The sequence below is a fragment of the Halosimplex aquaticum genome, assembly GCF_028747785.1.
Classification (GTDB): domain Archaea; phylum Halobacteriota; class Halobacteria; order Halobacteriales; family Haloarculaceae; genus Halosimplex; species Halosimplex aquaticum.
In genome coordinates this window covers 2460695-2572647 of the sequence record NZ_CP118158.1, presented here as the reverse complement: position 1 = coordinate 2572647, position 111953 = coordinate 2460695, and the positions used below count along the sequence as shown (strand labels likewise).

Here is a 111953-nt window from a genome sequence, read left to right as displayed (position 1 = left end):
CCGCTACCTCGACCCGATCGAAGCGCGCTGGGAGGCCGGAGTCACGCCCAGCGTGTGGAAGAAACAGCGGGTCCGAGACCACCTGGACGACGGTGACGACCTCGAAGCGGCGCTCGCCGAGATGCAGCAGAAGTACGTCGAACTGAGTCGCGAGCGCGAGTCGTTCGCCGATTGGATATAAGGGCGAAATCCGCCGGTCCGCCGGTTCCGTGCGGAACCTGTGCCGGTTCGTTGCCGGATCGTTGCCCGGCATAACCGCACCGCGTTCGTGCGCCGTGACAGCACGGACACACGCCCGCGCCGGCTTCTTTCACTGCTCGGGAGTCGGTTCGAGTATGTCCACTGCGACAGAGACGACCGGACAGACCGAGACGGCGAACGAATCGTGGCAGGCGGGCGTCGTCGGGGGGATCCTCGGCGCGCTCGCGATGGGCGCGCTGATCCTCGCCACGAACGAACCAACGCTCGCGGTCGCGATCCCCTCGCTGTACGCGCTGGCGCCGCCGCCGAACGCCGCCGCGGGGATGTTCGTCCACGTCTCCCACGGCGCCGTGCTGGGCGTCGCCTTCGCCGCTATCGTCGGCGCGCTCGACCTCGATTCGACGGGGAAACTCGTCGGCGCCGGCGCGGCCTGGGGCATCGTCACCTGGGCGGTGTTCGCCGCGCTGATCATGCCGGTGTGGCTCTCCGCGGCCGGGTCGCCCGCGTCGCCGCCGTTCCCGAACTTCGCGCCGCCGTCGCTGCTGTGGCACCTCGTCTACGGGGTCGTCCTCGGCGGCGTCTACGCCGCGACCGTCGGCCGACTGTAAGCGGTCCGGCAGTACGCCTCTCGGCGGCCACGTCCATCAGATGCTGCTTTCGGACCAGATCTTCCACGCACCGGTTTCGTTCGTCCTGAGCGTGGCTCGGAAGGTTGAAACTGTACAGTCGCTTCCCCGCTTTTCTTCGCACGGACCAGCGTGCTTGTAGGTGACTCGAACGACCGCTCGGTCGCTGGACTCGTCCTGTAGTTCCATTTCTTGGATCTCCCTCGGGCCGCGGTGTTGACCACGTCCTTCCGCGTATTCAGACCGGATCTCCTTCAGTTCCGATTCTGAGTGGATGTATTCGATTATCGTCTCGCGCTCCCGTTCAGTGTAATATCTCTTGGCGACTCCTTCAGGACTATTCGGGTATCTTGGTGTATCTGTAGATCTCTGTCCGATTGTAGAGCAACCTGTGATACCAACACTTCCCATCGCAGCAATTGTCCCAAGTAAATTACGCCGCTTCACACGTCTACTATAAAGTCAAATCAATATGTATTTTTGGGCTATTTAAATAATGGCATAAATAGCCCAGATGTAGATCAGGACCCGTCGGGGCCAGTTCGTATGTAGTATTGCGATGTACCTGTCCATCCAGTATCTCGATAGATGATTTCTCCGGACATCGTGTAGTACTTCCAAGTGAATCTAGATTCACTCTCTATCCATCTATAATCACTTCCATTTGCATCAGGTGCTACCTGACACTCTACTGTTGGAAGTTCGTCAATATCAGAACTGCTGTCGGGAGATGACGGGCTGGTAGGCCATGTATCCCAAGAATCAATAGTCCATTCATCACCATACTCATCATGATCGCGTCTGTCTACCTCTCTCTCTGCACTGCTTGACAATGGGTGAGAGACAGATATTCCCGCTGTGAATGGCCCTACGCCGACTCCAGCTGTAGCTGTCAGGGAAGTAACGGTCATGTCGCCATCACCACTATCTGTCGTTTTGGGGCGTGGATCTTTTAGACTTGTTTCCGAATGATCTCTTGGATTGATCCGGAATTCAACGTCCATTGCATAATTATTCCCGAGATTACTGCGGTCATTTACTTTACTGGGGTGTTTATCGTCTATCCAATAACCAGTCCGGAAAATAAAGTCTTGCCCGGCTGAATTGATATCTCGGATTGAAGCATCAGAACCCCCATTATCTTCCATAAGCTGGGCAAGCCTGTACTCCTCTTGCTCTTCAGAGACATCTCGTGCGGGCGCATATTCTCGCTTATTGGAATATTCATCAGTATAGATGTCTCCAACATCGTAATCAGTCATTGTTTAGCCCTCCAACTATGTCGGCTCGGCTCTTGCTAGACTCTGGTGGAAGCAGCGTAAATCCGACACGTTGTCGACCATTCGGTGCTTTGAATTCTCCGACGATTTGATCTCCGGTATCGTTTACTTTTGCCATGGAGGGTATTTTCTTCTTCTTAAACTTGCCACCGATCTTCATTTTATAATACCTTTCTGTTCCTTTATTCCGTCCCGGGATATCTCCCTTTACTGGAACTTTTCCTTTTAACAAGCTCACACTTCGCTTTTTACTTCTTTCACGGCGTTTGCGCAACTCCTTTCTTTGTTCTTCCTTTGATGGGATCTCAGCGTCGTCAGGAAGTTTTTCATATGGGAGTCTACTCACTTTCGCGTATTCTGGAATTTCACCCTTCAATTGAGATGCATCATAGCCTTTTCTACGAGGGTGTCATAGAATCCATCTCATACCGTGATGACGGTGCTTCCCGGATTGTCACCTCGTTCGTAGTTGGTGACGGCGACGACGAGTCGAACGCAGAGCGCAAGGAACACCTGCGCTCGGGCGTGGACGCGGCCTCGGGCGCGTAGCGTCCCGAGGCCGCAGTCCTTGACCGCATCGTTCGTTCGCTCGACCTGACTCCGGCGGTTGTACGTCTCGTCTAGGATCGACTGTTTGAGCTGAATCTCGTCACTGTGTTTCTCGATGCGGTCTTCGACTCTGTACTTGATATTGAGCGGATCGTCGGTGTTTCGCGGGTTGTACGGGGCGATTGGCACGACTCCTGCGGTCAGCAGGAGGTCGTGCCAGTCGAGCGTGTCGTAGGCGCTGTCACCGAGCATCCAGATCGGCTGGGCGACGGCGAGCGCGTCACGGGTGACGCGCATCGCCGTCTCTTCTGCGGCTTGTTTGCTCTCGGTGAACTCGGCTGCAATCGGGATCTTTGCGCCGGTTGAGACGATCGTACAGCCGTAGCCGTAATAGTACTCCTCAGCGGTTGGGTCGTAGTTCTTCGACGCATCTGGGTCGGATGGCATCGCTCGCACGTCCGTCGAATCGATTCGGTAGGTCATGTCGAGCAGGCCGCGGGCGGCGGCCTGCTCGACGAGGTGGTCGAAGACTTCGTCGACGACGTGTTCGAGGTCGGTGAGGAAGCGATCGACCGCGTCTCTTGAGGGCGGTCGATCGAAGCCACAGCTGAGCCAGACGACCGTGTTCTGGAGTTCTCGTGTGACCGGGCGAATGCCGTAGATGTCCTTGTAGTAGCAGTGGAGGAACGCTCGGAAGAGTTCTGGTGGGTGGTGGTCTCGTGTTCGCCCCCGGCGAGCGGGGGCGAACACGTCGAACTCGCTGAAAAAGTCGAACTCAAGATGCTCGAACAACGCGAGCGTCTCGGTAGCCACGACATTGAAGAACTCGTCGATAGAACCCTCTTCTTGCAGGGTGCTGGCGCTCGTAGACACAGTTCCAACACCCTGCGTCCTCGTGTGTGAGGCTTTCTATGACACCCTCTTTTCTACGTGAAAATTCGAGGTTTCCTCTTACCTTTTGTTCGTTCGGATATTTTACATCTGCTGATATATTTCCGAGGACAGATTGAGTTTTTGCATCATAGGCAATTCCTCGGTACCGCTTTTTGTTGTTATCGGCTATAGCTGTTCCACTTGCGAAAAGCAATCCAGAAGACCCTGCTCCAATACTCTTTATTACTTTCCGCCTACTTGTGTCATTAGTATGTTCAGACACAGTTAAGTTGTTGTTTGGTTAGTACTTAATACTTTGCATGGTGTTGTCATAAGATGATCTGATACAGAAGAGCCGTCAAAACACCCAAACCAACTATCACATGATTGCCTCGGCTGTTCAGTCATGTGATACTGTCCCAATCGAACATCTGAATGTTGTCTACGAGCTGGTGCTTGGTATCTACATAGCTATCGTCGACCGGCTATAGGTTCAGCACCGATCCACCGCCGTGGTTCCTGGCCGATCGACCCCACCGAGGTCGATATCGCCCCCGGGCATCGGCACGCCGTCGAACGGGTCCGAATCGAGCAACAGCGACCCATCGAGGTCGACGTAGTCGAACAGCGGCGCGAGGTGAGCGCTCGCCGCGATGGAGGCGTTCGAGGCGACCATACAGCCGAGCATCGCCTCGCAGCCGTGGGCGTGCGCGACCGCGGCGACTTCCCGCGTCGCCCGCAGACTCCCGCACTTCTGGACCTTCGCGACGACGACGTCCACGGCGTCCGCGACCCGGGCCGCGTCCGCCGCCGTCTCGACCGACTCGTCGGCCGCGACCGGGACGGCGCCGCGCTCGCGAACGTGGCGCAGCCCCGCGACGTCGTCGCCGGGGACCGGCTGTTCGACGAACTCGACGCCGTGGTCGGCGAGCGTCTCGGATCTGGCGACGGCTTCGCCGGGCGTCCAGGCGCCGTTGGCGTCGACCCTGATCCGCGCCTCGGGCGCGCCCTCTCGGACCGCCGCCAGCCGTTCGGCGTCCTCGCCCGTCCCCAGTTTCACCTTCAGGACGGAGAAGCCGTCTGCGACCGCGCGCTCGGCCTTCGCGCGCATCTCCTCGGGATCGGCCGACCCGATGGAGAACGACGACGTGGGTGCCTCAGCGGGGTCGAGACCCCACTGGCGGTACAGGGGCACGTCGAGCCGTTTGGCGGCCAAGTCGGCGAGGGCAATATCCACTGCGGCCCGCGCGGCGGGGTTGCGGCCGACGACCTGGCGCAACTCGCGCTCGATCCGCTGGCGAGCGTGGGGGTCACCGACCCGCTCGACGACCTCCAGGTACTCGGGCAACACGGCCTCGACCGTCTCGGGCGTCTCGCCGTAGTACGACGACGGCGCGGCGGCGCCGATCCCCTCGTGGGTCCCGTCGCTGATCCGGACGAGGACGTTCTCGGCGGTCTCGGTCGTGCCGCGAGCGATGGTGAACGGGTCCGCGAGTGGGAGCGAGAGTCGCTCGAATTCCGTATCAAGGTCCGGAGACACGGAAATTCACTCCTCGCCGAGCGCCGCGGGCAGTATCTCCGCCGCGTCGAACCGGACGGGATCGGTCGCGGGCGCGCCGATGGCTTCGGCATATTCCTCGACGGCCGCGCCGGCCGCGTCGTCGTCGAGACGCTGGGTGTTGAGCGCGCCGGCGACGACATCGGTGGGTGCAACGGGTTCGGCCATCGACTCGTACAGCGCCGCGTACTCGTCCGGTGGGGGGATCGGGACGTGCTCGTAGCCGTGGACGGCCTCGCGGCCGGCGACGTGGCAGAGCACCAGTCGGTCGGGCATCGCCCCGTGCAGAATGGCCGTCGTCACGGCCGAGTACGCGGGGTGGGCCAGCGACCCCTGTCCCTCGACGAAGAGCACGTCGTACTCGGCGGCGCGCTCCTCGACCATCCGCTCGACCGCGCCGGCGGCGAAGTCGGCGACGACGCGGTCGACTGCGATCCCGTAGTTCTCGATGGCGATGCCGGTCTGGCCGGTGGGGACGACGCCGGCGTCGACGCCCCGCTCGCGGGCCGCTTCGGCGAGTTCGAACGCCGTCGTCATCTTCCCCGACGAGCAGTCCGTCCCGACGGTCAGGACCACGTCGGCGTCGACCTCGCTCGCGGTGCCGTCGCTGACGGTCAGGTCGTCGGGCGGCCGGCGCAGGTCCCGGAGTTCGCAGTCGTGTTCGTCGGCCAGTCGGGCGAACTCCTCGTCGTCCGCGAGGAAGTAGTGGAGCCCAGCGATCACGTCGCAGCCCCGCTCCAGCGCGCCGCGAACGTCCGGCCGCCAGGTCTCGTCGAACCCGCCCCCGATGGGCGCGATGCCGACGAGCAGGGCGTCGATGGGGCCGGCCACGTCGTCGATGCCGGCGACGATGGGCGCGTCCTGCACGTCGGGGACGTGGTCGCGGACGCGCTCGCCGGCCCGGGTTCGGTCGAGGACCGCCGCCACCTCATCGTCGCCGTACCGCAGGACGCCGACGGCCGTCTTCGCGCGGTCGGGGAACTGCTCGTGAGCGAGGATGGCGACGCGCATGGACGGGTGTTGGTCGCCGGGCGATTTAATCGCACGGTGGATCGAGGAACAGAGTTTGTGAGCCGAACAGTACCCGACAGCACCGCCGGCTCGATCCCGACTGCAAACAGCGTGAAAGCCCCGGCCGTCTGAACTCCCGCGCCTCGCTGCGCTCCTCGGACTTCGTCCTGCGGTGCTTGCTTCGTCGGGGTTCGTTCAGACGGCCGCCCCTTTCATTCCCACCCGTACCAGCCGTTTCAACAGTCTATGCGGGTGGGAATGAAGGGGGCCGACCGCTTCGGGAAGACGGACGACGTACGCACTGCAGGGAGCGAAGCGACCGAAGCGCGCAGCGAGTCCCTCGACCGGAGCGGTCGGGGGCTTTTACGCTGTTTGCGGTTGCTGTCGCCCAGTTCGATCCTCCAGGCACTCCAATCCACGCTACAGCGCCCGCAACTGCACCCGCCAGAACTCCCGGAAGGCCTTCTCCAGCGCCGGTTCGGGGTCGCCGCTCGCGCTCACGGACGAAACCGTGTCGGCCACCTCCTCGAACTCGTCGAGCACCGTGCGCTCGCCGACGACGATCAGCCGGTCGGTCTCGCTGTCGTCCAGCGCGACCCGGCACCGTTCCAGGTGGTTGTCGATCTGCTCGTCGCGCAGGCGCTCGAAGCGGGCCTGCGAGTAGCCGCCCTTCGAGTGTTGGCTCTTCAGGTCGGAGTCGAACCCCTGGTAGGCGACCCGCTCGTCGCCGTCGTACTCGCCCATCGCGAAGAGATCCGAGCGGACGAGCGCGAAGGTGAACGACCCCGTAGGCTCGAACCACGACCGCTCGAACGCGAACTCGTCGTCCCACGTGGCGAAGGACGCCGGCGGGTTCGGGACGGAGAGGCAGGCGTCGACGAGCGCGGCGTCGTCGGTGACGGCGAGACAGGGTGCGGCCCGCCCGACGAGCGCGGCGCGTTCGCCGAAGGCGTCCCGCACCGACTCCGAGAGGTCGTGCCCGTCCGGAACGTAGGCGGTGAACGCGCCCTCGGGGTCGGTCTCCACGGACTCCAGCCGGTCGAGGACCGCCCGGAGCCGGCCGTCCTGCAGGGTCTCGGTGCGTGCGAACGAGCGGTCGACGCCGGCCTCGTCCGACCGCCGGCGCTCGACCTCGCCTTCGAGTTCGGCGATGCGGTCTTCGAGGCGGTTGACCCGCTCCTCGGCCTCCTGGCGGTCGCTGGCGGCGTCGGCCCGGCGCTCCTGCTCGGCTTCGAGCTGGCGCTCGCGGTGTTCGAGCTCCTCCTCGAGCTCCTCGATGCGCTCTCTGAGCTGGGCCCGACCGAGCACCCGGTCTAACATCACCGGATGGGGGCGCCGCTGGCGGTTAAAACTACAGGTCTCGGGCGGATCCCCGCGCGCGGAGCGGTGCGCCGGGGAGCCGCCCGACCCAGAGAACGGCGCGGCCGGTCAGATCCCGGTCGGACCGTCGAAGCCCCCGCGGTCGAACGGGCCGTCATCGAAGGAGCCGCCGTCGAACGCGTCGCCACCGGGGTCGTCGGGGACGAACTCGTCTATCGCTTCGTCGCTCGTGGGCGTCCCGGCCGCCACCGAGAGCAGTTGCTTCGCCCGCTCGGCCTTGGCGAGGAACACCTCCCGGAGCGACGGCGGGTTGCGGATGCGCGTCGCTTCGACGAGTTCCTCGGGGACGGCGACGGTGTCCGCGGGGACGCTGTCGTCCCCGTATACGGTGAAGTGTGTGTTCTCCAGTTTCATCACCAGCGGGAGATCTGTCCGCTGGATCCCGTCGTCCGCGTACAGTTGCCGATTGACCTGCTCGTGCTGGGCGCGCGAGATGGCCGCCGCGTCGCCCTCGCTGGGCTCGACGTAGAGCCTGCCCAGGTAGTAGCCGCTGGAGAACTGTTCGAACATTGCTGTGCGAGTGTATCACACGCACGGATGCTGATAAGGCTTGCCCGGTACGCTTATACCGCCGCGCTTTCAGACCGCACGAGGCGGCCGCGACGACGCCGTTTCGGCGCTCGCCCCGGTGTTCGACACGGCTTTGTATCCGGCACCCACCTCGTCGGGCATGGAGTGGCCGCTGGCCGGCGAGGGCCGGACGGACGTGATCCCGCGGCGGTGGGCGCGGTACTACCTGGAGAACGCGCCCAGCCTAGTCTGGCTCGTCTTCGCCAACGTCGCCGGCGTCTTCGTCGGCGTCTTCTTCTACCTCCCGACCCTGCCCGAGGTGGAGACGCTGGCCTGGCCGCTGTACATGGACTCGCCGGTCGCGACGCTGCTGATGGCGCTCGCGCTGGCGACGCTGCTGCCGAACCTCGGGAAGCGACTCGACGCTGCGCCGACCAACCTCGTCCTCGCGTACCTGCACACGATCGCGTTCGTCTGGCTGGTCGAGACCGGCCTGTGGACGGCGCTCGCCCTCAACCTCCACGTCGGCCTGTACTTCCCCGACCTCTGGCGGTACTTCGGCGTCCTCGTGACCCACGTCCTGTTCGTCCCGGAGGCGTACCTGCTCCCGCACTTCGGCCGGACGACGCCCGGCGCGCTGGCCCTCGCCCTGGCACTCACCCTGGTCAACGACGTGCTGGACTACGGCTTCGGACTCCACCCCCCGCTCCGGTACGAGCCCGGACTCGTGCTGATCGCCGGGAGCGTCGGGACGTCCCTCCTCGCCGTGGGGCTGGCCGCCCACGCGTTCGGGCGACTGTCCCCGGAACCGGAGCGGTGACGGATCCCCGCCGCCCGGCGCCGTCCCGTGAGCGGCGCCGGCCGCGAGACGGCGTCGGAACGGTGGGATACGCTTATCAGTCTCGACCGCGAACCTCAGGTGAATGGACTCCGCCGAACTGCTCGACCTGCTCGGCAACGCCAACCGTCGGCGGATCCTCCGGCTGCTCGCGCACAAGCCCTGTTACGTCACGGAGATCAGCGAGTACATCGGCGTGAGCCCGAAGGCGGTCATCGACCACCTCGAACGCCTCGACGACGCGGGCCTCGTCGAGAGCAGCGTCGACGACCAGCGCCGGAAGTACTTCCGCATCGCCCGGAACCTCCGGCTGGAGGTCACCGTTTCGCCGTACCAGTTCGGGACCAAGAGCGCCTATCCCGGCAGTTCCATCGACGTGGCGTCCTGCCGGCACGTCTCTATCGACGCCGAGGTCGAGGAGGGCCGCGACGCCCGCGAACTCGCGGCGGAACTCGACCGCCTGCAGGACCTCGACCGGGAACTGTCGCTCGCTCAGCGGTGGGTCCACGGCCGGCTCTCCGAGGTCATGGAGGAACTCACCGACCAGTTCGAGGGCGAGGACGCCCGCCTGCTCGGCGACGTGGTCTCGGCGCTCGCGACGCGCTCGGGGACCGTCGAGGAGGTCAGCCGCCGGGTCGAGGCGCCACCGGAAGTCGTCGAGGAGGCCCTCGAACGGCTGGCGGAGGAAGGCATCGCCGAGCGCGACGACGGCGAGTGGCGCCTGCCCGAGTGAGAGGGACGGTACGCCCGCGCGGTCGCGTCGACTGCCGCGGCCACACGGCGCTCCGGGTCGGCGCTCCGCTCAGTCGCCTTCGATCTCGTATCTCCGTTCCGCGTCGCGCCTGTCGATGTCCTGTTCGACCAGTTTCGGGACAAGTTCCTCGTCGTCCGCGCCCGTGACGGACACCACGCCGACGAACAGGGCGCCGCCGGCCACGCCGAGCAGGAGCGAGTCGGCGAGCGCACCGTAGCCGGCACTCGCGAGCGCGACGGCCCCCGCGATCAGGTACCGCAGGAGCCGCCGTTTACGGAGTTCCCGTTCGTGCGCGCCGACGACGGCCTCGCCGCGGCCCGCCTCGATAGTTCGGTAGACCGGCCCGTCGTCGGTGTGGTAGCGGAGTACGTCGACCGGACCGCCCTCGGAGTCCATGGACCGACCGTGTTCGTGCCGGGGAATTAAACGTCGCGGGTCAGCCCGTCGCGCAGGTCCCGGCCGAAGTAGTGGCCGAGTACGGCGACGAGGATGCCCGTCGTGGCGCCGACGGCCGCGAACTGCGTCAGGCCGAGGTCCGAGAGGAGGGCGAACCGGACGAACGCGCCGGACGTGATGGAGACGACCGCGGCCGCCGCGCCCGCGACGGCGACCGGGAGGTACCGGCGCTGGCCGCTCGCCAGTCCGAGGACGAAGGCCCCGAGGAAGATGCCGGCGACGCCGGCGAGCGTGCCGACGAGCGGGACCGCGCTTCCCGCCAGCATCCCGCCGATCACGACGACGAGGGCGAGCAGGAACGAGCGGGCGGAGGGAACGTCGGGCGCGAGGCTCGGCAGCGAGAGCGACGGACGGCTCAGCGAGGGGGTCAGCCGCGACAGCAGCCCCGGCCCCGACGCCGAGTCCGACTCGGTCGCGGACGGATCGGCGGCGTCCGCGTTCGACCCCCCGCTCGCGCCCACGTCGGTCGTCAGCGCGTCGACGTCGACGCCGAGTTCGTCGTCGCCGAGACCGACGTCGTCGCCGCCGCTGGCGTCGATATCTCCGGCGAACTCGTCGTCGAGGAGGTCGTCGACGTCGTCCCCGGACGTCCGTTCGTCCGTCCGCTCTGACATACTCGCCACTCCGCGCCGAGGCCCCATGTGCCTTTTCCTCCCGTCCCCGCAGAGGCGACACAACCTCCGGCGGCGGTCGCGTCTCGACCGACGGATCCCGCCGTCGGTTTCCGGCGCCCGCACGTTTTTGCGGGCGATCCGCGTACGGGGTGACATGACAGTCGAGACGCGGCTGCCGGAGGAGTGGACCGAGGGCTTCGTCGAGGTGGACGACGGGGTACGACTGCACTACGCGCGGACCGGCGGCGACGGCCCGCCGCTGGTCGTCGCCCACGGCGTCTTCGACGACGGGCTCGCCCGGATCCCGCTCGCCCGCGACCTCGAAGACGAGTACGACGTGGTCCTCTACGACGCTCGCGGCCACGGCCAGTCCGACGCGCCGGAGTCGGGCTACGGCGCCGACGACCGCGCCGCCGACCTCGTGGGGCTGCTCGACGAACTCGGCATCGAGAACCCGCTCCTGCTGGGCCACTCGATGGGCGGCGACACCGTGCTCGCGACCGCGGCGAACTACCCCGACCGACCGCGGGCGGTCGTCGCCGTCGACCCCGCCGGACTGCTCGCGCACAACCGGGACAACCGCGGCGACGACGGCCTCGACGAGGAGGAGATCGAGGGCGTCCGCGAGCAGGTGCTGTGGTGGCACGACCACTCGAAGGCCGAGCTGCTGGAGGCCGACGACGAACTCGCGGGCCACGTCGAGGCCGGTCAGGAGGAACTCGCGAGTCTGCTCGCCGACGCCCGCCTGCGCGTCAGCGCGAACATCACCGAGGTGTTCCGGAGCGGGTGGGCCGACCCCGCCGACTACTACTCGGACATCGACGCGCCGACGCTGGTCCTGCGCGCCGACGTGGACGAGCAGGCCCGGGAGCGAGACCGCGAGAGCGTCGACCTGATCCCGGACGGTCGGCTCGTCCACGTCGACGACGCCGGTCACTGCGTCTTCCGCGACCAGCGTTCGGTCGCGACAGACGAGGTTCGGTCGTTCCTCGCCGGGCGCTGAGCGTTTCCGTCCGCAGGGCCAACCGCGCCCGGACTCGCTGCCTGCTGGTGCAGGGCGGAGACTGACGGGGAGACCGCCCGAGGATCGGATCCGAGCGTCGTCGCCCGAACCCGACGCGAACGGCGTCGGCGCGCCAGCGCACGGCCGCGGCGGCCCGTGAGCCGTGCGGGTGAGCTTTCCATGACCAGCCAGACCACACAGCCGGGCGAACGCGAATCGTCGGACGCCGGGAGATCCGGCGGTCCGAACAGTGGAACCGACACGGGAAAACAGCGACGCGCCGCGGCCGGCATCGCCGGCGGCGCGCTCCTCCTCTACGGGATCAGCAAGCGGTCGATCCGCGGCATCGCTGCGGCCATCGCGGGGGGATGGCTGCTGAATCGGGCGATCCGCGGCGGCGACTCGACCGGCGGTTCCGGCAACTGGAGCGCCCGCCAGGAGCAGTCCCCGACGGGGGCACCCCTCGACGCGCCCGAGGTCCAGCGCTCGATCACGATCGAACGGCCGGCCGAGGAGCTGTACGACCACTGGCGCGACCCGGAGACGCACGAGCAGATCTGGGCGCACTTCGCCGAGGTCGACCGGATCGGCGAGGACCGCCAGCACTGGGCCGTCGGCGGCCCCCGGAACACCACCGTCGAGTGGGACGCCGAGACCGTCGCCGCCGAGCCGGGCGAGTTCCTCCGCTGGAAGTCCCTCCCCGGCGCGCGGATCCCCAACGAGGGGTCGGTCCGGTTCAAGTCGCGCGAGAACGGCGAGGAGACCGAGGTGACGCTCCACCTGCGCTTCGACCCGCCGGGCGGGCGCGTCGGCACCGCGCTGGCCGAGCGGTTCGACCTCCTCCCCGACGCGGCCGCGGGGACGGCGCTCCGCCGGTTCAAGAGCCTCGTCGAGACGGGCGAGATCCCGACGCTCGAACACAACCCGTCGGCCCGCGGGGAGGGCGATCTGGTGTGAGCGACGCCACGAGCGGGGCGGGCGCGACCGGCATCGGATCGATGCGGGCGCTCTGCTGGCACGGCACCGACGACCTCCGCGTCGACTCCGTCCCGCGACCGTCGCTCGTCAACCCCAAGGACGCCATCCTGCGGGTGACGGCCTCGACGGCCTGCGGATCGGACCTGCACATCGTCGACGGCTACATCCCGACCATGCGCGAGGGTGACGTGCTCGGCCACGAGTTCGTCGGCGAGGTCGCCGAGACCGGCGAGGCCGTCGAGGACGTCGAGGCCGGCCAGCGCGTGGTCGTCCCCTCGTTCATCGGCTGTGGCGCCTGCGCCTACTGCCGGGACGACCTCTGGTCGCTCTGTGACAACACCAACCCCAACGCCGAAATGCAGGAGCCGATCCTCGGCGACTCGACCGCCGGGATCTACGGCTACACGCACGCCTTCGGCGGGTACGCCGGCTCGCACGCCGAGTACATCCGCGTGCCCCACGCCGACGAGAACTGCTTCGAGGTCCCGGACGAACTCGACGACACGCAGGCGCTGTTCGCCTCCGACGCGTGGCCGACGGGCTACATGGGCGCGGACTTCTGCGACATCGAGGACGGCGACACCGTCGCCGTGTGGGGCTGCGGCGGCGTCGGCCTCATGGCCCAGCAGAGCGCCGACCTCATGGGCGCCGAGCAGGTGATCGCCATCGACCGCTTCCCCGAGCGCCTGGACGCGGCCCGCGAGCACGCCGGCGCGGAGACCATCGACTACACGGAGGCCGACAGCGTCGTCAAGCGACTGGACGCGATGACCGGCGGACGGGGCCCGGACGCCTGCATCGACGCCGTCGGGATGGAGGCCCACGGGACCGGCCTCGCCCACCGCTACGACCGCGCGAAACAGCAGTTCGGCCTGCACACCGACCGCGGCGAGGCGCTCCGGCAGGCGATGGTCGCCTGCCGGAAGGGCGGCACCCTGTCGATCCTGGGCGTCTACGGCCTGATGGACAAGTTCCCGCTCGGCGTCCTGATGAACAAGGGGATCACCGTGAAGACCGCCCAGCAGCACGGCCAGCGGTACGTCCCCGACCTGCTCGACCTCGCCGTCGAGGGGGAGATGGACCCCTCCTACCTGGCGACCCACGAGTTCGCGCTGGAGGACGGCCCGGAAGCCTACCGGATGTTCCGCGAGAAGGAAGACGGGATGATCCGGCCGGTGTTCCGGCCCTGAGTGGGCGGGCGGTGAAATGAGGGGGTTGAAGTTGGCGGCGGCGGTACCCCGGACCATGAACGCAGGAGACCGCGTCCGCGTCGAGCGCGCGGGCCAGACGCACGAGGGGGTCCTGATGCCCTCGACGACCGGCGAGCACCTGGTCGTCAAGCTCGAAGGGGGGTACAACGTCGGCGTCGACCGCGAGGAGGCCGACGTGGAAGTCCTCGAATCGGACGTCTACGACGTCGAAGACGCCCAGGCCGAGAGCGAGCAGTCGACCATCGAGTTCGACGACGACCTGCCAACGATATCGCTCATCTCGACCGGCGGGACCATCGCCTCGACGGTCGACTACCGGACCGGCGCGGTCACCGCGCAGTTCGACGCCGAGGACGTGCTCCGCGCCGTCCCGGACCTCGCGGGGATGGCGAACTACCGCGGTCGCGTCGTCGCCAACATCCTCTCGGAGAACATGACGCCGGACGTCTGGCAGGACCTGGCCCACGCGATCCACGAGGAGATCGAGGCCGGCGCGGACGGCGTCGTCGTCATGCACGGCACCGACACCATGCAGTTCACCGCCAGCGCGATGGCGTTCATGCTCGACACGCCGGTCCCCGTCGTCTTCACGGGGAGCCAGCGCTCGGCGGACCGCCCGTCCTCGGACAACGTAATGAACGCCGTCTGCGCCGTCGAGGCTGCCAAGTCCGACTGCGCGGAGGTCCTCATCTGCATGCACGCCAGCGAGTCAGACGACCGCTGCGCCCTCCACCGCGGCGTCCGCGCGCGGAAGAACCACACCTCCCGTCGGGACGCCTTCGAGACGGTCGGCGCGAAGCCGCTCGGCGAGGCCGACTACGGCGTCGACGGCGACCCCGAGATCACCTTCCGCCGCGAGTACCGCGAGCGCGGCGCGACCGAACTCGACGCCGACACCGACATCGAGACAGACGTCGAACTCCTGAAGTTCACACCCGGCACCGATCCCGCCTTCCTCGACGCCCTCGACGGGAAGTCGGGCGTCGTGCTCGAAGGCACGGGACTGGGGCACGTCCACACCGACTGGATCCCGACTATCGAGGAGCTGGTCGACGACGGGACGACCGTCGTGATGACGAGCCAGTGCCTCGAAGGGCGGGTCTGCGACCGGGTGTACGACACCGGGCGCGACCTGCTGGAGGCGGGCATCGTCGAGGGCGAGGACACGCTCCCCGGGACGGCGAAGGTGAAGCTGATGTGGGCGCTCGCGAACGTCGAGAGCGTCGAGGAGGCCATGTCGACCTCGCTCGCGGGCGAGATCCAGGACCGATCGGTCCCCTGGACCTGAGTGGTCGCGATGGAGGTACGACAGGCGCACGCCGCCGACCACGAGGACGTCGCGGCGTTCACCAGCGACACGTGGGGCGACCGCTTCGACCGCGGCGACTACATCGCCGACGTGTTCCCCGAGTGGGTCGAGAGCGACGGCCCCGGCCAGCGCACCGTCGTCGCCGAGGAGGACGGGCGCGTGATCGGCGTCTGTCAGGTCGTCCTGCTCTCCGAGCACGAGGCCTGGGCCCAGGGGATGCGCGTCGACGAGGACGCCCGGGCGAAGGGCGTCGCCGAGGCGATGAACGACGCGTGTTTCGACTGGGCGCGCGAACGCGGTGCGACGGTCTGCCGGAACATGGTGTTCTCGTGGAACGTCGCCGGCCTCGGCGCGGCCCGCGGCGTCGGCTACGACCCCGCCACGGAGTTCCGGTGGGCCCACCCCGACCCGGGCACGGACGCCCGGCTGGACGAGAGGGCTGACGGGGACGGCGGAACCGAGTTCGACGTGATCCCAGACCCCGACGCGGCGTGGAGCTACTGGCAGCGCAGCGACGCGAGCCGCGAACTCGCCGGCCTCGCGCTCGACCCCGAGGAGTCGTGGGCGCTCTCGGAGTGTCCGCGCGAGCGATTCCGCGAGGCCGCCGACGAGACCGCCGTCTTCGCCGTGCAGGACGCCGACGGGACCCGCGGCGCCGCGTACCGGACGCGGGACTACGAGCGCGAGAGCGGTGACGGGGAGGGTGGGGGTGAGGGAGAGACCGAGCTGTGGGTCGAGTACGGCGTCGGCGCGTGGGACGGCGTGCCCGCCGCGCAGGCGCTGTTCGCCGCCATCGCGTGTGACGCCGCGGAGATGGGGGCCGACCGGACCAGAGTGCTGATCCCCGAGACGCCCCGGCACGTCTCCGACGCCGCCTACGCCGGCATCCCCGTCAGCGAAGACCCCGACTTCGTCATGGCCGCCGATCTGACGGGTCGGATTTGAGGATCTGGTGAATACGGTCACGGCACCGCGGGGGACCGCAGATCCGAGAACAGCGTGAAAGCCCCGACCCGCACAGACTGTCGAAGCAGCCGACACGGGTGGGAATGAAAGGGGCGACGCGTTCGGCGAAGCCCGACGAAGCAAGCACGCGACCGCAGGGAGCGCGCGCAGCGAGGCGCGCGAGTCGAACGCGTCGGGGCTTTCACGCTGCTTTGCACGGTGATCCCGAGTGCGGTGGTGGCCGTCGTAGAGATTCGGGCACGAACATCTCATACACCTCGCCCGGAGATTTACACAGAGCCGACCCGAACCACTCGCACATGGACGTCGAGAGCTTCTTCGAGGAGATGCCGTTCGCGGACCTCCTCGGGATCGAACTCACGGAGATCGACGACGGCCACGCCGAGGGGCGCCTGGAGATGCGCGACGAACTGTCGTGGCATAGCGAGCGCGTGCTCGCCCACGGCGGGGTGACGTACACCCTCGCGGACACGGTCGGCGGCGCGGCGCTGGTCTCGCTGGTCGACCGGCCGGTTCCGACCGTGGACATGCGGATGGACTACCTCGAAGCGGGAACCGGAGACCTGACCGCCGAGGCCGACGTACTCCGGCAGGGGAGCGACGTGGGCGTCGTCGACGTCGACGTCTACGCCGACGACTCCGGCGGCGATGGCGACACCCACCTCGCCAGCGCCCGGGGAGTGTACAAGACCGGCGCGAGCGAGTGAGGCTCACTTGGGAGCTCGCTGTCTCGCCTCTCGGTCCCGGTCGCTCGTATCGCGGCGCTGGAGTGGGTCACTGACTCGTTCGAATCGTCTGTGACCAGGGCGAACGAACCATTTGCGGACTGGGCGGCGTGATAGCGCTACGGACGGCGGACCGACAGTAAGACGACCACCAGACCGACCCCGCCCAAACCGAGGCCGATCCTGTACACAGCGGCGGCGGTCTCTCCCTCGTGTACGTAAAACAAGGACAGGTGGAGGCTAAAGAGGATAATCGCGATCCCCCGCAGCGCGGTCAGTATTTGCTTCCTGCCGTCGTCGGCGTCGCTCATACCGCCGTAGTGTCAGACGGGTGGGTAAAATTCTGTGGTCCAGACCGTTCCCTGGGCTGTCTTCACGCAGCGGTAGGTCTCCGCGCTGGCTCGAACACTCCCGCCACTCACACTCTGGGGGCGACCTCGTCGCCCAACCGCCGAATGCACTCGGCCATCGCGTCGGTACCGATCCCGGGGTAGTAGGTCCGCAGGATGACGTGGATATCGTCGCCGAGCGCCTCCCCGTAGCGCGCCAACTCCGCGACCACCTCGTCGGGCGTGCCGAAGACGGCCTCGTCTTTCAACTCCGCGCGGCGGTCCTCGGGGAGTTCGTCGATCGGTTCGCCCTCGTACCACTCGGCGTAGCGCCGCTGGAGGTAGAAGTAGCCGTCGCGCATCGCCTCCCAGGCGGCTTCCGCGGACTCGCCGACGAACCCGTGCTTGATGACGTAGATCTGAAAATCGCCGTCGATCCCTTCCTCGTCACGGACGCGCCGGATGTCCTCGACTCGCTTCCGGACCCCCTCCAGCGAGAGCGACGAGGGGGCGCACCAGCCGTCCCCGATGCGGGCCGCCCGGCGGACCGCGGGCCTGGCCGCGCCGCCGAGGAATATCGGCGGGTCGCCGGCGGGTTTGGGTGTGACGGTGGTCTCCGGGTCGATGTCGTGAAATTCGGAGTCGACGCCGAGCGGACCCTCCGACCACGCGCCGCGCAGGACGTCGACGGCCTCCGCGGTGCGCTCGGTGCGTTCGGCCTTCGGGACGCCGAAGTTCGCGAACTCGGCGTCGCGGTAGCCGATGGAGAGGCCGACCGCGAGGCGTCCGTCGGAGAGGAGGTCGACGGTGGCGGCGTCCTCGGCGAGGCGGACGGAGTCGTACAGCGGTGCGAGGGCGATGCAGGTCCCGATAGCGACGTCGTCGGTCGCGGCGGCGAGCGCGCCGAGCGCGGGCGTCGTCCCCGAGAGGTAGCCGTCGTCGGCGAAGTGGTGTTCGGAGACCCACGCCGAGTCGAGGCCGGCGTCGTCGACGACGCCGGCGAGTTCGAGCATCTCGTCGTAGATGGCCTCGTGAGTGCGGTCGTCGTCCGGACGGCGCTGGCAGGTGAACAGCCCGGTGCCGAGGTCCATGGCGGCCGTTCGGCCGCCGCGGTGAAATAGCCGCGGACGGGCTGTTCTCCCTCAGTAGTCGATTTGGGTGATCTCCTCGACCGGCCACTGGCTCAGCACCTCGACGCCGTCCTCGCGGACGACGACCATCTCCTCGACGCGGACGCCCTGTCGGTCGGCCGGCTCCTGCGTCTCGACGGCCATCGTCATGCCCGCCTCGATCTCGATGGGGTGGTCGGGCGAGACGCCCCGCCAGATCAGCGGCACTTCGTAGAGCTGCAGGCCCAGTCCGTGCGCCCAGTGGTTCGTCGTCAGCTGCCAGTGCTCGTCGGCGTCGTACCACTCGGCGTGTTCGCCCGCCATGTCCGGGAACGCCGCGGCCACCTCGTCGGTCGTGACGCCGGGTTCGATGCGCTCCAGGACTCGATAGAGGTTCTCGACGGCGGTTTCGTACGCGTCCCGCTGGGCGTCGGTCGGCTCGCCGAGGGCGAAGGTGCGGTAGTAACAGGAGCGATAGCCGAGGTAGCCGACGTTGTAGAAGTCGGCGTAGACGAGGTCGCCGGGGCGCATCGCGCGGTCGGTCGTGTTGGCCTGGTGTTTCGGCCAGGTGTTCGGCCCCGAAGTGAGATACCCCCCGCCGACGGTCGCGCCGTGGCGCCAGAGCTCCCGGACGGCCTCGCCCCACACTTCCGACTCGCGCTGACCGGGACGAGCGGTCTCTTTGATCCGCTGGAAGCCCGCCTCGCAGATCGCGGCGACCTGCCGGAGACACTCGACCTCGTCGCGGGTCTTGGTCTTCCGGGCGTCGTGCATCAGGTCGACCGCTTCCTCCGTTCGGGTCGCTATCCCCCGTTCGTCGAGCGCGTCGTGCAGCCGCCGGGCTCCGACGTCGACGCCGAGCGGGAGGTCGGCGACGCCGTAGTCGGCCATCGCGTCGGCCACGAGATCCGCCATCTTCCCGGCGAGGAAGGCCCGCGCGGAGTCGCTGCCCGAAGCCCGGGGGACGTTCCCCAGCCCCGGCGCGGCGTAGCGAACGTCGTCCAGCCACGGGCAGTTGTACCGCTGGTTCGCGGCGTGGTCGGCGGTGTCCCAGTGGACCACGTCGCCGTCCTCGGTCAGGAGGGTGTAGTGGTCCGCGCCGCTCCCGCCGGTCATCGCCAGCCCCGTCACGTAGCGGATGTCGGGGTCCGAGACGAGCAGCAGGGCGCCGAGCGGCGAGTCGTCCAGCCGGTCGAGCACGCGCTCGCGGCGCTCGCGGCGCAGCCGCTGGGTGTCGATGCGCTCCTCCCAGTCGACGGCCATCGTCCCCCGCGTCCCCGCCATGAAGTCGCGCTCGTGCATCGTCCGCCCTACGCGCGGCGCGACCATGAGCGTTGGCAACAGTCACCACTTTCGAACGGCGTGACAGGAACGCTTATCTCGGTGCCGGCGGTTCGGCGTGGTATGCGAGAGGTGCTGTCGAGTCTCGGGGTCGGATCGGCGACCGTCGACACGATACTGGACGAAGGGACGCTCCATCCGGGCGAGGCCGTCGACCTGACCGTCGAGATCGAGGGCGGGTCGACGAGCCAGGCGATCGACGCGATCTACTTTAGCCTGGAGACCCGCTATCGCAGTGAGGACGGCGGCTACGAGACGACGGCGATCCAGCAGGAGGTCGCCGAGCGGTCGTTCACCGTCGAGCCGGACGACCACCGGCGGCTGGACGCGAGCATGACGCTGCCGCGGGTGACGCCGCTGACGAAGGGCGCGGTCGACGTGTGGCTCAAGACCGGCCTGGAGATCGACTGGGCGAAAGACCCCCAGGACCGCGACGCCATCGAGGTGGTCCCGACCGAGAAGATGGCGGCGGTGCTGGAGGCCGTCGAGGGGCTAGGCTTCGCGTTCAGTGAATCGGATTGCAAGCAGGCGTCGGTGTACAGCCCGGCGCCGTTCGTCCAGGAGTTCGAGTACGAGCCGACCGGTTCCCAGTGGCGCCGACGGGTCGACGAGCTCGAACTGATCTTCGCGCCGCTCTCCGACGAACTCGAAGTCCGCGTCGAGGTCGACCGCAGGGACTCCACCTACACCGATCTCACCGGCGGCGAGGAGCGCGCCGAGTGGTACACCGTCGAACACGCCCAGGTGAGTCGCCTGCGCGACGACATGCGAGCACTCGTGAACGACAACTTCTGAGCGAGCGGTCGGCGGTCGGCCGGTTCGGCGTCGTCGGCCCGGCCCTCAGGCGAGTTCCACGCCGTCGAGCGCGTCGGCCAGCGCGTCGCTCTCGGCGACCTGGTCGCGGACGCCGAGCGGCGAGACGCTCACGTCGCCGTCGGCGAGCGCGCGGCGGTCGGTGTCGGTCTCCTCCGGCGGGAAGTCAACGTCGAGGTCCTCGCGGAGCGGGTCGTAGCTCCGGTCCTCGAACCGGAGGGTGTCGCCGTCGCCGGCGACGGTCACGTCGAAGGCGTCGGTCGGCCGGGTGATCCGGACTGCCGGTGAGTCGGCGGTCTCGGTCGGGACGTGGACGTTCAGGTAGTCGACGGCGTCGAAGGCGCCCGAGCCGGGCAGTCGCTCGCACAGCGTCGCCGCGAACGCCCCGCTGCGGGCGAACGACTCGCGCGTGGGGTCGTCCACTCGGCCGTCGACCACGTCGTACGTCGAGACGGCGATCGCCGGCGTCCCGAGGTGTGCGGCCTCGATCGCCGCGCCGACGGTCCCCGAGCGACCGAGCCGGTGGAGCCCGATGTTCGGCCCGGGGTTCGCCCCGGAGACGACCAGATCGGGCTCGACGCCGAGGCCGCGCAGCCCGACGGCGACGCAGTCGGCGGGCGTCCCCTCGATCACGCGACCCCACTCGTGGTCCCGCACCGTCACCTCGTGCGAGTTTCTCCGGCCGACGCCGCTCTGGTCCTCGGCGGGCGCGACGACCGTCACGTCGGCCGTCTCGGCCAGCCGCTCGCGCAGCACGTCGAGTCCCACGCTGTCGATCCCGTCGTCGTTCGTCAGGAGCACGCGCACAGACTCGTCCATCGCCGGCGGTTGGACCGGGCGCGACACGTCGCTATCGATCGATCGGAGTTTTGCCCCGGGCGGCAATTTTCGCCGGAACATACATCCGGCATCCGCTCGGTATGTGAGACATGTACAAGCACGTCGCGCTGCTCGTCCGGCAGGACGGACTGACCCACGACGAGTTCCGGGAGCGCTGGCTCGACGGGCACGCCCCGCTCGCCCGGGACATCGAGGGGGTCGTCCGCTATCACACCGTGGTGCCGACGGACCCCGAGGCATCCGAGTTCGACGGGATTGCGGAGCTGTACTTCGAGTCGCTCGCGGACCTGCACGACGCGCTGGGGTCGCCGGGGTCGCGCGACTCCGACCCGACCAAGGAGGTGGCGGCGACGGCCCGCGAGGACGTCGACGACTTCCTGGCGGTCGACGGCCGACCCCGGTTCATCGGAGAGGAAGTCGTCCAGAAGGACGAGACCGGCGGCGACACGGACGGCCTCTACAAGCACTCGGCCTTCCTCGTCCGCAAGGAGGGGATGAGCCACGGCTCGTTCCGCGACTACTGGCAGACCGAGCACACCCCGCTCGCCCGGGACATCGAGGGGGTCGTCCGCTACCACACCGTCTATCCGACCGACCCGGAGGCCGCGGAGTTCGACGGCGTCGCCGAACTGTACTTCGAGACGCTGGAGGAGTTGCACGACGCGCTGGGGTCGCCGGGGTCGCGGGACTACGACCCGACCAAGGAGGTCGCCGCGAAGGCCCGCGAAGACGTGGACAACTTCCTCGCCGTCGAGGAACGGCCGCGGTTCATCGGCCGCGAGACCGTGCAGCTGGACGAGACGGACGCGGAGGGGTACTGATGGCCGACGAATCCGAGGGGAACGGCCCGCCGGACCCGACTCAGACGGCCGCGGCCGACTACGACCAGCAGGTCCAGGACGCCTTCCCCGAACTCGACGCGATCACCGACGAGGGGCTCCGCGACCGGGTAGTCCAGGCGTGGGTGCTCGGGCTCCGCAGGGGCGGCTGGCGCGACGTCCACGACGTTCCCTACGCCTGGAACATCCACGAGGTGAGCAACGTCGAGCACACGCGCGGCGTGACGGAGATCGCCGCCGAGTCGGCCGCGGTCCAGCGGACCCGCCACGCCGCCGACGTCGACAGCGACACCGTGATCGCGGCCTGCCTGCTCCACGACGTCGGCAAGTGCTACGAGTACGTCGACCACGTCGACGACGATCTGGTCGACCCCGACCCGACCTACGCCGGCGACGCGATCCCCCACTCGCTGTCGGGCTACGCGCTGGCCCACGAGGTCGGCTGTCCGGTCGCCGTCCAGCGGGCGATCCCCCACTTCGTCGGGGAGGTCCCCGACCGGACGCTCGAAGCCGAACTCGTCAAGAGCGCCAACGACGCGTCCTCGAACGCGATCATCCGGGCCACGATGGGGATCTCCCTCGACGAGTGGGTCGCCAAGTACTCTCAGACGAGCGAGTGACGCCGACGCCCGCCGCCGCGACTGTCGAGGGCGGGCCTACCGTTCGGTTGGGCCTCCGTACCGAGAATAACGCGCCGATAACAATCGGTCGCGGGGGCCTGGGAGGGGTATGGACGGAAAACTCGCGGCAGTCGCACTGACCGGGATCGTTCTGCTGAGCGCCGTCGGCGTCGGTGGGGTCGGGGCGCTGGCAGACGGCGCCCAGGCGAGCGGGAACGACACGTCGACGGTGACGGTCTCCGCGTCGGGGTCGGTGAGCGCCGAACCCGACCGCGCAGTCGTCTACGTGGCGGTGACGGCCCAGGCGCCCAACGCCAGCGCGGCGACCGAGCGCCTGGCGGCCAACGCGTCGACGCTCCGCGACGCGTTCGGCGGCGGGAACTACTCCGTCGAATCGGTCCAGACGACCGGGTACACGGTCTACGAGCAGCGGGACAACGGGACGACTACCTACGTCGCCCAGCAGTCGTTCGCCGTGACGACGACGAACACCAGCGCGGCCGGCGCCCTGATCGACGCCGCCGTCGCGAACGGTGCGACCGAGATCGGCGGCGTCAGCTTCACGCTGTCCGAGGAACGTCGGCAGGACCTGCGGTCCGACGCCATCGACGCCGCGGTCGACGACGCTCGCAGCCAGGCCGAGGCCGTCGCCGACAGCACCGGCCTCACCCTCGGCAGCGTCAGTTCGGTCTCGACCGGTGACGGGGGCGACTTCGTCGCCCAGCGCGTCGGCGCCGACGCGGAGACGAGCATCGACGCCAGCCCCGTGACCGTCTCCGCCACCGTCGAGATCACCTACAACGCGACCGCGAACTGAGGACGGCAGCCCTGAACGCCCGTCGCTGCCGGCATTCTACGGCTGTCTCGACCATTGCGCCACTGCCGTCGTTCCACGGCCGGTGCGACCACTGCACGATTGCCGTCGCGATCACTGCGCAACTGCCGTCACACTACGGTTACCGCTGCCCTTCGACGGCGTATTCGATGTTTGACGGTGGATACACCACTCCGATCGGATCGAGACTGTCCTCTCAGACCGGATCGAGTCCGTGCTCTTCGCGGAGGACGGAGACGTACTCGCGGACCCCCGCTTCGAGGTCGTACTCGGGCTCGTATCCGAGGTCCTCGCGCGCGTGAGACGTCTCCAGCGTCTGCGTCCACGGCAGTTCGCCCTCGTCAGAGACCGAGATGTCGGCGTCCGGGACGACCGACGCGACGGTCTCGGCGGCATCGCGGACCGTCGCGCACTCACCGCGGACGTTGTAGATCCGGCGTGTGAGGTCAGACTCGGGCGCGAAGGCGGCTTTTCTGACGGCCTGGGCGATATCGCGGACGTACTGCCAGTCGATCACCTGGTCGCCGTACTCGACGGCGACCGACTCGCCCAGCGCGGGCTTCTCGATCAGGTCGACCAGGAACGCCGAGCCTCCCGTCTCCCGGTAGGGGCCGTATGCGACGGTGGGACGCAGGCCGACGTGCGAGACGCCGTACTCCTCGTGATAGACCCGGGCCTGGTGTTCGTTGTACTCCTTGGTCGCGCCGTAGAGCGTGTCAGGATAGACGAGGTCGTCCTCGGTCACCCAGCCGTCGCGTTCGTTGTCGGTGTAGTTCTCGGGCGGCGCGTAGACGGCCGCCGAGGAGGCCCACGCCACCCGCTCGACCTGATCGGAGAGGGTCCGTGCGGCCTCGAAGACATTGTTCGTCCCGCCGCAGTTGACCTCCAGCGCGGCCCGCGGATTCTCGCGCGCGCCGTCGGTCAACAGCGCCGCGAGGTGGACCACGCGCTCGGCCCCCGACTGCCGGATCGCACGGACGACCGCCGTCGGGTCGGTCACGTCGCCGCGGACGACCTCCACGGCGTCGGCGACGCCGAGTTTCGACAGCCGCGTCTCGTCGGTCGAGAGGTCGAACGCGACCACGTCGTGGCCGTGTTCGACAAGATCGGCCGCGACGTACGCGCCGATGAAACCGGTCCCGCCGGTCACGAGCACCGTTGCCATACCACGTGTTCGCCCACGCGGTGGAAAAAGTTGCCGCAAAATAACGTGCTGATATTTATGGCCGAGAGGGCGACCAGCGCCGTCCATGCCCTGACGAGTCGCCGCGGAGCGGTCAGCGGGAGCGTGGCACGCCGCTTCGCGCGTCGGAGGTCGCCGCCTGTTCGCCCGTAGAGCGCCTCTCAGACGGTGCGATCACTCGTGGAGCCCACCGACGTCCTCGTAGAACGACGAGGCCAGCTGGTCGGCCATCGGCTCGTCGCGGTCGATGCGCACGTCGACGACGGTCGGTCGATCCGCCGCTTTTCCGGCTTCGAGGGCCGGTTCCAGGTCCGCGGGATCGGTCACTCGCTCGCCGTGGGCGCCCATCGCCTCGGCGACGGCGACGAAGTCGGTGTCGTGGAACTCCGTCCCCGGTAGGTCGTCGTCCATCTGCCGGACCATCCCCAGCGAGGTGTCGTTGAGGACGACGAACAGCGGCGCGACCCCCTGCTGGACTGCCGTCTCGACGACCGTCATCGTCATTGCGAATCCCCCGTCGCCGGCGACCGCGACCGCTTGCCGGTCGGTCACCAGCGCGGCGGCGACGGCGGCCGGCGCGGCCCAGCCCATCCCGCCGACGCCGCCGCTGCCGAAGTACGTCCGGCTCGCGGGCGTCTGCAGGTAGTTCAGCAGCCAGAAGCGGTTGTTGCCCGAATCGGCCGTCACGACCGTCTCCCCGTCGACGACCGACTCGACGGCCGCGACCGCCCGCTGGGGTTTGATCGGGACGGCGTCGGACTCGCAGGCGGTCGCGGTGAAGTCCTCGCGCGCCTCTCGGGCCCGGTCGAGCGCCCAGCCCGCGCCGGTCGACGAACCGTCACGGTCGGCTACCTCCTCGGCCAGCCCGTCGAGCGTCTCCCGCGCGTCGCCTATCAGCCCCACGTCGGCGGGGTAGACCCACCCCGCGTTGCGCGGGTCGACGTCGGCGTGGAGGATCGTCTGCTCGTTTGGTCGGATGAACGACGCCGCACCCCAGTTGGTGTCCATCGGGTTCAGTCGACAGCCGACGACGAGCAACACGTCGGCGTCGCTGACGACCTGATTCGCCCCCTCGTGGCCGAACGATCCCGCCACGCCCGCGGCCCGCTCGTGCGTCTCGGCGATGGTCGACTTCCCGAGGTAGGAGGTGACGACAGCGGCGTCCGCGACCGCCGCGACAGCTTCGAGTTCGTCGTAGGCGTTCGCAGCGTGGACGCCGTTGCCCGCGAGCACGACCGGCCGATCAGCGTCAGCGAGCGCGTCCGCTGCCCGCGCCAGGTCCTCGTCGGTCGGGCGGGCGTCCCACGTCCGAGTCTGGTCCACGTCGTCCCACAGCGGCGGCGTCGGGTCGTCGGGCACTTCCTCGGTCACCGCATCGCCGTCGAGGACGACCGCGCAGGGGCCGGGTCGTCCGGCGGTGGCGTGTTTGAACGCGAGCTGGAGGCTGCGGATCGTCTCCGCGGGCGTGCGGGGTTCCCAGTGTTCGGCGGTCACGCCGTCGAGGATCGACGGCAGGTCGAGCCCGCCGTAGTCGCCGCGGGCCTGCTGGTACGGCGCGAGCGTCGAATAGTCGCCGCGTTCACTCATCTCGGTCAGGACGACCATCGGCGAGGAGCCGAGCCGCGCTTCCATCTGCCCGATGGCGCCGAGGCTCCCGATCCACGGCCCCTGGCCGGCGAGCACGCCGGGATCGCGGGTGATTCGCCCCGCCGCTTCGGCCATGACGCTGGCCTCCCGCTCGTCGCGCGGCCGAACGACCTCAACGTCGGACGCGGCCAGCGCGTCGAACACCTCGATGACGCGACCGCCGGGGTAGCCGAAGACGTACTCGACGTCGAGCGCTTCCAGCGTCGAGACGATCCGCTCGGTCGTGTCCATGTCCAGTGGTACCACGGCTACCGCCTTGGTAGTTCCGCGGCGCGTGGGCGTCACGCGGCGGCAGACACTTCCCGCAGTCGGGCGTAGCCGGCGACGTGACCGCCGATTCGACCGTCGCGGGCGTGCTCCTCGCCGCGGGCGACAGCGAGCGCTTCGGCGACCGGAACAAACTGCTGGCGGACCTCGACGGCGAGCCGCTCGTCCGCCACGCGGCCCGGACGCTCGCGGGTGCGGACCTGTCGGCGACCGCCGTCGTCGTCGACGCGGGCGACTCGGACGCGCCGGCCGTCCGCGACGCGCTCGCGGACTTCGACTCCGTGGTCTTACCGAACCCCGGTGCCGGCGCTGGACAGGCCACGTCGGTACGCTGTGGGGTCGAGTGGGCGCGCGAGCGGGCCGACGCGGTCGTGTTCGCGCTCGGAGACATGCCCCGGGTCGACCCCGTAACGGTCGACCGACTCGTCACTGCCTTTCGGGAGGGCCGCGGGTCGGCGCTGGCGGCCGGACACGACGGGCAGCGCGGTAATCCGGTGCTGTTCGACGCCCGGTACTTCGACGCACTCGCCGGAGTCGACGGCGACACCGGCGGACGCCCGGTCTTCAGACGGGCCGACGACGCCGCTGTCGTGGAGACGGGCGACGCCGGCGTCCTGCTCGACGTCGACACGCCCGCGGACCTCGATCGACTTCGGTGACGGGGGACCGCTCCTCAGAGCACGTCGGTGTCGACCAGCGAGACCGGTTCGCCCACGCCGTGTTCCTCGGCGTACTCGTAGACGACGTGGCTGGCCGCAACGTCCTGGGTCGCCAGCCCGGTCGAGTCGAAGACGGTGACGCCCGTCTCGGCGGTGCGACCGGGCTTCTCGCCGACGACGATCTCGCCGAGTTCAGCGTGGAGGTCGTCGTCGCCGAGGACGCCCGCGCTCCAGGGGACGTTGATCTCCCCGGAGTGGGTGCACTGCTCGTAGTCGTCGATGACGAGCGTGGCGTCGAGCAGGATCTCGTCGGCGATCTCGTGTTTGCCGGCGGCGTCGGCGCCGATGGCGTTGACGTGGGTGCGCTCGCCGACGCTGTGGACGATCGGTTCCTCGACGGGCGTCACCGTCGAGAGGACGTCGCACTGGCCGGCCTCCTCGATCGACCCGCCGCGGACGTCGAACCGGTCGTCGAACGCCTCCACGAACTCGGCGACCCGCTCGTCGTCGCGGTCGGCGACGACGACTTCCTTGATGGGGCGCACCGTCGCGACGGCCTCCAGTTGCGTGTACGACTGGACGCCGGCGCCGACGATGCCCATCGTCCGGGCGTCCTCGACGGCGAGGTAGTCCGTCGCGACTGCGGCCGCGGCGCCGGTCCGCTCGCGGGTGATCGTCGTCCCGTCGAGCAGCGCGAGGGGGAACGCCGTCTCGGGGTCGGAGTAGACGACAGTGCCCATCACCGTCGGGAGGTCGTGGTCTTCGGGGTTGTCGGGGTGGACGTTGACCCACTTGACCGCCGCGGCGTCCCAGTCGCCGGCGTCCATGTATGCGGGCATCGAGCGGAAGTCGCCGTTGTACTCCGGCAGGTCGATGTAGGACTTCGCGGGCATCTGGACGTCGTCGCGAGCGTCGGCGGCGAACGCCTCCTCGACGGCGTCCACGACTGCCGGCATCTCCGCGGCTTCCTCGACGGCCTCGGGGTCCAGTAGAAGCGTCTGCATACCGATCGTACCGTCGCCCGGCACTTAGAAGTTCGACCGCTCTCGCCCGCCTCCGACTCGAATCGGCGCCACCGATTGTACCGCGCGATCGCCTGGGTAACAGTTTAGCCGCTTCTTGCCGTATGTTACCAGGGGTGACACACCTATGTACACAGTCCTGTTGCCGGTCGACACCGCGGAATCGCGGGCGACGGCGCAGGTAGAGACGGCGATCGAGTTACCGAACGCCGGCGCGGAGGTCGAGGTGGTGCTCCTGCACGTGTTCGACGAGGCCGACCGTGCCGAGGAAGGGTCGCCGCTCCAGTTGCGGGCGGGTGAGCGAGCGTACGAACGACTCCAGGACGCCGGCGTCTCCGTCGATCTGATGACTCGATACGGGGACGCGTCGACGGAGATCCTAGAGGCGGCCGAGGACGTCGACGCGAACCTGATCCTGCTCGGCGGGCGCAAGCGCTCGCCGCTCGGCTCGGTGCTGTTCGGGAGCGTCAGCCAGGAGGTCACGCTCGACGCCGAGCGACCGGTCGTCGTCACGGGGGACCGACGACAACAGCAGCGCCCGAGTCACCGCTGTCGGAGCTGCGGCCAGGAGTACTTCACCGACCACGATCTGGACATCCCGTCGTGTCGCAACTGCGGCGGGACCAAGGTCGAACCCGTCGACGGGCGAGAATCCGACGAACCGACGAAAGCGGCCTGAACCGCGTCTCGCGAGACCGGGTCGGCGCGGCGGAGCCGGGTCCCGATCGGTCCGGCCGGAGTGGGCTCGGCCGGGTTCTACCCGACCGATCCGTCAGCCGACCAGAATCTACACGGTCGTCCCGCGCGGAGTATCGAGTATGACTGCCACGGACGCGACGCTGCTCGACCGCCCCTCCGCCGAGTCGGTGCGCCGGACCGTCAACGGCGTCGACCTGCACGTCGTCACCGCCGGCGACCCCGACGACCCGCTCGTCGTGTTGCTCCACGGCTTCCCGGACTTCTGGTACGGCTGGCGTCACCAGATCCCGGCGCTCGTCGACGCGGGGTTCCGCGTCGTCGTCCCCGACCAGCGCGGGTACAACCTCAGCGAGAAGCCGCGGGGGCTCGACGCCTACCGCATGCGGGAGCTCTCCCGGGACATTGTCGAACTCGTGGCCGCCGAGGACCGCGACAGCGCGCACGTGATCGGTCACGACTGGGGCGCGGCGGTCGCCTGGGACCTGGCGCTCCGACACCCGGAGACCGTCGACCACCTCGGCATCATCAACGTCCCGCATCCGACGGTCATGCGGCGGGCGCTCAGGTCGAGCCCCCGGCAACTGCTCCGGAGCTGGTACATGTTCGCGTTCCAGCTCCCGCGCGTGCCGGAGCTGTTCCTCGGGCGCGACGACGCCCGCGGGGTGCTCGACGTCCTCGAAGAGAGCGCCAACCCCGGCGCGTTCTCCGAGGCGGACCTGGCGCACTACCGCGACGCCTGGCGCCGCCAGGGGGCGATCCGCGGCGCGGTGAACTGGTACCGGGCGCTCGTCCGCCGGCCGGACGAACCGCCGCGCGAGACGGTCGAAGCACCGACGCTCGTCGTCTGGGGCGACGAGGACGTGGCGCTGCTCCCGAAGCTCGCCGCCGAGAGCGTCGGCTACTGCACGGACGGCCGGCTCGAACGGATCCCATGGGCCTCCCACTGGGTCCACGACGAGGAGCCCGAGCGGGTCAACGAGGCGCTCGTGGGGCACCTGAAGGCGGAGTCTGAGACGGGCGACTGATCAGTTCAGCGCCCAGAACTGGTAGTTCAACGCCGCGGCGAAGGTAACCCACGCGAGATACGGGACGAGTAACAGGGCCGCTCGCCGGTCGACGCGGCCGAAGGCCCAGATCGTCGCTACTACTGCGGGCCACAGCGCGATGATCACCACGAGCTCCGCGAGCAGGTTCTCCGCGGCGAAAAACGCCGGCGTCCACGCGACGTTGAGGGCCATCTGGCCCGCGAACAACGCGAGCGCGAGCCGTCGAGCGCTCCAGCCGGCTCCGTCCCCGTCGCCGGTCCCGTCCGACAGCCAGACCAGCGCGAGGGCGACCCCCATGAGCGTGAACAGGAGCGTCCAGACGACGCCGAACAGCCACGGCGGCGGATAGATCGCCGGTTTCGCGAGCGCCTGGAACCACGCCGATCCCGGCCCCGACAGCACTGCCGGGGCCGCGCCGACGACGTTCACGAGGACGATCCCGGCCACGACCGCCAGCGCGCTCCGGCGGTCGTTCCGTCCGGAGCCCAGAGTCCGCGTTCGGGTCATGCTCCCCAGTTGGGCCCGCACACGCAAATCAGCCCGCCCTGGTCTTCCACGGGGAGCGTCCCCGCCCGTTCTTGCTTTCGGGGAACCGTCCCTGCGCTCGCCGCTCCGCTCGCCGCCACTCCCTCGCTCGCCGCGTTCACCGGTTCCCGTCGCCGTCTCTCGTCCCGAGACGACGGTTTCTCGTATATAAATGCGTGCTTGAGACGGGTTCTCACACTTTTCTCTGGCTCCCAGCGAACGGAATGCCGTTCACCACCGCCACTTTTATATAGAATCGCAATCAACCTTTCTCTTGATTATGGCTCAGCAGATGGGTAACCAACCCCTCATCATCATGTCCGAGGACTCGCAGCGAACCTCGGGCAAGGACGCACAGTCGATGAACATCACGGCCGGGAAGGCCGTCGCCGAGTCCGTACGCACGACACTCGGTCCGAAGGGGATGGACAAGATGCTCGTCGACGACGCCGGCGGGGTCGTCGTCACCAACGACGGCGTCACCATCCTCGAGGAGATGGACATCGAGCACCCGGCCGCCAACATGATCGTCGAGGTCGCCCAGACTCAGGAGGACGAGGTCGGGGACGGCACGACGACGGCGGTCGTCATCTCCGGTGAACTGCTGGGCAAGGCCGAGGACCTCCTCGACCAGGACATCCACGCCACCATCCTCGCGCAGGGCTACCGCCAGGCCGCCGAGAAGGCCAAGGAGGCCCTCGAGGACATCGCCATCGACGTCGACGCCGGCGACACCGACATCCTCGAATCCATCGCCGCGACGGCGATGACCGGCAAGGGCGCCGAGAACGCCAAGGACACCCTCTCCACGCTCGTCGTCAACGCCGTTCAGGCCGTCGCCGACGAGGAGGGCGTCGACACGGACAACATCCAGCTCGAGACCGTCGTCGGCGGCTCCATCGACGAGTCCGAGCTCGTCGAGGGCGTCATCATCGACAAGGAGCGCGTCCACGAGAACATGCCCTACGCCGTCGAGGACGCCGACGTCGCCCTCCTCGACACCGCCATCGAGGTGCCCGAGACCGAGCTCGACACCGAGGTCAACGTCACCGACCCCGACCAGCTCCAGCAGTTCCTCGACCAGGAAGAGGAGCAGCTCAAGGAGTACGTCGACACGCTCGACGAGGCGGGCGCCGACGTCGTCATCGCCCAGAAGGGCATCGACGACATGGCCCAGCACTACCTCGCCCAGCGCGGCATCCTCGCGGTCCGCCGCGCGAAGAAGTCCACGATGAAGGCGCTCTCGCGGGCCACCGGCGGCCGCATCGTCTCCAACATCGACGACATCGAGAGCGACGACCTCGGCCACGCGGGCAGCGTCGCCCAGAAGGACGTCGCCGGCGACGAGCGCATCTTCGTCGAGGACGTCGAGGACGCGAAAGCGGTCACCATGATCCTCCGCGGCGGCACCGAGCACGTCGCCGACGAGGTCGAGCGCGCCATCGAGGACAGCCTCGGCGTGGTCGCGACGACCCTCGAAGACGGGCAGGTCCTCCCGGGCGGCGGCGCCCCCGAGGCCCACCTCGCCCTCGAACTGCGCGACTTCGCCGACTCCGTCGGCGGCCGCGAGCAGCTGGCCGTCGAGGCCTTCGCGGACGCCATCGACGTCGTGCCGCGCACGCTCGCCGAGAACGCCGGCCTCGACCCGATCGACTCGCTGGTCGACCTGCGCAGCCAGCACGACTCCGGTAACCACAGGGTCGGCCTCGACGCCTACACCGGCGACACCGTCGACATGGTCGAGGAGGGCGTCGTCGAGCCCCTCCGCGTGAAGACCCAGGCCGTCGAGTCCGCGACGGAGGCCGCGGTCATGATCCTCCGCATCGACGACGTCATCGCTGCCGGCGACCTCAAGGGCGGCGGCACCGACGACGACGACGAGGCCGGCGGCCCCGGCGGCCCCGGCGGCGCGCCCGGCGGAATGGGCGGCGGCATGGGCGGCATGGGCGGCGGCATGGGCGGCATGATGTAAACCCACTTTTTGCTCAGGGGGTTTCCTCGCTCGCTCCGCTCGCTGCGGGAACCCCCTGAGCAAAAACTTGGGGAAAAAAGCCGGTCGCTCCCTTCGGTCGCGTCCGGTGAACCGGCGGCCTGACGGCCGCCGGATGCTTACCCGTCGACCCCGAACCGTCTCTGACCACTGCGGACGGCGACTGAACCCGATTTCCGCACTTCTCTTCGTCTCCGACCGATCAGCGACGGCGTCGGTCTGCGTGCGGAAAGATTATATCGAACTGACACCACCGCTCGGTATGCGCGACCGTTCGCTGTCCGTCGCCGACCGGGTCGTCGCCGTCGGCCTGGTGCTACTCACTGCCGGCGTCTATCTCCACTGGGGCCAGGACCTAGTCGGGACGCTCGGGCTGCGAGTCCCGTGGGAGGCGAACGGCTTCTATCCCGGTAGAGCGGTGGTGCTCGTCCCGCCGGCCGCCTACGTCCTCGTCCGAGCGGGCCGCTCGCTTCCCCGGGTCGAGGTGGCGACTCTGAGTCTCGCCGCAGTCGCCTGCGTCGCGTACCCGCCGGTCAGACTCCTGCAAGCACCGGGCGGATACACCCCGGATATCGGCTTCTTCCCGACGACGCTGAGCGGGCTGCTGTTCGCCGTCGCGGCCACGACGCGCTACGCAACGACTGTCGGAGAACGGGAGTGATCTGCTCGACCCGGCGGTCGGGTCGGTGGCGGTCGGGCTACTCCGTGTCGAGTTCGAACTGCTCGTGCTCGGAGGCGGCGTTGAGCACGACGCTGGTGTTGGACTCCTTGATCTCGGGGTCGACGAGCAGTTCTTTGATGTGCTCGTTCATGCCGTCGGTGTCGGTGAACTTGCCGATGGCGATGATGTCGTAGTCGCCCGTGACCTCGTAGACCGAGACCATCTTCTCGTGGTCGCGCAGCGACTCGGTGACCTCCGGGAGGGAGCTCCCCTCGACTTTCAGCTGGAGGATCGCGGTCACGTCGTAGCCGAGCTTGTCGTAGTCGACCTTCGGGGTGTACCCCTGGATGATGCCGTCGTCTTCCAGATCCGAGAGGTGATTCGAGACGGTCGTCACCGACACGTCGAGGTCCTCGCCGAGGCTCCGGAGGCTCGCACGCCCGTCGCCCAGCAGCGCGTTTACCAACTTGCGGTCGAGATTTTCGTACGTCATTACACCCAGCAACTATCCCCGGGCATTAGAATTTTACGAATATTCAATTCCGCTCGTCGAAGGGGAAGAATTGCGCAGATGGACAGGATTTTAATACTATGGGTCTACCCTTCGGGTGTCGATAAACATGACAAGCGAAAACGCGCAACCGGACGGGGGTCTCTCCGCGGAGGCACAGGACGTGCTCGACGAGATCGAAGAAGAGAACGTCGACTTCCTGCGTCTGCAGTTCACGGACATTCTGGGGACGGTCAAGAACGTCTCGGTACCGGCCGACCAGGCCGAGAAGGCGTTCACAGAGGGTATCTACTTCGACGGCTCGTCGATCAACGGCTTCGTCCGCATCCAGGAGTCGGACATGCGCCTGGACCCGGACCCGTCGACGTTCGCCATCCTCCCGTGGCGCAACGACGACGACAGCGCCGCCGCGCGCCTCATCTGTGACGTGATCGATACGTCCAGCGGCCAGCCGTTCGCCGGCGACCCGCGCGGGATCCTCAAGCGCGCCATCCAGCGCGCCGAGGACATGGGGTACACCGTCAACGCCGCGCCCGAGCCCGAGTTCTTCCTCTTCGAGGAGGACGAAGAGGGTCGCGCGACGACGAAGACCAACGACGTCGGCGGCTACTTCGACCTCGCGCCCAAGGACCTCGCCCAGGACGTCCGCCGGGACATCATCTTCGGCCTGGAGGACATGGGCTTCGACATCGAGGCCAGCCACCACGAGGTCGCCGAAGGGCAACACGAGATCAACTTCACGTACGACGACGCGCTGTCGACGGCCGACAACGTCGCCACGTTCCGCGCGGTCGTCCGCGCCATCGCGGCCGAACACGACCTGCACGCGACGTTCATGCCCAAGCCCATCCCGCGCATCAACGGGTCGGGCATGCACACGCACTTCTCGCTGTTCCAGGACGGCGAGAACGCCTTCCACGACGACGACGACGAGTTCAACCTGAGCGAGACGGCCAAGCAGTTCACCGCCGGCATCCTCGACCACGCCGAGGCGCTGGCCGCCGTCACCAACCCGACGGTCAACTCCTACAAGCGACTCGTCCCGGGCTACGAGGCGCCGGTGTACGTCGCCTGGTCCGACCGGAACCGCTCGGCGCTCATCCGCAAGCCCGCCGCGCGCGTCCCGGCCGCCTCCCGCATCGAGGCGCGCTTCCCGGACCCGTCGTGTAACCCCTACCTCGCCTTCGCCGCGCTCATCCACGCCGGCCTCGACGGCATCGAGCGCGGCCTCGACTGCGACGACCCGGTCCGCGAGAACATCTACGAGTTCGACGAGCAGAAACGCGAGGAGTACGGCATCACCACGCTCCCGTCGAACCTCGGCGAGGCCATCGACGCGCTCGAATCCGACGAGGTCATCCAGGACGCCCTCGGCGAGCACGTCTACGAGAACTTCGTCGAAGCGAAGACCAAGGAGTTCGAGGAGTACATCGTCGAGGTCTCCCAGTGGGAACTCGACCAGTACCTCGAGACGTTCTAAGTCGCCACCGACGCTCTCGTTCGCGGATTTTTCGGCTCCCACGCCCGCGGGGCGCTCGTCCCGCGATCATTTCGCTGCTCGGCCGTCGCCCAGCCGCCGCTGTGATCCATCCGAACTGACACGTCACCGTCGGCTTTATAGGTCCATACTGGTTCTATCCCCCCAACGACGGTCGGTCGCCTCCACGGGCGACGGAGAATGTGTGAAGATACTCTCGTGTAACGCCGGTTACCTGCTCGATTACGACGGATCGCTACGCGAATACGCGCTGAAACCCCACCGGGGGCTGCTCGGCAGCGACGCCGCCGAGGAACGCGCCACCGAGCGCCTCGCCGACGTCATCGCCGAGGAGCGCCCCGACGTGGTCTGCCTCCTCGAAGTCGACCAGGGGTCGATGCGGACGATGACCGAGGGGCAGGTCACCCGCCTCGCCGAGATGCTCACCGAGCGCGGCCTCGCCTACCACGCCCGCGCCGACGCCAAGTACGGCGACGGCAACGTCCTCGGCCACCTGCCGGTCCTCTCGCACCTCTCGAACGGCCTGCTCGTCCGCGACGACCTCGACGCGACCATCGAGGCCCACTACCTCGAAACCGGCCCGAAGCGCCTGGTCACCGAGGTCACCCTGGACGGCCTCTCGATCTTCGGTGTCCACCTCGCGATGAGCGGCCGCGGCCGGCGCAAGCAACTCGACGAGATCGCCGCTATCGTCGCCGAGCGCGACCGCGTCGTCGTCTGCGGCGACTTCAACGCCTACGACGGCCTCGACGAGGTCGAGGAGGCCCTCGAAGAGACGGGCCTGGTCCTGCACAATCCCGGCGAGACCGTCCCGAAACGCCCCTTCGACACCATCGTCTCCGAGACCCGGACGCTGGATTTCTTCCTCGCCTCCCCCGACATCCGGCCCACCCGCTGCGACGTCATCGACGTCCAGATCTCGGACCACCGCCCCGTCGTCTTCGAGTTCGACGAGTGAACGCGGGGCGAATCGGCGACTTCTCTTTCTGCCGTGGCGCGCGCTGTCGCGGCCTCCGTGCCGCGACGGAGCCGTGCGAGGGATGAGCATCACAGCGAACGAAGTGAGCGAGAAGCGCAGTCGGTTGGGGAGGTGTGAGGCGCGGTGCTGTGCGGTGCTGTCCCTGGCGGATTGAAAGGGCGAGGCCCCGCTCCGGGAAGACGGGCGATGAAAGCACCGTGGTTCGAGAGAGCGAAGCTCTCTCGTCATCACGAAAGAGTGCTTTGCACTCTTTCGAACGACAGCGTAGCGAGGAGCGCAGCGAGCCCCTCGACCGGAGCGGGCCGAGGGCTTTCATCACTCACCGGCAACTGCGGTCACGACAACTCCTAGCGAGCGGGCCGAGGACTCGCGCGGTTCACGGCCGATTTCGACCGCAGCCACACGAACACCGAGCGACACAGATCGGTGGACACATGCACGACCGAGGAGCAATCCAGCACCATGAGTATCGACTGGCGGGAGCGGGCGGGCGAGATATGGACCGTCCCGAACCTCATCTCCCTCTCTCGGCTGCCGCTGGTCGCGGGGATCGCCGTCACCCTCCACTCCCCGGTGCGGTACGTCCTCCTCGCGCTCATCGTCCTCTCGGACGGCGTCGACGGCTGGGTCGCCCGCAAACTCGACCAGACGACGGAACTCGGCGCCATGCTGGACCCGGCGCTGGACAAGCTCACGGCGCTGGTCGTCGTCGCGATCCTGTTCCCGCGGCTTGACCTCCCCCTCGCGTATCTCGTCCTCTTTTTCGCCCGCGACGCCTTCGTCGTCTCGCTGGCGCCGCTCGTGCCGCTGTACGGCTTCGACACGAGCAAGGTGCAGGCGCGGCTCCCGGGGAAGGTCGTCACGAATCTCCAGTTCCTGGCGATGGTGGCGATGCTGGTTCCGGCCGTCGCGACCACGGAAGCGCTGCTGTGGGCGCTCGGACTCGCCTCGGCGGTGGCGATCACCGACTACGTGGTGTTCGTGGCGCGGGAACTGAGCGACCGCGCGTGGGTCCACGACCGGCGCGGCGTCGTCGCCGCCGCGGTCGGCGTCTTCGCGGCGTTCGCGCTCGTCGTCGGGTTCCTGCTGTCGGAGGAACTGGCCGACTGGCTTGCGGCGCTCGGATAGGAGTCGGTGGGGCCGAGGTTCAGCGCCGACCGCTCACCGATAGGCGTTCATGTCGGCGAAGCGGTCGGGGTAGTCGCCGGCAGGGTGGGTCGGCTCGTCGCCCTCCAGCACGACGCGTTTGAACTTGTCGTAGGTGTTCTCCCAGCCGAGGTGGGCGAACTCGGCCCGGCGCTTGAGGAGGTGCGTCAGGCCGTTGCGGTGGTACATCCGCCGCGGCGCGCCCGAGCGCAGCGCCTCCACCAGATCGGCGGCGGAGTCGATGGGCCGCTCGAACTCGACCCAGGCCTCGCCGATCGTGGTGGTGAGGTGGGCGTACGAGGAGATGTAGGTCTGGAGGCCCGAGTCGCGGGCGATCTCGCGGGCGCGGCGGTCGTCCCAGGGCCAGTGTTTCGGGTTGTACACCTCGACGGCGTCGACACGGTCGGCGTAGGTAGCGATGTCCGACTCGGTCATGCTGAGGGTGAGGAACTCGGGGTGGGGAACGAGGATGCCGGTGTCCTGGTCGGCGATCTCGGCCATCGTGTCCTCAAGGGTGAGGAAGTCGGGGACCGGTTCGTCGGGGTCGACGGCGAGAACGTGCTTGCGGTCGGTCCACGTGTCGGTGAAGTACTCTCGGCCGGGGACGACGAGGAGTTCGTCGTCGGAGAAGCGGGCGGCGCGCTCGCGGATGGTCGAGAGGTGTTCGAAGTGGGGAGCGTAGACGAGGGCGTCGAGTCCGACGGCCTTGGCCCGGCGGACGACCTTCTCATCGAGGATCTTGACGTGGAGGTCCACGCGCGACTCGCCGTCGGTCGATCCGCCACCCCGAGGCATGCCTTGAGGTACGCAAGGCGGAGTTTAGATGTTACGAAGACGGCGGCGCGCCGTCGGCGACCGCGCGGTCGGCCGGCGTCGGCCGCGCTGCGGCGTCACCGGAACTTGCCGACGAGGTCGCGCAGCCCGGCCGCTTTGCGGCCGGCGGCGATGAACGACCCCATCACGACCATGAAGACGTAGAGGCCGAGCGTGGAGAGCCAGACGACGAGCATGGCGGCGACGGCGACCCAGTTACTCAGGTAGTAGAAGGCGCCGATCGTCATCGCCGTCCCGTAGAGGAGGACGAGGTAAGGGCCCCAGCCGGTCGCGTGACCGCGGCGCTGGCGCTTGCGGACGTAGCGACGGAGCTCCGCGCGGATGTCGTCCCGGTGGACGGTCTTCTCGTCGATGCGCTCCCGCAGCGCCTCCAGTTCGTCGCGCAGCTCGTCGACCTCGTCGTCCGCTCCGGGGTCCGGAGTCTCGCGCGCCCGCGAGTCCTCACGCTCCCCCACGCTCCCCCCGTCGGTCCCGGTCGCGCCGTCGGCGACGGGATCGGGGTCCGGGGACGCGGTCGATTCGTCCTCCCCGGCGGACGCGTCGTCGTCAGCACCAGTATCGGCGGTCATATGCGCGTGTCTCGTGTGTCGCCTGGCTCCCCCTTGGTATTGGTGGTCGCACGTGCTTGCTCCGCCAATACCGCGTTGAGTGTGGCGCCGACGAGGACGACGATGCTCCCCGCGTAGTACCACGTGACCAGCAGCAGCACGACGCCGAACACGCCGTAGACGTCGAACTGCCCGGCCATGCCCGCGTAGATACGAAAACCCGTCCCGAGGAGCGTCCAGCCGACGGCCGCGAAGACCGTTCCCGGCGCCGCCTGGCGGACGGTCCCGTCGGTGTCGGGGAAGACGTAGAACAGGGGATAGAAGACGACGGTCAGCACGACGACGAGCGCGAGCGTCCCGAACACGCCGACGAAGGCGATGCCGGAGTAGCTGACGAGCGTGCCGATCACGACCAGCGCCGCCAGTCCGATCCCGACCGCGCCGAGCGCGACCAGCGCGTCACGGACCCGTCCGAGCAGCGACGCGGCCGCCTCCGTGCCGTAGATCCGCGAGAACGCGACGTCCAGCCCGCGGAACACCTTGAGCGTACTCCACGCGAGCAGCGGGAGGCTAACTATCGTCGCCGGCGCCCGCCCGGAGGCGTCGACCAGCGTCGTGCGGACGAGGTCGCGGCCGACCGGCGAGAGCGCGTTCCCGGTCACGGCGACGACCTCCGCGGCCAGGTCCTCCCCGCCGACCGCCGACGCGACGACCAGCAGCAGCATCAGCGCCGGCAGCAGGGAGACGAAGGCGTAGTAGGCGATGCCCGCCGCCAGGAACGTCACCTCCCGCTCCTGGACGAGCGCGACGACGGCCTTGACGACGGCGACGGCGTCGCGGCCGGTCGCGACCGCGCGCCCGCCCGCTGAGTCGCTCTGCACGCTTCCGACTGCGGCCCTGCCACACAAATAGCCCCGGCACCGAACGGCCAGCCCAGTACTGAACGGCCGGCGGGTCGAGACCGGCGGCGGGCGACCCGAGACCCGCGGTCGGCGGCTCGCGGGACGAAAGGACCAAGACGCGGCCGCTGTGACCGATCGGTATGGATCCCACGCTGGACGGAGTCGTGATGCGCGCGACCGTCGTCCTGCTCGTCGCCGGCCTCTGTCTCGTCACGGCCGGTACCGCCGGCCTCGGCGGGTCGCTCCCGCTCGCGTTCGCCCTGGCCGTCGTCGGGGCCGGCCTGTACCTCGTCGCGACGACCGTCGACGCGCCCGCCGACGGCCTCGGCGTCCGGGAGGTCGCGACCGACCTCTGGACCGGTCCGCTGCTCGCCGCCGTCGTCGTCCTCGTCTGGCTCGAGGGCTCACCCGGCGAGATACAGGCCCTCGGGGGCCTCGTCGGCCTCGTGGGTATGTTGAACTACTTCCTGCGCCCTCTCTACCACCTCGTCTACGGCGCCGTCGGCCGCGTCGCGAACGCGTGACGCGACGTCCGGTACCGACTCACTTCTCCCCGGTGGAGTCCTCGTCGCCGGACGCGCCCTCCCCGGAACGCCCGCTCACTCCTCGTCGAGTGCCGCCGCCCGGATCTCCGTCACGTCGGCGTCGGTCTTGAACGTCGTCCCGCCGTAGTGGGTCCGCGAGGCCGAGAATCCGGCGTCGCGCAGCCGCTCGATGAACTTGTCCATCGCGACGGCGCCGACGCCCCAGCGCTTGCACAGGCGGTGCTGGTCGTAGTGGGTCGGCTCGTCGAGTTCCGCGGCGACCGTCTCGCAGAGGTCGCGGGCTTCCGCGGCGGTCCCCATCCCGTCGTCGACGGCGTCGCGCACCGCCTCGGCGAACGCCGGGTCGCAGGTCCGCCCGAGCCAGATCGGCCCCGCTGTCTGGATGGCCTCGTCGCACTCGGGACACCAGTCGAGCGGGTCGGCGATCAGCCCGCGCGTCGCCTCGCGGAAGAGGCAGTGTTCGCAGTGGTCGACGTGGCCGAGGTCGCCGACGAGCGCGTCGGCCGCCTGCGCGCCGGAGTCCAGCCGGAGGTACGTCCGGGCGTAGTGCTTCGTGGCGTGGCTGAAGACGGGTTCGGCGGCCAGGTCGTAGCGCGCCGCCGTGCGGACGAGCGCCGAGATGAGGACTCGAAGTCCCATCTCGGCGTGGTACTCGGTGTTGCGCGGGACCGCCGAGTAGTGGCGGACGCCGCTCTCGAAGTGGGCGCCACAGAGGGGCGCGGTGTCGGTCGCGGTGATGCAGACCAGCCGGCTCGCCCCGCGGAACGCCGCGTCGGCGAACGGGATGGGCGTGCCGAACGGGTCCACGTCGACCACGTCGAACGTCTCCTCGTGCATGAGCGCGTTGGCGTCGCGGTGGACGACCCGCCCGTCCAGATCGTTGCGAGCCAGGTTCTCGCGGCACAGCTCGACCGCGTCGGGGTCGACGTCGCACAGCGTCGCGTCGTACCCCTCGGCGGCGGCGCGGACGCCGCGGATACCGGAGGCCGCGTTGGCGTCGAGGTAGCTGGGCGTCCGGTCGCCGTCGCCGTCGCGCTCGGCTTCCAGCGCTCGCAGGACGGCGACGGTCAGGTCGCGGTTCAGCTCCTGAACCGGGTTGAAGAAGACGTCCTCGCCGACGCCGGCGTCGGCCTGCTCGGGCACCTCGACAGCGACCGTCCCCTCGGTGACGCGCATACGTCGGTCCTGGCCGGCGACCGCGAAAAGGGATGCGTTCTCGGACCGCGAGGGGACCGCCCCGCTCTCCGGGTGCCCGTCGACTCTCGGTGCGCTTCACGGTCCCGACCGTTCACGCCGTCTTACTCGTTCCCGCTCGGCGGTACGCCCGGATTTCCGTTTGCGCGCACCGAACCTGTTTAGTCGGGGTGTCCCAAAGAGGTGGTATCGTGAACGCGGTCGACCGCTGGGAGACCGCGCTCGCCGAGTCGGGGGAGCTCACCCCCGACGCCGTCGATCTCATCCTCGACGCACACGGCGAGCGCGGGGCCCGCGCGATCGAAGCCGTCTCCGAGCGGCGCGTCAAGGAGTACCGCGATTTCACCGTCGTCGTCGGCCACCACGACGAGTACGTCGTCGAAGACGACTCCTGTGACTGCAACGACGCCACCTACAACCTCGACGACGAGGACCCCGAAGAGCTGTGCTGGCACGCCATCGCCGTCCGCATCGCCCGCGCCATCGACGCCCTCGACCACCACGACATGTGGTACTCCGAAGTCCGGGAGTTCCTTTGACCATCTTTTTCGCTCGGGGGTCGTGCGTAGCGCGACCCCCCGAGCCAAAAACATGGGTGAAAAAGGCCGCTCGCGCCGTCGGCGCGAGCGGTGAACCGGCGCCTGCGGTGCCGGATGCTTGACCGCACCGCCCCGCCACCACCCCGCGACCGCTCCGCGACCGCACCGCCACCACCCCGCGACCGCCCCGTTACCACTCCGCGACCGCACCGCCACTGCTCCGCTACCACTCCGCTGCCGCACTGCACCCCTCCGTTTCCGGTCGAACCGGCCCCCCGAAACTCTTGGACCGTCCGTCCTTTGGGGTCGCTATGCAAACGCCGGTCGAGTACCTGTCGGACCTCGCGATCGAGACGGTCAACGAGTTGGCGGCCGCGCTGCGGACGGCCATCCCGCGGCTCGTCATGGCCGTCATCTTCGTCTCGATCGCGTACGTGTTGATAAAGATCATCCTGCTGGTGCTCCGCCGGTTCTTCCGTGGTATCTACCCGGAGGAACAGGACCTCATCGCCCAGCTGTGGGTGACGGTCGTCGGCGTCTTCCTCTGGTTCGGCGCCGGGCTCGTCCTCCTGAAGATCCTCGGGATGGGCGACGTGGCAGCGAGCCTCGGGACCGCGACCGGGTTCATCGCGCTCGGCGTCTCCTACGCCCTCTCTGAGATGATCGAGGACGCCGTCGCCGGCGTCTACCTCCTGCGGGACCCCGACTTCAACCCCGGCGACCGCGTCACGACCCAGTCGATGACCGGCACGGTCAGCGCCATCGAACTCCGCAAGAGCCGGTTCGAACTCGACGAGGGCGACACGGTCGTCCTCGCCAACCGCGAGGTCGAGAAGCGCTGGACGAGAGAAGCCGAGTGACGGCGACCGACGGCGACCGACGGCGCCGGCCCGCTCAGTCGCGGACCGCCGCTCGCTGGTCGGGGATCAGATCGAACCGTTCGTTCGTGTCGCCGAGCACCAGCAACGCGTAGTACCGCAGGTACGTGATCACCGGGACCTGTACCAACGCGGCGACGGCGATCACCGCGAGGGCGAACAGGAGGCCGACGACGACGAACGCCGCGATCCCGACGGGCTCGGCGAGGACGAACAGTCCGAAGGCCAGCGCGGCCAGGACGCCGAACGGGATCAACAGCAGGACGGCGAGGATCGCTGTGACGACGCCGACGAGCGCGCTCCCGACGATCCCGAGCACGAACGCGAGGACGGCGTACGCGAGGTACTCGGTCCATTGCCCGGTGAGTGTCGGCCAGAAGCGCCGCCAGCCCGCGATCACGCCGCAGTCCTCGGCTATCATCACCGGGACGACGAACGCGGTCGTGAACCCGCCGACCACCGCGGCGACGAACACGATCGCGAGGAACGCGGGAATCAACAGTATCGCGAGCAGCGCCGTCGACGCGACTGCATCGCCGAGCGCAAGCGGGACGAAGACGAGTGCCGCGAGGAGCGCCAGGGCGGCCAGTACCGCCAGTCCGAGGAGTAGCCGAAAGCCGAACAGACGGAGCCCGCGCCGGAAGTACCGCCGCCAGTAGGCGCGGATCTGGACGTCCTCTTCCCGGAGCGACTCGACCAGCACGAACTCCATCACCGAACCGACGAGCACGAGCGCCAGGGCGAGCGCGACGGCGACGACCACCGCGACGGCGATCGCGATCCACGCTTCGACGGGGACATCGACCGGTCCGCCGTCCACCGGCATTCCGCCAGGGCCGCCGTTCGCCGGCGCCTCGGCGCCCGCCCCGCCGAACTGCGCGCCGCCCGCGTTCGCCGTCGGGAGGCCGACGAACAGGCCTATCAGCGCGAGCTTCGCCCACCGGGTCCGGTCGACGGGTCGGAGGAACGCGCCGGTCGCCCGATAGGCGTCGTCGACGGCGTCGAGCGCGGACAGTGACATGTCTCAGCGTCCGCACGAACGCGAGAAAAGTATGCGTCGGGTAGTCGCCGCGTAGCGCGGCCATACCGCGCCGTAACGGCGGACTATTCCGACCCGGGGTCGAGCCGGTACCGGACCGTCGGTTGGCCCTCGAACGTGGGGCCGCCGCCGGCGTGCTCGAACCCAGCGTCCTCCGCGGATTCGCGCGTCTCGCTCTCGTCCTCGGGAACGAGGAGTTCGACGGTCATGCCCTCCGCCGTCGCGAAGCGGATGGGTTCTTCGAGCAAGCGGTCGCGGACGGCCGCCGTGCCTTCGAGCTGCGTGACGTGGACCGTGTCTTCGCGCGCGTCGTAGCTGACGAACCCCTGTATCTCCTCGTCGTCGGCCGCGACGCGGACGGTCCGGTCGTGAACCAGGTTCCGCATCACGTCCTGTGGAGACGCCGTGAGCTCCGCCAGCCGCTCGGCGTCCGCTTCGACTGCGTCCCGGATGTCCATACCGCCACCAGGCTCCCTGCGCCATTAAATCCCCGCCTAGGAGCGGACTTCGCTGTCACTGGATCTGCGAACCGCGCCGGCGACGGAACGGGAGCGGTGAACAGCGTGCAAGCCCCGACCGCAGACAGCGCCAGTACCGGCACCGCAAACAGCGTGAAAGCCCCGACCGGTTCGGCTCGCGCGGGTCGCTGCGCTCCTCGGGCTTCGCCCTGCGGTGCTTGCTTCCCCGGGCTTCCCCGAACCGGTCGCCCCTTTCATTCCCACCCACACAGACGAGCCGACTGGCCGAAGCGGGCGGGAATGAAGGGGGCCGGGCGCTCGTCAGACGAGACGACGTAAGCACTGGAGCGAACGCAGTGAGCGAAGCGCGCAACGAGTCGCAGTCGGCGAGCGCCCGGGGGCTTTCACGCTGTTCTCGGTGCTGTCTCCGATAGTAGCCGCAGAGCTATCAAACCAAACTCCTCGCACCCAAACCGTTTACTCCGCACCGGTCGAAGCGCGGGCGTGAGCGAGGACGACCGCGCCTGCTGTAGCCCCGCGCGCGAAACTGGTGACACCGGCCACGGCGACGCTTCCACTGCGGACCCGGATTGGCGGACGGAACCCGCTACCGACGACGAGCGCACCGACCGGATGGTCCGGATCGACGGGGGGACCTTCCGGATGGGCACCGACGAGGACGTGGGCTTCCCGGAGGACGGCGAGGGGCCGGCCCGCGAGGTCACGACCGATCCCTACTACGTCGACCGATACGCCGTCACGAACGCCGAGTTCCTGGAGTTCGTCCGCGACACGGGGTACACGACCGACGCCGAGCGGTTCGGCTGGTCGTTCGTCTTCGAGGACTTCGTGGCCGAGGGCGACCGCGAACACGCCCGGGACCGGGTTCCCGGTGCCGACTGGTGGCTCGCCGTCTCGGGCGCCGACTGGTTCCACCCTCGCGGCCCGAGTTCGAGCGTCGTCGACGACGACCTGCTGAAACACCCGGTCACGCACGTCTCCTGGGCCGACGCGGCGGCCTACGCCGAGTGGGCGGGCAAACGGCTCCCGACCGAGGCCGAGTGGGAGCGAGCGGCCCGCGGCGGCCGCGAGGGCACGCGCTTCCCGTGGGGTGACGAACTCGAACCCGACGGCGAACACCGCTGTAACGTCTGGCAGGGCGACTTCCCCGAGCGCAACACCGGGGCGGACGGCTACCTCGCCACCGCGCCCGTCGACGCCTACGAGCCGAACGACTTCGGCCTCCGGAACGTCTGCGGCAACGTCTGGGAGTGGTGTCGCGACTGGTTCGGCGCCGGCCACCACACCACCGACGCCTACGACCCCGAGAACCCCGTCGGCCCGGAGTCCGGCGACGAACGGGTGATGCGCGGCGGCTCGCACCTCTGTCACGAGTCGTGGTGCAACCGCTACCGGCTGGCCGCCCGGTCGAAGAACGACCCCGAGAGCTCCACAGGCAACGTCGGCTTCCGCTGCGTCGTCGACGCCGGGCGATAGATGTCGGAGAACGAATAGAAATCGCGTTCGCCACACGCTGAAGTCCCCGCCGCGTCTCGCTCGATCCGATGACGACGTTCGACCCCGAACCACCCTCCACGAGTGACGCTCGCTCCCGCAGAACTGTCCTCCGTACGGTCGCCGGCCTCGCCTGCGCCGGCGCGCTCGCGGGCTGTAACGACACCTCCGGCGCCTCCACCGACTCGCCGATCCCGGGCGGAACCGGGACCGACGCCCCCGTCTCGACGACGACGGCCACGCCCACGCCGACGGTGACGGCACCGCCGACGGGGACGCAGATGCCTACGCCGGACTCCACGGGCACGCCCGCGTCCACGGCGACCCCGACGCCGTCATCCACGCCGGCGGGGCGGGAGACCGCTCGCGAGTTCGTCGCGCGCCTCCGCGCGGGCGAGTTCGACGCCGCCCATTCGCTGTTCGGGGACACCCTCGCGTCGCGGATGCCGCGACCGACGCTCGAACGCTACTGGCTCGGGCTCACCGCCCAGCACGGCGCGGTCGAGTCCGTCGGGAGCGTCGAGTCCGGTACCCGCGACGGGTCGGAGACGCTGGTCGTCCCCGTCGAGTGCGCCGAGCGGCGCCAGCGGATCGAACTCGGCGTCGACGGCGACGGGGCGCTCTCCGGGCTGTGGTTCCCCGCGGAGTACTCGTCGCCCGAGTACGTCGACGAGTCGGCGTTCGCCGAGCGGACGTTGACGCTCGAACCCGGCGGCTGTTCGCTCCCCGCGACGCTGTCGGTGCCCGCCGGCGACGACGGCGGATCGACCGCGACGGCGACTGCCGGAACGAAGACGGCGACCGTTACGGACGTTGGAGACACCGTCCCGGGCGTGGTCCTCGTCCACGGAAGCGGGCAGCACGACCGCGACGGGACCATCCAGCCGAACGAGCCCTACCGCGACCTGGCCCAGGGCCTCGCCAGCCGCGGCGTCGCGGTCCTGCGCTACGACAAGCGGACGCACGCCTGCGACGTCCCTCGGGAGGAGTGGGCAATCGACGACATCATCGTCGACGACGCCGTCCACGCGCTGGGCGTCCTGCGTGACCAACCGGAGGTCGACCCCGACCGAACCGTCGTCGCGGGCCACAGCATCGGCGCGACTTGCGTCCCCCGGATCGCCGAGCGCGACGGATCCGTCGCCGGCGGCGCGCTCCTCGCGGGCAACGCCCGCCCGTTCACCGAGGTCTACCCCGAGCAGGTGAAACACCTCCTGGAGGTCCAGGGCGGTCTCTCCGCGCGCGAGGAGCGCCAGCTCTCGGCCGTGAAGCGACTCATGTCCGCCGTCGAGGACGGCTCCGTTGCGGACGACCGACAGATCGGCCCGGTCCCCGGGATCTGGTGGAAGACGCTCTCCGAGTACGACCAGGTCGCGACCGCCAACCGCGTCGACGCGCCCCTGTTCGTCGCCCACGGCGGGCGGGACTTCCAGATCCCGATCGACCCGGCGCTGTCGGGCTGGCGCGAGGGGCTGGACGACCCTGACACCCACCGATTCGAGCGCTATCCCGACCTTTCACACCTGTTCCACTCCGGAACGGAACCCTCGCTGACGACCGAGTACGTCTTCCCGGACAACGTGGAGGAGGCCCTCGTCGCCGACCTGGCCGAGTGGGTGACCGGGCTGTAGGTCCGCGGGTGCGCAGCTCGGCCGTCGCATGGCGATGGACTTGTGAGCGTCGGCCGCGAACCGTCGAGCATGCGACGGGAACCCGCCCGTGTGTCGCGCCCGTGAGCCCGTTGGGCGACGGATCCGGGAAGCGCGGCGACGAGTCCGCCGGCCGCGGCGACGACTCGACGGATTCGGGAGCGTCCGACGACTCGCACGTCGACCCGTCGGAGGCGTTCGCGGCGCTGTCGGACCCGCTCCGCGTGGACATCCTCCGGGCGCTCGCCGCCTTCCACCGCGAGTCCGCGCCGGAACCGGTCGGCTTCGCCGACCTGCGCAAGCGCGTCGACGTGCGCGACTCCGGGCGCTTTCGCTACCACCTGAACGAGCTCCGCGACCACTTCGTCCGCAAGGCCGACGACGGCTACCACCTCACCCACGCCGGCGTCGAGATCGTCGCCGCCATCCTCGCCGGCACGTACACTGACCGCGGGTCGAGGGGTCCGGAACCGCTCGACAGCGGCTGCTCGCTCTGCGACGCGCGAGCCGTCGCGGTCTACGAGGACGGCCGCTGCGCCGTCTCCTGCGAGAACGACCACCCGCTGTTCAACTGGAGCGTCCCGCCCGCCGCGGCCTCCGACGCGTCGCTCCCCGAAATCGTCTCGCTCGCGGAACTGCTCGCCCGCCAGGCCATCGAGCGGACGCTCGCGGGCGTCTGTCCGAAGTGCTCCGCGGCGGTCGACCCCGCCGTCGTCGCGGAGGACGCCGCTCCCGCACCGCGCCTGCGCGCCCGCTGTGACACCTGCGGCGCCACCATGGCCGGCCCGGTCGGCTTCTGCCTGCTCGTCGACCCCGCGGTGGAGGCGTTCTACCGCCGCCACGACCGCCCGCTCGACGAACGCTACGCCTGGGAACCCGCGTTCGTCGCCGACGACTCGACGATATCGGTCGCGGACACCGATCCGATCCGCGTCGAGATCGCGGTCACCCTCGACGACGAGACCCTCGCCGTCTCGGTCGACGAGTCCGGTCGCGTGTCCGTCGACGGGTCCGGCCGGGGCGGCGAGTGACAGATCCCGAATAGAAATCTCGTTCGCCGAGCGCTGAAGTGGGCGCACGCGGTAGCTACTCGTATGGCATCGAACGGTACTGACACCGGTGGGATCGCCGACCTCTACGCCGAAGCGAAGTCGATGACCGCCTCGCCGCTGCTGTACATCGGCGCTGTCACGGTCGTCCTCGGTCTGGAGATCGCCGAGCTACTCCCGCTCTCGGACACGCTCACGGCCCTGTCGCTCTTTCCGATCGCGCTCGCGTTGCTGTACGGACAGTTGACGCTACTGGCACTGCTTCGGCGCCGCGGCTACGCGGGAGGGTGTCGATGACCGCTCTCGAACTACGCTACCGCCCGACCGCTGAGCCGGTCGGCGCGCCGCCGGTCGCGTGACCATGTACGCCGACCCCGACCCCGAGTGCGACGACGAGGAGTGGGGGACGGCCCGGGCAGTGGCGATGCCCGTCGCCGTCGCCACCGCCTTCGCTGGCGTCTATCTGGGCGCCTACGGATTCGACCGCTACCTCGACTACGCGGCGATGCTCGGCCCCCGCGGCGAGTGGCTCCAGTTCGCCGTCATGGGCGGACTGGTCGTCCTCCACGGCGCCGTCCACGCCGTCGCCTACGCGCTGCTCTGCGAGGGATCGTGGCGCGACGTGGCGGTCGAGGCGTCGCTGTTCCCCGGTGGTCTAGACCCGGTGCAGGTGTTCGTCGTTCCCACCGCCCAGATCCGCCGGTCGGCGTATCTCGTCGGCGTCGCGGCGCCGGGCGTCCTCCTGGGGCTCGTCCCCGCCGCGTGGGCGCTGGCGACCGGCAACCCGCTCGCGCTGTTCGTCGGCCTCGTGGGAATCCTGCTCACCGGCTCGGACATCGGCGAACTGCTCGATACGGTGCGGTCACCGGACGCCGCCGGCGCGGCCGAGTTCGCGTCTTCCTGAGGGGGCGGTGTTCGAACTTCCTATTCCTCGCGGTTCCCTGCGGTCACCGCTTGGATTTCGGAGACGCTCCTTCCAGTCGCGTCTCCCTATTCCTCGAACGTCGCCGAGAGGAACCCGTCGTCGACGGTGACGATCTCGCCGGTCGTGTAGCTGGCGGCGTCGCTCGCCAGGTAGATCGCCGCGCCCGCGATCTCCTCGGGCCGGCCAAGCCGCTCCTGGGTCGTCCGGTCTTTGATGGTCTCGAAGCGCGGCTCGCCTTCGGTGTAGGTCCCCTGCGTCTGCTCGCTGACGATGAATCCCGGCCGCACGGCGTTGACCCGGATCTCCGGGCCGAGTTCCTCCGCGGCGACACGGACGAGCGTGTCGAGTCCCCCTTTGGCGACCGAGTAGGCCGCGAGGTTGGGGATCGCGCTCTCGGCGGACGCCGACGCGATGTGGAGGATGGACCCCTCGTCCATCGCCTCGGCGAAGATCTGCGTCGCCCGGTAGGCCCCCTTCAGTTGCACGTCGAAGACGTCGTCCCACTGATCGTCCGTGACCTCGTCGATGCTCTCGCGGGCGATGTAACTGGGCGCGTAGACGAGAACGTCGACGGACCCGAACTCGGCTTCCACCGTGTCGCGGAGCGCGACGACATCGTCGCGTTCGGTCGCGTCGCAGGTCACTTCGAGCGTCTCGGCCCCGCGGTCTCGGAGTTCGTCGGCGGTACGGGAGACGCGCTCTTCGTCGCGAGAGGTGGCGACGACGTCGGCTCCCTCCTCGGCGAACCCGAGTGCGATCGCGCGTCCGATCCCGCTGGTCGCGCCTATCAGGACGGCCGTCTTGTCTTCGACCGTGACCGGCGTGTGCGTGTAGTCCAGTGGCATGGATCGGTGGTGGGCGCGGCGGGACTTGGTGATTCGTTTCTCGGAGGCTCTGGAGTTAGTGGTTCGACCGCGGACGACAGCGGGCGATGAAAGCCCTCGACCCGCTCGCTAGCAGTCGGAGTCACCGCAGGAAACAACAGGCGATGAAAGCCCTCGACCCGCTCGGGCGGTCTGTGCGGGATATCCTCGGTCGCTGGCGCTCCCTCGGATAGGGCCCGCGCAGACCGCCCGACCTGGTCTCGCCCTTTCAGTCCGCCAGGAACAACACCGCGCTCGCACAGCACCGCGGACGGCCACACGCCTCCCCAACCGATTGCGCTTCTCGCTTCGCTGCGATGCTCATCCCTCGCACGGTGCCGTCTCGCGGCCTCACTTTCGCTCGGCACGCTCGACAGCGCGCGCCACGACGAAAGTTCCCCGCAGAAATAGACGCCCGAGTACCCGCCGCTCACCGATTCAGCGTGTGGACGGCCTCGCCGAGCGCGTTGGCGCAGGCCTCGCGGACGGCCTCGGAGAGGGTCGGGTGGGTGTGGACCGTCGCGGCCACGTCTTCGAGTTGCGCGCCCATCTCGACGGCGAGCGCGAGTTCGGCGATGAGTTCCGATGCCTCCGGGGCGACGACCTGCGCGCCGAGGACGAACTCGCTGTCGGCGTCGGCGACGACGCGGACGAACCCGTCCTCTTCGCCGTGGGTGAGCGCTCGGCCGTTCGCCCGCAGGGGGAACTCGCCGACGAGCGGGTCGAAGCCGGCTTCCTCGGCCTCCGCTTCGGTCATGCCGACCGTCCCGATTTCGGGGTCGGTGAACACCGCGGCGGGGATGGCCTGGTGGTCCAGCGCGGAGGGCTCACCGGCGATGACCTCGGCGGCGACCTCGCCCTCGGCGCTGGCCTTGTGGGCGAGCATCGGTTCGCCGGCAACGTCGCCCACGGCGAAGACGTGATCCACGTCCGTGCGGGCCTCGTGGTCGGTCTCCAGGAAGCCGTTCTCGTTCGGTTCCAGCCCGACGGCGTCGAGTTCGAGGGTGTCCGTGACGGGTCGGCGCCCGACGGCGACGAGGCACGTCTCGGCGCCGAACTCCTCGACGTCGCCGTCCTCGTTCTCGGTGCGGACGGTGATGCCGTCGCCGGCCTCCTCCCAGTCCTGGGCGGCCTGCCCGAAGAAGAAGTCGACGCCCAGATCCTCGGCGCGCTCGCGGACCACGCGCGTGACGTCTTCCTCGTAGCCGGGGAGGATGTCGTCGAGCATCTCCACGACGGTCACGTCGCAGCCGAGCTTCTGGTAGACCGTCGAGAGTTCCATGCCGATGTAGCCGCCGCCGACCACGACCATGCTCTGGGGGACGGCGTCGAGCGCGAGCGCCTGCCGCGAGGAGAGGACGTGCTCGCCGTCGAACTCGAAGCCCGGCACCTGGATAGGCTTCGAGCCCGTCGAGACGATGGCGTGCTCGAACTCGATGGTCTCCGAGCCCTGGCCCTCGCCGCCGTGGACGATGCGGGCCTTGTGCTCGCCGGCGAACTCCGCGCGGCCCTCCACGAGGTTCACGCCGTTGGCCTTGCAGAGCTTCTCGACGCCGCCGGTGAGCTGGTCGACGACGCCGTCTTTCCACTCGACCATGCCCTGCAGGTCCACGGCCGGGTCGGCGTAGATGCCCATCTCCTCGGCGTGGCCGGCGTCGTGGGCGACGTCCGTCGCCGAGATCATCGCCTTCGACGGGATGCAGCCGTAGTTCAGGCAGGTCCCGCCGTAGGCGTCCTTCTCGACGAGCGTGACGTCCAGATCGAGTTGCCCGGCGCGGATAGCGGCGACGTAGCCGCCCGGTCCCGCGCCGATGACCAGTACGTCGGTTCCAGTAGTGACGTCTCCGACGACCATTGTCGGAGAGTGGAGTGCCCCGGTAAAAAGAGGCGGGTGTGGCGGATCGATACCGGCGGAAACGCTTTTGCGCTCGTAAATCGTGTTTTACGACATGACGAAGATGATCCGGGTCCCCGACGAGTACCACGCGTGGGTCGCGGCGCACAACAGGGACGACGAGACGATGTTCGAGACGCTCAGGCGCCTGACGCGCGAGCCCGATCCCGAGGAACTCGTCGGCATCCTCTCCTCCGAGGAGGTCGAGGAGGCTCGCGCGGCCGCCGAACGGTTCGGCGGGCGGGACGAGGACCGACTGGAACGGGCCCGGGAGGCCTTCGAGGAGTGATCCTCGACTCGTCGTATCTGTTCGACCTCATCGAGGGCGACCCCGAAGCGCTCCGAACCGGCGAAGAACTGACTGACGCCGGGGAAGTGCAGTGGCTGCCGACGCCGGTCGTCGCGGAGGTGTACTACGGCGTCGTCTACACGGCCAGCGAGGAGGAGCGGCGACAGGTAGAAAACGCGCTACTGGGATACCCGCGAGTCGACGTCGACGAGGCAATCGCTCGAACGGCGAGTACGCTCCTGGCCGAGGCCGACAGGGAGACCGGGGGCAACAGCGGCGTGGAAACGAACGACGCGTACATCGGCGCCGTCGCGGAAATACTGGACGAACCGGTTCTCACGGCCAATCCCGACGACTTCGATGCCCTCGGGATCGACGTACAGACGTATTGAAATCCGCTGTCGATCGGCAGTGAGTAATTCGAGTAAAAGCGGGGGCCGAGTCACTCCAGCAGCAGCAGCGTCGGGTCTTCGAGGTACTCCTTCAGCGTGTTGACGAAGCGTGCGGCGTCGGCGCCGTCGACGACCCGGTGGTCGATCGAGAGCGAGAGGGTCAGCACGTCCCGCGCGACGACCTCGCCGTCTACTGCCATCGGTCGCTCCTCGATGGCGCCGAGACCGAGAATCGCGGTCTCGGGGTAGTTGATGATCGGCGTCGCGTACTCGCCGCCGATGGCGCCGAAGTTGGTGATGGTGAACGTGCCGCCCTGCATCTCCTCGCGGGCGATCGAGCGCTCGCGGGCCTTCGAGACGAGTTCGTTCGTCTCCGAGGCCAACTGCAGGAGTCCCTTGCCGTCCACGTCTTTCACGACCGGGACCATCAGCCCGGCGTCGGTCGCGGTCGCGACGCCGACGTTGTGGTCGGCTTTGTAGACGATCTCCCCGTTCTCCTCGTCGAGTTGCGTGTTGAGCACCGGGTGCTCGGCCAGCGCGGCGGCGACGGCCTTCATGACGAACGGCATGTAGGTCAGCTTCACGCCGCGCTCCTCGGCGCGGGGCTTGAGTTTCTCCCGCAGTTCGACCAGCGCCGTCGCGTCGACCTTGTCGTGGTGGGTGACGTGCGGCGCGGTGAACTTCGAGCGCTCCATCGCCTCGCCGATGGTCTTGCGGACGCCCCGGTAGGGCTCGCGGCGGTCGCCCTCGCTCGCCTCGACGGCGTCGGGTCCGGCGCCGCTCTCGGCCGTCGTCGTCGGCGGGCCCGCTTCGCCGGCGCGCTCCGCGTTCGCGAGCGCTTCCGCGTCGGCGGCCTGCGCCTGTTTCTGGGCCTCGGCGTACTCGCGGACGGCCGCCTCGTCGACGTAGGGCTCGCCGTCGCGCATCTCGTCGGTCGGCACGTCGTCGATGTCGACGCCGAGTTCGTCGGCGAGGTTCCGGGTGGCCGGCGCGGCCAGCGTCCGCTCGCGCCCGGCCGCTTCGATGGACTGGGCCGCGGCGCCCGCGCCGCCGGCACTTGCGTCCGCGGAACCGCCCGTATCGCCGTCGTCGATGCGCGAGACGGCGGATTTCAGTCCGCCGCTGTCGCCCGACTGACCGTCCCCGCTCGCGCCGTCGCCCTCGTCGTCTCCGATCCGACTGACGGCGGATTTCAGCTGTTTGCCGCCGCCGTCGCTCCCGGCGTCGGCGGCCTCGCCACCTTCCGCCGCGGCGCGCACGTCGGCCTCGGTGACCCGGCCGCCCGGGCCGGAGCCGTCGACGGCGGCGATGTCGACGCCGAGTTCGCGGGCCAGCCGGCGGGCGCTCGGCGCGGCGAAGATCCGGCCGCCCTGACCGTTCACCGAGGACTCGGTGCCGCTGCTCTCCTCGGCGACGGCCTCCTCGGATTCGGTCTCGGTCGCCGATTCCTCGGAGACCGCCGCCGTCTCCGTGTCGGCGGTGGCGTCCTGATCGCTCTCCGTCACTGGTTCTCCCTCAACGTCGAAGGTGATGATCACCGTGCCGACGGGGACCACTTCGCCGGGTTCGGCGAGTAACTCGCGGACGGTGCCGTTGACGGGGGAGGGCACGTCGACGACGGCCTTGTCCGTCTCGACCTCGGCGACGACCTGATCCTCCTCGACGGTGTCGCCGGGCTGGACGTGCCACTCCAGCAACTCGCCCTCGGCGACGCCCTCGCCCACGTCCGGTAGCTTGAACTCGCGGACCATGCGTCAGAACTCGAAGGCGTCCCTGATGCCGTCTTCGATGCGCTCCGGTTCCGGCAGGTAGTAGTCCTCCAGCGCGTACAGCGGGTAGGGTACGTCGAACCCCGTGATCCGCTCGATCGGCGCTTCCTGGTACAACAGCGCCTCTTCCTGGATCGTGGCGGTGATCTCGCCGGCGAGCCCGCCCGTCTTGGGCGCCTCGTGGACGACCGCGGCGCGGCCGGTCTTCTTGAACGACTCGACGATGGCCTCCTCGTCCAGCGGCGAGAGCGTCCGCAGGTCGACGACCTCGACGTCGATCTCGCCGGCGAGGTTCTCGGCGGCCTCCATCGTCGGCCGGGTCATCGCGCCCCAGGTGAACACGGAGACGTCCTCGCCCTCGCGGCGGACGGCCGCCTCGCCCAGCGGCACGGTGTAGTCGTCCGCGGGCACCTCCTCGCGGAACGCCCGGTAGATCAGCTTCGGTTCGAGGAAGATCACCGGGTCGGGGTCGCGGATCGCCGAGGCGAGCAGCCCCTTCGTGTCGTAGGGGGTGCTCGGGATGACGACCTTGAGGCCGGGTTCGTGGACGAAGAAGGCCTCCTTCGATTCGGAGTGGTGCTCCGGCGCGCGGATGCCGCCGCCGTAGGGCGCGCGGACGACGAGCGGACAGGTGAACTCGCCGCGCGAGCGGGTCCGCAGGCGCGCCGCGTGCGAGACGATCTGGTCGAACGCGGGGTAGATGAACCCCATGAACTGGATCTCGGGGACGGGCCGCAGGCCGTAGGCGGCCATGCCGATGGCGGTGCCGACGATGCCCGATTCGGCGAGCGGCGTGTCGACCACGCGGTCCTCGCCGAACTCGTCGATGAGTCCCTCCGTCGCGCGGAAGACGCCGCCGTTCTCCCCCACGTCCTCGCCCATGACGATCACGCGGTCGTCGCGGGCCATCTCCGTCTGGAGGCCGTCGCGAACCGCCTGTACCAGGGTCAGGCTCTCGGTCTCGCCGCTCGATGCGTCCGCCTCGTCCTCGGTGTCGGTGGTCTGGCTCATGATTACTCCAGGAGCGCCTCGTCGCCGTGTCGGTCGCGCAGTCGCTGCAGGTAGTCGATCTGTTCGTCCAGCCGCTTGGGCATCCCCTCGTAGACGTGTGCGAACATCTCCGACGGGTCGGGCCGCTTGACGCCCTCCGCCGCGGAGATGGCGTCGGCCACCGCCTCCTCGACGTCGTTCTGGATGGCGTCGACCCGCTCGTCGTCGAGCACGCCCCTGTCGCGGAGGAACGTCTCCATCCGGGGGATCGGGTCTTTCGCGCGCCACTCCTCGACCTCCTCCTCGTCGCGGTAGACCGAGGGGTCGTCCGCGGTGGTGTGCGCGCCGTAGCGGTACTGGACCGCCTCGATCAGCGTCGGGCGCAACTCGTCGGGATTCGGGTGTTTGGCCTTCTCGACGGCGGCTTTGGTCACCTGGTACACCGCCAGCGGGTCCATCCCGTCGACCTGCACGCCCTCGAAGCCGTAGGCGTCGGCCTTCTGGGCGAGCGTCGCGCTCCGGGTCTGGCGCTCGCGGGGGACCGAGATGGCCCACTGGTTGTTGTTGCAGAAGAACACCGCGGGCACGTCGAACACGCCCGCGAAGTTGAGCCCCTCGTGGAAGTCGCCCTCGCTCGTGGCGCCGTCGCCGAAGTAACAGAGGAACGCCTTGCTCTCGCCCTTGAGCTTCGACGCCCACGCGGCCCCCGTGGCGTGGGGGATCTGCGTCGCGATGGGCACAGCGACGGAAAAGATGTTCTCGTCGTGGCGGACGTTGCCCTCCTCGTGGCCCATCCAGTACAGCAGCGTCTGCTGCAGCGAGAGGCCCTTGTGGAGCATCGCCGCGTGCTCGCGGTAACTCGGGAACAGCCAGTCGTCGTCGGCCAGCGCGTGGACGCTGCCGATCTGGGCGCCCTCCTGGCCCGACAGCGGCGGATACGTCCCCATCCGCCCCTGGCGCTGCAGGCTCACCGCCCGCTGGTCGAACCGGCGGGCCAGCGTCATCTCCCGGTACATCTCGACGAGCGTCTCGTCGGGCAGGTCCGGGACGGTCGCGCCCTCCCGTACCTGTCCGTCCTCGTCGAGGACCTGGACCCGGTCCTCCGGGTCGCGCTGTAAAGTGCTCATAGAACCCTCCGAAGCATACCCGAACCAAGCAGGGCTGTCGGCTTAAGGATTTTCGTAAATAGCTTACGCTGCGGTCCATTTTTGCCGGCCAGGGTGACGGATCGACGGCTACATCCCTTCATTTCTTCGCAAAACCGCCCGTCAACCGACTCATTTGTGGCCGATCGTCCACGTCGGAACGAGTGCCTACGAAGGAACCGGACTGGGAAGCGGAGGCGCGGCCCGTCTCGGTGGGATCACATAGCGGGGGAGACGGTACAATAGCGGTCTCGACCCGACAATACCGGTCATATAAGTGCCTATCAGTGACCTGGGGGGAGTAGCCACTGACCCGCGCGGACGCGGGGACTTATCCATGAACGTCAAACAGACGATCACCCCCAACGTGACCGCATCGAGCAACAAACGAATGATGGTCTTCATCCTCGTGCTCTCGCTGTCGGGACTGGAGAACACCATCGCCGAGCTGATCCCCGAACCCACGATGGGTCCCATCGAACTCGGGATCTCCAGTTTCATCTTCCTGCCGCTCGCGCTCGTGTTCCTCTTTCCCTACATCGAGGCGGCCCTCGCCGTCCCGCTCGGCGAGATCGTCTTCACGGAGTTCCTGCTGGGGGAGTTCGGCGGCCTCAGCGAGCTCAGTGAGGTCATCCTGATCACGACGTTCGTCTACGTCGCGGCCCAGATGGTCCACGACCTGACGAACCCGCGACAGGTGTTCGTCGCGGCGGTCGTCGCGAAGATCGGCTCGCAGATCCCGTCGGCGCTGATCGACGTCGGGGTGGTCGTGGTCGGCGCCGAAGAACTGGAGGCCGTCCCCGGACTCCCGGAGAGCATCGTGGTCATCGAGTTCGTCGACATGATCCCAGAGGCGATCATCACCGGCCTGATCTTCGGCGCGATCCCGACGATGTACCTCGTCCCGTCGCTGTACGGCAAGATCGAACCGCTGCTCGGCCTGGAACCGCGCCCGCGCTCGGACGCGAGCATGCTGTCGGACGTGGGCCTCGTCCACCTCGCGGCGCTCGTCGGCGCGTCGGTTCTCGCCTTCTTCGTCGCGACGATGGGATTCTTCCTCGGTATCCCGATGATGGAGACCGAGGCGCTCCCCAACGTCGGGAGCCTGCTCGGCCTGAGCGCCGAAGAGGGCAACGCCGGCATCTTCGTCTCGCTCGTCCTCGCGTTCCTGATCGTCCTGCTGGCCGTCAGGCTCGCTCGATCCGGTTCGAGCGAGCCGGCGCGATAGCGTCTCGATGAGCTCCGAAGCACCTCCGCCGCTGATACGGGTCGAGGACTACGCCTTCCGATACCCCGGAACCGACGAGTTCGTCCTCGACGGCGCGACGCTCGCCGTCGACACCGACGAGTTCCTCGCCGTCCTCGGCGGCAACGGCAGCGGAAAGACGACGCTCTGTAAGGCGTTCAACGGCCTCGTCCCGCACTTCTTCGAGGGCGAAACCGAGGGGAAGGTCGTCGTCGACGGGGTCGACACGACCGAGGCGTCGGTCGGCGAGCTCTCCCGGACGGTCGGCTACGTCTACCAGGACTTCGAGAACCAGCTCGTCCAGCCGACGGTCCGCCGCGAGGTCGAGTTCGGGCCGCTGAACTACGGCTTCGACGACTACCGCGAGCGGGCGACCCGTGCGCTCGAACGCCTCGGCGTCGGCCACCTGGCCGAGCAGTTCATCTGGGAGCTGAGCGGCGGGCAGAAACACCTCGTCGCCGTCGCCGGCGTGCTCGCGCTCGACCCGGAGGTCATCGTCGTCGACGAGCCCGCCGCCCAGCTCGACCCGGGCAACGCCGAGCGCGTCTACGACGTGCTCGCCGACCTCCGCGCCGACGGCCGCGGGGTCGTCGTGATCGAACACGACACCGAACTCGTCGCCGAGTACGCCGACCGCGTCGCGCTCGTCGACGATGGGGCCGTCCGCTGGACCGCGCCGACGCCGGACGCGCTCAACCGTCTCGACGACCTCCGCGAGCGGGACATCCACCCGCCGGCGGTGACCGCGCTCGGCGAACGCCTCGACGTCCGCATCGGGGGCGACGAGAACAATTCTCCCGACGCGGGCGACGAGGGGCGCTATCCCGTCACCGTCGACGAAGCGGTCGACGCGCTCGCCGACCGTCCCGTGACGACGCCCGACGGCGGTGCGCGCGGTGTCCCATCGGACGGTGGTGGGCGGGACGCGGCACCCGACGGCGACGCGCGGGATGCGCCACTGGACGGCGACGCGTCCGTCGTGGACGTCGAAGACGTCTGCTACGGCTATCGCTCGATGGGCTCTGGGAAACAGCGGGTCCTCGACGGGCTCTCGCTGTCGGTCGAGCGGGGCGAGAAGGTCGCCCTCGTCGGCTCGAACGGCGCCGGCAAGTCGACCCTGCTGAAGCTCGTCACCGGGCTCGTCCGCCCCGACGCGGGCACCGTCGAGGTGCTGGGGACCGACACCGCCGAGACCGCGCCCGAGCGGCTGGCCGACGACGTGGTGTACGTCCACCAGCAGCCCGAGGAGATGTTCATCGAGGACTCCGTCGAGAAAGACGTCGGCTACTACCTGCGCCAGCGCGGCCGCGAGGACGCCGACGCGGTCGTCGACGAGGTGGTCGACTACCTGGACCTCGGGGCGTTCCGCTCGGCCGACGGTCGCCTCCTCTCGATCGGGCAGCAGCGGCGGGCGTCGCTCGCCATCGCGCTCGCGATGGAGCCGTCGGTCGTCCTGCTCGACGAACCCACGGGCTGTCTCGACGTCGAGAGCCGCCGGGAGGTCGAGGCCATGCTCGACAGCGTCGAGCGCCGCGTCGACGCCGTCGTCGTCGCCACCCACGACCTGCAGTTCGTCGCCTCGTGGGCCGACCGCGTCGTCGTCCTCGACGACGGACGGATCGCCGCCGACGCCCCGCCGGCCGAGGCGCTGACCGACGCCGCGATCGGGGCGGCCGCCTCGATGCGACCGCCCCAGGCCGTGCAGGTGAGCCGTCGCCTCGGTATCGACCCGCCGGCGACGACGATCGACGCGCTCGCCGAGCGACTCGGGGAACCGCCGGAGCGTGCCGACGGCGCCGGGAGGAAGCCGTGAGCACCGTCAACCGGTGGCTCTCGGTCGACCGCGTGCGGGTCGAACTGATGCGGATCGCCCACGCGGACGACGACGCCTTCCTCAACACGCTCGACCCGCGCGTCCTGCTCGGGTGGTACGTCGCCTTCGCGCTGCTGCCGTGGATGTTCTACGACACGCTCGTCCTCGGGTCGCTGTTCGCCTTCATGGCCGTGCTGGTCGTCGTCTCGCGGGTCAACCGCTTCCTCCTCGCCGTCCTCGCGTTCGGGATGGTCTCGAACCTCGCCTTCTTCGGCGCGTTCGTCTGGCTGACCGGTGGCGACGCCCGGGGCGCCGTGCTCTCGCTGGTCCCCTACAACCTGAAGATGGCGAGCATCTCGCTGGCCAGCGTCGCGGTGTTCACGACGATGAGCCCCTCGCGGCTGAGCAAGGCGCTGCTCAGCTTCGGCGTCCCGCGCCGGTTCACCTTCTCGCTCGCCTACGGCTACCGGATGCTCCCGGTCCTGCTGGAGGAGTACCGCGACATCGTCCACGCCATCCGACTGCGCAGTAAAGGTCCCTCGTCGGACGGCCTGCTCCGCTGGCGCCACTGGGCGCACCTCCTGAAGATCGGCGTCCGGGCGTTCTACCCGCTCATCTTCGACGTGGCCAAGCGGAGCCGGGTGACCGTCGAGGCGATGGAGACCCGCGGCTTCTCCCAGTCGCTCGCCGACCCGGACAGCCGCCGCCTCCGGCTCGACGAACTGGGCACGACGACGCGCGACTGGGCCTTCCTCGCCCTCTCGGCCGTCTTCGTCGGCTCTCTCTTCTGGCTGCGCTCGACGACGTTCCTCCCCGGGCTCCGGTAACCCCGGCTTTCGACGGCGGCGATTCTCCGGCGGCTATCCGGTCGGCGGAGAAGCGGTAGAAACCGCGGCGGGGAGTGCGATTCTCGGCGCGACGGGATTGAAGACGGACCCCTCAGCGCGACGGGGCCGACTCGGTCTCGGACGCGCCCGCTCGTCCGGTCAGGATTCGGTCCGCCGGGAGCGGGTCGATCCCGTGCTCGTCGGCCACCGACCGGAGTTCGGGGACTCGGTTTTCGATCTCGGCGGGCGCGTGGCTGTCCGAGCCGAGGACGAACGCCACGTCCCGGTCGAGAAAGGCGTCGAGCATCGCGGGGTCGGGGTGGACGCGGCCGAGCGACTCGTGGACGCGGCCGGCGTTGATCTCCGGGACCGTCTCGGAGTCGGCGAGCGCCGCGGCGACGCGCTCGTAGTCCTCCTCGCGGGAGTAGCCGCGCAGCGGGGCCATCCGCTCGGGCAGGTCGAGGTGACCGAGCACGTCGAACAGGCCGGACTCGACGGCCGCGACGACGGCGTCGAAGTACCGCTCGACGGCCGCCCGGCGCGTCTCCTCGGAGGCGTCGACGTACTGTCCGGGCGACGTGTAGTCGTACGGGCCGGCGAAGTGGACGCTTCCGATGGCGTACTCGAAGTCGGCCGCGGCGAGGAGTTCGGCGGTCTCCGCTTCGGCGTCGGCGACGTAGCTGACCTCGGCGGCGTCCCAGACGGTGATGTCCGTCCGCGGGCGCATCCGCTCGATGGCCTCGCGGCGGCGCTCGTAGGTCTCGGTGAGGTCGTAGCGCTCCCGACGGCCGAAGTCGTCGCCGACGGCGATGCAGTGGTCGGTGAACCCGACGGCGTCGAGGCCCGCCCGCTCGGCCGCGCGACACATCGCGGGCAGCGGCGACCCGTCGGAGTAGGTGGTGTGGGCGTGCAGGTCGGCGCGCATCACTCGTCGCTCACGTCGTAGAGCTTCTGGCCGTCGAGCCTCGGCACGACCGCGCTCTCGCTGAACCGCAGGTCGTACTCGACGAGGTCGTTCAGCCGGATGTCGGCCTTCTCCGCGTACTTCGGCGCCTTGCCGAGCTTCGCGATCTGCCGGTAGAGGTCGCGCTCGGCGTCGCTCGGGGACTCGCCGTAGACGTGGCGGCCGATGACGACGGCGCCGACGGTGTCCTCCGGCGAGGGCTTGCCCTTCGACCCCGCGGCGACCAGGTACGTCGGCTTTTCCGCGCCGTCGAGGTGGTCCGCGACCGCCCGGGCGTTGGCGAGGGTCCCGACGTAGACGTCGACGTCGTCGCCGCCGGCGAGTCGGAGATCGGTCACCGCGGCACCGCCGTTGGTCGAGGTCAGCGCCGTGGGGCGGCCGGCCACGTCGACGTCCTGCACCCACGTCGGCGAGTTGAAGAAGTCGTACCCCTCGGTGGGGGTGTACTCCTCGCTGGACCCGCCGCCGATCTTGGCTCGCGGGTGCTCCTCGGCGAAGGCGTGCTCGTCGCCGCGCTCCTCGGTGACGTGGACGTACTCGGCGCCGTTCTCGAACAGTTCGACGACCGTCGTCGAGAAGTGGGTGACGTCGATGACGACGTAGTCGCCGGCGGGCGGGTCCTCGGGGATGCGGGCGCGCGAGGGTAGGATCCGGTCGGTGAGCGTCTCATCCAGGTCGGGGTCCGCGATCGAACGCATACCCGGTTCCGCACGGAGCGGACTGAAGCCCCTTGCTAAGAGTGCTATTGTCGGGTCCCGTCCGGTACGTAGCGGTATTGACGGCCGAGCGCCGGAGCGCCCGTCAGTCGCCGGCCCGCGCCTCGGCGCGGGCCCGTTCGACGCTCTCGCCGTCCCGCAGGACGGCGTCGACGAACAGCTCGCCCGCGCGGTACGACGACCGGACCATCGGGCCGGAGGCGCAGTAGAGGAAGCCCAGTTCCTCCTCGGCGACGCGCTGCCAGGTGTCGAAGGCGTCGGGGTGGACGTAGTCGGCCACTTCGAGGTGCGACCGCGAGGGCTGGAGGTACTGCCCGAGCGTCACCACGTCGACGCCGACGCTCCGCAGGTCCGCCAGGGTCTGGTAGACCTCGTGGTCGTACTCGCCGACGCCGAGCATGAGGCTCGTCTTGACGTACGACGCCGATTCGGCGGCGGCCTGCCGGAGGACGGAGAGCGACTGCTCGTAGCCCGCGCGGCGGTCCCGCACCGGCCACTGCAGGCGGTCGACGGTCTCGACGTTGTGGGCGAAGACGTCCGGTTCGGCGTCCAGCACTTTCCGGACGAGGCGCTCCTCGCCCCGGAAGTCGGGCACCAGCGCCTCGACGAGGATGCCCGGGTGGCGGTCCTTGATGGCCTCGATGGTCCGGGCGAAGTGGCCGGCGCCCTGGTCCGGCAGGTCGTCCCGGTCCACCGAGGTGAGGACGACGTAGTCGAGGCCGATCTCGGCGACGGCGTCGGCGACCTGCTCGGGTTCGTCCTCGTCGAGCGGATCCATCCCGCCGGTCTCGACGTCGCAGAAGTTACAGCCACGCGAGCAGGTGTCGCCCATCAGCATGAACGTCGCCGTGCCCGGCCCGTCGCGACCGCTCCAGCACTCGCCCATGTTGGGGCAGTTGGCCTCCTCGCAGACGGTGTTGAGATCGCGGTCGCGGAGCGACTGCTTGATCTCCGTGAAGCGCTCGCCCGACGGCGGCCGCATCTTCAGCCACTCGGGCTTGCGGGCGCGACTCATTGGCGAGGGTTCGGTTCGGTCGCTGAAAAGGGTGCGGGAGTCCGACCGGGTATCAGACGCCGCCTACCGATACCGGACTCTCGGCCCGTCGCCGCCGGCAGCTACCCGTCAGACGAACGCCGCCTGGAACCGGCTGATGTTCTCGTCGGTCCCGGCCACCACGAGTTCGTCACCGGGTTCGATCACGAACGACGCGCCGGGGTTGGTGACGACGCGACCGTCCCGTTCGGCGGCGACCACGGTACAGCCCGTTCGGTTCCGAACGTCCGCGTCGGCGAGCGACTTCCCGACGGCGCCCGGGACCGTCGTCCGGACGAGTTTGAGTTGCGTTCCCGACGAGAGGCTCTCCTCGCCGAGGACGATCGACGCGAGCATCCGTCCGCTGACCGCCGAGAGCGAGAGCACGTAGTCCGCGCCGGCGCGATACAGCTTCGACACGTTCTCGTGCTCGTTCGCCTGGGCGATGATCTCGATGCGGGGATTGAGTTCGCGGATGGCAAACGTCGCGAAGACCGTCGCCGTATCGTCCGGCAGCGCGAGGACGACGGTGTCGGCGTCGGCGATACCCGCCTCCCGGAGGACCTGCCGATCGGTCGCGTCGCCGACCACGTCGACGGTCGAGCCCTCCGCGACGTCGATAGTCGTGTACTGGAACCCGCTGTTCGAGAGCGCGGTCGTGACGGCCCGTCCGACGACGCCCATCCCGGCGACGACCACGTCTCCCCGCCGGCGACGCCCCTCCGAGAGCGTCATCTCCTTCAGTCGGTCGAGTTCCGCGTCCCCGCCGGTCGCGACGATGACGCTCCGGGCATCGAATCTGGTGTCGGCCGGCGGCGGACTCCGGAAATCTCCCCGGACCCACACCCCGATGACGGCCGCACCGGTTCGCTCACCGATGTCGCTCTCGCCGATCGTCTGGCCGATCAGCTCGCTCCCGTTCTGGAGCGGGAACTCCGCGATGTCGAAGTTCTCGTCGATCTCGACGGCTTCGATGGCCTCCGGATCGAACGTCCCGACCGCCTTGGCCGCGAGCTGCTCGCCCAGTATTCGCTTGGGCGAGAGCACGTGGTCGGCCCCCGCGTATCGGTGGTAGTCCGCGGTGTCCGGGTCGTCGGCCAGACTGACCGTCCGGACGTCGGGACCGACCGCTCGGACGGAGAGGAGGACGCTCGGGTTGGCCTCGTCGTCGACGTTGGCGATCAGCGTGTCGGCGTGTTCCAGCCGGGCGCGTCGGAGCGCCGCGTCCGACTCCGGGTCCCCGAACATCACCGTGTACCCCGCCGCGTACAGGTCGTCGGCGCTCTCCCGGTCGGCGTCGACAACGACGTACTCGACGTCGCGTTCGGTGAGTTCGTCGATGAGGACCTCCTCGCGGGGGCCGTACTCACAGAGGACGACGTGCTCGCCGACGCCGCGGACCGACGAGGGGGCGCTGGACCGGAACGCGTCCTCGAAGAGGGGCACGACGAGCACCGGGAGCGCCGCGAAGATGAGCACGAGCCCCGAGAGGGCCATGAGCGAGACGAGGTAGTTCATCTGCGGGCTGGACCACGGGGCGTCGCCGCCGTACCCCACGGTGGTGACCGTCTGGACGACGGCCTCGACCGACCGGTACAGCGGCTGCGGCCGCCCCTCCCACGTGGCCATCCCGTAGTTGTACAGGACCACGAACCCGGAGAGCACGCCGACGACGAGGACGAGGTAGTAGACGGTGAGCCGCGTTCGCCGGTCCATGTTATGTGGTATCACGGGCTGCGGCCAGTAATAGCCACTCCTCGGCAACGGTTCGCTATCGGTGGAGGCCCCCGACGGCTCTCACTGCGGTCGCGGTACCGGGGAGCGCCACTCACACGCTACTCTCTGTGGGCGCAGCCGTGGGATCGGCCGCTCACCCCGACGGTCGCCCTCGCAACCGAGTGATCCGCTCGGTCAGCGGCGGGTGGTACGACAGCAACCGCGACGGGCCGGTCGCTTCCGCGACGTAGCGGTTCTCGGCGAGCGTCTCCAGCGCGCTCGCCAGCGCCGCTCCGCTCACGGCCGCGGCGGCATAGGCGTCCGCCTGTTCCTCGGTCCGGCGGACGACCCACGCCAGGACGACGGCCGCGGGAGCGGTGCCGACCAGGATCGCCGCCAGGGCGAGCTGGGGCGCGGCGGAGGCGACGCCGAGCGCGACGCCCGCGGCCGCCGCGACTATCGAGTACCGCAGGAGGACGTGCTCGTGCTCGTGGTGGCCGACCTCGTGGGCCACGACGGCCCGCAGTTCCTCGTCGTCGAGCACGGCGAACAGCGACTCGGTACAGAAGACGTACTCGGCGCCGGGGACCAGGCCGGCGGCGAAGGCGCTGCCGAGTCGCGTCCGGTCGTCGACGACCCGCAAGCGGACGCCCGGCGGGAGCACGCCCTCGACGACGGCCCGCTCGGCGTCCGTCGGCCAGCGGGTCCGCAGGGCGACGACGAGCGCCACGGGCGTCAGCGCCGTCGCGATCAGGCCGAGTCCGACCGCCGCGACGACGCGCGGCCACCCCGCCGGAACGAGCGCGATGACGCCCGCGGCGAGCAGGACGCCGAGGAGTCCGACGCCGTCGCGTTCGAGTTCCCACGCCGCGGCGTCGCGGTAACGCAACCGGAACCCGCGGACCGCGCGGCGGTAGGGGACCGTCGCCAGCCGGACGACGAGCGCGAGGACCACGACCGGGAGCGCGTAGACGGCGACCGCGACGAGGACGCCCCCGACCGAACCGACCGTCGCCGTCCCCGTGGCGTCGGCGAGAGCGTCGGTGGCACCGGCCTGCGCCGCTCGCGCGAGGTCCGACAGATAGGTGAGGGCCGCCGTCAGCACCCCGCCGGCGAGCAGCCACCGGTGACGGAGGTCGCGGAGTTCGACCGCGGTGTCGGCGTCGCCCGCGGGCCCCTCGTACGCGGTGCGAGCGCGCCACCTGACCACCGCACCGACGGTCAGCACGACGACCGCGTGGGCGGCCACTGCCGCTGGTAGGGAGAGCGGAGGGCTCACTCCCGGAGCGACGACCGCGGGGTACAAAATGTCACCGAACGGTCCTGTAGTCCACTCAGCACATAGATACAAATATTTAACATGTGGTGGGGAGTGAGGATACGGCATGTTCGATGTGTCGCGCGAGGACATCGTGGGTGGGTCGCTGGCCCGGGCGCTCGTGATACTGGCCGGACCGCTGGTCGCCCAGAACTTCGCGCTGGTCGCGCAGTCGGTGGTCGACCTCTTCTGGGTCGGCCGCCTCGGCGGGCAGGCCGTGGCGGCGGTCGGGCTCGCGACCGTCGTGGTCGCGCTGTTGACGGTCCCGCTCCAGGCGTTTTTCACCGGGAGTCAGGTGGTCACCTCCCAGCACGTCGGGGCCGACGAGACGGAATCGGCCCGGCGAGTCCCCTTCACGGCGGCGGCGTGTGCGATCGCCGTCGCGGTAGTGCTCGGTGCCGGTCTCGTCCTCGCGGCCGAGCCCATCGCGGCGGCGTTCCTCGACGACCCGACGGTCCAGTCCTACGCGGTCAGCTACCTGACGGCCTACGCGCTCGCGCTGGTCGCCATCGCCGCCAGCGACACGCTGGAGAGCGGCTTCACCGGCTGGGGGGACACCCGCGCGGCGCTGTACGTCAACCTCACCGCCATCGTCGTCAACGTGATCGCGGACCCCGTCCTCATCCTCGGCTGGTGGGTGTTCCCCCGGCTGGAACTGTTCGGCGCCGCGCTCGCGACCGCTATCGGGTACGGTTGCGGGGGGTTGTTCGCGCTCGCGCTCGCCGCCCGGGGCCGGCAGGGCTTCGTGCTCACCCGCGCGGCGCTCCGTCCGCGTCTCGACACCGCCCGGGAAGTGGTCGACGTCGGCCTCCCTATCGCCGGCCAGAACGCCGGCCGGCAGGTCGCCCGCCTCGGGATGATCGGCATCGTCTCGGCGGTCGGCGGCTCCGCCGGGCTGGCGGCGTACCACATCGGGTCGCAGGTCGCGACGGTCGCGTTCGTCCCGGCCACCGGGGTCGCACAGGCCGCGACGAGCGTCGTCGGGCAGAACCTCGGCGCCGAGCAACCCTCCCGGGCCCGCAGGGCCACCTGGATCGGCGTCGCCATCGCGGTGGTCGGGCTCTCGGTCTTCGGCGTGATCCAGTGGCTCGTCCCCGCGCCGATCGCCCAGATATTCGTCCCCGACCTGTCGGGGCAGGCGCTGGAGTACACGGTCCTCTACCTGCAGATCCTCGCATACGGCTACTGGGCGCTGGGCGCCATCTACACGGTCGAGGCGGGGTTCAACGGCGCCGGCAACACGGACGTGAGCATGTACTCGACGCTCGCGCAGTACTGGGCGGTCCGCCTGCCGATCGCGCTCGTCGGCGCGTACGTCCTCGACCTGGGCGTGGCCGCCGTCTTCTGGGGCGTCACGCTCTCGAACGTCGCCGCGGCGCTGTGGCTGGCGGCGTACTTCTACCGCTCGGCCGACCGCGGGATGCTCCATCAGGCGGCCGACGAGGCCGCGGCGTCGGACTGACCGGTTGGCGGGGCCGCCGCCGGTGACGTTACGACCAGACGACGAGCGCGTCCAGTCGTTCCCCTGCCAAGCGGGGGACGAAGACGACGGCGACCGCGAACGTCACGAGCAACACGGTGTTTGCGAACAGGATCGGCGGGATCCCGTCGGGCAAGGGGTCACGATCGCTGGCGGCGAGCGCCCAGCCACCGAGGACGATTGCCATCGCGGTCGCCGTCGCGATCGGCGGTCCGGGGACGGTCGACGGTGAGAACGTCGCGACCCATCCGGTCGCCGCGAGGACGAGCGGTCCGGCGAAGGTCGCCCCGACGACCCACGGACCCACGCGCCGGACGGACTGTCCGTCTCGGACCAGCGACAGTCCGACGCCGACCGGGAGCGCGACGTAGAGCAGGAGAACGACGACCGGTGCGGCCCACGCGACGCCGATCGCGAGAGTGACGGCTGGCGTCGTCGGGCGAGGGACCGCGAAAACGTCGCCCGGCGCGTAGCCGAGGAGATCGATCAGCAGGCTTCCCAGGACCGCAACGGCAACCAATTGCCCGGTCGCGTACGCGAGGGCTCGATCTTTCGGTCGCATCTCAGGGAAAGAGCGCGTAGAGGAGGATACCCAGCACCGGCGCCAGCAGGAGGTTCATGACCGTCAGGTACGCGAGGGCCCCGCGTCGCTTGAACGAGTTGTCGGGGAACAGCCCGTCGGCGAGCCGATAGCCGACGACCTCCGCGACGGCGAACACGCCGACCGCGGCGGCACCGGCCAGCGCCCGCGCGACCGCACAGCTCACCGGGCCGCAGTCGGTGACGAGGTAGATATCGGACGCGTACATCGGTTGGATACGTGCGGCCTCCGCTTGCGAGAGTCCGTTCCGGTCGAGCCAGTCGAGGAGCGGCCCGTCGTCGAGGTCCTCGATCCTGACGGCGTTGTCGGTCGCGGCGACGCGCTCGACCAGATCGCGCTCGCCGTCGGCGAGCAAGAGCGCGGCGACCGCACAGGGGACGCCGTTCGCGCCGACGAACTGCGGCGCCCGCTCGGGTTCGGAGCGGTTGGTCGGGAAGCGTCCGCGACGCCGATAGCGCCGGAGCGCGTCCAGTGCCCGGTGTCTCCGGCGCTGCCGATCGGCGTCGAGGCGGTCGGTGTCGGCGGCGCGGAGCGAGCGTTCGGTTCGTCGGAGGTGCGCGCGGATCCGGACGGCGTCGAGCCATCGGATCGCGGCGACGAGGACGGCGAGCAATCGCGACCGACGGCGACCCCGAGAAGGCGGCGTCGCGTCGGCGGTGTCGACGGACATGTCATCACGGTCGGGAGTTTTCGTTATAGGCCTTCGGCACCGCCGGGGTCGGGGTCCGGCGCTCGCCCGCGACCACTTTCACTCCGGCATAGAAACGCATATGGCGACGGGGCCCCCGCCTCCTGTCGTGTCACGCCACGCCGACGGCGAGACGGAACTGGCGGTCGCCGAGGTGTTGCCCGACTACGCCGACGCGTTCCCGTTCGAGCGGTTCAACGCCATGCAGTGTTCGGTGTTGCCTGCGCTGCTCGACTCCGAGGAGAACGTCGTCGTCAGCGCGCCGACCGCCAGCGGCAAGACCGCCCTCGCGGAAGTCGCCATCTGCGAAGCCATCGAGGCCGACGGGACCGCCCTCTTCCTCGCGCCCCTGCGCGCCCTGACCAACGAGAAGGAGAGCGAGTGGGAGCGCTTCGAGGACCTCGGGTATTCGGTCTACGTCGTCACCGGCGAGCGCGACCTGAACCCCCGCCGCGCCGAACGGGCGGACATCCTCGTGATGACGCCCGAGAAGGCCGACTCCGCCACCCGGAAACACGACTCGCCGCGCTACTCCTTCATCACCGACGTGGACTGCTGCGTCATCGACGAGGTCCACCTGCTCGACTCGGAGAAGCGCGGCTCCGTGCTGGAAGTGACGGTGTCGCGCCTGCGCCGCCTCTGTGACCCCCGCGTCGTCGCGCTCTCGGCGACGATGCCGAACGTCGACGACGTCGCCGGGTGGCTCGACGCCCCCGCCGACAACACCTTCGAGTTCGGCGACGAGTACCGGCCGGTCCCGCTGCACGCCGACGTGCGCACCTACACCCACGGCGACAACGCCTTCGCCGACAAGTACCGCCGCCTGTACCGCGCGCTCGACATCGCCGAACCGCACATCCGCGACGAGGGACAGGCGCTCGTGTTCGTCTCCTCGCGGCAGGACACCGTCCAGGCCGCCAAGAAGGCCCGCGACGAGATCGTCGAGCGCGACATCCCGATGGGCGCCCGCGGCGACTACGACTTCCACACCGACGCCTCGGACCTCTCGAACGACACGCTCCGGCAGTCGGTGCTGGACGGCGTCGGCTTCCACCACGCCGGGCTCTCGAAGGACGACAAGAACCTCGTCGAGCAGTGGTTCAAGGAGGGGAAGCTCCAGCTCCTCTTCTCCACGTCGACGCTCGCGTGGGGCGTGAACCTCCCCGCCCGCTGCGTCGTCATCCGCGACACGAAGCTCCACGACCCCCTCGAAGGCGAGGTGGACATGAGCCCGCTGGACGTGCTCCAGATGCTCGGCCGCGCGGGCCGACCGGGGTACGACGACAAGGGGTACGCCTGGGTCGTCTGCGACTCCGCGGACGCCGACAAGTACCGGACGCTCCTGCGGGACGGCAAGGAGATCGAGTCCCGGCTCGCGGAGGACCTCGACGCCCACCTCAACGCCGAGATCGCGCTGGGGACCATCGGCGACATCGAGGACGTGATGGACTGGTTAGAGACGACCTTCTACTACGTCCGCGCCCAGAGCGCCCCCGACGAGTACGCCTCCGAGAGCGCGCTCCGCGAGCGGGTGAGCGACACGCTCCGCTCGCTGGTCGCCCGCGGGTTCGTCGAGCGCGAGGACATGCGCCTCGAACCCACGCCGCTCGGTCGACTCGCCTCGAAGTTCTACCTGCGACTCGACACCGCGCGGGAGTTCGCCGACCTGGCCGAACGGGCCGAGGAAGACGGCGAACTCGGCCAGGACGCGATCCTCCGCGCCATCGCGACCGCCGCCGAGTTCGACAGCGTCAGCGCGCGATCCGACGAGCGAGACGCCGTCGCGGCCGTCCTCGGCCAGACCGAGGACCTGGAGCCCGGCGGTCGGAAGGTGCTCGCCATCCTCGAATCCCGGATGCGCGGGACGACGCCCGGCGAGCTACAGAGCGACGCCTGGGTCATCACCCAGAACGCCCTGCGCCTGCTCGCGGCGCTGCGGGCGTTCCTCGACCGCCTCGCGGGCGCCGAGGCCGCCAACCTCGCCTGCCGCATCGAAGCCCGCATCGAGAACGGCATCAGCGACGACGCCGTCGGCCTGACCGCCATCGACGGGGTCGCGTCCGGCCGCGCGAGCAAGCTCGCCGCCGAGGGGATCACGACGCCCGCCGAGGTCCGCGAGGCCGGCGTCGACGGCCTCCGGTCCGCGGGGCTCTCCGAGGGCGTCGCCGAACGCGTGATCGAGAGCGCCGGCGAACTCCCCAACGTCGTCGTCGAGTGGGGCGACTTCCCCGACGCCGTGGCCGCCGGCGAGAACGACATGCAGGAGGTCACGGTCCGGAACGTCGGCGGGGACGCCCGCGCTGGCCTCCGCGTGACCGTGAACGGGATCGAGATGACGTCCATGAACCGCTACCTCGGCGAGGCCGACCTCCCGGTCGGCGTCTTCGGCGGCGACGCCGACGAACTGGAGTACGCGATCGAGGTCGCCTTCCCCGAACTGCCGCTCCACCCGGTCGTCGAGACTCGATCGGTCCGCGTCGAGTGAGCGCACAGCCCGCACGACGCGGTCGGTCAGTCCGCGCCGACGTGTCGTTCCACGCCGGGCACGTCCGCGCACGAGCGAGCGGCCCGTGACCGCTCGTTCACCCCGGGCGCGGCCGGCGCTCGACCGCCCGGACTATCCGTCGGATGGCCAAATCCGGATAACTCGATTAGATCTTGTTCTAAACGTTCTCGTCTGATATGAGCCGGTTGTAAAACGTTAGGAAATCAACTGAAAGGTCGGATCGGCACCGGCTAAATCGGCCGATTCGCGTCAAACGGCGCGAAATCACGCTAGCGGTCTGTCCTTTATATGGGGTAGTGGACGCAAGTGAGTAGTAGGTGACAACAGATGTCCAGTGCCTCCCCGTTCCGTCGCTCCGTCCCCGAACTCTCGTCCAACCGCGGCGCACGGTTCCTCCAGTCGCTGCTGGTCGGCTCCGCCCAGTTCGCCGGCTTCTGGTCCGCCGTCGTTCTGCCCTTCGCGATGCTCGCGCTCGTCGCGTCGGGCTCGGCCGCCGAGCGGGCGCCGCTGTTCGCCGCGCTGCTGATCGCGAACGTCGTCGCGCTCCGGCTCGGTCACGGCTACAACCAGGACTAACGCTCGAAACCTTCCCTCTCCACCGCGGTCACCTGTCGACCGACGCCCTCCGCCCGTTCCCCTCCGTCTCCGCTCTCCTCGTTTTCCCCTCCGCTACTGCCCCGCACCCTCCCCGACGTTTAAGTCCGAGAGCGCGACCACGCCGACCCATGCACGACGAGGTGCGCGTCGTCGCGGGCGACTGCACGACGACGTTCGACGGGCGCAGCGAACGCGAACACCGCGGCGACGTAGTGACGGTGGTCAAGCCGGACAACACGGTGCTGGTCCACGACGCCGACGGCTACCAGCCCGTCGCGTGGCTCACCAGGGCCGACAGCGTCCAGTTCGTCGACGGGGTCCTCGACGCCCGCGAGGGCGACCAGCGCCTCCGCGTCGAAATCCACGACGAACACGGGAGCGCGCGCCACCCCGTCTCGCGGGCGGGCATCCCGGTCGGTGACTGTCCGGTCTGCGACGGACAACTCGTCCTCGCCGGCGGAGCCGTCCGGTGCGGCGACTGCGACGACGAGTACTCGGTCCCGCGGGACGCGGCCGTCCTCGACGAGACCTGCCCGATGTGCGGGCTCCCCCTGTTGCGGGTCGAGCGCGGCGAGGCGTTCGAGGTCTGTGTCGACCGGGAGTGCGAGTCCATCGACGACCGCGTCACCGAGCGCTTCGACCGCGAGTGGGACTGTCCGAACTGCGACGGGGAGTTGCGGGTGCTCCGCCGCGGCGGGCTCATCGCCGGCTGCGAGCGCTACCCCGACTGCGACACCGGGTTCGGCATCCCGACCGGCGTGATCGACGGCACCTGCGACTGCGGGCTGCCGGTCTTCGAGACGCCCTCGGGCCGGCGGTGTCTCGATACCGGTTGCGAGCAGACCTGACCGGTCGTCGCTCCGGCGTCGAGATCGGCCCTGTTCCATCGCTGTCGCTGGTGGTGAGGCCACCGCGTCCCTTTTGGGCGACGGCCGCACAGTGGGTCGCATGACTGACGAAGCGCCGTCTGGGATCGCGCCGGACGCCGCGACTCGGGCCGGCGACCCCGTCGAGACGACGGTTTCACCCGTCGGTGGCGGACCGGCGGTCTCGGCGACGTTTCAGCCGTGGGCCGCGGGGGCCGGCGGAATCTTCGTCGCCTGGCAGATCGGTCCCGAGACGGGCGCGCTGGGAATCGCGAGTTCACCGGGTGACCAGACATTCGAAGTTCCCGACGCCGCTCCGGAGGCGGAGGGGATCGTGTGGCTCGGTGACCGCGGCTGTCCGGCCGGGGACGGTCAGTATCGCAGCTGGGTCGCTCTCGGCGCGGCGGCGGCGGAAGAACTGGCCGAGGGATTTGACAGGTGTCATCGGTCGACGCAGTCTCCCAGCGCGGGAGCGACGCCCCTGACGGTGACCGATACAGACCATCAGCGGGTCGACCCCGAGCGCGCCGAATCGCTGGTGGACCCGGTGCCCAGCGACGCGGCGGCCGTCGGTGACCGCCACGTGTTCGAACTGTTCTGGTGGGGGCCGCGAACGGTCGGGATCTGTCAGGCCTGGAGGCCGCGCGACGCCGGCGCGGTCTACGTCGCCTGGGCGGTCGCGCCGCCGGTCCTGGGCGACGACGCTGTCTGGGACGGGGTCACGTACGGTGGCACGCTCGACAGCGGAACCCACGGCGTCCTCACAGGCGCGCTCCCGCTGGTTCGGCTGGGCCGCGGTCGCGCCATGCGCTGGGTGTTTTTCTTCCACCCCGACACGGCGGACGCGTTCGACGGACTCGTCGCCGACGTTGTGAACCTCCGATCAGACGGTCCCGACCTGGGGTACCGAACCGCCTGAGCGCGACCACCGTGTCAGAAGTGCCAGTGCGGCCGATCACTCGTCCGCTCGGGCGAGCAGGTACTCGCGCAGGTCGCCCGGCGAATCGGCCACGTAGTCCGCGGCGCCCCGGTCGGTCTCGTCGGCGGCTCCGTGGCGGAAGCCGACGACGGACATTCCGGCGCGACTCGCGGACTCGATGCCGTGGACGGAGTCCTCGACGGCGACCGCGTCGGCGGGGTCGACGCCGATCTCGCTCGCGGCGTGTTCGTAGACGGCGGGTTCCGGCTTGCCCGGGCCGTCCAGCGCGTCGGCGCTGATCACCGCGTCGAACTTGAGGCCGAATCGGTCGAGGACGACGTCGATCCAGTCGTGGGGCGACGAGGAGACGAGGGCGAGGGTGACGCCCCGCTCGTCCAGCGCCGCGAGCAGGTCGCCGGCGCCGTCGAGCAGGCGCACCTCCTCGCCGTAGATGCTCGTCGCGGCCTCGTCGTACCACGCGAGGAATTCCGCGCGCGCCATCTCGATCTCGTAGGTCTCGACCAGGTAGTCGTAGATCTCCCGGTAGTTCATCCCCGTGATCTCGTCGAGGTCGAGGTCGTCGAGGCCGATCTGCGGGAGCAGGTCGTCACGTTCGTAGGGGTGCCAGTAGTCCTCCGAGTCGACCAGCACTCCGTCCATGTCGAAACAGACCGCGTCCATGACTCGATGTCTCGCGGGTCTGTGGAGTGTCTTTTGGACGACCGTCGCGTCTCGACCGCCTCGGGATCAGCGACGGCTGAACCAGCGTGGACGGATCCGGACGCTCCCGCGCCGTTCGCGGTGGCTGTGCTGGCGACTTAACGGCCACTTTCGACCCGTGATCGCAGGTGCTTTCAGCGCAGACGGGTTCCGGTGACTCATGGAAGCGACGCTCTCGGGTGACGTTGTGCGGGCGGGGGACCAGGCCCGCGAGCGGTTCTACGACTCCAGCGGATACGGCCACCCCGTCGACGCCGGCGCGCTCGAACTCGCGCCCGTCGAGGCCGCGCACCTCCTCTACCGCGGCGACCTCGACGCCGTGGAGAGTTCAGACGGCGAGGCGATGGACTTCCGGGCGTTCCTCGCCTCCGCGGCCGTCTCGGAGACGGCCTTCCTCGTCTACAAGGACCTGCGCGACCGCGGGTTCTACCTCTCGCCCGCCCGCGCGGGGTGGACCGACTCGTCGGCCGCCCGGAGCGCCATCGACGACCCCGCGGTGGACTTCGTCGTTTACCCCCGCGGCTCGGGCCCGTGGGACGACGAGGTGGCCTACCGCGTGGCCGTCGTCAGCGAGCGCGAGGGCGTTCCGTCGGCGGATCTCGGCGACCTCGTCCTCGCCGTGGTCGACGAGGAGAGCGAACTCACCTACCTGGAGACCGAACACCGGGAGATATCGGGGACGAGCGACGCCGATCTGCCCGAGGGCGTCTCGGGCGAACTGCTGTCGGACCGCGTCCTGCTGTGGGACCCGCCCGAGGCGCTCTACGAGCGCGCGTTCTACGGACAGCCGCTGGACGACCAGCGCGGCGACGTGATCCAGCTCTCCCTACTCGAAGCGGCGTATCTCGCTCGCGAGGGGCTACTGGAGGTCGACGGCCGCACCGATCCCATCGTCGCTCGCGGCCGCGATGTCGAGGGCGAACGCTTCGACCGGCGCCTGCGCGTCTACGAGTCGCTGCGCGACCGCGGCGTGGTCCCCAAGACCGGCTACAAGTTCGGCGCGGACTTCCGGACCTACGCCGACGTGGAGTCGGTCGAGGACCTGGGCCACTCCGAGCTGTTGGTCCGGGTGTTCCCCGCCGGGCACACCTTCTCGCCGCGGGACCTGGCGCTCGACGTCCGGCTGGCCCACGGCGTGCGGAAGACGATGGTGTTCGCGCTCGTCGGCGACGACGGGGAGGCCGGCGGCGGCGACGTCGAGTGGCTCTCGGTGACCCGGCTGACGCCGTGAAGCCACGGGTCGGGCGTGAAGTTCCACGAGGCAGCTACTCGCTCCGCCGCTCTCGCCACTCCTCGCGGAGCAATCCGTACCGGTAGTAATCTTCCCACGCGCCGTCGACGTAGGCCTCGTCGCGGAAGGTGCCCTCGCGAGTGAACCCGAGCTTTTCGACGACGCGCTGGGACCCATCGTTCGACTCGAACGCTCGCGCGACGACCTTGTGCAGGCCGATCCCGTCGAAACTGTGGTCGAGGAGCACCCGACTCGCCTCGGTGGCGTACCCGTTCCCCGACTCGTCCGGCGCGATCCAGTACGCGAGTTCGCCGCGGTCGTACTCCGAATCGCCCATCCGCTCCCGGTTGATCAGGACGTACCCCACGGGTCGTTCGTCGACACAGACCAGCAGGCCGATCGACTGGTCGTTCCGGCCCATCGTCCCGCCGAGGAACGTCTCGACGTCGTCGCGGCCGCTCGGATACTTCGCGGTCCGACCCGCCCGGACGGCCGGGTCGTTCCGGTTCTCGAGGAGGAAATCGACGTCGTCGCGCTCGGCCGGGCGGAGGGTCACTCGGTCGCCGGCGAGGAAGACCGGTCCTGGCATATCACTGATTGGACGGCCGCGGCCGTCAGTGTTTCCGATCCCGCAGTCGTCCGATTCGCACCGTCCTGGGTAGCCGGTCCCCGCCGACCTACTTCGGCACGTACACCAGCGGGTGGTGACGCCAGGCCCACCGGGTGTCGGGCTTCTCGACGACCGACCAGACGCTCTGGGGCCAGGTACCCAGCGCGTCGTGGATCCGATCGTAGGACAGCAGGTTCTCGCCGTCCAGCAGGAGTCGGAATCGCTCCTCGAAGCGGTCGGCGTCGAACTGGGAGTCCTCGCCGAGGAACTGCTCGGGGTTCTCCGCCATCCGCCGCCAGTGGGCGCGTGCGAGCCGGTTCTGGTAGTTGAAGACCAGATAGCCGCCGGGAGCGACCGCGTCGTACAGCTCTCGCAGGGCGCGCTCGATGTCGGCGACGTAGCAGAGCGTGAAGTACGAGAAGACGACGTCGAACTCGCGGTCGGGGTCGAACGCCGGGAGGACCGCGCGCTCGAAGGCGACGTTCTCGACGCCGCGCTCTCGGGCCCGGTCGCGGTTCTCTTCCAGGACCGGTTCGGCGGCGTCGTAGCCGACGACCTCGGTCTCGGGATAGCGCTCGGCGACCGCGAAGGCGGCGTGGCCGGGGCCACAGCCCACGTCCGCGAACGCGTCGGGAACGCGGGTCTCGGCGATGAAGTCCGCGACGGCGTCGGTCGCGTGATGGGCGCTCGGGCCCGCGTCCGCGCGGTCGGTCTCGTCCGCCTCGGTCCAGAAACTGTGCCAGTCGATGGTGTCGTCGTGAGTTGCGTCGCTCATGGAGTCGAAATCGTCCGCCAGTCCTCGGCAGCGATACCGCAGTCCGATCGGCCGTCGGGTCAGGTCGGCCCGGTCGGGCCGCCCGACCGCCCGCTTTCGGCATCGTCCAACTCTCCGCCCTCGTCTTCGGGTTCGTCGGTGTCGTCCGTCTCCGATCCGTCGTCCGCCGGGAAACCGTAGGGTGCGTGCACTGTCATGTAGAGGTGCCGTGGCTGGTCGCCGTGCGGTGCGTCCGTACCCGTCCGACCGAGAGACCTCGCTCCTCCCGGGAAACTACCGTAGCCGCCGCTCCCGAATAAAACTTACTAATTGGGTGAAGTTTACTCTTCACTTACAAATTCGTACGCCCGGGATTTAAAACTTGCGGCGGTGGCGTCCCCGGGAGGAAGTTGGCGCCTCGGCGCGGACGGAGCGGGGTGGGCAAAGCGAACGGTATTAGTGCGTGTCGGCGCGAGTGTATCGCAATCGATGACATCCGATTCGCCCGATTCTGACCCGGCGGAGCAGCGTCCGGACGCGGACGCCCTCCGCGCGGACGGAGGGGAGCCGAGCGACGCGAGGCGAGGTTCGTCGAAACTGCGTTCCGACGGCGTCCTCGCGAGCGAAGCGAGCGAGGGCTCGTCAGAGCTTCGCTCTGACGGCGGGGTCGACGCCGAGGGGGCCGACGACGTGGCGCTGGACCCGTGGGGGTCGGCGACCGTCTCGGACTACCGGAAACTGTTCGCGGAGTTCGGCATCGAGGAGTTCGACGACCTGCTCCCCGAGGTCCCCGACCCGCACTACCTGATGCGCCGCGGGGTCATCTTCGGCCACCGCGACTACCGCCCCGTCGCCCGCGCCATGCGCGAGGGCGAGGACTTCGCCGCGCTCTCGGGCTTCATGCCGACCGGCGACCCGCACATCGGCCACAAGCTCGTCTTCGACGAGATCATCTGGCACCAGCAGCAGGGCGGCGACGCTTACGGCCTCATCGCGGACCTGGAGGCACACAGCGCCCGCGGACTGACGTGGGAGGAGATCGACACTCACGCGCGCGACTACGTCCTCTCGCTGCTCGCGCTCGGATTCGACCCCGAGGAGGGCGAACTCTACCGCCAGTCCACCAACCGCGACGTGCAGGACCTGGCCTTCGAACTCGGCGTCGAGGCGAACTTCTCGGAACTCCAGGCGATATACGACTTCGACGGCGAGACGGACGTCTCGCACATGCAGAGCGTCGTCACGCAGATGGCCGACATCCTCTACCCGCAACTCGACGAGCCGCGACCCACCGTCATCCCCGTCGGACCCGACCAGGACCCGCACATGCGCTTCGCCCGCGACCTGGCCGCGCGGATGCGCTACTTCCGGGTCACCGAGGCCTTCGCCGGCTTCGAGGTCGACGACGAGGACGAGCGGGCGCTGCTCTCGGAACTCTACGCGGATCTGACGGCGGACCGCGACGAGAGCGACGACACCCTCCGCTGCGAGGACGCCGCGGAGGCGCTGCGCGCAGACCGCGGGGACTACGAGTCGGCGGGCTACGACCCGGCGACCGTCGAGGGCGTCCTCACCAAACTCGAGAACGCCGGGATGGAGCCGATCCGCCGGCGGACACGCTTCCTCGGGCGCAACGCCACCGACGAGGCCTTCGACGCGCTGATCGAGGCCGTCGACGGCGAGAAGCGCGTCTACGACGAACACGTCGACGCCTTCGACCTCTCGCGGGCCGACGCGGAGGACCTCGCCCGCGAGATAGAGGTCGACCACGGCGGCTACGGCTTCCGCGCCCCCTCCTCGATCTACCACCGCTTTATGACCGGCCTCACCGGCGGCAAGATGTCCTCGTCGGTGCCCGCCTCGCACATCTCCCTGCTCGACGACCCCGAGGACGGCTACGACAAGGTGAAGGCGGCGACCACCGGCGGGCGCGAGACCGCCGAGGAACAGCGCGAACTCGGCGGCGAGGCCGACGAGTGCCCCGTCTACGAGCTGTACGCCTACCTGCTCGCGGGCGACGACGACGAGTTCGCGACGGAGGTCTACGAGGAGTGCGTCGGCGGCGAGCGGCTGTGCGGCGGGTGCAAGGAGCAGGCCGCCGAACTCATGGCCGAGTTCCTCGAAGACCACCAGGACGAACGCGCCGAGTGGGAAGAGAAGCTCGACGAACTCGACATCGACCTGGACGTGGCCGCGAAGCGACGCGGCTGACGCGGCCGTCTGTCCTCGAACTGCGGCTTCTGTGGTCGGTCGTGCCGCTTACTCGTCGATCTCTATCTCGATCGGTTCGGACGCGGGCTCGACGACGTCGGCGTCGAACCGGCCGGTCAGGCGCCAGCTGGCGACGGCCCCGAGGCTCCCGAGGGCCATCCCGGCGCGGACGCCGGCGTCTCGGCCCCGCAGGAGTCGACCGAGGACGTAGCCGACGAGGAAGTTGGTCCCAAACGTGAACAGGGCGCTGCGAATGCGGTCCATACCCGCCTTTTGCGGTCGGTCCCCATAGACGTTGCCACGACGGCGCGGCCGTGGCGGCGGCGACGGCGTCCGCACCGTCCCGCCCGTGCCACCCCGCGCCACCGCCGAGTCCGGAACGCTTTTCGGCGGCGGCGCGGATTTGTGACGTATGGCACCCGAACCCACGACGGGACGTATCGCCCGCAGAGCCCCGGCGGCGCGGTCCGGGTTCGGGTTCGGATTCTTCTCCGGCGCCTGACGGACGGCGGACGCCCGGGCCCGAAGGTCCGTGTCGAAACGGACTCCGGTGGCCCCGGCGGAAACCGTCCGCGCCGACCGGCGCCGAGCCGCGCTCTCCGCGCGCAGCCGTCCGTACCGACGCGCTCGGCGCAACAAGAATCGTTAACTGACGACCACGCAGATACAGCGACAACGAATGAAACTCCCGGAAACGCAGGTCGCCGTGCTCGAGGCCGCGAGCGCGGACGACCCCACACCAGTCGAACAGATCGCCGACGAGACCGGCGAGCAGGAGGCCGCCGTCCGCGGCGCCGCCTTCGACCTCGAAGAGCGAGGGCTGCTCACCGTCACCGAGCGCACCGAGAGCGAACTCGCGCTCACCGAAGAGGGCGAGGAGTACGCCTACGAGGGCCTGCCCGAACACACCCTCTGGGTGGGCGCCCTCTCGAACGACGCCCACGAGGGGCCGATCGAGCTCGGCCAGGCTCTCGGGCGCGGCGGCCTGGAGGACGACCAGGTCGAGATCGCCCTCTCGAACTTCGCCCGGAAGGGCATGGGCACCATCGACAGCGGCACCATCGAGGTCGACGAGGACTACGACCTCGAGGCCGACCCCGAGCGCGCCCTCCTCGAGACGCTGCGCGGCGAGGAAGGCGACGTCGACCCCGACGAGGCCGACGAGGCGGCCGTCGCGGGACTCGAACGCCGCGGGCTCCTCGAGGAACGCGAGCACACGGTCCTCGAAGTCACGCTGACCGACGAGGGCGTCAACGCCCTGATGGAGGGGCTGGAAGTCGCCGAGACCGTCGGCCAGGTGACGCCCGAACTGCTGACCTCCGGCGAGTGGGAGGAGGTCGAGTTCGCCGAGTACAACGTCGAGGCCGACGCCGAGACGGTCCACGGCGGCAAACCACACGCGCTGCGGGAGATGTCCGAGCGCGTCAAGGACGTCCTCGTCGGCATGGGCTTCGAGGAGATGCAGGGCCCCCACGTCGACGCCGACTTCTACATCCACGACTGCCTGTTCATGCCCCAGGACCACCCGGCGCGGGACCACTGGGACCGCTTCGCCCTCGAAGAGCCCGCCCGGATGGACCGCGAGGACCTCCCCGACGACCTCGTCGAGGCCGTCGAGTCGGCCCACCGCAACGGCGTCGGCCCCGACGGCGAGGGGTACAACTCCCCGTGGGACGATGACTTCGCCCGCGCGCTCGCCCTGCGCGGCCACACCACGAACCTCTCGGTGCGCCACCTCGCCGGCGTCGCCGAGGGCGACATCGAGCCGCCACAGCGCTACTTCTCCATCGAGAAGGCCTACCGCAACGACACGCTCGACGCGACCCACCTGCTGGAGTTCTTCCAGATCGAGGGGTGGGTCATGGCCGAGGATCTGTCCGTCCGCGACCTCATGGGCACCTTCACCGAGTTCTACGAGCAGTTCGGCATCACCGACATCGAGTTCAAACCGCACTACAACCCCTACACGGAGCCGAGCTTCGAGCTGTTCGGCCGCCATCCTGAAACTGGGGAACTCATCGAGATCGGTAACTCCGGCATCTTCCGCCCGGAGATGCTCGAACCGCTGGGCGTCGAGGCCGACGTGATGGCCTGGGGACTCGCCCTGGAGCGGCTGTTCATGCTCGCGACCGGCGCCGAGGACATCCGCGACGTCCACGGGACGCTCGTCGACCTCGACTTCCTGCGGAACGAGGAGGTGGTGTACTGATGCCCACCGTCGAGATCGACCCCGACGAGCTGCGGGAGCTGACCGGTCACGACGAGAAAGACGACGACGACCTCCGCGAGGACCTGTTCGCCCTCGGGCTAGAGTACGAGGGCGAGAGCGACGACGGCGAGTTCGAACTGGAGTTCGCGCCGGATCGACTGGACCGGCTCTCCGTCGAGGGCGTCGCCCGCTCGCTGCGCTACCAGTACGGCGACGACCGCGGCGTCTACGTCCCGAACACCAACGACGCCGAGTGGACAATCCATGTAGACGCCGACGTCCCCGACGAGCGCCCCTACGTCACCGGCGCCGTCGTCCGCGGGCTGGACATGGACGACGCGGCCCTGGAGTCGCTCATCCAGCTCCAGGAGAAGCTCCACGCGACGATGGGCCGCCAGCGCGCCAAGGGCGCCATCGGCGTCCACGACCTGACCATGCTCAAGGGCCAGGTCGCCGCCAGCGGCGGCGAGAACACCCCCGAAGAGGAGGAGGACCCGCGGACCGAGACCGCCTCTCCCGGCGGGAAGTCCGTCCGGTACACGGGCATCGGCAAGCGCGAGGACACGTTCGTCCCGCTGGAGGAGAACCACGAGATGAACCCCCAGGAGGTGCTGATGGGCCACCACACCGCCCACAAGTTCGCCGATCTCGTCGAGAGCTACGAGCGGATGCCGGCCATCTACGACGACATCGGCCTGTTCTCGTTCCCGCCGGTCATCAACGGCAAGCGCACCGAGGTGACCACCGACTCCCGGGACCTGTTCATCGAGATGACCGGCACCGACCAGCGGACGATCGACCAGATGCTGTCCATCGTCTGCTACGCGCTCGACGCCCGCGGCGGCCGCGTCGAGGAGGTCGAGGTCGAGTACGCCGACGACGCCTCCGGCGACTACGCCGGCCACACGCTCACTCGCCCGCTGTTCGAGACCAAGACCAAGACCGTCGCCCACGACGACATCGAGTCGACGCTCGGCATCGGCCTCGACGGCGAGGAGGTCGTCGACCTCATGGAACGGGCCGGGCTCGACGCCAGGGCCGAGGACCCCGACGCCGACACCGGCGACCTCGCCTACGAGGTCGAGATCCCGCCCTACCGCGTCGACGTGCTCCACCCCGTCGACGTCATCGACGACGTGGGCCGCGCCTACGGCTTCAACGAACTCGAACCGCGCTACCCCGACGTCTCCACCGTCGGCGGTCGCCACGAGCGCTCCCGCCTGGAGCGAGCGGCCCGCACCTCCCTCGTGGGCCTCGGGTTCGAGGACCTGCTCAACTTCCACCTCATCAGCGAGGAGGCCAACTACGACCGCCTCGACGTGGAGCGCGGCAGCGACGCCTTCGGCGGCGGCGACCCCGCCGTCATCCAGGAGCCCTACAGCGAGGACTACGAGATCGTCCGCACGTGGGCGCTCCCCTCGGTGATGCTCGTCCTGGAGAACAACACGCACCGCTCGTACCCCCAGCACCTCTCGGAGGTCGGCTTCGCCGCCGAGCAGGACGACGGCGAGGCGACGAAGATGGCCGAGCGCCAGACCGTCGCCGCCGCGCTCGCCCGCCACGACGCCTCCTACGAGGACGCCAAGGCCAGCCTCCAGGCGCTGTGTCGCTCGTTCGACGTCGAACTGGCGACCCCGCCGACGGAACACCCTACCTTCGTCTCCGGCCGCACGGCCGACGTCGTCATCGACGGCGAGAAGGTCGGCGTCATCGGCGAAGTCCACCCGAAGGTGCTCGTCGAGTACGACCTGGAAGTGCCCGTGGCGGCCTTCGAGTTCGATCTGGACGCGCTTCGGGAGTAACAGACCTTTCTCACCGCGATTTCCGCGGTTCGTCGATTACATACGTCACTCCGAGTGGTCCGACCCGGCGTCCCCCGACTCGTCCAGCCGGCGTTCGTACTTCGCGAGCGACTCGTCCAGCGCGGCCTCGGCGTCGATATCCAGCGCGTCGGCGGTCGCCAGCAGCGAGAACAGCGCGTCGCCGAGTTCGTCCTCGCTGACGGTCAGATCCTCGGGAGCGCCGCCGTACTCGCTGGACTTCGCGGCGTCGGCGGCGATCTCCCCGACTTCGGCGGCCAGGTCGAGGACCCGGTAGACGGGGTCGGCGTCCATGTCGTGCTCGTCGACGAACGCGGCGACGCGGTCCTGTGCGTCCATGCGGGCCGGTTCGACCGTCGCTGGCATAATTCCGGTGGCGCCGGGACCGGAGGTCGCCCGTAGCTATATCCCGCGACCGGGCGGATAGGGGTCCATGGCCGCAATCGAGGTCGAGGGACTCACCAAGGACTACGGCGAGGTCCTCGCCAACGACGACGTCACCTTCTCCGTCGCGGAGGGCGAGGTGTTCGGCTACCTCGGCCCGAACGGCGCCGGGAAGACGACGACCATCCGCACGCTGATGGGCTTCCAGTCGCCCACCAGCGGCGGCGCGACGGTGCTGGGCCACGACGTGACCGACGAGGCGGAACTCATCGCCGCCAAGCGACGGGTCGGCTACCTGCCCGCCAACCCCGCGTTCGACGAGGACGTCACCGGCCGTGAGATACTCGACCTCCACGGCGCGATCAAGGGCGAGCAGCGCCGTGAGGAACTCCTGGAGACGTTCGACCCGCCGATCGACCGGAAGGTCCGTGACTACTCGACGGGGAACGTCCAGAAGCTCGGCCTCGTCCAGGCGTTCATGCACGACCCCGACCTGGTGGTGATGGACGAACCGACGAGCGGTCTCGACCCGCTCATGCAGCGGGCGTTCAACGAGTTCGTCGACGCCGAGAGGGAGCGCGGACTGACGGTCTTCCTCTCCTCGCACGTCCTCAGCGAGGTCCGCCGGGTCTGCGACCGCGTCGGGATCCTCCGCGACGGGCGCCTCGCGACGACCGAACGGGTCGCGGACCTCCTCCACCGCACCGGAAAATTCGTTCGCGTGCGCGTGGCGGGCGACGTCGACGCGGCCGCGTTCGACCTCGACGGCGTCCACGACGTGTCTTGCAGTGCGAGCGCCGACGTTCCCCCGACCGGCGCCGACGGAGGCGCTTCGACCGGCGAGCGCTCGCCGGTCGACGGCCCGGTCACCGAGTGCACGTTCACGTTCACCGGTGACGTGAACGCGCTCCTCGACTGTCTCGACGAGTTGACACTCGTCGACCTCGACGTCGAGGAAGCGCCGCTCGAAGAGGTCTTTATGCGGTTCTACGGGGGCCCCGATGCTTGAGATCGCGCGGTTCGAGGGGCGCCACCGGGCCCGCGGGGCCGCCGTCGCGACCGCCGCGCTCAGCGCGTTCGCGCTCCTTTACATCTTCGTCTACCCCACGTTCGCCGAGAGCCTCGGCGCCGACATCGACCGGCTGCTCGAAGCCTACCCCGAGGCGCTCTCGAAGGCCTTCGGCGTCCAGTCGCTGGCGAGCATGGAGGGGTATCTCGCCTCCGAACTCTACACCTTCGGCTGGTTGCTGATCGTCGGCCTCTACTTTGCGTACGCCGCAGCGTCGCTGATCGCCGCCGACGTGGAACGCGAGCGCATGGACATGCTCCTCTCGCTGCCTGTCTCCCGGGCCCGCGTCGTCCTCGAACAGTTCGCTTCTCTCATCGTGCCGCTCGTCGCGCTCTCGACCGTCGTCCCCGTCGTGGTCGTCGGCGGGACGGCCGTCGTCGATTACCCCGTTCCCGCGGCCGACGTGGTCGCGCTGCATCTCCTCTCGCTTCCTTACCTGACGACCTGCGCCGGCATCGGACTCGTCGCCTCCGTGGTCTTCGACCGCGCGAGCCTCGCCCAGCGCGCGGCAGTCGGCGTTCTGGTGGCGCTCTTCTTCGGCGAGTCGCTCCTGACCGGGACTGACTTCGAGGCCGTCGGCGCCGTCTCGCCGACGCGCTACGTCGACCCCAACGCCGTCCTCCGCCAGAGCGAGTACGCGGTCGCCGACGCGCTCGTTCTCGCCGTCGCGACGCTCGCGCTCGTCGGACTGGCGGTCGCCGTCTTCCGGCGGAAGGACATCGAGTGAACGGCGGTCGACCGGCGGCCCGCAGACCGGAGTGTCAGTCCAGGTCCGCGCCGACGGCGTCCTCGATGGAGTCGAAGCCGTCGCGCTCCAGCAGGTCGAGCAGGCCGCGGTTGATCTCGCGGGCGATCGACGGGCCGCGGTAGAGGAAGGCGGTGTACAGCTGGACGACGCTGGCGCCCGCGCGGATCTTCCGGTAGGCGTCCTCGGCGGTGGCGACGCCGCCGACGCCGACCACGGGCACGTCGACCCGTTCGGCCACGAAACGGGTCGTCTCCGTCGCGCGCGCCTCGATGGGTGCGCCCGAGAGCCCGCCGGTCTCGACGCGGTTCTTGCTCTGTAGCGTGTCGGGGCGCTCCGTGGACGTGTTCGTCGCGACGACGCCGTCGAGTCCGAGTTCGGTGACGAGGTCGAGCGTGTCGGCGACGGCCGGTTCCGGGAGATCCGGCGAGAGCTTGACGAGCAGCGGCGCGGCGCCGGCCTCCTGGAGTTCGGTGAGGATGGCAGTCATCGCCTCGCGGTTCTGTAGCTCCTCGAACCCCTGGGAGTTCGGACAGGAGACGTTGACGACGAAGAAGTCCCCGCCGGCGGCGACCTCCTCGTAGGTGGCCCGGTAGTCCGCGGGCGCGCCCGCGGTGTCGACGTGCTCGGACTTGGCGATGTTCACGCCGACGGGGACCGGTGCGTCCAGGTTTGCGAGGCGCTCACCGACGGCCGCGGCGCCGTCGTTGTTGAGGCCCATGCGGTTGATGACGGCGCGGTCCTCGCGCAGGCGGAACATGCGGGGCCGGGGGTTACCCGACTGCGGGACGGCGGTGACGCCGCCGACCTCGACGAAGCCGAAGCCCAGCGCGGCCAGCCCGCGGGCGGCCTCGGCGTTCTTGTCGAAGCCGGCGGCCACTCCGACGGGGTTGGGGAACGACTGGCCGAACGCGTCGACGCGCAACCGGTCGTCGTCGACGGCGTAGTGGCGCGCGAGCGCCCGGTCCAACGGGCCCGTTCCTGCGAGCCTGACGGCGCCGTGGCCGAGGGTGTGGGCGGTCTCGGCGGGGAGTGAGAACAACAGTGGTTTGGCGATATCGTAGGCGTTCATGTGTGGGGCCCCGGAAGCGGGGCTGGACCGGCCGGGGATCAGAACTCGTGTTCCACGTCGTCCGGATCGGCTTTCTGAATGATGATCTTGTTGTCGCGGACCCGGACGAACACCTCGTCGCCGATCTCCATCCCGGCGACGGCCAGCTCGTCCTCGTGGATGTTGATGTGGACGTTGTGGTACTCGCCGTCCTCGTCTTTGGCGCCACTCGGGCTGAGCTTCTTCTTTCGCACCATCGCGCTATCCTATTCGGCCCTTCGCCGCAGGATACACTTAAGTCTACCGTGCGCGCCCGGATTCCGCACCGACGGACGGCCGTCCCGGCCGCCGTCCGGCGCGCGCGAGATTAATTCTCGGTGCGAACATCGGAAATCTGGGCCGGTTCGGCGGGGTTTCGACAGGGGTATATAAACGAATCGCCAGCACGCGCCGCGATCCGGGGGTATTTTTATAATGAATCATGTGCTGGGTTCGCATGGAGCGGTCGAACCAATGGCACCCGACAGCGACAAGCGCAACTTCGCGCTCAGGACGGAGAACGGCGAGGAAGACAGCGTCTTTTCGGGGAGCACACCTCGGCAGGCGGCACTGAAGGCCGCGCGACGACTCAGCCCGGCGAGCAGCGAGGAGGCGGCCGAACGGGAGTCGATCCGACTACGGGAGAAAGGCACCCACAAGGTCCACGTCTACGAGGGGTGGTCCTGGAAGGAGTCGCCGCCGGACGTCGACATGAACGAGTGGGACGCCGACGACCCCTCTGACGTGTGGATGAACGAGGTCGACGAGATCACGAAGGCCAACGTGTCGAAACAGGGCGTCGAGCACTTGGACGAGATTTGAGCCGGCCGGCGGTATTCCTCTCCGAGTACCCTCCTCGACGAATCCGCGCCGAGCGGCAGGTGCCCGCGCGGACGCTCGGTCGCGTGCGTGAACTACATAGGGATCGCTGACTGACCTGCGAACGCGTGGCTCCCACTCGGCCGGACCGGGCGCACGATGCGCGGGATGACCGGCCGCTCTCCTTCCACGCGACATTCCGATCCCGAAAGCGGCGCTACCGGACCGCGGTCCGCGCTCCTGTGATTCCGTCCCATGAAACCCCGTGACGAAGCGGGTGCCGATCCGACGGCCTTAAGTAAAACACCCCCATCGAATCTGGTACGAAGCGGCGCGGGGCACACGCCCCCGCCGGGCGGTCGGGTTACCGACCGTTCCCGGCCGGGGTTGCGGTAACCCGCCCGTCGGACCGGTTCGACGTCGAAGGCGTTATATATCGCCGTCGGCTTACATTACGGTCCGAAGGAATGAGGATTCCACCCCTGCGGTCCGCCGTACAGATGGAATCTGATGTTAGCCCTGGTAGTTCGGTGATACCCGGTCTGTGACCGTGTGTCGCCGGATGCTACACGACGATAGCGATCGAGATCACACTCATTCGAGTGTGTTCCCGCCTAACCCCCCTGCTCTGCAGGGGACATTCCGGTTGATCCTGCCGGAGGCCATTGCTATCGGAGTCCGACTTAGCCATGCTAGTCGCACGGGTTCAGACCCGTGGCAAATAGCTCAGTAACACGTGGCCAAACTACCCTCTGGACGGGAATAACCTCGGGAAACTGAGGCCAATTCCTGATACGGCTCACACCCTGGGGTGGGGTGAGCCGGAAACGTTCCGGCGCCAGAGGATGTGGCTGCGGCCGATTAGGTAGACGGTGGGGTAACGGCCCACCGTGCCGATAATCGGTACAGGTTGTGAGAGCAAGAGCCTGGAGACGGAATCTGAGACAAGATTCCGGGCCCTACGGGGCGCAGCAGGCGCGAAACCTTTACACTGCACGACAGTGCGATAGGGGGACTCCGAGTGCGAGGACATACAACGTCCTCGCTTTTCTGTACCGTAAGGTGGTACAGGAACAAGTGCTGGGCAAGACCGGTGCCAGCCGCCGCGGTAATACCGGCAGCACGAGTGATGGCCGATTTTATTGGGCCTAAAGCGTCCGTAGCCGGCCGAGCAAGTCCGTTGGGAAATCCACGCGCTCAACGCGTGGGCGTCCAGCGGAAACTGTTCGGCTTGGGGCCAGAGGACTCGAGGGGTACGTCCGGGGTAGGAGTGAAATCCCGTAATCCTGGACGGACCACCGGTGGCGAAAGCGCCTCGAGAAGATGGACCCGACGGTGAGGGACGAAAGCTTGGGTCTCGAACCGGATTAGATACCCGGGTAGTCCAAGCTGTAAACGATGCTCGCTAGGTGTGCCGCAGGCTACGAGCCTGCGCTGTGCCGTAGGGAAGCCGAGAAGCGAGCCGCCTGGGAAGTACGTCCGCAAGGATGAAACTTAAAGGAATTGGCGGGGGAGCACTACAACCGGAGGAGCCTGCGGTTTAATTGGACTCAACGCCGGACATCTCACCAGCACCGACAATGTGCAGTGAAGATCAGGTTGATGACCTTATTGGAGCCATTGAGAGGAGGTGCATGGCCGCCGTCAGCTCGTACCGTGAGGCATCCTGTTAAGTCAGGCAACGAGCGAGACCCGCGTCCGTAATTGCCAGCAGCATCCTTGTGATGGCTGGGTACATTACGGAGACCGCCACGGCTAACGTGGAGGAAGGAACGGGCAACGGTAGGTCAGCATGCCCCGAATGTGCTGGGCAACACGCGGGCTACAATGGCCTGGACAGTGGGTTACAACACCGAGAGGTGACGTTAATCCCCTAAACCGGGTCGTAGTTCGGATTGAGGGCTGAAACTCGCCCTCATGAAGCTGGATTCGGTAGTAATCGCGTGTCAGAAGCGCGCGGTGAATACGTCCCTGCTCCTTGCACACACCGCCCGTCAAATCACCCGAGTGGGGTCCGGATGAGGCTCGGATACCCGAGTCGAATCTGGGCTCCGCAAGGGGGATTAAGTCGTAACAAGGTAGCCGTAGAGGAATCTGTGGCTGGATCACCTCCTACTGACCGGGACTGGGGCGACGCCCCAGCCCACCTGTTAGCGTCCGCCGACCGTTCGCAGTCCGGGCACCTACGAACTACCAGGGCTAACACGGGCCCATAGCTCAGCGGCAGAGCGCCGCCTTTGCAAGGCGGAGGCCCTGGGTTCAAATCCCAGTGGGTCCATGTCACGTACGGCGATTCGAACCGTGTCCCTTAAGTGGGACACTCCATTCGAATCGTAGTACGAAGACCGGTGCACCATCCCGTGTGAACGCGGATGGGAAGGGTCGATGCAGACACCACCTCACCCGTGGGTGTGCAAATGAGACTGTGTGTACGTGCGATCCAGGCGTCCACTGGACTCGTTCATCGAGTCCAACGATGACGTAGGAGATCCATCCGGATCTCCACACATTCGGAGGTCCCTCTGTGGACCTCCACATTGAAGGTCCTCACCGGACCTTCTCCACTAACGTGGCTACTATGCCACCTGGTGAATAGCTCGGCTCGAGTGCCGACGAAGGACGTGCCAAGCTGCGATAAGCCGCGGGAAGCCGCATGGAGGCGAAGAACCGCGGATTTCCGAATGGGAATCCCCACCGCAATTGCTTCGCGCAATGGGGAACGCCGGGAATTGAAACATCTTAGTACCGGTCGGAAAAGAAATCAACCGAGATATCGTCAGTAACCGCGAGTGAACGCGATACAGCCCAAACTGAAGGCCTCACGGCCAATGTGGTGTATTGGGCCGGCTTGCAGCGTCGGAACGTTTCTGTGAAGTCTCCTGGAACGGAGCGCGATACAGGGTGAAAGCCCCGTAACAGAACCAACTACGACGTGTGCCGGTTCCGGAGTACCGGGGGTTGGAAATCCCTCGAGAATACGGCAGGCATCTACTGCCAAGGCTAAATACTCCTCGAGACCGATAGCGAACAAGTAGCGCGAGCGAACGCTGAAAAGTACCCTCAGAAGGGAGGTGCAATAGGGCTTGAAATCAGGTGGCGATGGAGCGACGGGGCATACAAGGCCCGTTCGAAAACGACAGAGGCGCGAGCCTCCAGTAGGACCGAACGGGAGCCGATGTTCCGTCGTACGTTTTGAAAAACGAACCAGGGAGTGTGTCTGTTTGGCGAGTCTAACCCGTTCATCGGGGAAGGCATAGGGAAACCGACATGGCCGCAGCGCTTTGCGCCAGGGCCGCCGTGTTCAAGCGCGGGGAGTCAAACTGACACGACCCGAAACCGGACGATCTACGCGTGGGCAAGACGAAGCGTGCCGAAAGGCACGTGGAGGTCTGTTAGAGTTGGTGTTTTACAACACCCTCTCGTGACCTACGTGTAGGGGTGAAAGGCCCATCGAGTTCGGCAACAGCTGGTTCCGACCGAAAAATGTCGAAGCATTACCCCTGCCGAGGTAGTTCGTGGGGTAGAGAGACTGATTGCGCGGACCGCCCTCGAGAGAGGTCGGCCGTGCTGTCAAACTCCGAACCTACGAACGCTGTCGACGCAGGGAGTTCGGTGCGCGGGGTAAGCCTGTGTACCGTGAGGGAGACAACCCAGAGTCGGGTTAAGGTCCCCAAGTGTGGACTAAGTGCGATCGAAGGTGGTCTCAAGCCCTAGACAGCCGGGAGGTGAGCTTAGAAGCAGCTACCCTCTAAGAAAAGCGTAACAGCTTACCGGCCGAGGTTTGAGGCGCCCAAAATGATCGGGGCTCAAGTCCACCACCGATACCTGACCGCAGATTTCAACTTCTGACCGCGTAGGTCGGCGTTCTGATCGGGTGGAAGCACGGCCGAGAGTTCGTGTGGACCGATTAGAAACGAAAATCCTGGTCATAGTAGTAGCGAAAGTCGGGTGCGAATCCTGACGGCCAAAAGGGCAAGGGTTCCTCAGCACTGTTCGTCAGCTGAGGGTTAGCCGGTCCTAAGATCTGTCGTAACCCGCGCAGATCGAAATGGGAAACAGGTTAATATTCCTGTGCCACCGTCCACTCAAAGTCGACGCCCTGGGGTATACCGAGCCGGGCCATCGCCCGGTCGAACCGTCCAACTCCGTGGAAGCCGTAATGGCACGAAGCGGACGAACGGCGGGACAGAGAAATTCGGTTCAACCTGGGGCCCGTGAAAAGACGAGGACGGTGTCCGTACCGAGCACCGACACAGGTGCCCATGGCGGAGAAAGCCTAGGCCTGTCGGGAACAACCGGCGTTAGGGAATTCGGCAAGTTAGTCCCGTAAGTTCGCGATAAGGGATGCCTGCCCCGGGAAGGGGCAGGTCGCAGTGACTCGGGGGCTCCGACTGTCTAGTAACAACATAGGTGACCGCAAATCCGCAAGGACTCGTACGGTCACTGAATCCTGCCCAGTGCGGGTATCTGAACACCTGGTACAACAGGACGAAGGACCCGTTAACGGCGGGGGTAACTATGACCCTCTTAAGGTAGCGTAGTACCTTGCCGCTTCAGTAGCGGCTTGCATGAATGGATCAACGAGAGCCTCACTGTCCCAACGCTGGGCCCGGTGAACTGTACGTTCCAGTGCGGAGTCTGGAGACCCCCAAGGGGAAGCGAAGACCCTATAGAGCTTTACTGCAGGCTGTCGCTGGGACATGGTCGCTACTGTGCAGGGTAGGTAGGAGACGTTACACAGGTGCGTGCGCTAGCACGTCGCCGAGTCACTCATGAAACACTACCCGGTAGTGACTGTGACCCTCACTCCTGGCGGAGGACACCGATAGCCGGGCAGTTTGACTGGGGCGGTACGCGCTTGAAAAGATATCGAGCGCGCCCCAAGTCCATCTCAGCCGTGTCGGAAACGCGGCGAAGAGTGCAAAAGCAAAAGATGGACTGACAGTGATCTTCCCAACGAGGATCGCTGACGTGAAAGCGTGGTTTAGCGAACCAATTCGCCCGCTCGATGCGGGCCATTGCTGACAGAAAAGCTACCTTAGGGATAACAGAGTCGTCACTCGCAAGAGTACATATCGACCGAGTGGCTTGCTACCTCGATGTCGGTTCCCTCCATCCTGCCCGTGCAGAAGCGGGCAAGGGTGAGGTTGTTCGCCTATTAAAGGAGGTCGTGAGCTGGGTTTAGACCGTCGCGAGACAGGTCGGCTGCTATCTATTGGGGGTGTCATTGGTATCTGACGGGAACGTCCGTATAGTACGAGAGGAACTACGGATGGTGGCCACTGGTGTACCGGTCGTCCGAGAGGGCGCTGCCGGGCAGCTACGCCACACGGGGTAACGGCTGAACGCATCTAAGCCGGAAACCCACCTGGAAAAGAGATACCGCCGAGGTCGCTCGTAGAAGACGAGTTCGATAGACTCGGGGTGTACGCACCGAGGCAACGAGGTGTTCAGCCCGCGAGAACTAACTGACCGAAGCCACCAATCATACCGCATTGTGACTCGATCGAACGAGTCCAGGCGCAATCTGGATCGCACGTATACACGGTTTCACCGACCGACCGATCGCAGGCCTCGCGCGGTTCGATTCCGCGGATCGGCGTTAGGGCGGCCATAGCGGCGGGGTTACACCCGTACCCATCCCGAACACGGAAGTTAAGCCCGCCTGCGTTTCGGCGAGTACTGGAGTACGAGAGTCTCTGGGAAACCTGATTCGCCGCCTCCACTCATTCTGGCCATCCCGGCCAGGTTCATCACCCTCGACCAGTCTCATCGCTGGTCGGGGGTTTTCGTCATTTCTTGCGGAGTGCCAACGGTGTCGATTCCCTCCCGCAACCAAGAAGTCGAACGGGCCCGAATCCGATGGGCTTAAGCGACGCAGGCGGATACTGTCGAACGCGCCAAGGTGGCAGAGTCCGGCCGAACGCAGCGGCCTGCAGAGCCGCCCACCGCCGGTTCAAATCCGGCCCTTGGCTTCCTGTGGTTTCCGACCGTAACTAGCGATGGTTCTGCCGAGCGCGACACTGGAGAACGGTCAGTGTTCCGCGGTCCGTGGTACGTGAACACATTCGTGCGGCGGTTCCATCCCCTGGTTTCGGCGGAATTGGTAATCATTATACGCGGGGGCGCCCGACCACCCGGGTATGCAACGACGCGCCGCGGCGATATATTTCGTGTTCTTCCTCGTCATTGGGGCCGGTGCGTACGGCCTGATCCAGACGGCGGAAGAGCCGACCATCACGATGGAGGGCGATGCGTACACCGCGGGCGACACGGTGACGCTCAACGACCGGCAGTTCACCGTCGCCTCGGCGGACACGGGGAGCGGCGAGCTCTCGTGGGTCAACGAGTCCGCAGTCATCTCGACGACCATCGACAACGGCTCCGAGGTGCCCGTGACGGACGTGCGCTGGGAGGACCAGTCCGCCCGTCAGGAGCAGACCTTCGAGGCCGGGTCGACGGTCCAGTACAACGGCAGCGAGTATCAGGTCAGTATCAACGAGAGCGCTGGTGCGTTCACTCTCACGCAGACGGGCGACGCGTCGGTCAACGAGACCTACGCCGTCGGCGACACGGTGAACTACCAGGGCAACGAGGCGACGGTGACGAGCGTCACCTCGAACGCCGCGACGATCGTCTGGGGCGGTCCCTACCAGCTCATCGTCCAGACCGAGAACGCGACGGATCCGACCCAGGCGGTCTTCGTCGAGCAGCGTGACATCGGGGCGATGGTTCAGGAGGACCCGGCGCTGTACAACCAGACGATCACCCAGAACGGCGTCGAGAAGGTCACCTACCGGGCGAACGACACCAACGTCCCGGTGGACGAGTACTTCCCGCCGGTAGAGCGCCACACCATCGCGGAAGGCGAGACGCTCGTCTACCAGGGCAACGAGACCACCGTCGACGCGGTGACCAACGAGAGCGTCGAACTGACGCGTCCGGGTGAGCAGACTAACACCATCAGCTTCTCCGAGGGCGAGAACTTCACCGTCGGCGGCGAGCAGTACTTCGCGCACTTCCAGGACAACTCGTCGGTCCTGCTCGAACAGACCGACGAGCGGTACGACGAGTACCGAGCGGAAGAAAACGAGATCGAGTCGTACAACGACCGCATCATCGGTCTCTGGGGCATCGCGGAACTCAGCCTGCTCGCGGCCATCCTGCTGCTCGCGACCGCGTACCTGCCCGTCCGGGGCTAATCCCGGAGCGCACGAACGACTGCGGTCGCTTTCTCTCTGTTTTCCCGGAATCGTAGCGACGTGACTCGTGGCGGAGACTTCCGCTACGGAACCTGGCGGTGAGAAAATGCGGTGACGTTCAGTCGGTCCGGCTGAGCCAGATCAGCAGCGCGCCGATACCGGCGGTCGCGACGGCGCCGAACACCTGAATCGCAGAGGCGAGCATGTCGCCTTTGGTCGTCCACGGGGCGCCCGCGAGCGTTCCGAGGGCGACGAGCACCAGCAGGACGCCGACGGCGATGCCGACCGGCTCAAGCCGATCCGAGAAGCGGTTCGTGACGTTCATACTCGTCACCTCGCGACTCATCGTGGTAAACTTCGTGGTTCGAAGTTCCCGTCAGTCCGACTGCCGGTCTCCGTCGGGCGTCCAGTCCGGTGCGTCCGCGCTCGAAGCGGTCTCTCCAGTGGCCCGGTTCGACTCGGACGCCTCGGCGCGCTCCGAATCGCCGGCGACGCTGTCGGCGACCAGCTCGGCGAGCGGGTCGACGGCGACGGAGAGGCGTGCCGCGACGATCACCAGCGGAGCGAGCGCGAGCAGCAGGAAGGCCACGTCGTAGGTCCCGCGGGCGCCGTCGAGCAGCGGCGTCACCGCCGGCGCCAGCCCCGCGTGGGCGACGAGGACCGCCGCGAGGACGACCAGCCAGTGGACGGCCGACGCGACGTGTTCGACGATAGCAGCCGGCCCGTCGAGCGCCAGTCGCGTCAGCGCGGCCAGCCCGGACGCCAGATACAGCAGGAGGCCGACGACTGCCAGTGTCGCCAGCGCGCCGATGACAGCGGCCAGTGTCACGCGCGTCTCCGGGAGTAAGCGGTCCAGCCCGGGCAGCAGGGACGCGAGCAGGAGGACGAAGACGAGTGCGCCCGTACCGAGGAGGACTTTGCTGGCCGATTCCACTGCCTCCGGTCCGACGGCGCGCTGAACGGTGTCGCTATCGAGATTCATGATTGCATTCGATTCGACGCGCTTGGACAGATTATAGGAGGGCGTTCGTGAGACCGGATTTCACTGGATTAAGGCGGTTTAACGGTTAAGAAGCACATTCACATGAGCGATGGTGTCGGTTGCACGTCGTCGTGAAGTTCGTTCGCAACGATCGAGCGGTAGGGGGATGGTCGTGTTCACCCGCTCGCGCCGCTCACGGGTTCAGTATACGGACCGGGAGGGAGTTGAACCCGAGAGCGAGACTCGCTTGGCTCGTCTCGCGTGGTTCGACCCCTTCCTGCCGGTTCATTCACCGCCTCATTAGCACTCGGCGGTTCATTGCACGGGCCGGGAGGGAGTTGAACCCCCGACCATCTGGTTAAAAGCCAGACGCTCTGCCTAACTGAGCTACCGGCCCGCATTAGCTTGTCCGGGAGTTCTCGATTAAGTACTTACGATCACCCGCGCTCGAAACGTCGTTCGAGCGCCGTCGCGACGATGTCGTCGGGCTCGACGTCCTCCAGCGCGGCGCGTCGGCGGAGTTCCCGGTAGATCTCCGGCGGGAGTTCCATCGTCAGCTCGCCGAGGGTGATCCCTTCGGCGGCGAGCGCCCGTTCGACGGGGACGCCGTCGTTGACGTCACTGGCGACCGAGCGGACCTGGCGGACGGTCATGTCGTGGTCGAGGACGGCCCACGCGAGCTGGAGGCGGGCGGGGCCGGCGACGCGGGCGATGTGCTTGGCGGCGGTAGGGGCGATCTCACCCATCGCGACGTGCTTGCGGATCGAGCGGGGCAGGTCGTGGACGCGGGACCACTTGCGGATGAACGCGACGGTGGCCTCGCCGCCGGCGCGCTCGGCGGCGGCCTTGTAGGAGCCTTCCCCGCGGACGAGGGCGGCGCAGGCCGCGGCGCCGCGGAGCATGAAGACGGTGTCGGCCTCGCCGGCGGCGTCGCTGGCGAACTGCCGGACGGTCTGTGCGGCGGTCTCGAGGCTCTCCGGGTCGTCGGGGTCGAACTCGACGGCCTCTTCGGGCCGCTGGCCGGTGACGCTCGGGTCGCCGCGGATGACCGGCGCGCCGACCGGCGACTCGCGGTCCGTCGGCGGTTCTCCTGGTCCCTCGTCGCTCATCACTCGCTCCTTCGGAATGGTGTGTCAAAAGGGTCCCGTCTGCTGGCACGGGGGACGCACGGCCGCGCGGCGGGCGCTGCCGCGCGGGAACGGGGCTACTGCGCCCTCAGTCGTCGGCTTCCGCGCGTTCCTCGGAGAGATGCTCCCACACCTCGGCGCAGCCACAACCGTCGTCGACGTCGTCGAGGTGGCTGGTGTCCGGCTCGGGCGCTTCGTCGTCGTGCGTGTCGGTTGCCTGCGTCATCTGTGCTTCGTGTCCCTCCCTATAGCCCGTTCCCCCTTAACCCCGCGCGCTCCCGTAATTGCTACCCGGGCTTCGGTGTACCGGCAATCTCTTCACCTATCTCGGACGCCCGTCTGCGGCGGTGACGGCGGCGGAATCGCCGGCGAGTGTTGTGCAGGCCGACAGCCTCTGGGTGATCGGGGACGTAACTCTGGTCAGTGACAACCGACGTTCACCAGCTCGACGACGGCGCCTGGATCAGCGTCAACGACGAGCGCCGGATCAGCGTCAGCGACCTGTGGCCGCTCGCCCGCCAGAACGTCTGTGACTGCGAGACGGCCGACTTCCTCGTCGAGGGCTTCGCCGAGGTGGGCGTCGACCACCCCGAGATCCAGGCCAGGGTCGCCGGCCGCTGTATCACGTGCGGGACCGAAGGCGTCACCGACTGGGTCACGGTGGGGCGCGTCATCGACCCCGAGACCGGTGAATTCTCGCCCGTCGACCCCCAGGGCGTCCGCGTTCCGGACAGACGCCACCGCCTCTCTCGCCCGGAATAACCGGCAACAAGGTCCGGTTTTCGCGAGAGGTGGGGCCGCTTGTCGAAATGCGTGTTCGTATAAGTGCGGATGGCTTCTGGGCAGACACGAATGCCGACGAAAGTCGAGAACTGGAAGAGCGAGGTCTACGGTAACGAGATACGCGAACACCTCATGGAGTTCGCCGAGGAGGGCTGGGACGCCATCCCGGAGGACGAACACGACGCCTGGTTCGAGCGGTTCAAGTGGTGGGGGCTGTACCACCAGCGGAAGGGCCAGGAGTCCTACTTCATGATGCGCATCGGGACGCCCAACGGCGTCCTCGAACCGGGACAGCTGGAGGTCGTCGCGGAGATCGCCGACGAGTACGCCCGCGGCCCGGTCGACAACCCGGAGTTCGGCGGCGCCTACTGCGACTGGACGACCCGCCAGTCCATCCAGCTGCACTGGATCAAACTGGAGGACATCCCGGAGATCTTCGAGAAGCTCGAAGCGAACGATCTGGGGACCCAGCAGGCCTGCGGCGACTCGTGGCGCAACATCGTCGGCTGTCCCGTCGCCGGCAAGGACAAGCACGAACACATCGACGCCTGGCCGGTCGCCGAGGAGCTCCACGAGACGTTCAAGGGCAACGACGACTACTCCAACCTCCCGCGCAAGTGGAAAGTCGCCGTCACCGGCTGTGACCAGGGCTGTGGCCAGGGCGACATCAACGACCTGGCGTTCGAGCCGGCCACGAAGGAAGTCGACGGCGAGGAGAAACTCGGCTTCAACATCCGCGTCGGCGGCGGGCTCTCCCGCAAGGAACCGCGCTTCTCGCGCTCTATCGACGTCTGGGTGCCGCCGGAGCAGGCCGCGGACATCGGCCACGGCATGTCGGCGCTCTTCCGCGAGTACGGCGACCGCGAGGACCGCTTCAACGCCCGCATCAAGTTCCTCGTCGACGAGTGGGGGACCGAGAAGATGCGCGACGTGCTCCAGGAGGAGTTCGTCGACTTCGAACTGAAGACCGCGGGCGAGAACATGCGCGAGAGTTACACGTACAACGCCGGCGGCGAGGAACACGGCGACCACGTGGGCGTCCACGAGCAGCCCGACGGCAACTACTACGTCGGCCTCGACGTCCTCGTCGGCCGCATGGGCGTCGACGACGTGTACGAACTCGCCGAACTCGCCGACGAGTACGGCTCCGGTGAGGTCCGCCTCACCCAGCGCCAGAACATCATCGTCACGGACGTCGACAGCGACCGACTCGACGAGTTCCTCGACGAGCCGCTGCTGGAGACCTACTCGCCGGACCCCCACCCGTTCATGCGCGGCTCTATCGCCTGCACCGGGACGGAGTTCTGCTCGCTCTCCATCGTCGAGACGAAGAACCGCCAGGTCCGCTACGCCCGCTGGCTCAAGGACAACGTCGAGCTCCCCGAGGGCGTCGAGGACTTCCACATCCACCTCTCGGGCTGTACCGCCTCCTGCGCCCAGCCGCAGATCGCCGACATCTCCCTGCGCGGGATGAAGACCCGCAAGGACGGCGAGCCGGTCGAGGCGCTCGACATCGGCCTCGGCGGCGGCCTCGGGGAGAACCCCCACTTCGCCGACTGGGTCGAGATGCGCGTCCCCGCCGACGAGGTGCCGGGCTACATCCGGAACCTGCTCGCCACCTTCGAGGACGAGCGCGAGGAGGGCCAGACCTTCCGCGAGTTCGTCGCCGAGCGCGACGAGGACACGCTTCAGGACCTCGCGGAGGCGGAGGAGACCAGCTACGAGGACCCGTACATGCACAACACGAAGATGACGTGGTACCCCTACGCCGACGAAGACGACATGGCGGACTCGCCGGCCCCGACCGACGCCGAGGGCAACTCGCTCGCCCCCGCCGACGACTGAGGGCAGCGACTCGTAGTTCGACTGGTGTCGGACCGACCTTCGCCACGTCGCAGTTCCGCGCGGTGGCTTTTGCCAGTCGACGGCCGTTTAAGTAGCTGCGCCGCCGACTGCCGGTATGGTCGACCGCATTCTCAAGGTCAACGCCTACACAACCTTCGACCTGCTCGACGGCGTCGTCGAGGGGCACGGCTTCGAGGAGGAGGCGCTGACGGTGCTGAACGTCACGACGGACAGCCGCGACGACCCGAACCACGTGGAACTCCAGGTGGAGATGGACAACACGGACCTGGACGAGGTGCAGGCTCACGCCGACAAGGTCGAACTCTCGGCCGACCAGGCCCGCGAACTCGCGGACGAACTGGAGAAGTACGCCGGCCGAGTCGAGTCCGCAGGCGAGTAAGGCCCCGTCTCGGGTCTCCGCGGACGTGCCCGGCAGCGGATTCCAGCGTAGCGTTTCGCACACTGGGGCAGTTCTATAGCCGCGCTTCGGCGACGAGCGGCGGTCCTAACACCAACTTAATACCGATCGTTGCCCGAATAGGGGCAATGGCCGGCAGGCACCGATACGTCTCCCTCGTCGGGGGACGGCGCATCGTCGCTGTTCTCGGGGGACTGTACGTCGTATTCGGTCTCGGATGGACGCTCGGACAGATAGTCGGAACCCCCGCGATCAGTGACCTGATCATCTTCGTCCTGATCGCCGGGCCCGGGGCCGTCCTCCTGTACGTCATGTACCGGCTCCCCCGGTTCGATATCCACGCCGAGTTCTACCCGGCCGTCGCGCGGTGGTGTCTCGGCGGACTGCTGGTGATGCTGGCCGTGCTCGCGTTTTACAGCCTCCAGCCGAACGAGGGCATCGAGGATCTGTCGACCGTCTTCATTCTGACGGGGCTCGCGGCGGTCGCCGGCCTCGCCGCCGGCATCCACAACGCACAGGCCGAGACGCGAGCGCGCGAACTGGAGGCGACGATCGACCGGCTGGAACGGTCGAACGAGCGCTTCGAGCGATACGCGACGATCGTCGAGGCGGTCAACGACGGCGTCTACGTGGCCGACGAGGAGGGGACGTTCCAGATGGTCAACGACACCTACGCCTCGATGCTCGGATACTCCCTGGACGAACTCGTCGGGACCGACTCCTCGGCCCTTCTCGACGACGAGATTGCGGACCAGCTCGACGAACTGTATCGGGAATCCGAGCGGGAGGGCGTCGAACAACGGGCGGTGGAGACCAGACTCCGGACCGCGAGCGGGGAGTGGCTCCCCGTCGAGGCGACGCCCGCGCTGTTGCCTGACGACGACGAAAGCGACTGGCACCGGGCGGGGATCGTCCGGGACATCAGCGACCGGAAAGAACGCGAACGGGCGCTCGAGAAGTCCGAACAGCGCTACCGGTCGATCGTCGAGCACTTCCCGAACGGGGCGGTCGGGCTGTTCGACGAGGACCTGCGGTACACCGCGGTCGGCGGGCAGATGTTCGAGCGGCTCGACTTCGATCCGGAGGACCGGATCGGCCGCAGTTTCACCGAGCTCCATCCCCCCGGCCTCGTCGCGGAGCTAGAGCCCTACTTCCACGCCGCGCTCGAGGGCGAAACGAACTCGTTCGAGATCGAGTTCCAGGGCCGGTACCTGTACGCGAACACGCTCCCCGTCACGGACGACACCGGCGACGTCTTCGCGGGCATGCTCCTGATCCAGGACGTCACCGAGCGCCGGCAGTACGAGCACATGCTCGAAGAGTCCAACGAGCGCCTCGAACAGTTCGCCTACGCCGCCTCCCACGACCTGCAGGAGCCGCTGCGGATGGTCTCCAGCTACCTCCAGTTGATCGAGCAGCGCTACGCCGACGCCCTCGACGAGGACGGCCGGGAGTTCATCGACTTCGCCGTCGACGGCGCCGACCGGATGCGCGACATGATCGAGGGACTGCTCCAGTACTCGCGCATCGACACGCGGGGCGACCCGTTCGAACCGGTCGACCTCGACGACGTCCTCGCGGACGTCCGCGCCGACCTGCAGGTCAAAATCGAGGAGTCGGGCGCCGAGATCACCGCCGACCCGCTTCCGCGCGTCGAAGGGGACGGCGGACAGTTGCGCCAGCTGCTCCAGAACCTGCTGGACAACGCGATCGAGTACAGCGGCGACCGGCCCCCGGAGGTACACCTCTCTGCCGAGCGGGTCGGGGAACAGTGGGAGATCTCGGTCAGCGACGAGGGGATCGGCATCGACCCCGACGACGAAGAGCGCGTGTTCGAGGTGTTCCAGAGCCTGCACGCTCGCGAGGACCACTCGGGGACCGGAATCGGGCTGGCGCTGTGCGAGCGGATCGTCGAACGACACGGCGGCGACCTCTGGGTCGACTCCGAGCCCGGCGAGGGGTCGACGTTCACCTTCACGCTCCCCGCAGCGGAGACGTGACCGCTCTGACGCGGACCGCCCCGGTGATCCCGCGGCCAGCACCACCTCGGGACGGATCCCGGCGGTTCGCCCCCCGCCGAGGAGGCGTTTGAGGTGCCGGTTCGCGGACGTTCCACGCCGTGACTGATGGGCCAGGGCGCCCGCCGCTCTCGGATCACGGGCGACCACGACGCTTTTCACGGCGACCGGCAAAGCAGGGGGTAATGGAAGCGCTCACGCTCGGTCCCGCGGGGACCTACTCCCATCGCGCGGCGAAGGCGGTCGCCGACGAGGTGTCCTTCGCCGAGTCGAAGACGGGCATCGTCGAGGCGGTCGCCAGCGGCGAGTACGACCGCGGCGTCGTCCCGGTCGAGAACAGCACGGAGGGGTCGGTCACGGAGTCCCTCGACGCCTTCGCCGACTACGAGGTGGCGGTCGTGAAGGAACTCATCACGCCCATCCGCCACGCGCTGCTCGCGCAGGGCCCCGAGTTCGACACCGTCGCCAGCCACCCGCAGGCGCTCGCGCAGTGCCGGGACTACCTCAGCGAGAACTACCCGAGCGCGACGCTGGAAGCCGTGGCGTCGACCGCGCGCGGCGTCGAGCGCGCCCGCGAGGACCCGACGGTCGCCGCCATCGGCCACCCGGAGAACGCGGGGGACGAACTGCGCGTCGTCGCCGAGGACATCCAGGACGAGTCCTCGAACGCGACCCGCTTCGTCGTCGTCGCCCCGGCGAGCGAGCGCAGCGAGGCCGGCTCGAAGACCTCGTTCATCGTCTACCCCGACGTCGACTACCCCGGGCTCCTGCTGGAACTGCTCGAACCGTTCGCCGAGCGGGACATCAACCTAACCCGCGTCGAGTCGCGGCCGAGCGGCGAGCGCCTGGGCGACTACGTCTTCCACATCGACATCGCCGCGGGCCTCTACGAGGAGCGCACCCAGGAGGCGCTCGCGGAGATCGAGGCCATCGCCGAGGAGGGGTGGGTCCGGCGGCTCGGCTCGTACGACAGCGAGACGGTGCTGGACTGAGAACCGGCACGCGCCTTAAGGCGCACGGGGGCGTATAGTCGGAGTGACATGGCACGCGGAACCGATCCCTTCGGCGATATCGAGGAACTGATCGACGTGATGACCGGCGGACTCGAGGCGGGCGGCGAGGTGCCCGTCGACGTGGCCGACGCCGGCGACGAGTTCGTCGTCGTCGCGGACCTGCCCGGCTACGACCGCGAGGACGTCCAGGTGCAACTGACCGACGCGACGACGCTCTCGCTGTCGGCCCGGCGCGAGACCGAGACCGTCGAGGAGGCCGACCGCTACGTCTCCCGCGAGCGGACCAGCCAGTCGGTGAGCCGCAGCGTCGGCCTGCCCGAACCGGTCGTCGAGTCCGAGGCCTCGGCCACCTACGAGAACGGCGTCCTGACCGTCACGCTGCCCAAACAGACCACCGAGTCCGACAGCGGCACGGACATCCCGGTGAACTGACGGGGCGAACCGGGGCGGCGCTGCCGTCCCGCTGCGCGCGGTCGCCTCCCTCGATCCGGTCGAGAGGGCCGGAACCGCAAACGGCTTTCGCCGGGCGGCCGTCGGGCGGGTATGGCACTCGAACCCGGAGACCCGGCGCCCGCGGTACGCGCACCGAACCAGGACGGCGACGCAGTCGAACCCGACTGGACGGGCGTCTCCGTGGTCTACTTCTACCCGAAAGACGACACGCCCGGCTGCACCACCGAGGCCGAGCAGTTCCAGGCCGAACTGGAGAGCTACCGCGACGCCGGCGTCACCGTCTACGGCGTCTCGACGGACGGCGTGGACTCGCACGCCGACTTCGCCGACGAGTACGACATCGAGTTCGACCTGCTCGCGGACCCCGACGGCGAGGTGGCCGAGGCCTTCGACGTGGAGCTGTCGGGCGGCGTCGCGAGCAGGACGACGTTCGTCGTGGTCGGCGAATCGATCCAGGCGGTCTACACCGGCGTCGACCCGGACGGCCACGCCCGGAACGTGCTGGCGGACCTGATCGAGACGGGCGTCGTCACGCTCGACGACTGACGGCGGCGGACGGCCCGACGACTGACGGGCCCCGGACGGCCAGACGGTCGCGGCCGTGCGGAACGGGCGACGTCCTCGGTGCGGTCCTCACTGCGTCCACGCGACCGCCGTCTGCCGATGAGCGGGGGCTTCGGAAGACTTATAGCCGGAAAAGTCGAACTTTTGACAATGAGGATCGCGCGCCCGAGCTACCGGTACGCCCTGCTCGCGGTGGTCGTCGCCGGGGTCGCGTTCCCGTTCTCGCGGATCGCGAGCGCGGCCTGCGTCGTCGCGGCGGTCGGCGTGGTGTACTTCCACCGCGACCCGGCGCGCGTCGTCCCGCCGCAGGGCGTCGTCTCTCCCGCCGACGGGGAGGTGACCGTCGTCCGCGAGGAGGAGGACGGACTGCGCCTGGGAATATACATGAGCGGGTGGGACGTCCACGTCAACCGGGCGCCGATGGACGGCGTCGTCGAGCGCGTCGAACACGTCCCGGGCGCGAACAGACTCGCGTTCACCAAGGACGCCGAGGAGAACGAGCGCCTGCGCTTCGAGTTCGAGGACTACACGGTCGAACAGATCGCGGGCACCTTCGCCCGGCGGACGTACTCGTACGTCGACCCCGGCGACGAGGTGGCCCGCGGCCAGCGCATCGGCCACATCTCGTTCGGGAGCCGCTTCGACGTGGTCTTCCCGCCGGAGTACGACCCCGAAGACCTCACCGTCGACGTCGGCCACCGCCTCTACGCCGGCGAGACGGTCATCGCGCCCCAGCGGTCCGCAGTGACCGACGACGGCGAGCGTCCGGTCGCGGCCTCGACCTGACCGACCGGCGACTCGCGGGTCGACTGTTCCCTGCGGGACGGCTGCGCCCTGCGGACCGACTGCGTGTCTCCTCCGTGTAGATTCACTCCAAACACTAGCCGGTCGCTCACCACTTAATATCCTGACATATTTAGGCCCGGGGCGACCAGTAGCGGCCGAGGGATGTCTGGGACTGGCGAAGAGGGGGAGCGAGCCCGTTCGAGCGGCGGGTGCGCGTACGATCCGTCGGTGATCGCGCACGACGGCACGTTCTTCCGGACGCTCGTCGACAGCGCCTCGGACGCGATCGTGACGGTCGACGAGACGGGCGGGATCGTCTTCGCGAACCCGGCCGTCGAGTCGACGTTCGGCTACGACCCGGAGGCGCTGGTGGGCCGCTCCGTGACGGCGTTCGTGCCCCAGGAGCAGCGCGCGCGCATCCGCGGGGCCTTCGAGGCCCTGCAGTCGAACCCGGACAGGGGGGCCGAGTGGGGAAGCGTCGAGACGGTCGGCCGCCACCGCGACGGGCGCCTGATCCCGGTCGAGCTCTCCCTGCGCGCCCACGAGCACGACGGGACGCCGCTGCTGACGGCCATCGTCAGGGACGTCTCGGACCGCCACGCCGAGCGAATCGAGCGCCGCCGCGAGCAGGACTTGATCGAGCAGCTCCTGCGGACGGTGCCGACCGGACTGCTCGTGCTCTCGACCGACGGCGTCATCGAGCGGATGAACGACCGCGCGGGCGAGATACTCGGGGCCGACCCGTCGCAGGTCGTCGGCGAGTCCCGCGAGACGGACGCCTGGCGACTGCTGGACGCCGACGGGGAACCTGTTCCGCCCGAGGAGCGGGTGTTCCAGCGCGCACGCGACACCGGCCGCCCGGTCACCGAGGTCGAACAGCAGATCGTGCGCAGCGACGGCGAGCGCATCTGGGTGCAGGTCAGCGGCGCCCCGCTCGCGGGCGGCGAGGGGGGCGACCGGGTGGTGATCGCCGTCGACGACATCACGCGCCAGAAAGAGCGCGAGCGCCGGCTGCGCGAGCAGAACGAGCAGCTCGAACGGCTGGACCGCATCAACGCCGTCATCCGGGAGATCGACCAGGCGCTCGTGCGCGCGACCACCCGCGGGGAGATAGACGAGGCGGTCTGCGACGCGCTCGCTGTGGCCGACCCGTACACGGCCGCCTGGATCGGCGACGTGACCGCCCGCAGCGACGAGGTCGAGCCCCGGGCCACCGGCGGGGACATCGACGAGTACCTCGAAGCGATCACCGTCACCCGGTCGGAGGAGCCGTACGGCAACGGCCCGGCGGGGCGCGCGATCCGGTCGCGGTCGGTGCAGGTCACCCACGACGTGACGACCGACGGCGCCTTCGACGGCGTCCGCGAGACGGCGACGGCCCACGGTATCCGGTCGGCGGCGAGCGTCCCGCTCGTCTACGACGAGACCGTCTACGGCGTGTTGACGGTCTACGCCGCCGAAGTCGGCGTCTTCGACGAGACCGAACAGGACGTGCTCGCCGAACTCGGCGCGACGATCGGTCACGCGATCAACGCAGTGGCGACCCGCCAGGCGCTCGTCGCCGAGCGCGTGACCGAACTCACGCTCGCCATCGACGACGATTCGGACTTCTTCTCGGCGCTGTCGGCCGCCGAGGACTGTGAGATAGCCTTCGAGGGGGCGACCGTCCAGTCGGACGGGGCGTTCCGCTACTACCTCACGGTCGCGGGGGCCGACCCCGACGACGCGGTCGCGTTCGCCCACGGCCACGCGAGCGTCGCCTCCGCCCGCGTCGTCAGCGTCGGCCCGGACGGCGACTCGCTCCTCGAAGTGTCGCTGGAGGGGACGACCGCGTTCGGCGTCGTCGCCAGACACGGCGGGTCGGTCCGGTCGGTCCACGCCGTCGGCGGCGAGTGCGAGTTCGTGGTCGAACTGCCGCTCTCGGCGGACGTGCGGACGGTCGTCGACGCCCTGCAGGCCCGCTTCGACGGCGTCGTGGTACGCGCCCAGCAGGACCGAACCCGCGCCGAGGACGGCCCGCTCCCCTCCCGGGCCACGCTCGGGACGGACCTCACCGACAGGCAGCGCACCGCGCTCGAGACCGCCTACTACGCGGGCTTTTTCGAGTGGCCGCGCGAGTCCACCGGCGAGGACGTCGCGGAGACGCTCGGCGTCTCGGCGCCGACGTTCCACAAGCACCTCCGGGTCGCCGAGCGGAAGCTGCTCGACGCGCTGTTCGACGGCGAGACGACCGTCGACTGACACTAACCGTTTAGCCACGCCACTGAAGGCGGTACACTGGTTTGGTGGAGGTACATGGGACGAAGCCACTACGATGCCCTCGAACCGGGAACGGACGCGCCGTCGACGGCCGAGACGGACGAACTGTTCGCCGTGCTTTCGAACGCGAACCGGCGGTTCGTCCTCTCGCACCTCGCCGAGCGCGAGCACTCGCCGGCGCTCGACCCGCTCGCCGCCGCGATGGCCGAGTGGAGCGACGACCTCGACCGCGAGGACGCGCGGATCGCGCTCCACCACGTCCACCTGCCGAAACTCGAGGACGCCGGCTTCGTCGAGTACGGCGACACCATCGAACTGACCGACCACGCCCCCGACTCGCTCGACATCGTCGAGCGCCTGTAGGACGACCACTGGGTGGCGCGGGGCCTGCGGTCCGGAGTTTCATTTCGCGATACCACTGCCCGTGAGCGACGGGTGCGCCCGCGCAGTCGAGCGCCGGACGGCGCGGCTGCTCCGGTCGTCGACGCGACAGCGGCGAGAAGGCGTGTCCAGCGCGACCGGAGCGGCCGGTGCGGACCGTGCGACTGCGGATCAGTCGACGCGAGTCGCGCGACCGCGGATCAGTCGATGCGGATCGCCGGTCGACCGGGCTGGGCGTTGCCGGCCAGGTCGCCGTCGGCCTCCTCGGCCGACCGGACGACCACGTCGGCGTCGAACTCGTCCTCGATCAGCCACGCGGCCCGCTCCAGCGTCGCCAGTTCCTCGTCGGGCGCGAGCACGTCGGCCAGCGCCTCGCGCTCGGCCTGCAGGTCCTGTGCGAACGAGGCGGCGGCGTCGCCCTGCTCGCGGATCTCGTCGTGGCCCATCAGGTCGCCGATCAGGTTGTCGGCGTCGGACTCGCGGGCGAGTTCGTGCGCGCGGTGCTTCCACTCGGGCGCGACGGCGAGGGTGATCGTCTCCGGGTCCTCGATGCCGACGGTCTCGACGATGTCGCGGACGTCCTCGCGGGTGTTCTCGACGAGGCGGCGCGCCACGTCGTAGTCCGCGGGCAGGTCGGCCTCGGGCCACTCAGCCTCGGCGAGCAGGCCGTCGCCGCCCAGCAGGTCCCAGACCTCCTCGGTGACGTGGGGCGCGACCGGGCCGAGCAGTTTCGCGACCGCGCGGACGCCGCGCTCGACCGTCGCCGGGTCGGCGCCGTCGCGCTCGTGGTAGCGGCGCAGCAGACTCACGAGGTCGCGGACGGCCTGCAGCGCGTGGTTGAACCGGAAGGCCTCGAACTCCTCGGTGGCGGTCGCGGCGGCCGCGTCGATCTCGCGGTCGACGTAGGCGGCGACCGCGTCCCCGTCGGCGGATCCGCCGTCGGCGCTCCCCTCGGCGACCTCCGCGGCGAGGCCGTAGAGGTTCTGGAGGAACTGGTGGGCCGACTGCACGCCTTCGGGGCTCCAGGCGAAGTCCTTCTCGGGGCTGGGCGGCCTCCATGATGAACAGGCGGGCCGTGTCGGCGCCGTACTCCTCGACGATGCGGGTCGGCGAGACGCCGTTGTCGCCGGACTTGGACATCTTGTTGCCGTCCTCGCCCAGCACCATCCCCTGGTTGGTCAGGTTCGTGAACGGCTCGCGGACACCGTCGGAACGGAGTTCCGACGAGCCCCCCCGCTCGCTTCGCTCGCGGGGACCCCGTCGAGCAGGCCGATGTCGTCGAGCACCTTCGTGAAGAAGCGGGCGTACAGCAGGTGCATCACGGCGTGCTCGATGCCGCCGACGTACTGGTCGACGGGCATCCAGTCGTTGGCCCGCTCGGTGTCGAACGGCGCGGAGTCCAGGTCCGGCGAGAGGAACCGCAGGAAGTACCACGAGGAGTCGACGAAGGTGTCCATCGTGTCCGTCTCGCGCTCGGCGGGGCCGCCGCACTCCGGACACTCGACGGACTTCCACTCCTCGGCGGCGTCCAGCGGGTTACCCGTCGTCTGGACGAACTCCGGCAGTTCGACCGGCAGGTCCTCGTCGGGGACCGGCACGCGGCCGCAGTCGTCGCAGTGGATCATCGGGATCGGGGTGCCCCAGTAGCGCTGGCGGGAGATGCCCCAGTCGCGCAGGCGGAACTCCACGCGGTGCTCGCCGTCGAAGACGTCGACGAACGTCTCGCGGGCCTCCTCGCTGGTGAGGCCGTCGTACTCGCGGCTGTTGACCAGCACGCCGTCCTCGGTGTAGGCCGCCTCCTGGACGTCCACGTCCTCGGGGTCGACCTCGGCGTCGGGTTTCGGCTCGACGACCTGCTGGATCGGGATGTCGTGCTCCTCGGCGAAGGCGTGGTCGCGCTCGTCGTGGGCCGGGACGGCGTAGAGCGCGCCCGTGCCCACGTCTTCGAGGACGTAGTCGGCGACGTAGACGGGGATCTCCTCCCCCGTGGCGGGGTTGGTGGCGTACTCGCCGGTGAAGACGCCGGAGGTCTCGTCGATCTCGTCCTCGTCGGCGTGCTCGACGCGGTGGACGTACTCCGCCACCTCGTCCTTGTCCTCGGCGAGTCGCTGGGCGACCTCGTGGCCAGGCGACATCGCGAAGAACGTCGCGCCGTGGATGGTGTCCAGGCGGGTCGTGAAGATCTCGACGGTGTCGCCGGTCGTCAGTTCGAACTCGACGGAGTCGCCCTCCTGACGGCCGATCCAGTTGCGCTGCATCTCGCGGACGTTGTTGGGCCACCCGTCCAGGTCGTCCAGCGCCTCCAGCAGTTCCTCGGCGTAGTCGGTGATCGTGAAGAACCACTGGTCCATCTCGCGGTGCTCGATGGGGGTGTCACAGCGCCAGCAGATCTCGGCGTCGTCTGGGCCCTCTTCGACCTGCTCGTCCGCGAGGACGGTCTCGCAGGAGGGACACCAGTTCAGTTCGGCGGCCTGGCGCTCGACGAGGCCCTCCTCGCGGAAGCGTTTGAACAGCCACTGGTTCCACCGGTAGTACTCGGGCTCGCAGGTGGTGATCTCCCGCTCCCAGTCGTAGCCGAAACCCATCGACTTGAACTGCTCGGTCATCGAGTCGATGCAGTCCATCGTCCAGTCGCGGGGGTTGGTGTCCCGTTCGTTTGCGGCGTTCTCGGCGGGGAGGCCGAAGGAGTCCCACCCCATCGGGTGCAGGACTTCCTCGCCGCGCATCCGCTCGAAGCGGGCGTAGGCGTCCGTGATCGTGTAGTTGCGGACGTGGCCCATGTGGAGGTCGCCCGACGTGTAGGGGAACATCGCGAGGACGTACTCGGGGTCCTCGGCGTCGTCGGGGATGCGGAATACACCCTCCTGGTCCCACGTGCGCTGCCACCTGGGCTCGACCTCCGTGTGGTCGAACCCCCGCTCTCGCTCGCGTTGCTCTCCGGTCCCGGCGGTCATGGTCTCACGTCGGACAGCGACGTTGCTATACCTTTCCCTTCGCTGGGACGGGTACACACGGTCGAACGGACCGGAACCAGTAGCGTATCACCGTTCTGGTTGCAGATACTCGGCTGTCGCCGCGGCGATCCGGTCGGTGAACGCGTCAGTGACCGATCCCTGCGCACCGACGACGTGTACCTCGTCTTTCAGTGTTGCCACGCTCCACGGGAGCACGAAACTCTGGTCTCGTGGCTCGCCCCGTCTCCAGGCATCACTCGGAACGCGGATACTCTCGGTGTGGTGACTCTGTGTCGTGAAGGCGACCGCGATAGACTCCTCGCCCGGATACGGCAGGTCCGGCCCCGACACGACGAGCCATGGTCGCGGATTCTCGGTATTAGCGTTGAACGGGTCAGACGCCCACACGACTGTTCCGCGATCGACCACCCTCTCTCACCGTTCCCGTCCGTCGCCGCTCTCGGGCGGATCGACCGCCGTCTCGGACCATGCCGCGACTTCCTCGTCCGAAAAGCCGCCGTCACGGTCGTCCGCGGACGCCGCACCGAGCGCACCAGCGGACGCGACCGCGTGGTCGGCGTCCGCGACCGACCAGTACTCCCCGCGATGGTCGACGACCCCGTGGGCTTCGAGGCGGGCCAGTGTCGGTCCGACGCTCCCCTTGGGAACGTCTACGGCGCCAACGATCTCCCGCTGTCGAAACGCCCGATCGGCGTTTTTGAGCAAGAATCGATAGATCGTACCCTGTGTCGTATCGGGCGAAAGATCCGGCCGGCCGTCCTCGCCCTCGTCTATCGTTCGAAATTCGTCTCTCGATATCGGCATCCGGATATTCGTTTGTATTCGATAGTATTAGATGTTATCTCCGCGTTCCTCACCACTCTATTCGTGACTGCTGCCGTGGTTTTACGTCCGCCCGCTTCCTCCCTCCGGTATGCGCGTCGTCTCCCTGCTGCCGTCGGCCACCGAGATCTGCTACGCCCTCGGGGTCGAACCCGTCGGCGTCTCTCACGAGTGCGACTGGCCGCCCGAAGCCGAGGAGGTGCCGTCGATGAACCGCTCGCGGATCGACCCCGACCGGGACAGCGCGGACATCAACGAACAGGTCGCGCAGGCCGAACAGGAGCACGGCGGCGTCTACGAGATCAAACTCGACGCGCTCGAACGAGCGGATCCGGACGTGATCGTCACGCAGGGCGTCTGCGACGTGTGCGCCGTCGACACGCTGCTCGTCGAGGACGCCATCGCGCAGACCGACGTGGACGCCGAGGTCGTCACCAGCGACATCCACAGCCTCGACGACCTGTACGCCGATATCGAGTCGCTGGGGCAAGTCCTCGACCGCGAGGACCGCGCCGCGGAAGTCGTCGCCGACCTCCGGGAGCGCGTCGACGCCGT

At 68.5% G+C, this 111953-nt stretch carries 108 protein-coding genes, 3 tRNA genes, 3 rRNA genes and 1 pseudogene (2 of these 115 running past the window's edge); 64 read left to right on the top strand and 51 right to left on the bottom strand.

Features of this window, described 5'->3' with window-relative positions; all coding sequences use genetic code 11:
• On the top strand, window positions 1-181 hold the 3' portion of the coding sequence (locus PSC72_RS13000) for a hypothetical protein (protein WP_274321834.1). Its footprint begins 1442 nt before the window's first position; the window shows 181 of its 1623 coding nt (coding positions 1443-1623); its start codon lies beyond the left edge, outside the window; its stop codon occupies window positions 179-181.
• 154 nt (window positions 182-335) lie between these two features.
• Window positions 336-809: a DUF6789 family protein gene (locus tag PSC72_RS12995; protein ID WP_274321833.1), complete on the top strand. Its 474-nt coding sequence runs from the start codon at window positions 336-338 to the stop codon at window positions 807-809.
• Window positions 810-1348: 539 nt separating this feature from the next.
• On the opposite strand, the gene PSC72_RS12990 is transcribed toward PSC72_RS12995, so the two are convergent.
• The 7 genes from PSC72_RS12990 to PSC72_RS12960 form a co-directional block, all read right to left on the bottom strand.
• A complete protein-coding gene (locus tag PSC72_RS12990) occupies window positions 1349-2089 on the bottom strand; it encodes a hypothetical protein (RefSeq protein ID WP_274321832.1) in 741 nt (246 codons plus the stop codon).
• Window positions 2082-2453 carry a hypothetical protein gene (locus PSC72_RS12985; protein WP_274321831.1) on the bottom strand — a complete coding sequence of 124 codons (372 nt, stop codon included), beginning with the start codon at window positions 2451-2453 and terminating at the stop codon, window positions 2082-2084. Before PSC72_RS12985 ends, PSC72_RS12990 begins: the two co-directional genes overlap by 8 nt.
• 77 nt (window positions 2454-2530) lie before the next feature.
• Window positions 2531-3529, bottom strand: a complete 999-nt coding sequence (locus tag PSC72_RS12980; RefSeq protein ID WP_274321708.1) for a transposase — start codon at window positions 3527-3529, stop codon at window positions 2531-2533.
• Window positions 3530-4022: 493 nt separating this feature from the next.
• A complete protein-coding gene (locus PSC72_RS12975) occupies window positions 4023-5069 on the bottom strand; it encodes a dipeptide epimerase (RefSeq protein ID WP_274321830.1) in 1047 nt (348 codons plus the stop codon).
• Between the two features lie 6 nt (window positions 5070-5075).
• Complete coding sequence (locus PSC72_RS12970) at window positions 5076-6098, bottom strand: DUF1611 domain-containing protein (RefSeq protein WP_274321829.1); 1023 nt, start codon at window positions 6096-6098, stop codon at window positions 5076-5078.
• A gap of 420 nt (window positions 6099-6518) precedes the next feature.
• The gene (locus PSC72_RS12965; protein ID WP_274321828.1) at window positions 6519-7418 is read right to left on the bottom strand and encodes a Vms1/Ankzf1 family peptidyl-tRNA hydrolase; all 900 of its coding nucleotides are present in this window, start codon (window positions 7416-7418) and stop codon (window positions 6519-6521) included.
• A 108-nt stretch (window positions 7419-7526) separates the two neighbouring features.
• Window positions 7527-7988, bottom strand: a complete 462-nt coding sequence (locus PSC72_RS12960; protein WP_274321827.1) for a DUF5802 family protein — start codon at window positions 7986-7988, stop codon at window positions 7527-7529.
• A gap of 160 nt (window positions 7989-8148) precedes the next feature.
• Between PSC72_RS12960 and PSC72_RS12955 the strand changes: the two genes are divergently transcribed.
• Both PSC72_RS12955 and PSC72_RS12950 read left to right on the top strand, forming a co-directional pair.
• A complete protein-coding gene (locus tag PSC72_RS12955; RefSeq protein WP_274321826.1) occupies window positions 8149-8808 on the top strand; it encodes a DUF1405 domain-containing protein in 660 nt (219 codons plus the stop codon).
• A 103-nt stretch (window positions 8809-8911) separates the two neighbouring features.
• Window positions 8912-9559 carry an ArsR/SmtB family transcription factor gene (locus PSC72_RS12950; RefSeq protein WP_274321825.1) on the top strand — a complete coding sequence of 216 codons (648 nt, stop codon included), beginning with the start codon at window positions 8912-8914 and terminating at the stop codon, window positions 9557-9559.
• Between the two features lie 69 nt (window positions 9560-9628).
• On the opposite strand, the gene PSC72_RS12945 is transcribed toward PSC72_RS12950, so the two are convergent.
• Window positions 9629-9976 (bottom strand): hypothetical protein, encoded by a 348-nt coding sequence (locus tag PSC72_RS12945; protein ID WP_274321824.1) that lies wholly within the window; start codon window positions 9974-9976, stop codon window positions 9629-9631.
• Window positions 9977-10002: 26 nt separating this feature from the next.
• A complete protein-coding gene (locus PSC72_RS12940; protein WP_274321823.1) occupies window positions 10003-10650 on the bottom strand; it encodes a hypothetical protein in 648 nt (215 codons plus the stop codon).
• Window positions 10651-10804: 154 nt separating this feature from the next.
• On the opposite strand from PSC72_RS12940, the gene PSC72_RS12935 reads away from it, so the two are divergent.
• The 6 genes from PSC72_RS12935 to PSC72_RS12910 all read left to right on the top strand — a co-directional run bounded on the left by PSC72_RS12935 (window position 10805) and on the right by PSC72_RS12910 (window position 16824).
• Complete coding sequence (locus PSC72_RS12935; RefSeq protein ID WP_274321822.1) at window positions 10805-11653, top strand: alpha/beta fold hydrolase; 849 nt, start codon at window positions 10805-10807, stop codon at window positions 11651-11653.
• A gap of 180 nt (window positions 11654-11833) precedes the next feature.
• Window positions 11834-12610, top strand: a complete 777-nt coding sequence (locus tag PSC72_RS12930; protein WP_274321821.1) for an SRPBCC family protein — start codon at window positions 11834-11836, stop codon at window positions 12608-12610.
• 41 nt (window positions 12611-12651) lie between these two features.
• Window positions 12652-13821: a zinc-dependent alcohol dehydrogenase gene (locus PSC72_RS12925; RefSeq protein ID WP_382261861.1), complete on the top strand. Its 1170-nt coding sequence runs from the start codon at window positions 12652-12654 to the stop codon at window positions 13819-13821.
• 55 nt (window positions 13822-13876) lie between these two features.
• Window positions 13877-15130, top strand: coding sequence for a Glu-tRNA(Gln) amidotransferase subunit GatD (gene gatD / locus PSC72_RS12920; protein WP_274321819.1), 1254 nt, complete (start codon window positions 13877-13879; stop codon window positions 15128-15130).
• Window positions 15131-15139: 9 nt separating this feature from the next.
• Window positions 15140-16096 (top strand): GNAT family N-acetyltransferase, encoded by a 957-nt coding sequence (locus PSC72_RS12915; protein WP_274321818.1) that lies wholly within the window; start codon window positions 15140-15142, stop codon window positions 16094-16096.
• Window positions 16097-16416: 320 nt separating this feature from the next.
• Entirely contained in the window at window positions 16417-16824 is a 408-nt protein-coding gene (locus PSC72_RS12910; RefSeq protein ID WP_274321817.1) for a PaaI family thioesterase, read from the top strand.
• 137 nt (window positions 16825-16961) lie between these two features.
• On the opposite strand, the gene PSC72_RS12905 is transcribed toward PSC72_RS12910, so the two are convergent.
• The 3 genes from PSC72_RS12905 to PSC72_RS12895 all read right to left on the bottom strand — a co-directional run bounded on the left by PSC72_RS12905 (window position 16962) and on the right by PSC72_RS12895 (window position 19582).
• Window positions 16962-17153 carry a hypothetical protein gene (locus PSC72_RS12905; protein WP_274321816.1) on the bottom strand — a complete coding sequence of 64 codons (192 nt, stop codon included), beginning with the start codon at window positions 17151-17153 and terminating at the stop codon, window positions 16962-16964.
• Window positions 17154-17260: 107 nt separating this feature from the next.
• A complete protein-coding gene (locus PSC72_RS12900; protein WP_274321815.1) occupies window positions 17261-18262 on the bottom strand; it encodes an LLM class flavin-dependent oxidoreductase in 1002 nt (333 codons plus the stop codon).
• Between the two features lie 51 nt (window positions 18263-18313).
• Window positions 18314-19582, bottom strand: coding sequence for a M24 family metallopeptidase (locus PSC72_RS12895; RefSeq protein ID WP_274321814.1), 1269 nt, complete (start codon window positions 19580-19582; stop codon window positions 18314-18316).
• A gap of 102 nt (window positions 19583-19684) precedes the next feature.
• Between PSC72_RS12895 and PSC72_RS12890 the strand changes: the two genes are divergently transcribed.
• Window positions 19685-20416: a sporulation protein gene (locus tag PSC72_RS12890; protein ID WP_274321813.1), complete on the top strand. Its 732-nt coding sequence runs from the start codon at window positions 19685-19687 to the stop codon at window positions 20414-20416.
• 45 nt (window positions 20417-20461) lie between these two features.
• Here the strand turns inward: PSC72_RS12890 and surE are convergent, their stop codons facing one another.
• Window positions 20462-21253 (bottom strand): 5'/3'-nucleotidase SurE, encoded by a 792-nt coding sequence (gene surE, locus PSC72_RS12885; protein WP_274321812.1) that lies wholly within the window; start codon window positions 21251-21253, stop codon window positions 20462-20464.
• A gap of 110 nt (window positions 21254-21363) precedes the next feature.
• Between surE and PSC72_RS12880 the strand changes: the two genes are divergently transcribed.
• From PSC72_RS12880 to PSC72_RS12870, 3 genes are all read left to right on the top strand, one after another.
• Window positions 21364-22095 carry an EthD domain-containing protein gene (locus PSC72_RS12880; RefSeq protein WP_274321811.1) on the top strand — a complete coding sequence of 244 codons (732 nt, stop codon included), beginning with the start codon at window positions 21364-21366 and terminating at the stop codon, window positions 22093-22095.
• The gene (locus PSC72_RS12875; RefSeq protein WP_274321810.1) at window positions 22095-22733 is read left to right on the top strand and encodes an HD domain-containing protein; all 639 of its coding nucleotides are present in this window, start codon (window positions 22095-22097) and stop codon (window positions 22731-22733) included. The genes PSC72_RS12880 and PSC72_RS12875 overlap by 1 nt, the downstream gene beginning before the upstream one ends.
• A 109-nt stretch (window positions 22734-22842) precedes the next feature.
• Window positions 22843-23550 (top strand): SIMPL domain-containing protein, encoded by a 708-nt coding sequence (locus tag PSC72_RS12870; RefSeq protein ID WP_274321809.1) that lies wholly within the window; start codon window positions 22843-22845, stop codon window positions 23548-23550.
• A gap of 214 nt (window positions 23551-23764) precedes the next feature.
• On the opposite strand, the gene PSC72_RS12865 is transcribed toward PSC72_RS12870, so the two are convergent.
• Window positions 23765-24733, bottom strand: a complete 969-nt coding sequence (locus tag PSC72_RS12865; RefSeq protein WP_274321808.1) for an NAD-dependent epimerase/dehydratase family protein — start codon at window positions 24731-24733, stop codon at window positions 23765-23767.
• A 192-nt stretch (window positions 24734-24925) separates the two neighbouring features.
• Entirely contained in the window at window positions 24926-26629 is a 1704-nt protein-coding gene (locus PSC72_RS12860) for a thiamine pyrophosphate-binding protein (protein ID WP_274321807.1), read from the bottom strand.
• A 95-nt stretch (window positions 26630-26724) separates the two neighbouring features.
• Here PSC72_RS12860 and PSC72_RS12855 point away from each other — a divergent pair, with 95 nt between their 5' ends.
• Window positions 26725-27324: a nucleotidyltransferase family protein gene (locus tag PSC72_RS12855; protein ID WP_274321806.1), complete on the top strand. Its 600-nt coding sequence runs from the start codon at window positions 26725-26727 to the stop codon at window positions 27322-27324.
• 14 nt (window positions 27325-27338) lie between these two features.
• On the opposite strand, the gene PSC72_RS12850 is transcribed toward PSC72_RS12855, so the two are convergent.
• The gene (locus PSC72_RS12850; RefSeq protein ID WP_274321805.1) at window positions 27339-28328 is read right to left on the bottom strand and encodes an ornithine cyclodeaminase family protein; all 990 of its coding nucleotides are present in this window, start codon (window positions 28326-28328) and stop codon (window positions 27339-27341) included.
• A gap of 145 nt (window positions 28329-28473) precedes the next feature.
• Here PSC72_RS12850 and PSC72_RS12845 point away from each other — a divergent pair, with 145 nt between their 5' ends.
• Together PSC72_RS12845 and PSC72_RS12840 are read left to right on the top strand one after the other, a co-directional pair.
• Window positions 28474-29025, top strand: a complete 552-nt coding sequence (locus tag PSC72_RS12845) for a universal stress protein (protein WP_274321804.1) — start codon at window positions 28474-28476, stop codon at window positions 29023-29025.
• A gap of 139 nt (window positions 29026-29164) precedes the next feature.
• Window positions 29165-30070 (top strand): alpha/beta fold hydrolase, encoded by a 906-nt coding sequence (locus PSC72_RS12840; RefSeq protein ID WP_274321803.1) that lies wholly within the window; start codon window positions 29165-29167, stop codon window positions 30068-30070.
• Here PSC72_RS12840 and PSC72_RS12835 read toward each other — a convergent pair whose 3' ends face one another.
• A complete protein-coding gene (locus tag PSC72_RS12835; RefSeq protein ID WP_274321802.1) occupies window positions 30071-30598 on the bottom strand; it encodes a TspO/MBR family protein in 528 nt (175 codons plus the stop codon). It lies immediately after the preceding gene.
• A 310-nt stretch (window positions 30599-30908) separates the two neighbouring features.
• Here PSC72_RS12835 and thsA point away from each other — a divergent pair, with 310 nt between their 5' ends.
• Together thsA and PSC72_RS12825 are read left to right on the top strand one after the other, a co-directional pair.
• The gene (gene thsA / locus PSC72_RS12830; protein ID WP_274326173.1) at window positions 30909-32588 is read left to right on the top strand and encodes a thermosome subunit alpha; all 1680 of its coding nucleotides are present in this window, start codon (window positions 30909-30911) and stop codon (window positions 32586-32588) included.
• A 280-nt stretch (window positions 32589-32868) separates the two neighbouring features.
• On the top strand, window positions 32869-33267 hold the full coding sequence (locus tag PSC72_RS12825) for a hypothetical protein (RefSeq protein WP_274321801.1): 399 nt from the start codon (window positions 32869-32871) through the stop codon (window positions 33265-33267).
• 37 nt (window positions 33268-33304) lie between these two features.
• On the opposite strand, the gene lrp is transcribed toward PSC72_RS12825, so the two are convergent.
• Window positions 33305-33760: an HTH-type transcriptional regulator Lrp gene (gene lrp / locus PSC72_RS12820; protein ID WP_274321800.1), complete on the bottom strand. Its 456-nt coding sequence runs from the start codon at window positions 33758-33760 to the stop codon at window positions 33305-33307.
• Between the two features lie 127 nt (window positions 33761-33887).
• Between lrp and glnA the strand changes: the two genes are divergently transcribed.
• From glnA to PSC72_RS12805, 3 genes are all read left to right on the top strand, one after another.
• A complete protein-coding gene (glnA, locus tag PSC72_RS12815) occupies window positions 33888-35258 on the top strand; it encodes a type I glutamate--ammonia ligase (RefSeq protein ID WP_274321799.1) in 1371 nt (456 codons plus the stop codon).
• A 202-nt stretch (window positions 35259-35460) separates the two neighbouring features.
• Window positions 35461-36234: an endonuclease/exonuclease/phosphatase family protein gene (locus PSC72_RS12810; RefSeq protein ID WP_274321798.1), complete on the top strand. Its 774-nt coding sequence runs from the start codon at window positions 35461-35463 to the stop codon at window positions 36232-36234.
• 483 nt (window positions 36235-36717) lie between these two features.
• Window positions 36718-37383, top strand: a complete 666-nt coding sequence (locus PSC72_RS12805) for a CDP-alcohol phosphatidyltransferase family protein (protein WP_274321797.1) — start codon at window positions 36718-36720, stop codon at window positions 37381-37383.
• Between the two features lie 33 nt (window positions 37384-37416).
• On the opposite strand, the gene PSC72_RS12800 is transcribed toward PSC72_RS12805, so the two are convergent.
• From PSC72_RS12800 to PSC72_RS12790, 3 genes are all read right to left on the bottom strand, one after another.
• On the bottom strand, window positions 37417-38196 hold the full coding sequence (locus tag PSC72_RS12800) for a PHP-associated domain-containing protein (protein ID WP_274321796.1): 780 nt from the start codon (window positions 38194-38196) through the stop codon (window positions 37417-37419).
• A 95-nt stretch (window positions 38197-38291) separates the two neighbouring features.
• Window positions 38292-38804, bottom strand: a complete 513-nt coding sequence (locus PSC72_RS12795) for a ribonuclease BN (RefSeq protein ID WP_274321795.1) — start codon at window positions 38802-38804, stop codon at window positions 38292-38294.
• Complete coding sequence (locus PSC72_RS12790) at window positions 38801-39664, bottom strand: YihY/virulence factor BrkB family protein (protein ID WP_274321794.1); 864 nt, start codon at window positions 39662-39664, stop codon at window positions 38801-38803. Before PSC72_RS12790 ends, PSC72_RS12795 begins: the two co-directional genes overlap by 4 nt.
• A 161-nt stretch (window positions 39665-39825) precedes the next feature.
• Here PSC72_RS12790 and PSC72_RS12785 point away from each other — a divergent pair, with 161 nt between their 5' ends.
• On the top strand, window positions 39826-40209 hold the full coding sequence (locus PSC72_RS12785) for a hypothetical protein (protein WP_274321793.1): 384 nt from the start codon (window positions 39826-39828) through the stop codon (window positions 40207-40209).
• Window positions 40210-40284: 75 nt separating this feature from the next.
• Here the strand turns inward: PSC72_RS12785 and PSC72_RS12780 are convergent, their stop codons facing one another.
• Window positions 40285-41406: a tRNA (guanine(26)-N(2))-dimethyltransferase gene (locus PSC72_RS12780; RefSeq protein WP_274321792.1), complete on the bottom strand. Its 1122-nt coding sequence runs from the start codon at window positions 41404-41406 to the stop codon at window positions 40285-40287.
• 209 nt (window positions 41407-41615) lie between these two features.
• Here PSC72_RS12780 and PSC72_RS12775 point away from each other — a divergent pair, with 209 nt between their 5' ends.
• Window positions 41616-41963 carry a hypothetical protein gene (locus tag PSC72_RS12775; protein ID WP_274321791.1) on the top strand — a complete coding sequence of 116 codons (348 nt, stop codon included), beginning with the start codon at window positions 41616-41618 and terminating at the stop codon, window positions 41961-41963.
• A 311-nt stretch (window positions 41964-42274) separates the two neighbouring features.
• Window positions 42275-42823 (top strand): mechanosensitive ion channel domain-containing protein, encoded by a 549-nt coding sequence (locus PSC72_RS12770; RefSeq protein WP_274321790.1) that lies wholly within the window; start codon window positions 42275-42277, stop codon window positions 42821-42823.
• A gap of 34 nt (window positions 42824-42857) precedes the next feature.
• Here the strand turns inward: PSC72_RS12770 and PSC72_RS12765 are convergent, their stop codons facing one another.
• Window positions 42858-43862 carry a DUF7544 domain-containing protein gene (locus PSC72_RS12765; RefSeq protein WP_274321789.1) on the bottom strand — a complete coding sequence of 335 codons (1005 nt, stop codon included), beginning with the start codon at window positions 43860-43862 and terminating at the stop codon, window positions 42858-42860.
• Window positions 43863-43945: 83 nt separating this feature from the next.
• The gene (locus PSC72_RS12760) at window positions 43946-44338 is read right to left on the bottom strand and encodes a hypothetical protein (RefSeq protein WP_274321788.1); all 393 of its coding nucleotides are present in this window, start codon (window positions 44336-44338) and stop codon (window positions 43946-43948) included.
• Window positions 44339-44842: 504 nt separating this feature from the next.
• Here PSC72_RS12760 and PSC72_RS12755 point away from each other — a divergent pair.
• From PSC72_RS12755 to PSC72_RS12735, 5 genes are all read left to right on the top strand, one after another.
• Window positions 44843-45835, top strand: coding sequence for a formylglycine-generating enzyme family protein (locus PSC72_RS12755; protein WP_274321787.1), 993 nt, complete (start codon window positions 44843-44845; stop codon window positions 45833-45835).
• Window positions 45836-45903: 68 nt separating this feature from the next.
• Entirely contained in the window at window positions 45904-47484 is a 1581-nt protein-coding gene (locus tag PSC72_RS12750) for an alpha/beta hydrolase (protein WP_274321786.1), read from the top strand.
• 101 nt (window positions 47485-47585) lie between these two features.
• Window positions 47586-48533, top strand: coding sequence for a winged helix-turn-helix domain-containing protein (locus tag PSC72_RS12745; protein WP_274321785.1), 948 nt, complete (start codon window positions 47586-47588; stop codon window positions 48531-48533).
• A gap of 63 nt (window positions 48534-48596) precedes the next feature.
• Window positions 48597-48848, top strand: coding sequence for a hypothetical protein (locus PSC72_RS12740; RefSeq protein ID WP_274321784.1), 252 nt, complete (start codon window positions 48597-48599; stop codon window positions 48846-48848).
• Between the two features lie 64 nt (window positions 48849-48912).
• The gene (locus tag PSC72_RS12735) at window positions 48913-49455 is read left to right on the top strand and encodes a DUF3267 domain-containing protein (RefSeq protein ID WP_274321783.1); all 543 of its coding nucleotides are present in this window, start codon (window positions 48913-48915) and stop codon (window positions 49453-49455) included.
• Between the two features lie 86 nt (window positions 49456-49541).
• Here the strand turns inward: PSC72_RS12735 and PSC72_RS12730 are convergent, their stop codons facing one another.
• Window positions 49542-50321: an SDR family NAD(P)-dependent oxidoreductase gene (locus tag PSC72_RS12730; RefSeq protein WP_274321782.1), complete on the bottom strand. Its 780-nt coding sequence runs from the start codon at window positions 50319-50321 to the stop codon at window positions 49542-49544.
• Window positions 50322-50769: 448 nt separating this feature from the next.
• A complete protein-coding gene (lpdA, locus tag PSC72_RS12725; protein WP_274321781.1) occupies window positions 50770-52194 on the bottom strand; it encodes a dihydrolipoyl dehydrogenase in 1425 nt (474 codons plus the stop codon).
• A gap of 94 nt (window positions 52195-52288) precedes the next feature.
• On the opposite strand from lpdA, the gene PSC72_RS12720 reads away from it, so the two are divergent.
• Window positions 52289-52522: a hypothetical protein gene (locus tag PSC72_RS12720; protein WP_274321780.1), complete on the top strand. Its 234-nt coding sequence runs from the start codon at window positions 52289-52291 to the stop codon at window positions 52520-52522.
• The gene (locus PSC72_RS12715) at window positions 52519-52914 is read left to right on the top strand and encodes a PIN domain-containing protein (RefSeq protein WP_274321779.1); all 396 of its coding nucleotides are present in this window, start codon (window positions 52519-52521) and stop codon (window positions 52912-52914) included. Before PSC72_RS12720 ends, PSC72_RS12715 begins: the two co-directional genes overlap by 4 nt.
• Window positions 52915-52964: 50 nt before the next feature.
• On the opposite strand, the gene PSC72_RS12710 is transcribed toward PSC72_RS12715, so the two are convergent.
• Genes PSC72_RS12710 through pdhA form a run of 3 tightly spaced genes read right to left on the bottom strand, consistent with a single transcriptional unit; the run spans window position 52965 to window position 56800 of the window.
• Entirely contained in the window at window positions 52965-54665 is a 1701-nt protein-coding gene (locus tag PSC72_RS12710; RefSeq protein ID WP_274321778.1) for a dihydrolipoamide acetyltransferase family protein, read from the bottom strand.
• A 3-nt stretch (window positions 54666-54668) separates the two neighbouring features.
• Complete coding sequence (locus PSC72_RS12705) at window positions 54669-55694, bottom strand: alpha-ketoacid dehydrogenase subunit beta (protein WP_274321777.1); 1026 nt, start codon at window positions 55692-55694, stop codon at window positions 54669-54671.
• Window positions 55695-55696: 2 nt separating this feature from the next.
• Window positions 55697-56800 (bottom strand): pyruvate dehydrogenase (acetyl-transferring) E1 component subunit alpha, encoded by a 1104-nt coding sequence (gene pdhA, locus PSC72_RS12700; RefSeq protein ID WP_274321776.1) that lies wholly within the window; start codon window positions 56798-56800, stop codon window positions 55697-55699.
• 355 nt (window positions 56801-57155) lie between these two features.
• On the opposite strand from pdhA, the gene PSC72_RS12695 reads away from it, so the two are divergent.
• Genes PSC72_RS12695 through PSC72_RS12685 form a run of 3 tightly spaced genes read left to right on the top strand, consistent with a single transcriptional unit; the run spans window position 57156 to window position 60704 of the window.
• Window positions 57156-58046, top strand: coding sequence for a hypothetical protein (locus PSC72_RS12695; RefSeq protein ID WP_274321775.1), 891 nt, complete (start codon window positions 57156-57158; stop codon window positions 58044-58046).
• A gap of 7 nt (window positions 58047-58053) precedes the next feature.
• Window positions 58054-59877 (top strand): ABC transporter ATP-binding protein, encoded by a 1824-nt coding sequence (locus PSC72_RS12690; protein ID WP_274321774.1) that lies wholly within the window; start codon window positions 58054-58056, stop codon window positions 59875-59877.
• A 47-nt stretch (window positions 59878-59924) separates the two neighbouring features.
• Entirely contained in the window at window positions 59925-60704 is a 780-nt protein-coding gene (locus PSC72_RS12685) for an energy-coupling factor transporter transmembrane component T family protein (RefSeq protein WP_382261860.1), read from the top strand.
• A gap of 112 nt (window positions 60705-60816) precedes the next feature.
• Here the strand turns inward: PSC72_RS12685 and PSC72_RS12680 are convergent, their stop codons facing one another.
• From PSC72_RS12680 to PSC72_RS12660, 5 genes are all read right to left on the bottom strand, one after another.
• On the bottom strand, window positions 60817-61629 hold the full coding sequence (locus PSC72_RS12680) for a PHP domain-containing protein (RefSeq protein ID WP_274321772.1): 813 nt from the start codon (window positions 61627-61629) through the stop codon (window positions 60817-60819).
• Complete coding sequence (locus PSC72_RS12675) at window positions 61629-62366, bottom strand: 2-phosphosulfolactate phosphatase (RefSeq protein WP_274321771.1); 738 nt, start codon at window positions 62364-62366, stop codon at window positions 61629-61631. Before PSC72_RS12675 ends, PSC72_RS12680 begins: the two co-directional genes overlap by 1 nt.
• A gap of 103 nt (window positions 62367-62469) precedes the next feature.
• On the bottom strand, window positions 62470-63399 hold the full coding sequence (gene lipA, locus PSC72_RS12670; RefSeq protein ID WP_274321770.1) for a lipoyl synthase: 930 nt from the start codon (window positions 63397-63399) through the stop codon (window positions 62470-62472).
• A gap of 108 nt (window positions 63400-63507) precedes the next feature.
• Window positions 63508-65133 carry a potassium channel family protein gene (locus PSC72_RS12665; protein ID WP_274321769.1) on the bottom strand — a complete coding sequence of 542 codons (1626 nt, stop codon included), beginning with the start codon at window positions 65131-65133 and terminating at the stop codon, window positions 63508-63510.
• A gap of 154 nt (window positions 65134-65287) precedes the next feature.
• A complete protein-coding gene (locus PSC72_RS12660; RefSeq protein WP_274321768.1) occupies window positions 65288-66412 on the bottom strand; it encodes a M48 family metalloprotease in 1125 nt (374 codons plus the stop codon).
• 106 nt (window positions 66413-66518) lie between these two features.
• On the opposite strand from PSC72_RS12660, the gene PSC72_RS12655 reads away from it, so the two are divergent.
• On the top strand, window positions 66519-67913 hold the full coding sequence (locus tag PSC72_RS12655; RefSeq protein ID WP_274321767.1) for an MATE family efflux transporter: 1395 nt from the start codon (window positions 66519-66521) through the stop codon (window positions 67911-67913).
• Between the two features lie 28 nt (window positions 67914-67941).
• Here the strand turns inward: PSC72_RS12655 and PSC72_RS12650 are convergent, their stop codons facing one another.
• Both PSC72_RS12650 and PSC72_RS12645 read right to left on the bottom strand, forming a co-directional pair.
• Window positions 67942-68493: a hypothetical protein gene (locus PSC72_RS12650; protein ID WP_274321766.1), complete on the bottom strand. Its 552-nt coding sequence runs from the start codon at window positions 68491-68493 to the stop codon at window positions 67942-67944.
• 1 nt (window position 68494) lies between these two features.
• Window positions 68495-69202: a hypothetical protein gene (locus PSC72_RS12645; RefSeq protein ID WP_274321765.1), complete on the bottom strand. Its 708-nt coding sequence runs from the start codon at window positions 69200-69202 to the stop codon at window positions 68495-68497.
• Window positions 69203-69359: 157 nt separating this feature from the next.
• Here PSC72_RS12645 and PSC72_RS12640 point away from each other — a divergent pair, with 157 nt between their 5' ends.
• From PSC72_RS12640 to PSC72_RS12625, 4 genes are all read left to right on the top strand, one after another.
• Window positions 69360-71705: a DEAD/DEAH box helicase gene (locus PSC72_RS12640; protein WP_274326172.1), complete on the top strand. Its 2346-nt coding sequence runs from the start codon at window positions 69360-69362 to the stop codon at window positions 71703-71705.
• Window positions 71706-72053: 348 nt separating this feature from the next.
• Window positions 72054-72302, top strand: coding sequence for a hypothetical protein (locus tag PSC72_RS12635; protein ID WP_274321764.1), 249 nt, complete (start codon window positions 72054-72056; stop codon window positions 72300-72302).
• A 149-nt stretch (window positions 72303-72451) separates the two neighbouring features.
• Complete coding sequence (locus PSC72_RS12630; protein ID WP_274321763.1) at window positions 72452-73171, top strand: endonuclease NucS domain-containing protein; 720 nt, start codon at window positions 72452-72454, stop codon at window positions 73169-73171.
• 100 nt (window positions 73172-73271) lie between these two features.
• Complete coding sequence (locus tag PSC72_RS12625) at window positions 73272-74108, top strand: hypothetical protein (RefSeq protein WP_274321762.1); 837 nt, start codon at window positions 73272-73274, stop codon at window positions 74106-74108.
• Between the two features lie 36 nt (window positions 74109-74144).
• On the opposite strand, the gene PSC72_RS12620 is transcribed toward PSC72_RS12625, so the two are convergent.
• Window positions 74145-74789, bottom strand: a complete 645-nt coding sequence (locus PSC72_RS12620; RefSeq protein ID WP_274321761.1) for an HAD family hydrolase — start codon at window positions 74787-74789, stop codon at window positions 74145-74147.
• A 199-nt stretch (window positions 74790-74988) separates the two neighbouring features.
• Here PSC72_RS12620 and endA point away from each other — a divergent pair, with 199 nt between their 5' ends.
• Window positions 74989-76059, top strand: a complete 1071-nt coding sequence (gene endA / locus PSC72_RS12615; RefSeq protein WP_274321760.1) for a tRNA-intron lyase — start codon at window positions 74989-74991, stop codon at window positions 76057-76059.
• A gap of 34 nt (window positions 76060-76093) precedes the next feature.
• On the opposite strand, the gene PSC72_RS12610 is transcribed toward endA, so the two are convergent.
• The 3 genes from PSC72_RS12610 to PSC72_RS12600 form a co-directional block, all read right to left on the bottom strand.
• Window positions 76094-76648, bottom strand: coding sequence for a GNAT family N-acetyltransferase (locus PSC72_RS12610; RefSeq protein WP_274321759.1), 555 nt, complete (start codon window positions 76646-76648; stop codon window positions 76094-76096).
• Between the two features lie 88 nt (window positions 76649-76736).
• Complete coding sequence (locus PSC72_RS12605; RefSeq protein ID WP_274321758.1) at window positions 76737-77444, bottom strand: class I SAM-dependent methyltransferase; 708 nt, start codon at window positions 77442-77444, stop codon at window positions 76737-76739.
• A gap of 59 nt (window positions 77445-77503) precedes the next feature.
• On the bottom strand, window positions 77504-77641 hold the full coding sequence (locus tag PSC72_RS12600; protein WP_274321757.1) for a hypothetical protein: 138 nt from the start codon (window positions 77639-77641) through the stop codon (window positions 77504-77506).
• Window positions 77642-77912: 271 nt separating this feature from the next.
• Here PSC72_RS12600 and PSC72_RS12595 point away from each other — a divergent pair, with 271 nt between their 5' ends.
• Window positions 77913-79634, top strand: a complete 1722-nt coding sequence (locus tag PSC72_RS12595; protein ID WP_274321756.1) for a tryptophan--tRNA ligase — start codon at window positions 77913-77915, stop codon at window positions 79632-79634.
• Window positions 79635-79682: 48 nt separating this feature from the next.
• Here the strand turns inward: PSC72_RS12595 and PSC72_RS12590 are convergent, their stop codons facing one another.
• Entirely contained in the window at window positions 79683-79898 is a 216-nt protein-coding gene (locus PSC72_RS12590; protein WP_274321755.1) for a hypothetical protein, read from the bottom strand.
• Between the two features lie 415 nt (window positions 79899-80313).
• Between PSC72_RS12590 and pheS the strand changes: the two genes are divergently transcribed.
• Window positions 80314-81843 carry a phenylalanine--tRNA ligase subunit alpha gene (pheS, locus tag PSC72_RS12585; protein WP_274321754.1) on the top strand — a complete coding sequence of 510 codons (1530 nt, stop codon included), beginning with the start codon at window positions 80314-80316 and terminating at the stop codon, window positions 81841-81843.
• Window positions 81843-83645, top strand: a complete 1803-nt coding sequence (gene pheT / locus PSC72_RS12580) for a phenylalanine--tRNA ligase subunit beta (RefSeq protein ID WP_274321753.1) — start codon at window positions 81843-81845, stop codon at window positions 83643-83645. The genes pheS and pheT overlap by 1 nt, the downstream gene beginning before the upstream one ends.
• Before the next feature lie 45 nt (window positions 83646-83690).
• Here pheT and PSC72_RS12575 read toward each other — a convergent pair whose 3' ends face one another.
• Window positions 83691-84002, bottom strand: a complete 312-nt coding sequence (locus PSC72_RS12575) for a MazG nucleotide pyrophosphohydrolase domain-containing protein (RefSeq protein WP_274321752.1) — start codon at window positions 84000-84002, stop codon at window positions 83691-83693.
• Between the two features lie 94 nt (window positions 84003-84096).
• Here PSC72_RS12575 and PSC72_RS12570 point away from each other — a divergent pair, with 94 nt between their 5' ends.
• Window positions 84097-85056 (top strand): ABC transporter ATP-binding protein, encoded by a 960-nt coding sequence (locus tag PSC72_RS12570; RefSeq protein ID WP_274321751.1) that lies wholly within the window; start codon window positions 84097-84099, stop codon window positions 85054-85056.
• Window positions 85049-85843, top strand: a complete 795-nt coding sequence (locus tag PSC72_RS12565; protein ID WP_274321750.1) for an ABC transporter permease subunit — start codon at window positions 85049-85051, stop codon at window positions 85841-85843. Before PSC72_RS12570 ends, PSC72_RS12565 begins: the two co-directional genes overlap by 8 nt.
• A 34-nt stretch (window positions 85844-85877) precedes the next feature.
• Here the strand turns inward: PSC72_RS12565 and PSC72_RS12560 are convergent, their stop codons facing one another.
• Both PSC72_RS12560 and PSC72_RS12555 read right to left on the bottom strand, forming a co-directional pair.
• Entirely contained in the window at window positions 85878-86933 is a 1056-nt protein-coding gene (locus PSC72_RS12560) for a quinone-dependent dihydroorotate dehydrogenase (protein WP_274321749.1), read from the bottom strand.
• A gap of 38 nt (window positions 86934-86971) precedes the next feature.
• Window positions 86972-87169, bottom strand: a complete 198-nt coding sequence (locus tag PSC72_RS12555; protein ID WP_006882158.1) for a hypothetical protein — start codon at window positions 87167-87169, stop codon at window positions 86972-86974.
• A 256-nt stretch (window positions 87170-87425) separates the two neighbouring features.
• Here PSC72_RS12555 and PSC72_RS12550 point away from each other — a divergent pair, with 256 nt between their 5' ends.
• The 7 genes from PSC72_RS12550 to PSC72_RS12520 all read left to right on the top strand — a co-directional run bounded on the left by PSC72_RS12550 (window position 87426) and on the right by PSC72_RS12520 (window position 94972).
• Window positions 87426-87773, top strand: a complete 348-nt coding sequence (locus tag PSC72_RS12550; protein ID WP_274321748.1) for a non-histone chromosomal MC1 family protein — start codon at window positions 87426-87428, stop codon at window positions 87771-87773.
• A 636-nt stretch (window positions 87774-88409) separates the two neighbouring features.
• Window positions 88410-89884 (top strand): 16S ribosomal RNA (locus PSC72_RS12545).
• 92 nt (window positions 89885-89976) lie between these two features.
• Window positions 89977-90048: transfer RNA gene (locus tag PSC72_RS12540), tRNA-Ala, on the top strand.
• Between the two features lie 286 nt (window positions 90049-90334).
• Window positions 90335-93257, top strand: a 23S ribosomal RNA gene (locus tag PSC72_RS12535).
• A 116-nt stretch (window positions 93258-93373) separates the two neighbouring features.
• Window positions 93374-93495, top strand: a 5S ribosomal RNA gene (gene rrf / locus PSC72_RS12530).
• The 16S, 23S and 5S rRNA genes sit together here with 2 tRNA genes alongside, the layout of an rRNA operon.
• A gap of 174 nt (window positions 93496-93669) precedes the next feature.
• A tRNA-Cys gene (locus PSC72_RS12525) sits at window positions 93670-93745 on the top strand.
• Between the two features lie 168 nt (window positions 93746-93913).
• Complete coding sequence (locus tag PSC72_RS12520; RefSeq protein ID WP_274321747.1) at window positions 93914-94972, top strand: hypothetical protein; 1059 nt, start codon at window positions 93914-93916, stop codon at window positions 94970-94972.
• Window positions 94973-95090: 118 nt separating this feature from the next.
• Here PSC72_RS12520 and PSC72_RS12515 read toward each other — a convergent pair whose 3' ends face one another.
• The 5 genes from PSC72_RS12515 to PSC72_RS12495 all read right to left on the bottom strand — a co-directional run bounded on the left by PSC72_RS12515 (window position 95091) and on the right by PSC72_RS12495 (window position 97307).
• Window positions 95091-95297 carry a hypothetical protein gene (locus PSC72_RS12515; RefSeq protein WP_274321746.1) on the bottom strand — a complete coding sequence of 69 codons (207 nt, stop codon included), beginning with the start codon at window positions 95295-95297 and terminating at the stop codon, window positions 95091-95093.
• A 51-nt stretch (window positions 95298-95348) separates the two neighbouring features.
• Window positions 95349-95954 (bottom strand): hypothetical protein, encoded by a 606-nt coding sequence (locus tag PSC72_RS12510; RefSeq protein WP_274321745.1) that lies wholly within the window; start codon window positions 95952-95954, stop codon window positions 95349-95351.
• 323 nt (window positions 95955-96277) lie between these two features.
• A tRNA-Lys gene (locus PSC72_RS12505) sits at window positions 96278-96351 on the bottom strand.
• Between the two features lie 40 nt (window positions 96352-96391).
• Complete coding sequence (locus PSC72_RS12500; protein ID WP_274321744.1) at window positions 96392-97063, bottom strand: DUF7119 family protein; 672 nt, start codon at window positions 97061-97063, stop codon at window positions 96392-96394.
• Window positions 97064-97169: 106 nt separating this feature from the next.
• Complete coding sequence (locus tag PSC72_RS12495) at window positions 97170-97307, bottom strand: hypothetical protein (protein ID WP_274321743.1); 138 nt, start codon at window positions 97305-97307, stop codon at window positions 97170-97172.
• A gap of 197 nt (window positions 97308-97504) precedes the next feature.
• Here PSC72_RS12495 and PSC72_RS12490 point away from each other — a divergent pair, with 197 nt between their 5' ends.
• The 10 genes from PSC72_RS12490 to PSC72_RS12445 all read left to right on the top strand — a co-directional run bounded on the left by PSC72_RS12490 (window position 97505) and on the right by PSC72_RS12445 (window position 107583).
• The gene (locus PSC72_RS12490; protein WP_274321742.1) at window positions 97505-97843 is read left to right on the top strand and encodes a hypothetical protein; all 339 of its coding nucleotides are present in this window, start codon (window positions 97505-97507) and stop codon (window positions 97841-97843) included.
• Window positions 97844-97933: 90 nt separating this feature from the next.
• Window positions 97934-99709, top strand: a complete 1776-nt coding sequence (locus PSC72_RS12485; RefSeq protein WP_274321741.1) for a nitrite/sulfite reductase — start codon at window positions 97934-97936, stop codon at window positions 99707-99709.
• Between the two features lie 115 nt (window positions 99710-99824).
• Complete coding sequence (locus PSC72_RS12480) at window positions 99825-100109, top strand: DUF6360 family protein (protein WP_274321740.1); 285 nt, start codon at window positions 99825-99827, stop codon at window positions 100107-100109.
• 146 nt (window positions 100110-100255) lie between these two features.
• Window positions 100256-102127 (top strand): PAS domain S-box protein, encoded by a 1872-nt coding sequence (locus PSC72_RS12475; protein WP_274321739.1) that lies wholly within the window; start codon window positions 100256-100258, stop codon window positions 102125-102127.
• 203 nt (window positions 102128-102330) lie between these two features.
• Window positions 102331-103137 (top strand): prephenate dehydratase, encoded by an 807-nt coding sequence (pheA, locus tag PSC72_RS12470; RefSeq protein WP_274321738.1) that lies wholly within the window; start codon window positions 102331-102333, stop codon window positions 103135-103137.
• Window positions 103138-103185: 48 nt separating this feature from the next.
• Window positions 103186-103590, top strand: a complete 405-nt coding sequence (locus PSC72_RS12465; RefSeq protein WP_274321737.1) for an Hsp20/alpha crystallin family protein — start codon at window positions 103186-103188, stop codon at window positions 103588-103590.
• A gap of 111 nt (window positions 103591-103701) precedes the next feature.
• The gene (locus PSC72_RS12460) at window positions 103702-104157 is read left to right on the top strand and encodes a peroxiredoxin (protein WP_274321736.1); all 456 of its coding nucleotides are present in this window, start codon (window positions 103702-103704) and stop codon (window positions 104155-104157) included.
• 168 nt (window positions 104158-104325) lie between these two features.
• Window positions 104326-104961, top strand: coding sequence for a protein sorting system archaetidylserine decarboxylase (locus PSC72_RS12455; protein ID WP_274321735.1), 636 nt, complete (start codon window positions 104326-104328; stop codon window positions 104959-104961).
• A gap of 162 nt (window positions 104962-105123) precedes the next feature.
• The gene (locus tag PSC72_RS12450; protein WP_274321734.1) at window positions 105124-107202 is read left to right on the top strand and encodes a bacterio-opsin activator domain-containing protein; all 2079 of its coding nucleotides are present in this window, start codon (window positions 105124-105126) and stop codon (window positions 107200-107202) included.
• 54 nt (window positions 107203-107256) lie between these two features.
• Window positions 107257-107583 carry a DUF7344 domain-containing protein gene (locus PSC72_RS12445; protein WP_274321733.1) on the top strand — a complete coding sequence of 109 codons (327 nt, stop codon included), beginning with the start codon at window positions 107257-107259 and terminating at the stop codon, window positions 107581-107583.
• 218 nt (window positions 107584-107801) lie between these two features.
• Here the strand turns inward: PSC72_RS12445 and leuS are convergent.
• Window positions 107802-110555 (bottom strand): annotated as a pseudogene (leuS, locus tag PSC72_RS12440) (leucine--tRNA ligase).
• Between the two features lie 435 nt (window positions 110556-110990).
• Entirely contained in the window at window positions 110991-111380 is a 390-nt protein-coding gene (locus tag PSC72_RS12435; protein ID WP_274321732.1) for a helix-turn-helix domain-containing protein, read from the bottom strand.
• Between the two features lie 109 nt (window positions 111381-111489).
• Between PSC72_RS12435 and PSC72_RS12430 the strand changes: the two genes are divergently transcribed.
• Window positions 111490-111953 carry the beginning of an ABC transporter substrate-binding protein gene (locus tag PSC72_RS12430; RefSeq protein ID WP_274321731.1) on the top strand. Its footprint extends 478 nt past the window's final position, so the window shows 464 of its 942 coding nt (coding positions 1-464); the start codon lies at window positions 111490-111492; its stop codon lies beyond the right edge, outside the window.

Bases quoted from the DNA above. Each gene is read 5' to 3' on its own strand.
- lpdA (WP_274321781.1), bottom strand. From the start codon at position 52,194: ATGGTCGTCGGAGACGTCACTACTGGAACCGACGTACTGGTCATCGGC.
- PSC72_RS12765 (WP_274321789.1), bottom strand. From the start codon at position 43,862: ATGTCACTGTCCGCGCTCGACGCCGTCGACGACGCCTATCGGGCGACC.
- PSC72_RS12930 (WP_274321821.1), top strand. From the start codon at position 11,834: ATGACCAGCCAGACCACACAGCCGGGCGAACGCGAATCGTCGGACGCC.
- PSC72_RS12955 (WP_274321826.1), top strand. From the start codon at position 8,149: ATGGAGTGGCCGCTGGCCGGCGAGGGCCGGACGGACGTGATCCCGCGG.
- PSC72_RS12875 (WP_274321810.1), top strand. From the start codon at position 22,095: ATGGCCGACGAATCCGAGGGGAACGGCCCGCCGGACCCGACTCAGACG.
- PSC72_RS12465 (WP_274321737.1), top strand. From the start codon at position 103,186: ATGGCACGCGGAACCGATCCCTTCGGCGATATCGAGGAACTGATCGAC.
- pheA (WP_274321738.1), top strand. From the start codon at position 102,331: ATGGAAGCGCTCACGCTCGGTCCCGCGGGGACCTACTCCCATCGCGCG.
- PSC72_RS12905 (WP_274321816.1), bottom strand. From the start codon at position 17,153: ATGAGCGACGCCGACGACGGCAGGAAGCAAATACTGACCGCGCTGCGG.
- PSC72_RS12560 (WP_274321749.1), bottom strand. From the start codon at position 86,933: ATGAACGCCTACGATATCGCCAAACCACTGTTGTTCTCACTCCCCGCC.
- PSC72_RS12860 (WP_274321807.1), bottom strand. From the start codon at position 26,629: ATGGACACGACCGAGCGGATCGTCTCGACGCTGGAAGCGCTCGACGTC.
- PSC72_RS12800 (WP_274321796.1), bottom strand. From the start codon at position 38,196: ATGCCTCGGGGTGGCGGATCGACCGACGGCGAGTCGCGCGTGGACCTC.
- PSC72_RS12450 (WP_274321734.1), top strand. From the start codon at position 105,124: ATGTCTGGGACTGGCGAAGAGGGGGAGCGAGCCCGTTCGAGCGGCGGG.
- PSC72_RS12845 (WP_274321804.1), top strand. From the start codon at position 28,474: ATGTACACAGTCCTGTTGCCGGTCGACACCGCGGAATCGCGGGCGACG.
- PSC72_RS12665 (WP_274321769.1), bottom strand. From the start codon at position 65,133: ATGGACCGGCGAACGCGGCTCACCGTCTACTACCTCGTCCTCGTCGTC.
- PSC72_RS12720 (WP_274321780.1), top strand. From the start codon at position 52,289: ATGACGAAGATGATCCGGGTCCCCGACGAGTACCACGCGTGGGTCGCG.
- PSC72_RS12495 (WP_274321743.1), bottom strand. From the start codon at position 97,307: ATGACGCAGGCAACCGACACGCACGACGACGAAGCGCCCGAGCCGGAC.
- PSC72_RS12480 (WP_274321740.1), top strand. From the start codon at position 99,825: ATGGTCGACCGCATTCTCAAGGTCAACGCCTACACAACCTTCGACCTG.
- pheS (WP_274321754.1), top strand. From the start codon at position 80,314: ATGAAACTCCCGGAAACGCAGGTCGCCGTGCTCGAGGCCGCGAGCGCG.
- PSC72_RS12595 (WP_274321756.1), top strand. From the start codon at position 77,913: ATGACATCCGATTCGCCCGATTCTGACCCGGCGGAGCAGCGTCCGGAC.
- PSC72_RS12695 (WP_274321775.1), top strand. From the start codon at position 57,156: ATGAACGTCAAACAGACGATCACCCCCAACGTGACCGCATCGAGCAAC.
- PSC72_RS12630 (WP_274321763.1), top strand. From the start codon at position 72,452: ATGCACGACGAGGTGCGCGTCGTCGCGGGCGACTGCACGACGACGTTC.
- PSC72_RS12735 (WP_274321783.1), top strand. From the start codon at position 48,913: ATGTACGCCGACCCCGACCCCGAGTGCGACGACGAGGAGTGGGGGACG.
- PSC72_RS12455 (WP_274321735.1), top strand. From the start codon at position 104,326: ATGAGGATCGCGCGCCCGAGCTACCGGTACGCCCTGCTCGCGGTGGTC.
- PSC72_RS12750 (WP_274321786.1), top strand. From the start codon at position 45,904: ATGACGACGTTCGACCCCGAACCACCCTCCACGAGTGACGCTCGCTCC.
- surE (WP_274321812.1), bottom strand. From the start codon at position 21,253: ATGGACGAGTCTGTGCGCGTGCTCCTGACGAACGACGACGGGATCGAC.
- PSC72_RS12570 (WP_274321751.1), top strand. From the start codon at position 84,097: ATGGCCGCAATCGAGGTCGAGGGACTCACCAAGGACTACGGCGAGGTC.
- PSC72_RS12970 (WP_274321829.1), bottom strand. From the start codon at position 6,098: ATGCGCGTCGCCATCCTCGCTCACGAGCAGTTCCCCGACCGCGCGAAG.
- glnA (WP_274321799.1), top strand. From the start codon at position 33,888: ATGACAAGCGAAAACGCGCAACCGGACGGGGGTCTCTCCGCGGAGGCA.
- PSC72_RS12485 (WP_274321741.1), top strand. From the start codon at position 97,934: ATGCCGACGAAAGTCGAGAACTGGAAGAGCGAGGTCTACGGTAACGAG.
- pheT (WP_274321753.1), top strand. From the start codon at position 81,843: ATGCCCACCGTCGAGATCGACCCCGACGAGCTGCGGGAGCTGACCGGT.
- PSC72_RS12680 (WP_274321772.1), bottom strand. From the start codon at position 61,629: ATGCGCGCCGACCTGCACGCCCACACCACCTACTCCGACGGGTCGCCG.
- PSC72_RS12865 (WP_274321808.1), bottom strand. From the start codon at position 24,733: ATGGCAACGGTGCTCGTGACCGGCGGGACCGGTTTCATCGGCGCGTAC.
- lrp (WP_274321800.1), bottom strand. From the start codon at position 33,760: ATGACGTACGAAAATCTCGACCGCAAGTTGGTAAACGCGCTGCTGGGC.
- PSC72_RS12705 (WP_274321777.1), bottom strand. From the start codon at position 55,694: ATGAGCCAGACCACCGACACCGAGGACGAGGCGGACGCATCGAGCGGC.
- PSC72_RS12620 (WP_274321761.1), bottom strand. From the start codon at position 74,789: ATGGACGCGGTCTGTTTCGACATGGACGGAGTGCTGGTCGACTCGGAG.
- PSC72_RS12435 (WP_274321732.1), bottom strand. From the start codon at position 111,380: ATGCCGATATCGAGAGACGAATTTCGAACGATAGACGAGGGCGAGGAC.
- PSC72_RS12740 (WP_274321784.1), top strand. From the start codon at position 48,597: ATGGCATCGAACGGTACTGACACCGGTGGGATCGCCGACCTCTACGCC.
- PSC72_RS12840 (WP_274321803.1), top strand. From the start codon at position 29,165: ATGACTGCCACGGACGCGACGCTGCTCGACCGCCCCTCCGCCGAGTCG.
- PSC72_RS12850 (WP_274321805.1), bottom strand. From the start codon at position 28,328: ATGCAGACGCTTCTACTGGACCCCGAGGCCGTCGAGGAAGCCGCGGAG.
- PSC72_RS12780 (WP_274321792.1), bottom strand. From the start codon at position 41,406: ATGCGCGTCACCGAGGGGACGGTCGCTGTCGAGGTGCCCGAGCAGGCC.
- PSC72_RS12600 (WP_274321757.1), bottom strand. From the start codon at position 77,641: ATGACAGTGCACGCACCCTACGGTTTCCCGGCGGACGACGGATCGGAG.
- PSC72_RS12910 (WP_274321817.1), top strand. From the start codon at position 16,417: ATGGACGTCGAGAGCTTCTTCGAGGAGATGCCGTTCGCGGACCTCCTC.
- PSC72_RS12650 (WP_274321766.1), bottom strand. From the start codon at position 68,493: ATGCGACCGAAAGATCGAGCCCTCGCGTACGCGACCGGGCAATTGGTT.
- PSC72_RS12515 (WP_274321746.1), bottom strand. From the start codon at position 95,297: ATGAACGTCACGAACCGCTTCTCGGATCGGCTTGAGCCGGTCGGCATC.
- PSC72_RS12880 (WP_274321811.1), top strand. From the start codon at position 21,364: ATGTACAAGCACGTCGCGCTGCTCGTCCGGCAGGACGGACTGACCCAC.
- PSC72_RS12770 (WP_274321790.1), top strand. From the start codon at position 42,275: ATGCAAACGCCGGTCGAGTACCTGTCGGACCTCGCGATCGAGACGGTC.
- PSC72_RS12940 (WP_274321823.1), bottom strand. From the start codon at position 10,650: ATGTCAGAGCGGACGGACGAACGGACGTCCGGGGACGACGTCGACGAC.
- PSC72_RS12520 (WP_274321747.1), top strand. From the start codon at position 93,914: ATGCAACGACGCGCCGCGGCGATATATTTCGTGTTCTTCCTCGTCATT.
- PSC72_RS12655 (WP_274321767.1), top strand. From the start codon at position 66,519: ATGTTCGATGTGTCGCGCGAGGACATCGTGGGTGGGTCGCTGGCCCGG.
- PSC72_RS12635 (WP_274321764.1), top strand. From the start codon at position 72,054: ATGTCCAGTGCCTCCCCGTTCCGTCGCTCCGTCCCCGAACTCTCGTCC.
- PSC72_RS12445 (WP_274321733.1), top strand. From the start codon at position 107,257: ATGGGACGAAGCCACTACGATGCCCTCGAACCGGGAACGGACGCGCCG.
- endA (WP_274321760.1), top strand. From the start codon at position 74,989: ATGGAAGCGACGCTCTCGGGTGACGTTGTGCGGGCGGGGGACCAGGCC.
- PSC72_RS12925 (WP_382261861.1), top strand. From the start codon at position 12,652: ATGCGGGCGCTCTGCTGGCACGGCACCGACGACCTCCGCGTCGACTCC.
- PSC72_RS12785 (WP_274321793.1), top strand. From the start codon at position 39,826: ATGGATCCCACGCTGGACGGAGTCGTGATGCGCGCGACCGTCGTCCTG.
- PSC72_RS12500 (WP_274321744.1), bottom strand. From the start codon at position 97,063: ATGAGCGACGAGGGACCAGGAGAACCGCCGACGGACCGCGAGTCGCCG.
- PSC72_RS12895 (WP_274321814.1), bottom strand. From the start codon at position 19,582: ATGCACGAGCGCGACTTCATGGCGGGGACGCGGGGGACGATGGCCGTC.
- PSC72_RS12730 (WP_274321782.1), bottom strand. From the start codon at position 50,321: ATGCCACTGGACTACACGCACACGCCGGTCACGGTCGAAGACAAGACG.
- PSC72_RS12555 (WP_006882158.1), bottom strand. From the start codon at position 87,169: ATGGTGCGAAAGAAGAAGCTCAGCCCGAGTGGCGCCAAAGACGAGGAC.
- PSC72_RS12575 (WP_274321752.1), bottom strand. From the start codon at position 84,002: ATGGACGCACAGGACCGCGTCGCCGCGTTCGTCGACGAGCACGACATG.
- PSC72_RS12685 (WP_382261860.1), top strand. From the start codon at position 59,925: ATGCGGATCGCCCACGCGGACGACGACGCCTTCCTCAACACGCTCGAC.
- PSC72_RS12900 (WP_274321815.1), bottom strand. From the start codon at position 18,262: ATGGACCTCGGCACCGGGCTGTTCACCTGCCAGCGCCGTCCGGACGAC.
- PSC72_RS12550 (WP_274321748.1), top strand. From the start codon at position 87,426: ATGGCACCCGACAGCGACAAGCGCAACTTCGCGCTCAGGACGGAGAAC.
- PSC72_RS12460 (WP_274321736.1), top strand. From the start codon at position 103,702: ATGGCACTCGAACCCGGAGACCCGGCGCCCGCGGTACGCGCACCGAAC.
- PSC72_RS12965 (WP_274321828.1), bottom strand. From the start codon at position 7,418: ATGTTAGACCGGGTGCTCGGTCGGGCCCAGCTCAGAGAGCGCATCGAG.
- PSC72_RS12950 (WP_274321825.1), top strand. From the start codon at position 8,912: ATGGACTCCGCCGAACTGCTCGACCTGCTCGGCAACGCCAACCGTCGG.
- PSC72_RS12795 (WP_274321795.1), bottom strand. From the start codon at position 38,804: ATGACCGCCGATACTGGTGCTGACGACGACGCGTCCGCCGGGGAGGAC.
- PSC72_RS12890 (WP_274321813.1), top strand. From the start codon at position 19,685: ATGCGAGAGGTGCTGTCGAGTCTCGGGGTCGGATCGGCGACCGTCGAC.
- PSC72_RS12805 (WP_274321797.1), top strand. From the start codon at position 36,718: ATGAGTATCGACTGGCGGGAGCGGGCGGGCGAGATATGGACCGTCCCG.
- PSC72_RS12760 (WP_274321788.1), bottom strand. From the start codon at position 44,338: ATGGACATCCGGGACGCAGTCGAAGCGGACGCCGAGCGGCTGGCGGAG.
- PSC72_RS12590 (WP_274321755.1), bottom strand. From the start codon at position 79,898: ATGGACCGCATTCGCAGCGCCCTGTTCACGTTTGGGACCAACTTCCTC.
- lipA (WP_274321770.1), bottom strand. From the start codon at position 63,399: ATGAGTCGCGCCCGCAAGCCCGAGTGGCTGAAGATGCGGCCGCCGTCG.
- PSC72_RS12945 (WP_274321824.1), bottom strand. From the start codon at position 9,976: ATGGACTCCGAGGGCGGTCCGGTCGACGTACTCCGCTACCACACCGAC.
- PSC72_RS12935 (WP_274321822.1), top strand. From the start codon at position 10,805: ATGACAGTCGAGACGCGGCTGCCGGAGGAGTGGACCGAGGGCTTCGTC.
- pdhA (WP_274321776.1), bottom strand. From the start codon at position 56,800: ATGAGCACTTTACAGCGCGACCCGGAGGACCGGGTCCAGGTCCTCGAC.
- PSC72_RS12475 (WP_274321739.1), top strand. From the start codon at position 100,256: ATGGCCGGCAGGCACCGATACGTCTCCCTCGTCGGGGGACGGCGCATC.
- thsA (WP_274326173.1), top strand. From the start codon at position 30,909: ATGGGTAACCAACCCCTCATCATCATGTCCGAGGACTCGCAGCGAACC.
- PSC72_RS12835 (WP_274321802.1), bottom strand. From the start codon at position 30,598: ATGACCCGAACGCGGACTCTGGGCTCCGGACGGAACGACCGCCGGAGC.
- PSC72_RS12690 (WP_274321774.1), top strand. From the start codon at position 58,054: ATGAGCTCCGAAGCACCTCCGCCGCTGATACGGGTCGAGGACTACGCC.
- PSC72_RS12995 (WP_274321833.1), top strand. From the start codon at position 336: ATGTCCACTGCGACAGAGACGACCGGACAGACCGAGACGGCGAACGAA.
- PSC72_RS12510 (WP_274321745.1), bottom strand. From the start codon at position 95,954: ATGAATCTCGATAGCGACACCGTTCAGCGCGCCGTCGGACCGGAGGCA.
- PSC72_RS12710 (WP_274321778.1), bottom strand. From the start codon at position 54,665: ATGGTCCGCGAGTTCAAGCTACCGGACGTGGGCGAGGGCGTCGCCGAG.
- PSC72_RS12990 (WP_274321832.1), bottom strand. From the start codon at position 2,089: ATGACTGATTACGATGTTGGAGACATCTATACTGATGAATATTCCAAT.
- PSC72_RS12870 (WP_274321809.1), top strand. From the start codon at position 22,843: ATGGACGGAAAACTCGCGGCAGTCGCACTGACCGGGATCGTTCTGCTG.
- PSC72_RS12605 (WP_274321758.1), bottom strand. From the start codon at position 77,444: ATGAGCGACGCAACTCACGACGACACCATCGACTGGCACAGTTTCTGG.
- PSC72_RS12625 (WP_274321762.1), top strand. From the start codon at position 73,272: ATGACTGACGAAGCGCCGTCTGGGATCGCGCCGGACGCCGCGACTCGG.
- PSC72_RS12645 (WP_274321765.1), bottom strand. From the start codon at position 69,202: ATGTCCGTCGACACCGCCGACGCGACGCCGCCTTCTCGGGGTCGCCGT.
- PSC72_RS12825 (WP_274321801.1), top strand. From the start codon at position 32,869: ATGCGCGACCGTTCGCTGTCCGTCGCCGACCGGGTCGTCGCCGTCGGC.
- PSC72_RS12610 (WP_274321759.1), bottom strand. From the start codon at position 76,648: ATGCCAGGACCGGTCTTCCTCGCCGGCGACCGAGTGACCCTCCGCCCG.
- PSC72_RS12565 (WP_274321750.1), top strand. From the start codon at position 85,049: ATGCTTGAGATCGCGCGGTTCGAGGGGCGCCACCGGGCCCGCGGGGCC.
- PSC72_RS12960 (WP_274321827.1), bottom strand. From the start codon at position 7,988: ATGTTCGAACAGTTCTCCAGCGGCTACTACCTGGGCAGGCTCTACGTC.
- PSC72_RS12675 (WP_274321771.1), bottom strand. From the start codon at position 62,366: ATGCGTTCGATCGCGGACCCCGACCTGGATGAGACGCTCACCGACCGG.
- gatD (WP_274321819.1), top strand. From the start codon at position 13,877: ATGAACGCAGGAGACCGCGTCCGCGTCGAGCGCGCGGGCCAGACGCAC.
- PSC72_RS12915 (WP_274321818.1), top strand. From the start codon at position 15,140: ATGGAGGTACGACAGGCGCACGCCGCCGACCACGAGGACGTCGCGGCG.